Here is a 107,756-nt window from a genome sequence, read left to right as displayed (position 1 = left end):
CCGCGCTCAACATCCCGAGCGAGGCCGAATATGTCGCCGCCTACTGCCGGCGGATGGGGCGCGACAGCATCCCGGGCTGGGACTTCTACGTCGCGTTCCAGTTCTTCCGCCTCGCCGCGATCTTCCACGGCATCAAGGGCCGCGTCATCCGCGGAACCGCCGCCAACGCCCAGGCCCAGGAACGCGCACAAGCCTTCCCACGCCTCGCCAGACTCGCCGCAGACGCCATGGAGCGATGCAGGTGAAGCGCCCAAGCGCAGGCAACGCACGCCGTGATGCGCGGTTCGCAGGCTCTTCTGCTCACCATTCGCCGCGTTCCAGCAGCCGAAGCGTTGGAGATCGGGCTGGTCATGCGTGTCGCCGATGAAGAGGCGCTGGCCGATGAAGCCATGCTGGCGGCCCGCAAACTGGCCGCAGGGCAGGGCAATGCGTTCGGCCGGACGAAAGAACTGTTGCTATCGACACTGGGCAAAAGCCTTCGTCGAAAAGCGCGAAGCCAATTTCAAGGGAGCCTGAGATCATGACTGCGGCTTATATCGTCGAAGCGGTGCGGACAGCCGGTGGCAGGCGCAAGGGCGCGCTTTCGGGCGTGCACCCGGTTGATCTTGGCGCGACGGTGCTCGATGCGCTGGTCGCCCGTTCGGGTATCGATCCGGCACGGATCGAGGATGTCATCATGGGCTGCGTCACGCAAGCGGGCGAACAGTCGTTTGCGTTCGGTCGCAACTGCATCCTCGGATCTTCGCTGCCCGACAGTATCCCAGGCGTGACCATCGACCGTCAGTGCGGTTCGTCACAGCAGGCCGTCCAGTTCGCGGCGCAGGCGGTCGTGTCCGGCATGCAGGACGTGGTCATCGCCGCCGGGACGGAAAGCATGACCCGCGTGCCGATGTTTTCCAACACGACGCTGCACATGAAGGCCGGCATCGGCGAAGGGCCGTTCCCCGCCTCGATCCTGAACCGGTATGGCGTGGCGCAGTTCAGCCAGTTCACCGGCGCGCAGATGATCGCCGACAAATACGGCTTCAGCCGCGATGACATGGATCGTTTTGCGCTGGACAGCCACCGCAAGGCTGCCGCCGCGATCGAGGCCGGGGCCTTCCGCGATGAAATCGTGCCGGTGCAGACGGCGGATGGATTGTTCGCGCAGGACGAGGGCGTAAGGTTCGATGCGACGCTTGAGAAGATCGGTTCGCTTGATCCCATCGTCGAGGGCGGGACCATCACCGCCGCCAATGCCAGCCAGATGACCGACGGGTCGTCGGGCGTCATCGTCGTGAACGAAAGGGCGTTGAAGGCGCTGAACCTGACGCCCATCGCGCGCATCCATCATGCATCGGTCAGCGCGGGCGATCCGGTCATCATGCTGGAAGAACCCATCGCGGCCACGCGCAAGGCGCTGGCGAAGGCGGGCATGACGCTGGCCGACATCGACCTTTACGAAGTGAACGAGGCGTTCGCGTCGGTTCCGATGGCCTGGCTCAAGGCGCTGGACGCCGATCCGGCAAAGCTTAACGTCAATGGCGGCGCGATCGCGCTGGGCCACCCGCTGGGGGCCAGCGGTACTAAGCTGATGACCACGATGATCCATGCGTTGAAGGCGCGGGGCGGTCGCTATGGCCTGCAGACGATGTGCGAAGGCGGCGGCATTTCCAATGTCACCATAGTGGAGGTGCTGTAATGGCGATCAGGACGAAGATCACCGAACTGCTTGGCATCGAACATCCTGTGGTGCAGGGCGGGATGATGTGGGTTGGCCGCGCCGAACTGGCCAGCGCGGTTTCCAACGCGGGCGGGCTCGGCATCCTGACCGCGCTGACGCAGCCGACGCCGGATGACCTGCGCCGCGAAATCGATCGTTGCCGGGCCATGACAGACAAGCCGTTCGGCGTGAACCTGACGATCCTGCCTTCGGTCAATCCGCCGCCCTATGCCGAATACCGCAAGGCCATCATCGAAAGCGGCATCACTATCGTCGAAACCGCGGGCGGCAAGCCGCAGGAACACGTCGACGATTTCAAGAGCCACGGCATTACCGTGCTGCACAAGTGCACGTCCGTGCGCCATGCCCTCTCCGCCGAACGGATGGGCGCGGACGTCATTTCCATCGACGGATTCGAGTGCGCCGGACATCCCGGCGAAGACGATGTTCCCGGCTTGGTCCTGATCCCCGCGGCGGCGGACAAGGTCACGGTGCCGATGCTGGCTTCGGGCGGGATCGGCGACGGGCGCGGGCTTGCCGCCGCGCTGGCGCTGGGCGCCGAAGGGATCAACATGGGCACGCGGTTCTGCGCCACGGTAGAGGCGCCGATCCACGACAACATCAAGCAGTTCCTCGTCGCCAATGACGAACGGGCGACGAATCTTATTTTCCGCAAGTTCCACAACACCGGTCGCGTCGCGAAGAACACCGTGTCGGACAAGGTGATCGAAATCTCCGCCGCGCCCGATGCCGAGTTCAAGGACATTCAACCGCTGGTTGCCGGCGCGAAGGGCCGCGTTGCGCTCGAAACCGGGGATCTTGACGCAGGGCTCGTCTGGGCGGGGCAGATTCAGGGCCTGATCCACGACGTTCCGACATGCACCGATCTTATCGCGCGCATCGTGGCGGACGCAGAGGCAATCATGCGCACACGCCTCGCCGGAATGCTGGTGAACTGAGCCGTGACCGCTGAAGAGCGCGGAGCGAGAAGACCCGACGGTCTGGCATCGCCATCACAATGGCAAGCCAGACGCGTCTGATCCCGGTTCTTCGCAGTGCGGATTGGTTTACTCGGCTGCTGACAAGGCAATATCTCGTTCATGTGAATGGGCTGCCTTGCCGCCGGTCTGGGCCGGATCGAAATTTTCCAGCGCGCCTGGCTCGATAAACTTGGTCCAGTTATCGAACCGCTCAAGACCTGCGAGATAACCTTCGTAGATCGCGTGTTCGATCCGGCGTGGGGCGACCGCATCCCCCGCCCGGTGTACATTGCCGAACGTCGCCTTCAGCTGGAAGTAGAGGTCGTCGTCGGGCAGGTTGCCGGTCGTCAGGATTACGTGGTCGACCTTTTCCAGCGTCGTCTGGCCGCCCGAATAGATGTTGAACAACGACACACTGTCCGCACCGATTGTCGAAGCCCAGCTGTTCGCAATGAATTGAAGCCCGCCTGAAAATACGCGCTGCAGCATGATCGGCAAGTCGAGCGTGGTGTTCATCCGGTTGAACAGGTTTTGCTGGCGGCTCACGATGCTCACCTTCTTGCCGCGTGAGATCAGCATTTCCGCCAACCCGGCCACGTAACGCGTGCCGTCGTCGTCAAGGATGACGATGTTGTTGCCGACGAGCGCTTCCGGGTCGTCAATCGCTGACCAGCCGTCGATCACGTGCGCCTGATCGACGCCCGGAAGCTTGTCCACTCTCGGGGCAACGATGTTGAAGCCGCTCTTGTCCGGCTTTGCCCCAGTGGTGACGATGATGCCGTCAGGCGCGAGACTGGCGATCAAATCGATCGTCGCCTCGGTGCCGAGGCGGATTTCCCCACCGTGTTTGTCGATCTGATAGACAAGATCGCGAACGATATGCGCAAACGACGGGCGCTTGGTCTTGAGAATTAGGTTTATCTGGCCACCAAGCTTTTCCGATTTTTCGAGCAGCGTCACCTTGTGCCCCCGCTTGAGCAGGGTTTCGGCGCTCTTCAGCCCGGCGGGTCCGCCACCGATGACGACCCAATGCCTGGGGGCATCGGTCCGGGTCACCGTGCGTTCGTTGAAGTATTCTTCGCGGCCTGTCGTCGGGTTGAGGATACATGTCATCGGCGAGCCTTCGAATAGCCGGCCGATGCAGCCCTGATTGCAGCGGATGCAATGGATGATGTCGTCTTCCTTGCCTTCGCGCAGTTTGTTGACGAGTTCTGGGTCGGCGATGTTGGGCCGCGTCATGGCAACCATGTCGCACACGCCGTCGGCCAATGCCTTTTCGGCGATCTTCGGATTGTCGACGCCGCCAACCAGGAAAATGGGAAGGCCGGGACATGCATTTTTCAACTTCTGGCAGCGTTCGATCAGCCAACCTGAGTCAATGTCTGCCGGCGGCATCATGTACTGCGGCACATGATATGTGCCCGCCGTAACGGTGACGTAATCGATCAGCCCATCGGCCTGCAGGATTTTGCCAACCTCGACCCATTCGTCGATCGGCAATCCCCCCGGCACCATTTCATCGAGCGGCATGCGTACGCCGACGATGTAATCCGGCCCAACGGTCTCGCGTACCCGCTGGATTACCATTCTGGGAAACCTCAGGCGGTTTTCGAGCGAGCCACCGAATTCGTCTGTCCGCTTGTTGAACATCGGCGAGATGAACTGTTCGAGCAGGTAGCTGTGCGCCAGATGCACCTCGACCCCGTCGAAACCAGCCTTCTGGGCGAAATCGGCGGAACGCGACCAGCCCACGCACAGCTCTTCCATGTCCTCGGGCTCGATCGCCTTGGCCATTTCGCACAGCGCGGGGGATTTCACGTTGGAAGCCGACCACAGGACGCGATAGTCATCCATCGCGGAGGTGGACCCGTTGACGCCGAAATGATTGAGCTGGGCGATGATCGCGCCACCGTTTGCGTGCACGGCGTCGGTCATGGCCCGATCGCGCTCGATCATCTCTTCGCGGTAACCATAGGAGAACCCGCGCATAAAGGTGTTCGAGGTTGGATGGATCAATCGGTTGCCGGTCGTAAGCAGCGCGACGCCGCCCTTGGCGCGCGCTTCGGCATAATACCGGTCACGGTTGTTAGTGATGCCTTCTTTCTTGTGAAATCCCTTTGCGTGCGCGGATTGCATGATGCGGTTGCGCAGCGTGATATTCTTCAGCTTGAATTCCGAAAAGACCGAAGGATAGCGTTTTTCACCCGGCTGGCTCGACATTGGCAAAGATCCCATATTCAGACATGACGCCCTGTGGGATGTCGCGCTTATGCGAGTTCGCGTCTTCCAGAATCGGGCGGGACTTTTCCAGGATTCGTCGGAGTATGGGCAGACGGCGTGACTTTGCGCCGGGTGCTCATCGTGGTTGTAAGGTGCGACTGGCTGGAAAAGCCGGAAAGGAGCGCGGCCTGCGCAATGCCGACGCCTAGCGCGATCAGGCGTTGCGCTTCGTCAAGGCGACGTTCCAGCAGATATTGATGCAACGGCATGCCCAGTTCGCATTTCGCCAGCTGCTTCAGGCAAGTTTCCGACAGCCCGAGCGCGGAGGCGACATCGCGGGCGCGCAGCTTTCCGGCAAGATTGGCATCGATGTACAAGCCCAGTCTCGAAGCTTGGCGGTGCTCCGCATCGTCGCCGATGGTCCCGACCGGATCGCTGTAACGGCGCACCAGCGTGGTTGCGATTTCGAGCATGGCCATTTCCCGTTCGAACCGGGATGATGTCGTCGAATCTGCCAGGAAAGCGTAACGTTCGAGCAGGCTTTTGAAACCGTCGTCGAACACGAACAAGCAATCGTCGCGGATCGCACAAGGCCGCCCGTGAATTTCGAGCGAAACCTGCTGCACAAGCTCCGGGTGCACGTAGAAATGGGTTCGGTCCGAAACATCGTCCGACCGCCAGGCTGCGTTCATTCCCGCAGGAAGGATCAGCAACGACCCCCGCTTGCTTGGCCGCTGCGCCAGGTTCGGCATGTCGACGCGGCGCACGTCTTCGCCCGAGTTCTGGAGGATGACGGTATGATGCGAATATCCCTTGGTGATGGCGTCGCGGCCAAGGGAAGAGCGCCAGCGGGCAACCGGGACGCTGACGCCGGCGTCGATCATCTTGCTTGAGACCAGATCGGCCGTGCGGAAGCGGGCGGTCGACAGGAACTGGTCGGGCGGACCGCGGAAAGCGGGCAGCTGATGCGATGATGAACCGACGATCACGTCATTGGCACTCCCTTTGGCCGTCGTTCTGCGATCCGCCGGCGCGCGCGGTGAAGTCGACCATCATCCAGCCTTTGCGGCAACAACCAAATCCAGATCCGCTGCCTCGATCACTTCGGCGTACTTCGCCTTGAGGTCGAAAAGGTTCGACGAATGGGTGTCGGGATGGCGATCGGCGCAGGCATCCTGCACCACGAACGGAATAAAGCCGTATTGCATGGCGTCGAGCACCGAGGCCCGCACGCAGCCAGACGTCGAATAGCCGCCGATCAGCAAGGTATCGACGCCACGCGCCTTCAGCTTTTGCGCCAGACCGGTTTCGAAAAATGCGGACGGATATTGCTTGGTGAGAACGATTTCGCCGGCTGCGGGCTTCAGTCCGGGCGGGAATGCTCCCAGCTCAGAGCCGCGATCGAAGACCTTGAGTACCGGGGCCTTGCGATAGAACACGCCGCCATTGGCCCCGCCGGGCTCATATTCGACGTTGGTGAAGATCACCGGGATGTTGTTTGCGCGGCAGATACTCACAAGCTGTTGTGCGACCGTGGCGGCTGCTTTTGCGGTTTCGCAATATAGCGGGCTTTCGGGTTGCAGGTAGGCTTCGACCATGTCGACCAGCAGCAGGGCCGGGTGCTGGCCCGGTTGCAACCGGCCAACGAACGGCCCGGCGTCGATCTCTGCCCGGCGGTTGCCGCTTGCCATAGTCAGATGACTCCCTTGGACGCCAGCTCGCTTCGGGCAGCATCGTCGAGGCCGAGGATGTCGCCATAGATCTCGGCGTTGTCCTTTCCGGGTTGTGCCGGTGCGGGGCGCCTGACGCTTGACGGCGTGCGAGAGAACTTGGGAAATGCGTTCTGCATCTTGAGCTTCCCGAACCGTTCCGTCTCGACCTCGATGATGGCTTCGCGCGCCTGGAAATGAGGATCCGCGATCATCTCCGGTGCGCGGTACACCTTGCCCGCGGGGATCGAATATTCGATCATGGCCTGCTCCACCTCGGCAACCGTGTGTTCGCTTGTCCATTCATTGATGATCCGGTCGAGTTCGATCTGGTTTTCGCCGCGCGCCAGGTGGGTGGCGTACCTTGCGTCCCGGGCGAGATCCGGCTGGTCCATCGCCTGCGCAAGGCGCACGAAGATCCCGTCCTTGTTGGCGCCGATCATGATGTGGCCATCCTTGCACCGATAGACGTTGGACGGCGCGATACCGGGAAGGATTGAACCGGCTCGTTCCCGGATGTACCCGTTGTGATCGTATTCCGGCACCAGCCCTTCCATCACTTGAAGGACGGATTCGTAAAGCGCGGTATCCACCACCTGTCCTTCGCCGGTCTTTTCGCGGTGGTGCAGCGCCGCAAGCACGCCCATGCAGCCGTAAGTGGCGCACAGGGTATCGCCGATGGAAATTCCCATGCGGGCAGGGGGCCGATCGGGGTCTCCGACAATGTATCGCCAGCCGCCCATCGCTTCTCCGATCCCGCCAAAGCCGGCGCGATCCGAATAGGGGCCATCCTGGCCGTAACCGGACATGCGCGCGATGATCAGCCCCGGGTTGTCCTTGTGCAGTTCTTCTGGCGAGAGCCCCCATTTTTCCAACGTACCCGGCTTGAAGTTCTCGACGAGCACATCGGCCGTCGCGATGATCTTGCGGGCAAGCGCCTGCCCTTCGGGGACGCGCAGATTGCAGGTGACCGAACGCTTGTTGCGCGCGATCACTTCCCACTGGACCTTGTCCTCGCCCTGACCCCACAACCGCATGGGATCGCCCGCGCCGGGCGGCTCCAGCTTGATCACGTCGGCGCCCATGTCGCCCAACAATTGGCCGCAAAACGGGCCGGCCAGAAGCTGACCCATCTCGACGACGCGGATGTCGCAAAGCGCCCCGCTCACTCCGCTGCCTCCCGGCCGTCTTCCCATGCATGCCATTCTGGTTGCCGTGGCGCTGGAAGACCTGTTTCAGCCTCGCAATTGGCGCGCAGCTGGTCGATTCCGGGGCCGTAGTCGAACAACGGCAACTCTCCGCGCTGGCTTTTTATTTGCGTACGGAGAACGTCCGTCGCCGACTTGTCGACGCTGCCGTCCTCGTCGACGACAACGCCATAGGCGCGGGCTCCCTCGACGGTGACGAGGCCCTGACGGATCTCCAGCCCCACGAGCTTGGGATCGCGTTCAAGCGGGTCGCCCCACCCGCCGCCGCCCCAGGTGATGAAATGGAGCAGGTCACCCTTCTTGACCGGCACGTCCTCGACCTTGTTGCCGACGATCTCGGTGGTCCCGTCCGCGCGCTCGAGCACTTTTTTCGCACGCATGCCCGGATGACCGCCATTGACGCCCCACGGCGGAACGAACCAGCGATCGTCATGGATTGCGACGTCGCCGTCGGCAAGGAAGCAGTAAGTCATGTGGATGCCATTGCCGCCGCGGTGAAGTCCGGCGCCGCCGCTGTCGGGTTCGGTCGAATAACGCTCGATGCGAAGAGGGAAATAACGCTCGAGGAATTCGTTCGGGACGTTCGTGAACCCGGGCCAGAGCGAGTGCCCGTCCGGACCGTCGCCCATCGGGCGCCCGGGAATTCCGCCGAAACCGATCTGGAACAGCTGGAACCACTCGCGCTCTTTGCCATTGCGCTTGTCCCAGCCCGAATAGAACAGATGCGGCGATGACGAGAACCCGGCTGCGTTCAGGAATTCGGGAGTCTTCTGGCCCAACAGTCCACCCAGAATGTCGAAAATCCTGCCCAGTGCATGGGTGCGGCCCGAAAGCGCGGCGGGGAATTTCGGCTTGAGCAGCGAACCTTCGGGAATGCGCACTTCGATCAGATCGTAGAACCCGTCATTCAACAGGACCTGCGGGTCGAATACCATGATCATGTAGATGCCGAAGAACATCTTGAACATGTTTTCGTTCAGCAGGAAGTTGATCGACGCAGCGCTTTGCGGGTCTGTCCCGTCAAAATCGAGAACGACCTTTTCGCCTTCGCGCCACATCGTGCACTTGATCTTGTAAGGGCCAAAGCCCTTCCCGTCGTCGCACAGGTAATCTTCGAAGCTGACCGGTTTTTCGCCGATCGCCTGCGACAGCAAGGCCTTCATCGCGCGGTGGTTGCGTGCCAGCAGTTCTTGCGTTGCAGAAACGTATACATCGTCGCCGAACCGCTCTGCCATTTCGATCACGCGTTTCGACGCGACGCGGCATGAAGCGATGAGTGCGTTGAGGTCCGCCTGACACCAGTCGGGCTTGCGCGTCTGGTGCATGACGAGCCGCATCAGGTCTTCGTTGTAAACGCCCTTTTTCCAGATCTTCACGGGCGGGATTCGGACGCCTTCTTCGAAGATCGAGCTGGCGCCGATCGGCATCGAGCCGGGCACCGAGCCGCCGATGTCGGACTGATGGCCGAACATGGCGGTATAGGCCATGAGCCGCCCGTCCTTGAACACCGGCAGCAGCACCAGCCAGTCATTCGAGTGGCTGACTGCGCCTTCGCAGGAATAGGGATCGGACAGGAAGATCATGTCGCCATCTTCCAGCGTGTTGTCATAACCCTTGAGAAAGCCGTCGATGAAGCTGCCGAACTGGCCGACGATCATCTTGCCGGCAGGGTCCGCAATCAGCGGGAAGGCGTCGCCCTGCTCGCGAATGCCCGGCGACATCGCCGTGCGCACCAGCGTTGCGTCCATCTCGATCCGCGCATTCCTCAGCGCGTTTTCGATGATGTCGAGCGTAACGGGATCGATCGCGACCTTTGCGAAGGGCGTGTCGTTGGTCTCTATGATTTGAGCCGGCATCCGATCAGCCCTCCTTGTCCGGATTGATGAGAATATTGCCCACCTTGTCGATGGTGGCGGTGCAGCCGCTTTCAACCAGCGTGGTCGAATCCATCTCGGTGATGACGGCTGGCCCTTGGATCACGTCGCCCTGGCGAAGCCTGCTGCGGTCGTAGATCACAGCGTCCTGCTCGCGTCCGTTCATCCACAAGGTGTGGTCGCGGATCTTTGCAGCAGAAGGATCGCCGTCACCCTTTGCAAGCTCTGCCGCCGGCAGCGCTGGGGGCTGTCCCAATGCCACCGCACGCAAGTTCACGATCTCGTGCGGGGTGTCCATGTTGAAAGTGAACAGCCGCAAGTGTTCGTCGTCAAAGCGTTTCAGCACCCCTTCGATGCCATCCGTATCGAGCACCGACTTGTCTATCGTCAGCGGCACTTCGAACGCTTGTCCGGCATAGCGCACATCGACTTCGAACTGGGTCAGGATCTGGTCTTCCGGCACACCATCGGCCAGCAGTTCGCCGCGCGTCTGGATGGCCATCTCGTCGAGGACCTTCTGCAGCTCGCCGACATTCGTGTCCTTGGCCAGTTTCGAAAAGCTTCTAGCGGTTTCGGTCCGCATGCGCGTCGTCGCATCGCCTAGCGCGCACAGCACGCCCGGCGAAACGGGCGAAATGGCGGGCCAGCTCCCCATCAGTCTCGCGACGGCGTTGACATGAAGCGGGCCGGCACCGCCAAACCCCATCAATGCGAAATCGCGCGGGTCGTAACCTTGCTGCACGCTGATCATGCGCAGGGCGCCGAACATGTTTTCGTTGACGATGTCGATGATGCCGCGCGCCGCCTCCATCAACGACACGCCCAAGGCATCGGCCACTTTCTGGACCGCTTTCTTGGCGCTTTCGCGATCGAGCCGGAACGATCCGCCGAGCAGGTCTTCGGGCAAATAGCCGAGCACGACATTCGCATCGGTCACGGTTGGCTGCACCCCGCCCTTGCCATAGGCCACGGGTCCGGGCATCGCGCCCGCACTTTCGGGGCCGACGCGCAGCGCCTTGGTCAGTTCAGGCACATGCGCGATGGAACCTCCGCCTGCGCCGACCGTCTTCACGTCCAGAGCGGAAACGCGCACGGACAAATGGCCCACTTCGGTCGTCCGAACGCGCCGCGCCTCGTACCCTTCGATCAGCGCGACATCGGTGGACGTGCCGCCGACGTCCAGCGTCAGGATGTTTTCGAAGCCCGCGTTCTTTGCCACCCACAAAGCGCCGGTCACCCCGCCGGCAGGTCCGGACATCAGGATATTGACCGGGTGTTCCTCGGCCTTCTGGCTGCTCATCAGGCCGCCATCCGATCGCAAGAGCGAGAGCCGACCATGCATTCCTTCATGCTCCAGCTTGGCGCGCAAGTTGGAGAGATACTTGCTCACCACCGGTCGCACCGCGGCATTCGCAACGGTCGACAGCGTCCGCTCGTACTCCTGCATTTCGGGCAGGACTTCGTGGCTGAGCGATACCGGCACACCGGGCAATTCTTCGGCGGCGATTTCGCCGATGCGCTTTTCATGGGCACCGTTGACGTAGGCGTTGATCAGGCTGACGGTCAGCGCCTCGACACCATTTGCCCTCAATTTCGCGAGCGCGGCGCGCACGGCGCTTTCTTCCAGCGGACGGACTTCTTCGCCGTCAGCACCCATCCGGCCCGGCACTTCGACCGTGTCCTCTAGATGGGCGAGCGGCTGCGGTTTCGGCCACACGATCCAGGCGGCGAGCCCGCCCGGAACGTAGCTGCGCGCGATCTGCATGATGTCGCGATAGCCTTCGGTGGTCACGAGACCGACCTTGGCGCCTTTCCCCTCCAGCACGGCATTGGTCGCAACGGTGGTGCCGTGCAGGAAATAGGCGATCTCTTCACCCGAAATGCCCGCTTGATCGGTGATCGCCTTGACGCCGTTGAGAATGCCTTCGGAACTGTCGAGGGGCGTGGAGGGTGTCTTGTGCCGCCAAAAATTTCCTGTGTCTTCGTCGAAAAGAAGGAGGTCGGTAAACGTGCCTCCGACATCGACGCCCAGCCTGTAAGTCATATGCTCTCCTTGGCAGTTTGGTCAGGCCGCGCGGGCGACCATGGATGGCAATTCCCTTCCCAGCACCTCGGCGAAGCGATGGTTGGCCGCGATTGCGGCATCGAGGTCGATACCCGTGGCGACACCTGAACCTTCCATCATGTAGATGAGGTCTTCGGTGGCGATGTTTCCGGTCGCCTTGGGGGCGAAGGGGCAGCCCCCAAGTCCGCCCAGGCTGGCGTCGAAGATGCGTACGCCGGACTGATAGGCGGCCCAGGCATTGGCGATGCCGGTGCCGCGCGTGTTGTGGAAATGGCAGCGCATGGGGATGCGGCCATCGAGCAATTTGCCCAGCCGTTCGAACAAGGACCCGACCTGCGCAGGGGTGCCGACGCCGATAGTATCGGCCAGCGCAATTTCCTCAGGGCCTTCAGCCGCCAACTCCTCGGCGATGCGAAGGACCGTAGCTGGCTCTACCGCGCCTTCGAACGGGCAACCGAATGCGGCGCTGATCGTGACCTGCGCGCGCATCCCTTCGGCCTTTGCAAAGCGCAGCATGGCACGGTTCTCGGCGATCCCCTCGGCGATGGTCTGGCCTTGGTTCTTTTGGCCAAACGTGTCGCTGGCGACAATTACGCAGCCGACCTGATCGATTCCCCGACGGCCGTTTTCGCGGGTGGCGAGCGCGCGCATCACGCCACGCTTGTTGAGGACGAGGCCAATATAGGTTGCATCGGCGCGATCGGGCAGGGCGGCAATGACCGCTTCGGCATCGGCCATCTGGGGCACGCGTTGCGGGTGGACGAAACTCGCCACCTCCAGTCGCCGCGCTCCATACCCTAGCATGTCGCCGATAAGCGCAAGCTTGTCCACGGTCGCGACGATGTCGGGCTCGTTCTGCAGACCGTCTCTTGGCCCGACTTCGACGAGTTCGATCGGTTCTGGTTTAAATGTATACATTTCTCTCAAGCTGCCTTCCGATCAACTGACGACATCCCGCGGTGGGCGTCGGCATAGGCATGGAAGGCGCGCCGGATGTGGCCAGCCATCACGGATTCGGCCCAAGGCCTGTCGCGGCGGGCAAAAGCAGCCAGCAAATCCTCATGCTCGCTGTACGATCGATGCAAGGCTTCGGCCCCGTAATGTTGCGCCGTTCGCCGTACCAGCGGCTGCTCGATCAGCGTGCCGAGCAGCGCGGTCAGGCGGCGCGAATCCGCGACCGCGAGGATGATTGCGTGGAATTCCCTGTTGTGATCCAGAAATGCCGAAATATCTGGAACTTTGCGGCTTATAGCATCATAAATAGCTGAATTACATGCTTTTAATTTGACAAGTGTTTTGTCGTCCATGCGCTCTGCCGCTCGTCCAGCGGCATAGCTTTCGACCATTGCGCGCAGTTCAAAAGCATCTGCGACATCGCTCAGCGACCAGTCGGCCACGAAACTGCGCTGCGATTCATTCCTGCGCACCAGAAGTTCGGCTTCCAGCCGTCGCAGAGCGTCGCGGACAGGGGTGCGCGACACGCCGCAACTCTCGGCGAGCGCCTCTTCGCTAAGCCGCTCTCCCGCGGCGAGTTCGCCGGACAGGATCATTGCCCGGATGCTCTCGTATGCCCGATCGGACGCTTTCTGCATTCTTTCCTCGCGTGGGCTTGACTCGTCATAACTGTACACAATACAAAACTCGAAGCGCAAGTGCATTGTAGTTTCCGGATTGAACCAGGGGGTCGATCGAGTGGCGGACGGCGGGCAGCGGATTAAGGTCATTGTGCCCATCCCGATGGATGAGGCCGGTGTCGCGAATCGTGCCGGACAGCTCCCCGCCACTTTCGTGGGAAAAGGTTTTCAGCCAGAGTTCGAGGCGGTCCGATGGGGCGCTGCGCTTGGCGATTCCTACCACGACATGTTGCTTATGGACTGGAGCGTGTTCCAGGCCGGGATCACTGCCGAGGATGAAGGCTATGCCGGCGTCCTGATCGATACTGTCAGCGACAGCGGGGTGCGGGCGCTGCGTTCGCGCTTGTCCATCCCGGTCGTCGGGCCCGGCGAAGCGGCATTTGCCATGGCGATGATGCTGGGCAAGCGTTTCACCGTTCTCACGATGTGGCCCGAATGGTTTCCGCTCTATGAAAAGACGCTGACCGAATACGGTTGGTGGGACAGGGTGGCATCGCTGCGGTCCATCGAAACGCGACCGGACGTCACCGAATTGCTGGAAGGCAAAGAGGAAATCGTGTTCGCCAAGCTCAAGGATGAGGCAACGCGCGCGATCGAAGAAGATGGCGCCGACGTGATCGTCCTCGGCTCGACCACCATGCATCAATCGGCGGCCTATCTTGCCCGTGAACTGCGCATCCCCGTGATCAACCCCGGACAAGTGGCTTACAAGATGCTGGAAATGCAGATCGAGCTTGGCCTCGCGCATTCCAAGAAAGCTTTCCCCGCCCCCGAAGTGAACAAGGATGCTGACATCCGGAAAGGTTGGTATTGATGAGCGAGTGGAGCGAAGGCGGCCCGGGCCAGAAAAAACTGCCTTATCCCTTTTACGTCGACATCGTGACCAAGCGTTATTTCGATGGAGTCGACAACAAGCGAATGGACCAGGTGCTGGACTGCTTCACCCCCGATGCAGTGCTGCATGAGGTGACCAGCGACACCCGGCATGCTGGGATCGACGCGATCCGCGCCATGTTCGAAAAGCTCTTCGCCGACTTTTCCGACATCTGGCACGGCAATTTCGTCCACACCGCGGACCCGGCATCGAACGCGATCTGCAGCCAGTTTACCGTGCTGATTACTCCGCATGGCGGCGATGAGTTGCGCTATGAGAACTGCAATCGGTTCTACCTCAAGGGCGATCGGTTCCACCGGGTCTACGTTTACATGTCCGGAGACAACTTGCTGAAGGAAGGGGACGCCTGATGCAGTACGAACCAACTCTTTCGCGTGGCGAGCTCATCGCGCTCGCGACCAAGACCTATTTCGGCAACGTCGATGCGAAGAACATGGAGGCGACGCTGGACTGCTTCCATGACGAGGCGCTGTTCTGCGTCCAGACTGCTTTTACGCGCCACGCCGGCAAGGCCGAAATCCGGCGCATGTTCGAGGATTTCTTCGCCTCTTACGAGACCATCATCCACCGGGACTTCAACTGCACGGTGGACGAAGCAAACGGCCGCATCGCCGCCAGTTTCATCGCGGAATTGCACGATGCGGATGGCAGAGTGACCCTGTTGAACAACACCAATTTCTGGCGCGTCAGACCTAATCAGCCCGGCGATACAGCCGGTGCCCGCTTCCAGGAAGTCTATGTGTACATGAGCGGCGCCAACGTGCTGACCTGAAGGCAATGCATGCCAAAAAAAGACACGGTTCAAGGAGAACTGAAATGAGGAATTTGAAAAACATGCTGGCGGCGGGTGCCGCGCTTGGCGCGATCATCCTCGTAACCCCTGCAATGGCCCAGGACCAAGCCGGCGAAGCCACGGCCGCGCAAGAGCCTGCTACTGGCAACGCGATCATCGTGACCGCCCGTCGCCAGTCGGAGACTCTGGCCGAAGTGCCGACGGCGATCACTGTTTTCACCGCTGAATCGATCGATCGAGCGGGCATCGAGACGGCAGACGAATTTGTGCAGCTCACTCCGGGCGTCACGATCGTGACCGGCGGCGTGGAGGCCGGTGACACCCAGATCAACATCCGCGGCATCAACGGCGCGCGCGATGCGGAAAGTTCGGTTGCACTGGTCGTGGACGGCATCCTCAAGACCAATACCGCGCAGCTCAATCAGGATCAGGGCACGCTGCGCCAGATCGAAGTTCTGAAGGGTCCGCAGGGCGCGCTTTACGGGCGCAACGCCGCGGCAGGCGCGATCGTGATCCAGACGCTTAAGCCTTCCAGCGTCCTTGAAGGCGGCATAAAGGTAAGCGCTGCCGAAGATCAGACTTACAAGGCCTCTGCCTTTATCTCGACCCCGATCGGTGAAAGTGCCGGTCTGGTTCTGTCGGGCAGCTACTCGACGACCGACGGCTTCTACCGCAACAGCTTTCTCGACTCCAAGACCGTGGATGATGCGGAATCATGGTCGATCGATGGCCGCTTTGTGGCGGACCTCGGCCCTTCGACCGAGATCGACCTGAAGGCTCGCTACGCGAAGTTCTCCGGCGCTTCGATCGCGTTCAATGCTGCGTTCGCATTGCCCAACTTCGCGGCGGTAAATCCCGCGTTCTTCGAAGATGTAAACGACCATCCGTTTGATTTTTATCCGAATATCCGCCCGACCAACAATCAGGACACTTTCGAGATTTCCGCAAAGGTCGAGCATGAATTCGATGCCGCGACGCTGACCGCTTGGGCTCTTTACAGTGAGGTCAATCAGGCGCTTACTGCAGACGGTACTTCGGCGGACTTCGCGCGCTTCACTTTCCCGGGCGCGACGCAGGATTCGCTTGATGCATCGGCAGCATGTTTCGCATCCACCGCAAGCCTGACCGGCTATCCGCTGAACCAGCCGACGTTCATCGGGACAGTGCCCACGCCGTTCATTTTCGATCCCGCAAACGGGTCGACTTTTGGGCCTTATAGCCCGGCAACTTGCGATGGCACCCAATATCAGATCCGTGAACAGAGCGACATCAGCGGCGAACTCCGCCTCGCTTCCAATGGGGACGAGGCCATCGACTGGCAGGTCGGTGCTTACTACCTGCACATCGACCGCGAAGTGGGCGTGAGCCTTGGCGCCGATCTGGGCGCCGGGATCACAGAGCAGCTTTACAATCCGCCGGGCTCATCAAACCCGACCAGCCAGCTCTACAACGATGCTTTCTCCACCGACGTCTATGCTGTCTTCGGCTCTCTCGATTTCGAGATCAGCGACCGCCTCGACCTTGGCATTGCAGCGCGGTACGATATCGAGAACCGTTCGGTAAAAAGCCTGGTGCCCAACGTGGTGGACCCCTTTACCGGAGGCCCGATCAATCCCGGCCTGGCGTTTGGGCCGATTGCCGATCAGTCGCAGACGTTCAAGCAGCTGCAGCCCAAGATCTCACTGCGCTATGCGGTTAGCGACGACATCAACCTTTATGCCAACTGGGGCATCGGCTTTAAATCGGGCGGCTTCAACAACCAGGGTTCGGCGGCAATTGTCGACGCGGCCTTCAATCAGTTCATCGGTACCAACGTCCTTATCGAAGACGTGTTCAAGAAAGAAAAATCGAGCGCGTTCGAAGCTGGCCTGAAGGGCGAACTTTTCAATGGTCGTGTCACGTTCGACCTTGCCGGCTATCATACCACCGTCAACGACATGCAGTTCTTCGAATTCTTCGTTGGCGGGTTCGGCCTGCTGAGGGTGGTTTCGAACATCGACGAGGTCGAGCTCTACGGGGGCGAATTAAATCTGAACGCGGAAGTGATGCCTGGCTGGAACGTCTTCGGCTCGGTAAACGTCACCGAGAGCGAGATAAAGGAGAATGCTTCGCGGCCGGCCACTGTCGGCAACAAGTCGCCGTACACCGCAGATTACACCATCAATCTTGGCACGCAGCTTGAACAGCCCGTGACCGACACGATGGATTTCGTGGTCCGTGCCGACTACCGTATTACCGGGCCGACATGGTTCCACACCGTGCAGGATGACACTTCGCCGACGCTGTTCAGCGGTCTTTTGCCCGATTCGGCGTTGGCGCTGCCAAGCTTTGTCGGCGATGCCGACTATTCGCGCACCCAGCGTGACAAATTTGGCGTTCTCAACGTTCGAGCGGGCATCGAGGCGGACAACTGGTCGATCATCGCGTTCGCCGACAATCTTACGAACAAGAAATACCTCAATGAAGTCATTCCGGCGATCGAGTTTGGCGGAGCCTTTCTTTCACCGGGAGCCCTGCGCCGGATCGGTGTCGAGCTGGGCTACACCTTCTAGGGTCTTTCTTTCGCAACGCTCGCCGCGCGGCCACACCGGCCGAGCGGCGGGCTTTGCGATCGGAATGAAAAGGTTGTCAGGTTCAGGGGAGGATTGTCGGCCCGCGTCGATGAATTCGAACTAAAAGCGCCGCAGTGCGTTGCGCAACGATGATGCACGCTACTTCCTGGAAAACGCCGATCCGCGACGGCGATGTCACCTGCCCGGCGGGAACCGTTGAGATCAGGGATCTTGCGCGCGGCGTGGCGGGTGCCTTGTTCGTGTCGCTGCCGCTGCTGTTCACGCTGGAAATGTGGGAGATCGCCAAGGTCATTCCCGACGCGGCACTGCTGGCGTTCCTGGTGGTGACCTTCTTCCTCAATAAGTCCTATCTCGATTTTGCCGGGTTCCGCCGCAACGCCTGGCAGAAGTCGAAATGGTGGGATTCGGTCGTCACGCTTGGCATCGGCATCGTGACCAGCACGCTCACGCTTTCGGTGTCGGGAATCATCGAACCGTCACTCGACCTGTACTTGACGGCGAAGACGGTCGCGCTCGAAGCCATACCGACCAGCATCGGGGCAGCGGTGGCGATAAACCAGCTTGGCGGCGGCGACGGGGCCGAGGCGATCGAAGTCGGAGGAGAAGAGCACGAGGTCGAGATACCGATCATCGGACAGAACGAAACCGTCACTTTCGTCGTGGCGTCACCGGTGCGGGTAGCGACGGCAAGGCACCGGATCGTGTCTTACGTCGCACCCTAGAAACTCGATCTGAAGCTCAACCACCGATGTCGCCCGCCACGATTTGGGCGAATTCGTTGCATTCGACCAGCCCTTGGCAAAACGGATGGCGTTGCAGCAATTGGGGTAGCGCAAGGCAGTAGATTTGCGGACCATCTTCGCGCGCGAGATCGAGGGCGAACGGTGCTTCGATTTCGGCGTCAACGTCGGCGATGGCGGCCAATAATCCGGGAAAGGGAATGCTATCCAGCGGCGCGGGCGATTGGCCTCGTGCGTCGATCAGGACGTCGAAACGCGCCTTGCCCTCTTCCGTGCCGATCCTGATGCGTCCTTCGCTGTCATAACCGAATTCAGCGCCGTCCTCGGTCGCCAGCAGGTCCAGCACGCCTGCATCGTACATGGCGACTATGCGGGCCAGCGACAGATGCGGGACGGCCGCATAGCAATCGGCGAACACCGGCATCAGGTGGTCGAGGAACAGGCGGTAATCTTCGGGCGAAAGCAAGCGCAGGATGCGATCGAACGTTTCGTGCCCCCGCAGCAGCGCGTACCGATGCGGGATCGTTTCCTTGCGTCGAAGGCTGGCCCGCGCTTCGACGAGATCCCGTTTGACCGCGTCAAGCCCGCCGACTTGCTGCCGCTTGGAAAAATAGGCTTCGGCAAAGCCTTCGAGCGTTCGCGCTGACGGGGGAAACTGGGCAAGATAGCCGGGATCGGCGGCGTCGAGTTCCGCGCACAGCAGATCGAACACCCGGCGCAAAAGCGTATCGGTGCCGCGTTCGATTTCCCGGTCGACCGCTTCGTCCGAAATATGACGTAGCGGCTCGTAGGGGAAGGCGTAGTAAAAGTCGCCTTCGGGCATGATGCCGTGTCGCGAAACCATCGTGATCGCAAGCTTTCGATCCGGCTGTGACGGGGTCCACGTCACGGTATCTCCGCTTTCGTCGAAGCTGCCGTGGGCATGGCCCAACGCGACGATCACGTCGATCGCGGACAACGACGAGCCAAGAATGCCGATGGCGTCATGCTCGATGTCGAGAAGATTGGTATAGGGCCATGGCGACAGCAGTTCGACATCGCCGATCGTCGGCTGTTTCGGCCAAGTGTGGCCCGAAGCGATCACTACAGCGTCAAAGCGTTCTTCGCGTTCGGTCCCGTCAGCAACGAAGCGCAAAGTCGCCATGCCCTCGTGGCCGGGCAGGATATCGGTCACGTATGTCCCCGTGCGGACGCTCACCGAGCGACCGTCCACCTTGGCCTTTTCCAGCAATCCGGCGAATTGCGCTGCCAGATATTCGCCGATCAGGACGCGCGGGTAAAAGGCCCGCGCGGAAAGGTCGTGCGACGACAGTTCCCACTCGCTCAGTTCGCGGGCGGGCCGGGTCTTCAACCATTCCAGCAGGCTTTCGACAGGTCCCGGAATTTCGCGGCTAAAGGCATTGCACAACATGTAATCGGCGTTGAGCGCCGGGTCGTAGGGCATGCCGACGCCGGGTTTGTCCGACGCTTCGAATACCGTCACGGCAAGCGGTTCGTTCGTCGCAATCAGGTGCTGCAAAGCGTAGATGCCGATGGGGCCGCTGCCGATAATTGCGACTGACTTCATGTGCCAATGGCTCCGGGCGTGCCGCCCCGGGCATGGCGCGGGAAGATGCGGCAAACGTTGTGATCTGGAAGAAATGAAAGGCCCGGATGCGGCATTTATCGCATCCGGGCCATGTTCATGGTGTCAGGCAAGGTCCCTGACATCGGCTTCGCGAGCGAAGAACCGCTTTGCGGCGTTGGCGGCAAACGACTTGTCCGGTGCGGAAACACCGTCCGCATCGGCGGGCACGTGACAATGCTTCAGCAAAGCCAACGCGCCGTCATCGTGTCCGATGGCCTTCATGTGGGCCCAGGCATCGCTGACAAAGTCGACCGCCGCGCTGTCCTTGGTCAGCTTCTTGGCCGCATCCTCGGTCAGGATGATGGCCACCGCGTCCAGCACGACCGACGGCGTCCCGGCAAGCTGGCCATCAGCTTCGAGAGTTCCGCCAGCGACCTTGATCCCGCCGATCTTGGACGCGATCAGCATGACCGAGCCACCGGCGCTCTCGACCGCAGACTTGACGTTATCAATCGCGTTTTTGTCCGATCCTTCGGCGAACAGGATGCCGACCTTGCGGCCCTTCAACATGTCCTTGGCGTTCTTCTGGATCGACAGGGCGTCGGACGTGCCGAGGTCGACCGGCTTGCGCGCGGGTTTTTCCGCCTTGGGCAAGTCTATGGCAAGGCCCGTCGCGATCCGCTTGGCGAGGTCTTCGTCGATGTTCCTGATCTGCGCGACGACACGGTTGCGTACATGCGGCAGGGATACCTTAGACAGTTCGAAAACGATGGCCGACGCGATGTGCGCCTGTTCGTTTTCGGTCTGCGACAGGTAGAACATCCGCGCCTGACTGAAGTGATCGGCGAACAGTTCGCCACGGGCCCGCACCTTGGCGGTCGTGTCGGTGCGTTCGCCCATTTCGGCAAAGGATGCAAAGCCGGTTTCCGGGCATTCACGCGGGCCACCGTCCTCGCCCGCTTGGGCCAGGCTGTTGGGTTCGTAATTGGCGCGTCCCGTCGGCATCAGCGTCTGCATCGCGCCGTCACGCTGGAAATTGTGCATCGGACATTTGGGCGCGTTGATCGGGATCTGGTGGAAGTTGGTGGTGCCCAGACGTGACTTCTGCGTATCGAGGTAACTGAACAGCCGCCCCTGCAACAACGGGTCGTTCGAAAAATCGATGCCGGGGATCAGGTTGGTCGGCAGGAAAGCCGCTTGTTCGGTTTCGGCAAAGAAGTTGTCGACGTTGCGGTTGAGCGTCATCTTGCCGATGATCCGCACGGGAATCTCTTCCTCAGGAATCAGCTTCGTTGCGTCAAGCACGTCATAGGGCTGCTTTGCCGCCCATGCGTCGTCGAACGTCTGGACGCCGAGTTCCCATGCCGGGAAGTCGCCCGCCTCGATCGCTTCGTGCAGGTCGCGGCGGTGATAATCGGGATCGGCGCCCGAAATCTTGACCGCTTCGTCCCAAGTGGTCGACTGCATGCCCAGCACCGGCTTCCAGTGGAATTTGACGAAGGTTCCCTTGCCTTCGGCGTTCACGAACCGGAACGTGTGCACACCGAAACCTTCCATCATGCGCAGGCTGCGCGGAAGGGCGCGATCGGACATGGCCCACATGATCATGTGCATGGATTCGGGCATCAGTCCGATGAAGTCCCAGAACGTGTCGTGCGCCGATGCCGCCTGCGGATAGCCGCGATCTGCTTCGGGTTTGACCGAATGGATCAGGTCGGGAAACTTGATCGCATCCTGAATGAAGAACGGCGCCATGTTGTTGCCGACAAGGTCCCAGTTGCCCGCCTGCGTATAGAATTTGACCGCGAAACCGCGCACGTCGCGGGGCGTGTCCTTCGAACCCTTCGATCCGGCGACGGTCGAAAAGCGGACGAAGACGGGGCAGGTCGCGCCCTTTTCCTGAAAGATATCGGCCTTGGTCAGTTCGGGGATCGCGTCTGTCACTTCGAAAACGCCGTGTGCGCCCGATCCGCGAGCGTGGACGATGCGTTCGGGGATGCGTTCGTGGTCGAAGTGGAAAATCTTTTCGCGAAGGACGAAATCTTCGAGCAGGCTCGGCCCGCGCGGACCAGCCTTCAGACTGTTCTGATTGTCGGAAATGCGATGGCCGTGATTGTCGGTGAGGTGACCGACCGCGCTGTCATGATCGCTGTTGGCCGCAATATGCTGATGCGTCTCGCCGCCCTGTTCGCGCGCTTCCTGCGCGAATTCGACTTGTCCTGTGCCCTGCTGAATGTCGCCGAGTGAATTGTCGAGAGCAGGGCTGGCCGCACCCTTGTCGCCTTGCGTCTTGGTCTTGGATGAATTCTTCGTCATGCGACATACCTCTGATCTGGCAAGGATAGTTTGCCTCTGGCGATCGCCAGCGTTCGAATATCCTTAATGATCGCGGAGGGCCTTTGTTTCGTGCCGTCGGTCAAATAAACGCGGCGTCGACCCCCTTATCGTGAGGCTCGGGGCGCATGGCGCACAAAAGAGAGCGGCAGGGAATCGTCTCCTGCCGCTCTCATGCTGCTCGAAATTCGTGTCGGTGGCCCTGCGGCCTAATCGGCGGCGGCGAAGCGGTCGAGCGTGGCGGTCGGCGGTTCGGGCCAGCGCGACAGGACCAGCAAGCGCTTGTGTCCCTGTCCGATCGACAGTTCGTCGGTGACGCCCATGCCGCCGTGCATCTGAATCATTTCGTGACCGAGCGCGAGCGAGGTTTCGGCGATGAAGGCACGCGCCCCGGCGACGTGACGGGCAAAGCTGGGCTCGCCCGCGTTCACCGTAGCCAGTTCGATCAGCGCGCGCGATTGTTCGAGCGCGGCATATTGATCGGCCATGCGGTGCTGGATGACCTGAAACGTGCCGAGCGGGGTGCCGAACTGTTCGCGAGTGCGAATGTAATCGAGCGTTTCGGCGAACATCGCCTCCATAATGCCCAAAGCCTCGGCAGAGCGGGCAAGCGATGCCAGCGCGCGGATGTGCACGACCTGATCGGCGTTGCAATCGATCCTGGCATCTGCGCCGACGGTTACGGCCGACAGGTCGAGCGATGCGGTCCAAGTTCCGTCGGCAAGCCGCCATTGTTCGATGCGCAGGCCGGTAGCGTCGGCAGGCACGAGAAACAGGCTCCACCCATCGGCATCGCCGGGATTGCCGGAAAAGCGCGCGCTGACGAGAAACGCATCGGCGCTGCCGCCGGCGATGGCATAGGCCTTCGATCCGTCGAGCGTGACGCTGCCGTCCTGTTCGACCGCACGGGTTTCGATCCATGTCGACCCGGATCGCGCGTTGGCTTCGGCGTGAGCGAGCGCGATGCGCTTTTCGCCCGAGGCCAGTTCGCCGATCCACCGTTCGGCCAAATCGGCATTGTTGCAATTGGCAAGAATAAGGGCGGGAAGAACCGCGCTTTCGAGCACGGGTTCGACGACGATGCCACGACCCAACGCTTCAAACGTAACAGCCAATGCGGTCGCGTCGAGGCCCAGCCCACCGAAATCTTCGGGCAAGGGCACGGCCATGACGCCAAGCTCTGCAAGCAGGGCCCAGTTCTCGGCGCTGAAACCGCCGGCTTCGCCAAGGTACGTGCGTCGGCTTTCCACGTCGTACCGGTCCAACACGAACCGTTCGACCACAGCCTTCAGCATTTCCTCGTCTTCGTTCAGCTCGAAATTCACAACGTCTCCTTATACCGTCTCCGGTCTAGCAGGTTTACGCAGTGCACAAGGCTCTGCAAAATGTTAGGCGAACGGCCATTGTTCTTGCGCGCCCGGGGCTATAGGCTCCGAAGGTGAGAGGAATTTCATGCCCAAGCTCGTAATCGACAAGCTCGACGACGTCCGCATCCGCACACCCGACGACATCCGCCCCGCGGCCCGGGTACTGGCCGATATTGCCGCGGCCGAAGGGATGCTGGCCGCGCCGGCCCACGATATCGCCGACAAGCGCACGCCGGTCGATGCCGACGGCAATGTTCTGGCAAAGGACATCTTTGGTTGGCCCGATCGCGAAGACGTGTGGTGGCGCAACCCGCGAATCGCGCTCGAATCCCCGATCACATCGGCCTGCCGCTTCGAGACGGAGCCATTCTGGGTCAACGCCGAAGGGTTTCACTTGCGCTCGCCCAACGCATACCTCGACGCGATCGACATTTCGAACTTCGAAGGACGCGCCCGCACCCGAGCCGCCATCGTCGTTCCCGTGCACATGGCGTTCGGCAAGATCGGCGCTGTCAGCTTCAATCTGCTCGACACCAAGCGCACCGACCTCTCCGCCGAATTCGAAAGGTTGGGCGATCTGTTCGGGATCTATTCGCGCGCTTTTCTCGAAAGCTATACCCGCGTGATGGGCTCGATTCAGGCGCTGCCGCCCGGCTCGCGGCTATCGAAGCGCGAGGTGGAATGCCTGCGCTGGGCCGCGATCGGCAAAACCGATCTTGAAATCAGCATGATCATGTCGCGCAGCCGGGCGACCGTCCGGTTCCACATCCACAACGCGTCGACCAAGCTGAACGCCGTGAACCGCAGCCAGACCGTCTTCAAGGCGGCGCAGCTGGGCTACATTTCGCTGCACTAAGGCGTTCGGGCGTCAGCGGGCGTCCTCGATCATCATCGCCGCCGCGCGCAGCCCCAGCGCCATGGCCGGGGCATTGGTGTTCCCGGTGATGTGGCCGGGCACGACAGAACAGTCGACCACGCGCACATTGTCCACGCCGCGCACTTTTAGTCGCGGATCGACGACCGATGCGGCGTCGCCGCCCATCCGGCACGACCCGATGCCGTGCAGGCCGCATGTGGAATAGCGGCGGAAGAAGGCGAGGATATCCTCGTCGCTCGACACCTGCCGTCCGGGCATGACTTCTTCGCCCAGTAATGGCCCAAGCGGTTCGGCATCGGCGAAATCGCGCATCTTGCGCACCAGCGCGATGGCGCTTTGCCGGTCATGTTCGGTGGTCAGGAAATTGGGTTCGATCCGCGGTGCATCGTCAAGTCCGGGGCCGGTGATGGCCAGCACGCCCTCGCTCGTCAGCCGGAGCAGCTGGCCATAGATGGTGATGCCGGGCTTGCGGTCGATCCGGTCCAGCGGCGCGGGGTTGTTGTCGTCGCCGATCTCGAATGTATAGGCGCCAAGGTACATCTGCGTGTCGGTGCGCCCGTCGGGGTTGTACACGTTGCAGAACGCGCCGACCTCGAACGGGCCGGTCGCCATGATGCCGGTGCCCGACAACAAGTACTGCGCCATGACCTTGACGAGGCCGAGACCGAAGAAGCTGCGATGCGTGCCCTTGCCGCCAGTCAGCCGATAGGGGATCGAAAGCGACAGGTGTTCGATCAGCTTGCGGCCGACATCAGGGCTCTCGGCCACGACCGCGACGCCCGCACCGCGCAGCACGTCCGCAGGACCGATTCCCGATCGTTGCAGCAAGAGCGGGCTTTCGATCGCGCCAGTGGCGACGACGACTTCGCCAGTGCAGTCGAAACGGCGGATTTCGCCGTTCACCCGCGCCTCTACCGCGATGGCGCGCGTGCCTTCGAACACGATGCGGGTCGCCTGCGCCCCGGTGAGGACCGTCACATTGGCGCGCTTGCGAGCCGGTTCGAGGAACGTGACCGAAGCGCTCTGCCGCCGGCCCTTGGCGATATTGTGACTATAAAGGCCGACGCGCGGGCCGGGCTGCGCGTTCAGTTCGCGCACCCTTTTCATCCCGAGCGTCTCGCCCGCCTCGATCATGGTTTCGGCCAGCGGATAGCTGTAGATCGCGGGATCGACATGGACTGGCCCGCCGCTGCCCAGCATGTCGGTCGGGCCGTCCGGATGATCCTCAAGCTCGCGAAATGCGTCGGTCATGCTCTCGCCGTTCCAGCCGATTGCGCCGTGATCGCGCTCCCACGCGTCGTAATCGGCCTTTTCCCCCCGGCTCCAGATCATGCCGTTGACCGACGACGAACCGCCCAGTCCCTTGCCGCGCAGCCAGAATTCGGATGCCTCGCCACCTTTTTCGCGCGGTTGCGTCACTTTATACAGCCAGATCTTGTCGGGGTCGGTCACCAGCTTGGCGACACCCTTGGGCATGCGGTTCCAGAACCCGTTTTCGCCGCCCGCTTCGAGCACGAGGACGCGCTTGTTCTTGTTAACGCTCAATCTTTCGGCAAGGACGCAGCCCGACGATCCAGCCCCGACGACGATGTAATCCCAGCATGCTGTCATGGCGCATCTCTCCTTGCCGATCAGGTTGCATGCGGGCGCAAACGAGGCTCCTAGCGTTTTAGGGAGCCTGCACTTTGGCCGCGATTGCGCTTTAACGGGTTCGTACCAAATGTGATTCAATGCCCGGACACTTCGGGCGCCGAGAGGATAGAGATGAAAGCCATCGCCGAAGGGCTGTTCACCGACGAAGCGGCACCGCGCCTGATCGGCGGACGGAACCGGGAAACGGGCCGCATCGTATTTCCCTGTCCCGCGAACGACCGGTTCGAACCGGTACCGTTGTCGCGCACCGGCACATTGTGGAGCTATACCATTCAGCGCTTTCGTCCGAAAAGCCCGCCTTACAAGGGGCCCGAGGCATTCACGCCGTTTCCGGTCGCCTATGTCGAGCTTCCTGGTGAAACTATTGTCGAGGCGCGGCTGACCGATGTCGATTTCGACGCCATCGAAATCGGCATGCCGCTGGAATTCGCGCCCATCCCGCTCGATCCCGATGCCGCGGAAAGCGTGCTGATCCCGGCGTTCAAACCTGCGGGAGCAGCAGCATGAGCGACGTTTGCATCATCGGCATCGGCATCCACCCATTCGGCCGGACCGAAGGAATGAGCGGCGTCGATCAGGGCGTCTACGCCGTGCGCCAGGCGCTGGCCGACGCGGGGCTGGAATGGCCGGACGTGCAGTTCGCCTATGGCGCGTCCGACGCGGCGGGCAATCCGGACACGATGGTCGACCAACTGGGCCTGACGGGCGCGCAGTTCATCAACGTGCGCAATGGTTGCGCCGCAGGCGGATCGGCGCTGTTTTCGGCGCAGATGGCGATCAAGTCGGGCGAATGCGACATCGGCCTTGCCGTCGGGTTCGACAAGCATCCTCGCGGTGCGTTCGATGCCAAACCATCGGAATACAATCTGCCCGAATGGTATGGCGACGCGGGTTACATGGTCACGACGCAGTTCTTCGCGAACAAGATCATGCGCTACATGCACCTTCACGGCATCAGCCGCGAAGCGCTGGGCCGAGTCGCCGAAAAGGCGTTCCGCAACGGTGAAAAGGCGCCCCACGCATGGCGTCGTCAGCCGGTTCCGCTGGACGAGATCATGAATGCGCCGATGGTGTCCGATCCTTATTCCAAATACATGTTCTGTTCGCCCGCCGAGGGGGGCGTAGCGCTGATCCTTGGCAGCGAGAAAAAGGCCCGCGAACTGGGCAAGGTGCCGATCCGGCTGAAGGCGGCGACGATGCGCACCCGCCCGCCCGGCAGTTTCGAAGTGTTTGCGCCCTGCGTCGATATCGAACGAGGCGGCAGCGCGACCAACATCGCCAGCCGCGACGCATTCCGCATCGCCGGGATTTCGCCCGAAGACATCGATGTCGCCCAGCTTCAGGATACTGAGGCCGGCGCCGAACTGATGCACATGGCCGAAAACGGGTTCTGCGCCGATGGCGAACAGGAAAAGTGGCTGATCGAAGGGTTGACGGAAATCGGCGGCAAGCTGCCGGTCAATACCGACGGCGGCTGCCTTGCATGTGGCGAACCGATCGGCGCATCGGGCTTGCGGCAGGTTTACGAAAACGTCGTGCAGCTGCGCGGCGACGGCGGGGCGCGTCAGGTGCCCGGCCAGCCGAAGACCGCGTACAGCCACGTCTATGGCGCGCCGGGCGTTTCGGCCGTCACGATCCTGGAGCGTTGAGATGGACATCGAACTGACGCCCGAGGAAGCAGCCTTCCGCGATGAAGTGCGCGCATTTCTGGCGGCAAAGCTACCGGAGAATATTCGCGACGGCGCGTCAAGCTCGCCCACTGTGTTCGTCGAACCGGACATTGGGCAGGTGTGGAACGGCATCCTGAACGAACAGGGTTGGCTCGGCTATCAATGGCCGACCGAAGTCGGCGGCACGGGGTGGAGCCCGGTGCAACGCTATATCTTCGAAAAGGAATGCGCGCTGGCGGGAGCGCCGAACCTTACCGTGCTTGGCCTCAAGCTTGTTGCGCCGGTGGTCTTTTCGTTCGGCACCGAAGCGCAAAGAGAGAAATATCTGCCGCGCATCCTGTCGGGTGAGGATTACTGGTGCCAGGGCTTTTCGGAGCCGAACGCCGGGTCCGACCTTGCCTCGTTGAAGACGACTGCGGTTAAAAAGGGCGACCACTACGTCCTGAACGGGTCGAAGATCTGGACCACCCATGCGCACTGGGCGAACAAGATGTTCGTGCTGGCTCGCACCGACGGGACGGTCAAGAAGCAGGCCGGCATCAGCTTCCTGCTCGTCGACATGGACCAGCCCGGCATTACGGTGCGCCCGATCCTGACGATGGCGGGCGATCATGAAGTGAACCAGGTGTTCATGGAAGACGTGATCGTGCCCGCAGAAGACCTGGTCGGCGAAGAAGGTCAGGGTTGGACCATCGCCAAGTTCCTGCTGGAAAACGAACGCGGCGGATCGTGCCATGCGCCCAAGCTGATCTACGACCTCGACGATATCGAACGCACGGCAAAGGGCGTTTCCGATGGCCGTGGCGGCATGCTCGCCGATGACATCGACTGGCGCCGCCGCGTGGCGAAACTGCGGCTGGGCGTCACTTCGCTGGAAATTATCGAACTGAAGATCCTTTCGCGCATCGCCAAGGGTCAGAAGCCGGGCCCACAGACTTCGCTGACCAAGCTGCTCGCCTCGAATCTTCGGCAGGAAGTCGATCTTCTGGCGGTCGACCTGTTCGGCCCGGCCGGGCTTCAGTTGCCCACCGCGCGTCCGCTTTACGGCGACAACGCGCCAGCTCCGTTCCGCTGCGAAAAAGCACAAGTCGCCGCAGCGCGTTATCTAAACAGCCGAGCATGGACGATCTTTGGCGGGACTAATGAAGTCCAACGTACGATCATCGCCAAGACCGTGCTAGGCCTCTAATAATCAAACACTCGGGAGAGACAAATGCAGCTCAGCCGTGAAGACCTGCTGCAGGCCTACCGCCGGATGAAAACCATCCGCGCGTTCGAGGAACTGCTGCACGACGAAATCCAGACTGGCGAGATCGCCGGATTCACCCACCTTTACTGCGGCCAGGAAGCGGTCGCGGTCGGCGTTTGCGAACACCTGAGCGACGACGACAAGATCGTTTCGACCCACCGCGGCCACGGCCACTGCCTTGCCAAGGGCTGTGATGTCGAAGGGATGATGAAGGAAATCTGGGGCAGCCGCGAAGGGCTGTGCAAGGGCAAGGGCGGATCGATGCATATCGCTGACGTCGACAAGGGCATGCTGGGCGCCAACGGCATCGTTGGCGCGGGTGCGCCGATCGCGGTCGGCGCGGCCATGGCCGCGAAGATCGACGGTCCGGACGCCAACGGCAAGCTCAAGGTCGCGATCGCGTTTTCGGGCGACGGCGCTTGCAACCAGGGCACCACGTTCGAAGCGATGAACATGGCGGTGGTCACCAAGGCCCCGGCCATCTTCGTGTTCGAGAACAATCATTATTCCGAACACACCGGCTTCGAATACGCGGTGGGCACGCAGCGCGACATCGCCAGCCGGGCCGAAGCGTTCGGCATGCGGGTATGGCGCGCCGACGGCACCGATTTCAGCGCCGTTCACGACACCATGAGCGAAGTGCTGGAATATGTCCGCGCCGGCAACGGCCCGGCCGCCGTCGAATTCGACACGGAACGGTTCTATGGCCATTTCGAAGGTGACCCGCAGCGTTATCGCGCCAAGGGTGAGCTCGACCGTATCCGCGAAGAGCGCGACTGCATCAAGAAGTTCCGCGAAAGCGCGACCGAGGCCAAGCTGCTCGACGGCGCGGATCTCGATCAGGTCGATGCGGAAGTTGCGCAGGCCATCGAGAAGGCGGTCGTCGCAGCACGCGCGGCAGAGCGTCCCAAGGCAGAAGACGTCCTTGTCGACGTCTACATCGATTATTGATTGGCGGGAGCGATCCAGTGGCAAAAATGATGTATCGCGACGCCGTTCGCAACACGATCTTTCAGGAAATGAAGCGCGACGACAGCGTCGTCGTATTGGGTGAGGACGTCGTCGGCGGCATGGGCACGCCGGGCGGACCCGAAGCCATCGGCGGCATCTGGTCGACCAGCACGGGTTTGTTCGGAGAATTCGGCGCGGACCGTGTCATCGACACCCCGATTTCGGAAAGCGCCATCGTCGGCGCGGCGGGCGGGCTCGCGCTTTCGGGCAAACGTCCGATCGCGGAGCTGATGTTCGCCGACTTTATCGGTGTTTCGCTCGACCAGATCTGGAACCAGATCGCCAAGTTCCGTTACATGTTCGGCGGCAAGACCAAGTGCCCGGCGATCATCCGCTGCATCTATGGCGCAGGGTACAACGCCGCGGCCCAGCACAGCCAGAGCCCGCACGCGATCCTGACCGGGATGCCGGGGCTGAAAGTCGTGATGCCCAGCACGCCCGCCGACGTTGCCGGCCTGTTGCGGCAGGCGATCCGCGATGACGATCCGGTGATCTTCATGGAGCACAAGGCGCTTTACGGCGTGCAGGGCGAAGTGCCCGACGATCCGGATTTCTGCATCCCGTTCGGCCACGCGCGCCTGACCCGCGCAGGGCAGGACGTGACCATCCTTGCCACCGGCATGATGGTCGGCATGGCGGAATCGGCGGCAGACACGCTGGCCGAAAACGGCATCGGCTGCGACGTGATCGACCTTCGCACGACAAGCCCGCTGGACGAGGAAGCGATCCTCGATTCGGTCGAAGTGACTGGTCGTCTGGTAATCGTCGACGAAGCGCCGCCGCGCTGTTCGCTCGCCACCGACCTTTCCGCGCTGGTCGCGCAGAAGGCTTTCGCCAGCCTGCGTGCCCCGATCGAAATGGTTACCGCGCCGCACACGCCGATCCCTTTCGCTCGCGAACTGGAAAGCGCCTACCTTCCGAATCCGGACAAGATCGAGGCCGCGGTGCGCAAGGCCTTGGCCTACAACTGAGGAGGCACGAGCCATGGGAAAGATACGTGCCTTCACGATGCCGAAATGGGGCATCGAGATGACCGAGGGAACCATCGCCGAATGGATGTTCGGCGAAGGTGACAGCTTCACGCGGGGCGACCTCATCTGCCTGATCGAAACGGACAAGATCACCAACGAGGTCGAGGCCGAATACGATGCGACGATACGTCGCATCCTCGTCGCCGGCGGTGGTGAGCCTGAACCTGTCGGCGCATTGCTGGCGGTTTTCGATGACGGTTCGGCCAGCGACGCGGAAATCGACGACTTCATCGCTGCCTTCAAACCCGCCGAAGGCGGCGTCGCCGAAGGGCGGCAGAAGAAGAAGGAAGGCAAGCCCAAGGAAGCAGGGATCGAAGGCGAGGAAGACAAGCCGCGCGCCATCACGATCGAGACGAACCGCCCGATCAGTCCCGAAGCGTTGAAGCTTGCGCAAGCCGAAGGCATCGACATCGCGGACATACACGGTTCGGGCCGGGGCGGCCGCATCACGTTTCAGGACGTGCAGCAGGCCATGCGCGGCCCGTCGACCCGTTCGCCCAAGGGCACCGCGGTATTGCCCGACGAAACGTCGGTCTTCGCATCGCCGCTGGCTCGCCGGCTAGCCGCGATCCACGGCATCGAATTGTCGGGCGTGACCGGAACGGGTGCGCGCGGGCGCATTTCTAAAAAGGACGTGCTGGCCAAGGTTCCCGAACCGGTCGCATCGTCCGGGGCGACGCCTGCATTCGGCGCACCGTTCGAAGCCGTGGAGAACGAGCCGAAGGTCATCCCCTTCGACAAGATCCGCAAGATCGTCGCCCGCCGCCTGACGCAAGCCAAGCAGACCATTCCGCACTTCTATCTGCGCGTGGGGGTCAAGGCGGATGCGCTGCTCGAACTGCGCAAGACGGCGAACCTCGTGCTCGGCGTCAAGGCTTCGGTTAACGACTACATCGTCATGGCCGCGGCCAAGGCGCTGGCGCAGCATCCCGACGTCAACGTGCAGCTTCACGGCGAGGAGATCCATTCGTTCCCCCACGCCGACGTCGCCGTCGCGGTCGCCAGCCCCAAGGGTCTTGTCACGCCGATCGTGCGACAGGCGAACCGAATGCGGATCGACCAGATCGCATCGCGGACGAAGGAGCTGATCGGCAAGGCGAAGGACGGCAAGCTGGGCTTTGAGGAAATGGACGGCGGCACGTTTACCGTTTCCAACCTCGGCATGTTCGGGATCGAGAATTTCGATGCGATCATCAACCCGCCGCAGGGTGCGATCCTTGCCGTGGGATCGGCAGAACGGCGCGCTGTGGAAACAGACGGCGGCGACATCGCCTTTGCCACCGTCATTTCCATGACGCTGTCGGTCGATCACCGGGCCATCGATGGCGCGGCGGGCGCGCAGTTTCTCGCCACGCTGAAGTCCCTGCTCGAAGAACCCGAAACGCTGTTCGCGTAAGGAGAAGAACCATGCCGACACCCGGATCCATCGCCAGCCTCGGTCCGATCATGCAGCAGGCATACCTGCCGCGCGATTTCGATGCCGCGTTAGAGTACTGGACGAAGACGATGGGTGTCGGCCCGTTCTTCCTGTTGGAGGATATCCGGCTGGGCGACATGACCTGTATGGGCGAGCCGACGGACGCGGTGTTCGCGGTGGCCATCGCCTATTGGGGTGACATCCAGATCGAACTAGTCCGCCCGCAGAACGACGCCCCGGCGCATTACACCGGAAAATACGCGGTTACCGATGGGCTGCATCACACCTGCCACGTGGTGCCCGACATTGCGGCGGCGCGCCAGACAGTGATCGATGCCGGCGGCACGATCGTCGTGGAAGGTAAAGTGGGCGCCGACGGGCACGTTTTTTATGCCGACCCCGGTTTCGGGCCGGGCGGGCTGATCGAATTCATCCAGCTGGGTGCCGGAGGCGCCGAATTCTTTGCCATGATGCAGGCCGCCTCCGTCGACTGGGACGGAAGCGACCCGCTGCGCAAGATTGGCTGAGCGGCGTTACGCGGCCTTCGCGTCGGCTGCGGCGCGGACCGGAGCCTGATCGAAGTAATAGGGCACGATGGAGCAGACCTTGCCGTCGCGAAACCGGAACGCTTCGGCCAGTTCAGCCGCCGGCACATCGGGATCTGCAAAGTTCATGCGGGCCAGCGCTACGACGTGATCCTTGCCAGTGCACATGTCGAGCAGGTCGACCCCCGAAATGTCGAGCATTCCGAAAACCTTGACGAACAGTTCCTGCAGCGCGGTCTTGCCGCGATAGGTTCCTTCCATCGGCAAACCCTTGGCTTCGACGATTTCGAGATCGTCGGTGACCAGTTCGGCCACCCGGTCCCAGTTGCCCACCGCGCATTCGGCGTAAAGCTCATTCACGACTGCAACCATCTGTTCGCTCGACATCGGCACTCTCCAAGTTGATGCGTTTATGCCCGTACTCTCGCCAATGGGCCGGTGACACGATAGCTATCGCAATGATTAGCGTGTAACCCGCCCACTGCCCCGTTAGGAAAGCGGGCAGAGAGATCTGGCCCTCGGACACGATCCCGGCACCGGGCCACAAGACCTGTAGGAACAGAGACTGACCGTGAGCGATAGCTGGCATCCTTTTTGCGCTGAATCCGAATTTCCCGAAAGCGGCAAAGCTGCCGCGCAAGTGGCCGGCTGGTACGTGCTGTTGGCAAAGACCGACGACGGGCTGCACGCGGTGAACGACCGCTGCACCCATCAGGCTGCGCTGCTGTCCGATGGCCGGGTCCGTCGCGGTGCGATTATGTGCCCGCTGCATGGCGCGCGGTTCGAAATGGCGACGGGTCGCTGCATCGGCGGCGCTTACAAGGATTTGCGCACGTTCCCCGTTCGCGTGACCGACGGCATGATCGAAGTGTGCGTGCCCGACGAAGCGCCTAGCATGGAAGAACTGCCGGTCAGCCGCTGATATCCGGTCGGGTGGGGCCGTTCGCGGTCGTACCTGCCCATTCCACCAGCTTTCGGATCGATCCAGGCACCCTACCTTCGGCATAACCAAACCGAAGGAGAGAATGCTTATGCCCTTTACCGGACCCGATTCCGATCGCATGGCGCTGCGCGACCTGCTCGACACTTATGCCGACGCCGTCTGCCGCGTCGATGCCGAAGCCTGGGGTGAGACCTGGGCCGAAGATGCGCGATGGGAAATGCCCGACTATCCCGAATTCCCGCCGCAGGATGGGCGCAGCAACATCGTCAACCTGTGGGTCGAAGCGATGAAGCACTATCCCGGCGTCATCTTCAGCGCATGGCCCGGTTCGATCGAGGTTGATGGAGATCGCGCGACCATGCGGTCATACACCAGCGAGATCTACGATCAGGGTGACAAGACCATGCGCGATCGCGGCCAGTACGACGACGAATGCGTCAAGGTCGGCGGCCGCTGGTATTTTTCCAAGCGCGTCTTCCGCAACATCCATCGGCAGCACGCACCCAAGGGTCTCTGACCGCTTTTCGCCCACGCCACGCAGACAAGAAAAAAGGGGGAGCCGCTCGGTGCGGCTCCCCCTTTCCTTTTCAGGCTTGGTGTCTGAGCGATCAGAAGCGCTGAGTTACCTGCACCTTGATCGTCCGCGGCAGGGTGCCGAAGCCGAGCTGGTCCGCCTTGACGCCGGTCACGCCACCGGAGGCCGTGCCCGAGCTTGGGCCGTCGACGACGCCGGTGACATAGAACTGATTGGTCAGGTTCTTGCCGATGACCGCCAATTCCGTGTTGCCGTCCGTCGTCATGAAACGAAGGCCTGCATCCAGCGACCAGTAGCTGTCCTGGACCGCGATCGGATTGCCGAATGCCGACGGATTGTAGTTGTCGGAATAACGGGCGTTTGCATTCAAGCCGATTGCAAAGTCGCTGGTGACGTCGGTTTCGTAGTTGAAGCCGACAACGCCGGTCCATTTCGGCGCGACCGAAAGTGCGGTGCCGGTCAGGTTCTGACGGATCTGGCCGTCAGCCGTCACGACATTGCAGCCCTCGGCCTGAGTCTGGCCCGAATAGCACGGACCTTCGTCGAAGCTGTCGTATTTCGCGTCGTTGTAGTTGAGCGCCGCGTTGATGTTGAGCCCGGGCACCGCGTAAGGAGCGAATTCGAGCTCAAGTTCGACGCCTTGCGTCTTCGCGTCGGCGGTCAGCGTGTTGAACGAGAAGACCGGCGAGTTGAAGAAGTCGACCTGGAAGTCGTTCACCTTGTACTGGAACACGGTCAGGTTCGCGCGCAGCTGGTTTTCAAGCAGCGTCGACTTGATGCCCACTTCGAAACCTTCGGCCGTTTCCGGGTTGAAGGTAAGGTCGCCGTAGGGATCGGCCGACAGCTTCGAGTTGATGCCGCCGTTCGAGAAGCCGCCCGACTTGTAGGCAGTCTTGTAGGCGCCATAGATCAGGAGATCCGGGGTGGGCTTGTAGGTCAGCGTCACTTCGGGCGAGAAGTCGTCGAACTTCTGGTTCGCCGTAATGATGCCCAGCGGATCGGCAGCCGAACGATAGACGCCGGAATAAGCCGGGTTCACGTATTCCTGTGCGAAGTAGCTGTCCTTTTTCTCGTCGGTGTAGCGAGCGCCGCCGGCGAGTTCGAGGTTTTCCATCAGCTGGAAGCGGACCTGACCAAAGATCGCGAAGGTCTTGCCCTTGGTCCAGCTGATCTTTTCGCTGGCCGCATACAGCAGGTCGGGACGCGCAGCGCTGTCGCGTACGCCGCCGTAAAAGCCCCACTGGCCGAAGTCACGATTGGTGTGCTGGTACAGGCCGCCGACCATGAAGTTGAACATGCTGTCGAACGACGTGGTCAGGCGCAATTCTTGCGAATAGGCTTCCCAGGTCGAGTTTTCCGTGGCGAAGATCATGCCGCCGGCATTGGTGTCGGTGGTCTGGAAGTTACAGGCGCAGGCCCAGCTGTTGTTGTTGCGCTGCCAGTTCGTGACCGACGAAATCATCATCGAGCCAAGATCGTATTCGAGGTTGTTGTTCACACCCCAGCTGCGATACTTGTTATAAGTCGAACCGTCGTCGCGACCATAGGGCGAGATCTGCGAAAGTTCCACCGGCAGGTTGTTCTGATGAGTGACGAAGTCCTGTTTGCAAGGATAGACCGTCAACTGGCTGTAACCGGTGCCGTTACCGCACGAATAGGCGACATAGTTCCAGCTGTTGTTCAGCGTGTCGTTCTGGTCGCGCGTAACCTTCAGCGTGCTGGTGAGGTTGTCGGTCGGCTCGAACTTCAGCGTCATGCGAGCGAGGAATTCCTCCTGCTGCGGCATCGGGCTTTCGGTGGGCGCGGAAATGAGCGTCTCAGGATCGCCGAAGCCCGCCGCCACGTCGACCGTGGTGTAGTTCATCGGGGTCGACACGTTCTTGTAGTAGCCGCCGTCCATCTTCGAATAGCGTGCTGCGAAACGGACGCCGACCGTGTCGCTCAGAGGACCCGACAGGATGCCTTCGAGGCTGTACTGGTTGGCTTTGAATTCGTAACCGGCCTTGACCGAACCTTCCCATTCGTTGGTCGGATCGTTGGTGGTCAGCGAAATCACGCCTGCGGTGGCGTTCTTGCCGAAGAACAGGGCCTGTGGGCCTTTGAGCACTTCGACGCGGGCAAGATCGAAGAAGCCTTCTTCGATGACGCGGCCCTGGCCATAATAGGCGCCGTCGACGACGATCGCGACCGACTGTTCGATGCCAATGGAGGTCGACGACGAACCGATGCCGCGCAACGTGATCTGCGCCGCGGAACCGTTGGATGCGCGACCGACGTTGAGGTTGGGCGTGGCCGCCGCGATCTTTTCGATGCTGGTGATGTCGCGCTGCTCGATCACCTTGCCGGTGATGGCGGTGACGGCGACAGGAACGTCCTGCACGCTTTCTTCGCGCTTACGGGCCGTGACGACGATTTCGGTAAGACCGCCCTGCTGAGCTGCGGGTTCGGTCCCTTCGTCCTGGGCAAGAGCTGGCGTAATAGTGAAAAATGCGCTGGCAAGGCAGCTGGCGGCAAGAAGCGAATGCTTGCGTATAGTCATGGTACTCTCCCTGGGAAATCTTGTTTCCTGTTTTTTCGTCTAACACAGGTTCAAAAGCCGGACCCCTGATTGAAGTTACAGGGTCATGCGCCGAATGGCCCGCCTAAAGTCGAAGTTATAAACAACGGAAAGGATGCCGGAATGACGACCAACCGCTATTGGCGGCTCGATTCCCACCCCAAAGGCGACGACTTTGCTGCAGCACTTTCCCTGCAGCATGAAGAACTTACGCCGATTGAAGACGGGCAGATCAGGATCAAGGCCGACTATTTGTCGATGGACGCTGGCACGCGCATGTGGATGGGCGGCCGTGAAGACGGTTATCAGCCGCCATTGCCGCTGGGCACGACCATGGTCGGACTGGCGCTGGGCCGGGTGACGGAAAGCCGCGACGGCCGATTCCCCGTGGGCTCGCTCGCCCGCGCATTCGGGCAGTGGGCGGACTATTCGACGATCCGTCCAGACGAAGGCTGGGCCGTGCCGCTGGACGACGACATCGACGACATTCGCCAGCATTTCGGCGTGCTTGGCCTGAATGGTTGGACCGCGCTGTACGGCGTGCAGGACATCCTGCGCATCAAGGAAGGCGAAACCCTGGTTGTATCGGCCGCGGCGGGCGCGACGGGCAGCCTTGCCGTGCAGGTCGGGCGCATCCTTGGCGCGAAAGTCGTCGGCATCGCGGGCGGACCGGACAAGTGCCGGTACGTCGTCGAAACGCTGGGCGCCGATCGCTGCATCGATTACAAGAACGAGGATGTCGCCGCCGCGCTGGGTGAGATCGAGGGCGGCATCGACGCCTATTTCGAAAACGTGGGCGGGCCGATCTTGGATGCGGTGTTGCAGAACATGGCGCTTTATGGCCGCATCGCGGTGTGCGGAATGATCGCCAATTACGACGCGGCCGAAGGTGCGCCGGGCCCGCGCCATTACGATCAGGTGCTGATGCGCCGCTTGCGGATCGAAGGGTTCTTTCTGCCCGACGTGCCTGAACGCGGGCCCTATTTCTATGACACGCTGAAGCGCTGGTACCAGGAGGGCAAGATCAACGTGCCGTTCGACGTGACGGTGGGGTTGGAAAACACGCTCGTCGCCTATGCCCGGATGCTGACCGGCAAGAACACCGGCAAGGCGATCGTCGACGTGCGGAGCTAAGCGCGTGCCGACCATCGACTACCGTTCGCCCCTGCGCTGCCTTGTCGCGGTGCGGGGCCATCCGTTCGGGCGCGACGCCTTTGCCGCGGTGTTCGAAGGGATGGAGGGCATTTCCGCCACGATGGTCGACCAGCCCGCCGCCGCACTGCTGATGAATCCTGACGGCATGCGCGATTTCGATGTCTTGGTCCTTTACGACATGCCGGGACTGGATTTCGACGCGCCCGAGCATATTCCCGCCTATGTCCCGCCACCTGCCGGGTTCGCAGAAGGGCTGCGCGCCCTGCTCGACAGCGGCAAGGGGATCGTCGCGCTGCACCATGCGCTGGCCGGCTGGCCGACGTGGGAAGGCTATGCCGAAATCCTGGGCGGAAGGTTTCTTTACAAACCCGGAGCAGTGCGCGGAAAGCACGTGCTCGACAGCGGTTTCGCGCACGACGTCGCGCAGACATTCAGCGTCGTCGGCGATCATCCGGTGACCGCAGGTCTGCCTGCCACGTTCGATCTGGTCGACGAACCGTATCTTGCCGAAGTGTTCGAAGGCGATGTCGAACCTTTGCTGCGTTCCAACGCGTGCTTTACCGCCGACCATTTCTGGTCAGCTACTCACGCTTGCGAAGGGCGGATGTACTGTCGTGACGACTGGGCGCATCCGCCGGGCAGCAATCTTGCCGCATGGGCGAAAACCGTGGGCGATGCGCGTTTGGTCTATATCCAGCCCGGCGACGGACAGGGCGCTTACGAAAGCCCGCATTACCGCAAGCTGGTCGAGAACGCGATCCGCTGGGTCGCGCAAGGCTGAGGCGGTCCGGTGCGTGATCCGCCGGATCGCGCTTCACCTTTTAATCGCACAAAAAAAGGGCGGGGGCACCATGTGGTACCCCCGCCCTTTTTGATTGTGGCTCGTGCTTAGAATTCGACGCCGAGCGTCAGGCCATAGCTACGCGGTTCGCGCGCCGTGCCGAACGACCACAGGCCGCCGACGGTGAAGCCGTGGGTCATGCCGCGATCATCGAGCAGGTTGCGGCCATATGCGGTCAGATGCGCTTCGGCACCGGCCAGGTCGAAACGTGCGGTCAGCGATGCGTCGACCAGGTTCTGGGCATCGGTGCGCACGCGCGGGTCGTTGCCTTCGACAGTGACCGGGCCATTGGCCAGATCGCCGCTCAGTCCGCCGATCGAGATCTGTTGATCGTAACGTCCGATATAGCGGTAACCCACGTTACCCACCATTTCACCGAAGCTGGTCGGCTGGGTGTAGGTCGCCGAAAGCGATGCGGTCATGTCCGGGTTGTAGATCAGGTCGTTGCCCGAGAAGTCGAACGGAATGACCGTCGCGCCATCGGCCGGCGAAATGCCGCCCACGATGAAGTCCTTGAACTTGGAATCCAGTATGCCAAGCGCACCGTTCAACACGAAGTCGGGTGTCAGGCGGGCGGTGAAGTCCGCTTCGAGACCCTTGATCGTGGCGGAACCGACGTTGGAGGTGATCGTCTCGTTCTGCGTTGCGCACGTTGCGCAGAACAGCGTGTTGTTCTGCTGCAGCGCATCGTACTTCGACACGAAACCGGCGAGGTTCAGCTGGACGACGCCCATCGTGAACTTGCCGCCCACTTCGTAGCTGTCGACTGTTTCGGGACCGTAGGACTGGCTGGCACGAGCGGCCGAACCGGCGCGCGGGCTGAAGCCGCCCGAACGGTAACCTTGCGACCACGAAGCATAGAGCATCATGTCGTCGTTCGGGCGCCAGTCGATGCCGACCTTGGGCGTGAACTTCTTGAAGGTGTCCGAACCCTGACCGATCAGGTTGCCGCCGAATGCATTCGACAGCGACTTCTTGTCACGCGTGAAACGACCGCCGAACGAAAGGCGAAGCGTTTCAGCAAAGGCCCAGTTGAAGTCGCCGAATACCGCGACCGAACGGGTCTTGCCTTCGACATGCTGCGGGTTGGTGTCGTAGTCGCGCGGATCGACAGTATTGTCGAATGCGAACAGGCGGGTCCACTGATCCAGTTCATAGTTGGACGAGAAGTAATAGGCGCCCACGACATAGTCGAAGGACGAGCCGACGTCGCCGGCAGCGCGTACTTCCTGACTGAACTGGTCATATTCCTGATCGCGGAACACGTAATAAAGGTCGGTCGACGAAGCGTCGAAGTCCTGCGTCTGGCCTTCCTTCGATTCGCGATAGCCGGTGACCGACGTCAGGCTGATGTCGCCCAGGTCGCCGTTCATTTCAAAGGTGATGGCAGGCGCCGAATAGTTCGAAACGTTGGCATCGCCGAACACGGTGTAAAGGTCGTCTGTGCCGTTGCGGCCACACTGTTCGGCGGGGATCAGGCCGCAGAACAGTTCGCTGCTGTTGGTCAGGTTTGCTACCGCGGGGTCGAACTTCTGAACCTGCTTTTCGACGGTGAGGAGGGCATCGAAGCCGCTGCCCGGATCGAACAGGAAGCTCGCGCCGAAGTTTTCGTTGTTCGTGAAGCCACGACGCTCGCCCGTCTGGCCCTGGCGGTACCAGCCGTCGCTTTCGTTGTGGAAGTAGAAGAACTTCGACGACAGCACGTCACCCAGCACGGGCAGGTTGACCACGGCGCGCGTGGCGAGCGTGTTGAACTTGCCGTACGAAGCTTCGGCCTTGACGCCAAGGTTGCCGGTCGGGCGGCTGCGGCGGATGTTGACAACGCCGCCGATGGTGTTGCGGCCGAACAGCGTGCCCTGCGGACCGCGCAGGACTTCGATCTGTTCGATGTCGAAGAAGTCGAAGAACTGGCCGGTGCTGGTGCCGATGAAGACACCGTCGACGACGACGCCCACGGTCGGTTCCTGCGACTTTTCGACGTCGGCATAAGTCAGGCCGCGGATCGACAGGTTCGCGGCGGCGGCGCCCGAATTTTGGTTGGTGATGATAAGGTTTGGCGCGGTGCCCATAAGGTCGCCGATGTTTACGGCGGCCTTGTCGGCGATCATCTGGGCGTTGACGGCGGTCACGGCGACCGGCGTATCCTGCAGCGCTTCTTCGCGGCGGCGGGCGGTAACGATGATTTCGCCGGGAACTGCTGCTTGCTGCTCGGTCTGCACGTCCTGCGCGAATGCAGGGACAGCGCCGGTCAGCGCGGTGCTTGCAGCAAGAGCTGCGAAAACGAATTTGCGGTTGGTCACTAGGAGTCTTCCCTGTTTTGCGACAGCCGCATTCCACGCGCGGCCTTTTTTGTCTGATCGCCCTTTCGACCAGCATAGGGCAATTCGTTACCTGCCATTTTTCACAGGTGCGGCATCAGGGACACAAGTCGACGTAAATCGGCATGTTCTGAAAGGATTACCAAGCATGACGACCAACCGCCGCTTCCTGCTGCGCCGCCGCCCGGTGGGCGACCCTGTTCCCGACGATTTCGCCTTGGTGGAAGAAGCCATCCCGTCGCCGCCGCCGGGCGGTTTCGTCATGCGCAACCAATACTGCTCGCTCGACCCTGCGCAACGTGGCTGGATGTCGGACGAACCGAGCTACATGCCGCCGATCCCGCTGGGCGATCCGGTGCGTGCGACCACAGTGGGCGAAGTGGTCGCCAGCGATAACGCCGACTATCCGGTAGGCAGCTGGGCGCTCGGCCTGAACGGCATCGAGGAATACAGCGCGGTTTCGCCCGAACATTTCACGTCGCCGATCGACATTTCGCTGGCCCCAAGCCCGTCGCATTTCCTGTCCGCGATGGGAGCCGTCGGCCTCACCGCCTATTTCGGAATGCTGGAAATCGCTAAGCCCAAGGCGGGCGAAACACTGTGTGTCAGCGGGGCGGCCGGCGCGGTTGGTTCGGTCGTGGGGCAGATCGGCAAGATCTGCGGCTGCCGAGTCATCGGCATCGCGGGTGGCGCGGAAAAATGCCGCCGGCTGATCGACGATTACGGCTTCGACGTCGCCATCGACTATCGCGGCAAGAGCCAGGAGCAGCTGCGTGATGAAATCGCACAGGCCGCGCCGAACGGGCTGGACATGGTGTTCGAAAACGTCGGCGGCGACATTCTGGAGGCCGAAGTCTTCAACCTCGCCAAAAAGGCACGCATCGTTTTGTGCGGGTTGATCAGCGAATACAATTCGACTGAACGGCACGGGTTGAAGAACCTGTGGCAGGTGCTTGTCCATCAGGCCACGATCCACGGGTATCTCATCATGGATTACGCCCCCCGCTTTGCCGAAGGCGGGGCGCAGGTCGCCAAGTGGATTGCCGAAGGGAAGATGCGCATCGACGAAGACGTGCAGGAAGGGATCGAGAACAGTTACGATGCCTTCATGCGTCTGTTTTCCGGTCAGAACACTGGCAAACTGGTGCTGAAACTCGCGTGACCGATGGGCGCGATGGCGATCGCTGCCATCGCGCCCACCGCGTCATGCCTTCATCACCGGCATTGGCGTCTGCCCGCTTTCGTCGAGGTAATAGTCTACCCATTTGTGGAAGAACTGGTTGCCCGGTTCGTTCCGACCGAAAGTCTGGTGCGTCATCGCGCCCGATTCCAGCCCGTTCTGCACCTGCAGGCCAAGGTCGTAGTCTTCGGTCTCCACCACCTTGAAGAAGAAGTCGCACATCTCGTCGAGCTTGCGCATCTCCTCCTCCGTTTCCGGTTTGGACGGGAAGACGTAGTTCATGATCGTCACGTTCCGATCCGGCGCATCGCCGGGGAACAGCTGTGCGAACTGGCACATTTCGGGCGCGAGGAAGAGCGCGAAGTTGGGAAACAGCATCCGGATGAAATCGTAGCCGTTGTTTTCGCGATGTCCCCACTGATCGCGGGGCACGTCCTTCAGATCGGTGATCGAACGCTGCGGAAAACCCAGTCGGATATGCGGGCCGAACCCTTCGTAATGGGCGCGGTTGGATGGCGATCGGGGCGCAACCGTTTCGGTATGCGCCGCAGCAAAGTGATACCCTTCGAGATAGCCGTCATAGGCGACCTTCCAGTTGGCGCCCGGCATTTCGCGCGACTTGTGGAAATACCAGCTCTCCAGCTTCAGCGCGGCGAAATCGTCGTACATCCCGCCCAGCCATTCGCGCGCGTCGATGGCAAGGCCGGGGGTCAGGATGACGAAGATCATCCCCGCCACTTCGTCGCACGGCAGTTCGGTCATGTTGAGCTGGCTGCGGTCCACCTCGCCAAAGGTGCTCGCCTCTGCGATGCCCAGCAGCTTGCCGTCGTTGGCATAAGTCCAGCCGTGATAGGGACACGAAAAGCGCGAACAATTTCCCTTGCCGTCGGCGGCAAGATGCGCGGCGCGGTGCTTGCACACGTTGAGAAAGGCCCGGGCCTTGCCGTCCTTGCCGCGCGTGATGATGACGGGCAGGTCCATCACCGTCATCGCCTTGTAGTCGTTCTTCTCCGGCAGCTCGATCGTCAGCGCCAGCATCAGCGGCAGTCGCTTGAACAGGCGCTCCTTCTCCCGCTCCCACCGCGCGGGGTCGAGATAATTCTCAACCGGCACGCGCATGGTGGATCTGGCCTGATCGGTCGTGCGGCTTTCGACGAAGTGCAGCATGCGTTCGGCGATATCGCCGTATTTTTCGTAAAGGTCGGTCATCACTCCGGTTCCTTTCAACGGTTCAGATAGCGGTCGAGCACCTGGTGGAAATGGCGGATGCGCACTTCCTGATAGTCGCCCAGTTCGACGCGTTGGTTCTTCGACGCCTTCAGCCCTTCGTGGGTCAGCATCATGTTTTCCATGTCCTGATCGACCACGCCGCCCAGCACGCCGAGTTCGGGAGCATCGGCCCACTTTTCATCGTCGGACAGCATGTGCATCGAAATGCCTGCCGGGCGCGGCTGGCCTTGTGGCACACGGGCCAGCACGCGCACTTCCATCAGGCAGCGATCCTGATCGGGCCATGGGCGCCAGCGATAGACGATGTTGGGCATGAACCCGCCCCACGGCGCGAAGTTGGGAAAGACGTTATAGACCAGCGCGTCGAGCAGTTCGCTTTCGGATACTTGCGAATAATCGCCGCCAAACGCCCGCTCGCTCGACGCGCGCATCGCCTGTCCCAGTGCCTGCCGCGCGGTCAATCCGTCGGGCACGGCGATGTTGAACTGGTCGTTTTCGGGGTCGTAGTTGTCGGCGCTGCGGCCGTTGTACTTAACGAATTCGTCGACGATCCACTGCTGCGGCAATTCGTGGCGCGCGACATGGGGGCTGATCGTGCCAAACGGCGTGTAGTTCACGTTCACATGTTCGCCCAGCACGTGATAGGCGGCGTTGGCATCGCCGGTGAACGGCATCAACTGCGGATGCGTGGCATAGGCGTGGTAGCTTTCCATGAAAGCTTCCATCGTGATCTTCCAGTTTGCGTCGACGACCTTGCCGACCCATGCGACGGTGGTGCAATCCTCGTGCCGCCATTGTGCAAAGAATTCGGGCAGGGGGGCGAGGAATTCCTCGATCACCGGACCTTCGTCGGCCTCGCGCACGAAAATGTACCCGCCCCACTGCGCTACGCTGGCTTCGGGCAGCTTCATCGCGTCGTCGGACAAGTGACCGAAGTCCCAGCGGCAGGGGATCGAGTTCAACGTGCCATCCGTGTTCCACGTAAAGGCGTGGAACGGGCAGACGAACTTTTCGGCCGAGCCGCAATCGGTTTTCAGCTTCCGCCCGCGATGCAGGCACACGTTGTGAAAGGCGCGGACCGAACCGTCTTCCTGCCGCACGATCAGGTACGATCGCCCTGCGTTGTCGTAAGTGACGTAATCGCCCGGCTCGGGCATGTCTTCTTCGCGCGTGGCGAATTGCCAGACGTTCGGCCACATCCGATCGCATTCGGCGCGAAAGAATTCGGGGTCGTAGTACCGCGCGGCATCGATCGGTTCGGAGCCGAGATATTCGTAGCTGTCCTTCGCCATGAAGGCGGGCGGCTGGATGTCGTCGGCGGCCAGGATGTCTTCCCAGCCCGGACCGGGGCAGCGTGCGCGTTCAAGCTGCCCGCGCGGATCTGCTTCTGCCATGTCGGCAATCCTCCTCGTTTTCATTTCGAGGAAGAGTTTACCTTGTGCCGGACTGGCGGCCCTTGATCAGGGTCAAGAAAAGCCCGGCCCCACCCCTGCGCTTTTGACTAGGTCAGGCGCACTAGGGGCGGGGCGGGTCGTTGGCGTCGTGGCCGCGCGCACGGCCCGACGCTCGGGGGATCAATTCCGAACGATCAGAACTGGACGCGCTTGGTGAACCCAGCGTCGACGACGATGTTCGCGCCGGTCATCGCCTTGCACGCGGGCGAGGCGACGAACGCGATCGTCTTGGCCAGTTCTTCGCCGGTGGTCATGCGGCCCATCGGGATCTGCGCCATGATGCCGTCGTAGAATTCGGTCATGTTGTCCTTGATGTAGTTCCACGGGCCGTCGTCGGTCATCACAGGGCCGGGCGTGATGCAGTTGGCGCGGATGCCCTGCGGCGCAAGCTTCTGCGACAAGCCGGCGGCATAGTTCATCACCGCCGCCTTCAGCGCGTTGTAGGGCTGCACGCCCATGAATTCCTCTACCGCGCCGGTCGAGCTCATGCAGATGATCGAGCCTGCGTCCGATTTTTCGAGGTAGGGCATGGCTGCTTCGATGCCGCGACGCATCGGCAGGATGTCGGCGCGCAGGATCGTTTCCCAGCAGTCGTCGGTATCGGTGCCCGGATTGGCGGAGGTAAAGCTGATGAAGATGTCGCAACCGCCCAACGCGCCGGCGGCCTTTTCGACGAAGGCCGGGACCGAAGTCGGTTCGGTCACGTCGAGCGCTTCGGAATAGACGGTGACGCCGGTGGGCGAAAGTTCGCCGACGACCTTGTCGACCTTGTCCTGCGTACGTCCGCAGATCGCGACGTGGCAACCTTCGGCTGCGAGTGCCTGTGCGACCTTGCGGCCAATGCCGCCGTTGGCGCCGACGAGGATGGCTTTCATGCCTTTGAGGCCGAGGTCCATAGAACGATCCTTTCCCGTAAATTTTAAAAAAAGTGCTTGGCGTCTCTCCTAGGTAGCCGCGGCAAGGGGAGCGACTACCCTTTTGCGTAGGCCATGCAAGGATGCGCCAATGATAGGTCTGTCGGCAACAGGCAAACAATGGGAAGGAATGTCATGGGAAGGCTCGAAGGCAAACGCGCACTGATCCTGGGCGCGAGCAGCAAGGACAACATGGGCCAGCACATCGCACTACGCCTGATGGCGGAGGGGGCGACGGTATTCGTGTCGGGGCGCAAGGAGGACGTGCTGGCCGACTTTGCAGCCGAGAACGGTTGCGGATATCGGGCGTGCGACTTGACCGACGAGGGCAGCGTTAACGCGCTGGTCGATGTCGCGGCAAAGGCCATGGGCGGGATCGACATCGGCTTGAACGCCACCGGCTGGGGCCTGCTGACGCCTTTCCTCGACAATACGCGCGAAGAACTGGAACAGATGACCGCGCTGCAGTTCATCGGTCCCTTCCAGTTCTATCAGGCGCTGATCCGCAAAATGGCGAAATCGCGTGGGGGTGAGGGCGGCTCGATCATCCAGATCAGCAGCGCCACGGCCAAGATCATGCTGTGGGACCACGCCGCATACATGGGGACGAAAGCGGGCGCCGATCACGTCATCCGCTGCGTCGCCAACGAATTTGGGGGCGAGGGCATTCGCGCCAATTCGATCTCTCCCGGCCTGACCGAAACGCCGATGACTGCGGACGCGGGCCATGTCCCCGGCCTGTTCGAAAGCTTCCTGCCCGGGTATCCGCTCGGTCGGTATGGCACGAAGGAGGACATAGCGGCCGCGGTCGTGTTCCTCGCCAGCGACGAATGCTTCATGACCGGCGAAAACCTGCAGGTAAACGGGGGGCTGTGCTTGCGCGGCAATCCAAGCAAGGCCGAGATCGAGGCCAGCGTTATAAATGCCACCGGCGCAGCCGCAGGGGGCTGAGCCCATGGCCAACGTCGAACCCATCCTGTCGGCAGGCGACATCGCGACGTGGGATCGCGAATGCGACGTGATCGTGATCGGGCAGGGCGTCGCCGGAACCTGCTCCGCGCTGGAAGCGCACCGTGCGGGCGCCGACGTGCTGATCGTCGAACGCGCATCGGGCGGCGGCGGGGCAAGCGCGATGTCGTCGGGCATCTACTACCTTGGCGGCGGAACCGCGGTGCAAAAGGCGATGGGCTACGACGACACGCCGGACGAGATGGCCGCCTTCATGATGGCCAGCTGCGATCCACTGGACCCCGTTGCCGTGCGGCATTTCTGCGACGACAGCCCGTCGCACTTCGACTGGCTGGAACGACAGGGCCTGCCGTTCGAACGGACGGAGTTCAAGGGCAAGGCGGTGTTTCTGAACGACACGACCTGCCTGATGGGTACCGGCAACGAAAAGCTGTGGCCGTTCAACAAGATCGCCAGACCCGCGCCGCGCGGGCACAAAGTTGCGGGCACTGGCGAAAACGCGGGCCACGTCGGCATGGCGCCGCTGCTGTCCAAATGCGAGCAAGAGGGCATTCCCGCGATTTACGACAGCAATGTCGTGGCGCTGGTCAGGGACGAGGGCGGTCGTGTCGTCGGCGTGCGGATCAAACAGGCGGGCGCAACGATCCACGCCCGCGCGCGGCGTGGCGTAATCATCGCGGCGGGCAGCTTCAACATGAACCACGAGATGATCGCCGAAAACCTGCCCCTGCTGGGCGCGACGAGCGAGCCGCTGGGCATTCCCAGCAACGACGGCGCGGGCGTGCTGCTGGGGATGTCGGCGGGCACGGCGACCAGCGCGATGGATGGGGTGATACCCACCGCGTCGATCTATCCGCCGGGCCAGCTGATCAAGGGGATCATCGTCAACAAACGGGGTGAGCGTTTCGTCGCAGAAGACAGCTATCACGGCCGCACTGCGAATTTCGTGATGGAGCAGCCCGATCAGAAGGCTTGGCTGATCGTGGACAGCGAGATCTTCGCCTATCCCGAAATCCCGACCGCCAAACACACGCTGGTCGACGGGTGGGAAACGATCGAGGAGATGGAGGCGGGGCTGGACCTGCCGACCGGATCGCTGGTCCGCACGATGGCGGGTTACAACAAAAACGCGGCACAGGGCCGCGATCCGCTACTGCACAAGGACGCATCGTGGCTGAAGCCGCTGGACAAGGGGCCGTGGGCGGCGTTCGATATTTCGTTCGACCGGTCGACTTACCTGTTCATCACACTGGGCGGGTTGAAGACAGGGCCGAACGGCGAATGCCTGACGCTCAGATCGGAACCGATCCCCGGGCTTTACGCGGTGGGGGCCAGCGCAGCGCACATTCCGCGCAACGGCAAGGCTTATGCCAGCGGGATGAGTCTTGGCCCCGGTTCTTACTTTGGGCGCCGCGCGGGACGGCATGCGGCGGGGGCCAACTGGACCGATTGACGGGCGGCTCGTCGTCGGCCTTGTCAAGCGACAATCGATACATCGTCGATGTCTTCAGGTTCATCATCGCGCGGCGCACCGGCCCGCGATCGACGCGCGGTGTCTTGTAACGCTACTTAACCGTCAGGCTTCGGCCTTCGCGTTCTCGATCTTCGCCTTCACGTCGGCGCGCAGTTGGTCCTTGCGGATCTTGCCCGATGCCGTGCGAGGGAAATCGTCGACGAATTCGAATCGCTCGGGCGTCTTTTGCTTAGCCAGACCGCTTTCGTGCATGTGCGCGCACAGCGCTTCGACCGTTGCCGGCTCGCCCTCGCTGATGATGTAGGCGCAGACACTTTCGCCCAATCGTTCGTGCGGCATGGCGACGACGCTGGCATCGCGGACCTGCGGGTGGGTGCGCAACACGTCCTCGATCTCCACCGCGCTGATGTTTTCGCCGCCCCGGATGATCAGGTCTTTCTTGCGCCCTGTGATCGTGATCGCGCCTTCGGCCGACAGCGTGCCAAGGTCGCCGGTGCGGAAATAGCCGTCGTTGTCGAACGCCGCGCGGCTTTGCGCTTCGTCAGCATAGCCCAGCATCATCGACGGCCCACGCGCCAGAATCTCGCCCTCGTTGCCTACGGGCACGGGTTTGCCTTCGTCGTCGACGATCTTCACGTCATAGTCGATGACCTCGCCATCGGTGGTCGCGGCAAGGTGTTCGTTGCGCGGCCAGCCAAAGGTGACGAGCGGCACCTCGCTCGCGCCAAAGACGCGGAACGCGGTCAGGTTGTCGAACGCCGCGTTGGCGGCCGGGATCAGGTCGGGCGGAACCGCCGCGCCGCCACAGGCGAAGAAGCGCAACGACGGCAGCCGCGTGCTGGCCTTCCGCGCCGCATCGGCCAGTTCGACGAGGAAGGGCGTGGCGGCGACCGTGCCGACGACGGCGTGTTGTTCGATCAGGGACAGCGCGTCGTCCGCGTTCCAGGTTTCCATCAGGATGACCGTGGTGCCGCAGATCAGCGGCGATTCCAGGCCGTTGACATAGCCCGAGATGTGGGTGACCGGCGACGGCATGATCGTCGTGTCGCGATCGGTCACGCCCCAGTGCGCATAGCTTTTGCGCACGATATTCTCGAGCGTGTCGTGACTGTGCAGCACGCCCTTGGGCCGGCCCGTGGTGCCCGATGTGAACAGCACCATCTTGACCGAACGGGGATCGACATCGGGTTTCGCGGGAGTGAGCGCGCGCCCTTCTTCGATCAGCGCGGACATATCGTCTGGCCCGTCGCCCCTGACGGTAAAGGTAAAGTCGAGATCGGGCAGGCCCGGTTGCAACCGCCGTGCCATTTCGGCGAAATCGAACCGGCGGAACGTGGTGCAGGTGAATATCGCCCGAGCTCGGCAATCGTTCAGCATCATCACGACTTCGGCGTCGCGATAGATCGGCACGATGGGGTTCACGACAAGGCCGAGGATGGCGCAGGCAAGGTTGAGAATGCCCGCCTCGTGCCAGTTCGGCGTCTGGAACGCGACGACATCGCCGGTTTCAAGCCCGCGTGCGGCCAGCGCATTGGCCAGCGCCTGCGCTTCGTCCAGCCATGCGCCGAAAGTCAGCGATCGCACCCCGTCGATCAGTGCCAAGCGATCCGGTTCGTCGGCGGCGCGCGACCGGGCGAAATCGGCGATCGTGCGCCCCTGCCACTGATCGGCGAACGCGCGCATGTGTGCCGGCGGCAGTTCCAACCAGTTCCACGGCATTTCAAGTCGGGCCATTGTCGTGTATCCTTTTCCCGCACCCCTTCTCGCGATAGCGGGCCACAGGTTCCATTGGCGAAAAGGGTAGGGGCAAATCGCACCCCCGCAAACAGGGCACCTGTTACCTTGAGCAGGTTGCCTGCACGCCGCGCAACGGGCAGCTTGGCAGCGAAGATGGGCCGGCGTTGTCGCAGTGGCCCCAAAGCATTCGGGAGAAGACCATGGATCGCGCAAGCCGGATAGGACATCTGGGCGAGGTCGCCGAGACGATGCTCGACTATGTCGAGACCAAATCCACGTTCCAGGGCAAGGGCACGATGAAGGTGCCGTCGGCCAGCTATTGCGACGACGCGATCTATCGCAAGGAGATCGACCTTGTCTTCAAGAAGCTGCCGCTGATGCTGGCTTTCACCGCCGAAATGAAGAACCCCGGCGATTACAAGGCGATGGACGCGGTCGGCATGCCGGTGCTGATCACCCGCGACAAGGACGGCACGGTTCGCGCCTTCCTCAACGTATGTTCGCACCGAGGAGCGCCGGTGGCCGAAGAAGGTCACGGCAATTGCTCACGCTTTGTCTGCAAGTACCATTCATGGACTTATGGCCGCGACGGCAAGCTGATCGGCATTTCCGAAAAGCAGACGTTCGGCGACGTGGACCGGGCCGAACTGGGCTTGCGCCAGCTGCCGTGCGAAGAACGCAACGGCATGATCTTCGTCGTGCTCGATCCGAACGGCTCGATCGACCTCGATGCATACTATCGCGGCTATCTCGACGATTTCGCCGATCTTGGCCTTGCCGACTGGCACTATGTCGGAAACCGCACGATATTCGGCGCGAACTGGAAGATCGCATTCGACGGATACCTCGAAGGGTATCATTTCCAGTCGCTGCACCCCGAAACGATCTTTCCGCGGACGCCGTCGAACTGCACGCATTACGAAGGGTTCGGCCCGTCGATGCGGATTGGTTTCCCGCAGCATGAAATCGCCAACCTGCTCAAGCCGCTGCCGCGTGAAGAATGGGGTACGCGGGAAAATTACGGTTACGACTTCGTCCGTATTCTCTTCCCCAACGTCTCGATCTTCGTTGCGCCCGAAATTACGCAGGTCGCGCAGCTTTTCCCCGGACCGACGGTGGGCGAAAACCGCACCGTGCTGAACTACCTCTGCCGCGAAGCGCCTAAGGACGCCGAGGAGGAGGAGAAGCTGCAGCAGATGGCCAACTTCTTCCGCGATGTGACGTACGAAGAAGATTACGTCATCGGGATGCAGATCCAGAAAGGTCTGGAAACCGGCGCGCACGAAAACCTGATCTTTGGCAAGAATGAGCGCGGCAACCAGTACTTCCACGAATGGCTGAACTGGTACATGGCGCAGGACACGACCGCCCCCGAACCGGTGATGTAAGGTGAACCAGATCGGGCTTGCGTCCGGCGTTCTGCCGGAATTCGACGCGGCGACGGTGGTGCGATCCGCCCATGCCGCAGGTTTCGACAGCGCCGGCCTTTGGGTCGATGCCGCGGAATGGACGCCAACACACACCGCCGAAACGCGGCGCGCGCTGGCGGATACCGGCATTTCGGTGATCGACGTGGAGGTCCTGTGGCTGCGCGACGAGGCGTCGGTGGACGATCACCGGCGCATTCTCGACATCGGGATGGAGCTTGGCGCGGCCAATGCGCTGTGCGTCAGTTCGGACGAGGACGCTGCGAAAACCACGGACTGGCTCGGCCAGCTTTGCCGCCATGTCGAAGGCAATTCGCTGCGCGTGAACCTTGAGTTCGGGTGGTTCAGCAAGGTCGTCGATCTCGCCTCTGCGCGCAGCATCGTGAAGGCGGTGGCCCATCCGTCGGCTGCGATCCTGATCGACCCGATTCACGTCGACCGGTCGCAATCGCCGATAGGGGATATCGCGAAGCTCGACCGATCGCTCATATCCTACGCCCAGTTCTGCGACGCTCGGGCAGAACGTCCGGATGTGCACGATTTCGACGCGGTGCTGGTCGACGCGGTCGACCTTCGCGAACAGATGGGCGAGGGGGCGCTCGACCTCGACGCGATGTACCGCGCGCTGCCCAAGGACATTCCGCTGTCGATCGAACTTCGGTCCGAAGCGTTGCGCAATACTTATCCCGACGATCCGGTGGCGCGCGCCAAGGCAGTCGCCGACGTAACCCGCAAATGGCTGGAGGCCCGCCAATGACCGTGACCCTGTTGTCGATCTTTCGCCGCCGCGAGGGGATGAGCCACGCCGAATTCGTGGACTATTACGAAAGCAGCCACCGCATCATCGGCGAACGCGTCCTGTCGGGCTATGCCACCCGGTACGTGCGCCGCTTCACGACGCCCGTCGGGCGCGAAGACGATGGCGCGGAAACCGACGTCGTGATGGAAATCGATTTCCCGGACGAAGCGACGATGGGCGCATTTTTCGACTTCATCCGCAATGATCCGACGATTGCAGAGGAAATCCGTTTCGACGAGGACAAGCTGTTCGATCGCGACACGATGAAGGTCTATTTCGTCGACCAACGCGAAAGCGCGCTCCCGCCCGTAAAGGGCTGAGAGCGCGCCATCGTTTCGGACCCGGACGCCGTCAGCGGCGTTCGTGGAAAATGCGGTATTCGCGGCGGGTAAAGACCCAATTGCCGTCGATGCGGGCCAGTTCGTCCTCGTAATGGCCGTTGGTAAAGATGGTCTCGCGCGTTTCGGGGTGTTCGTAGATTTCGATAGTGAACGTTGTGGCGACGGCCTTGTCTCCATCCACTTCGATCCGCCCCGGATTGGCGAGATAAACCATCGGCTTGGTCATGTTGTCGAGGCCATAGGCATCCATCGACCCTATCCATGCCTCGACAATGGCCTTCTTTCCTTCGAACCCACCAAGGTCCGGGTACTCCGGCAGCGCCCAGTATGAATCCTCGGCCCATGTCGCGGCCCAGACTTCGGCGTTCTTCGTCATCACGCCATAGGCGTAGGTTTCCATCACTTCGCGGATCGCGATGCGATCCTCCAGCGGTCCTGTAAACGGCATCTCAGCCTCCTTTGTGTCGGGTCGGCTCAGAGCGGGTGGGGTTCGCCGTTCCATTTGAAGAAGCCGCCGGTGTCGGCAATCGTCAGCCGGTCGGTCAGCGCGGTGATGCCAGCGACGCTTTCCTCGGTCGTGATGTCGGCTTCGGGGCCGCCCATGTCGGTCTTGACCCAGCCGGGGTGCAGCGAGATCAGCGTGATGCCGCGATCCTTCAGGTCGATCGCCAGCGAGCGTGTCAGCGCGACCAGCCCTGCCTTTGTCGCGACATAGACATAGAACCCGCCATAAGGCCATGTCGACGCGGCCAGCTGGCTGGAGAAGTTCACGACCTTCGAACCTTCGCCCATCTTCGGCAGGAACGCCTTGGTGATCGCGAACGGCGCCTTCAACATGACGTCGATGGCCTGGTCCCACGCGCCCCAGTCGACCGGGTTCTCAAGCTCTCCGCTGATCGGCCCTGCAACGCCCGCGACGTTGTAGAGCACATCGACGCTGTCGCACGGAACCGCTTCAGCGGCGGCGGGAATACTCGCGATGTCGGCGGCATCCAGCTTGTGCACGGTGACCTTGCCGCCCGACCCGTCGGCCAGTGCCGAAAGGTCGGCCGACTTGGCCGTGTCGCGCACCAGCGCAAAGACGCGGTCGCCGCGTTCGGCGTGGGTACGAGCCAGTTCGAGTCCGATGCCGCGACCGGCACCGGTGATTACTACATTAGCCATTTCAGGACCTTCTCCCATCTATCCAATCGTTCAGTACCTCGTGGAAGAACCGTATCCGTGTCTCCTGATCAGAAAGATAGGCGTCGGTGTATCCGCGCGAATGCATCCCGGCCTGCATGTCTTCGGCCAGTTCCATGTCCTGATAGACGATCTGTCCGACCAGTTCGGGGATGCCGCGCCCACCGTCAAAAGTGCGATGCTCGCACTCCGTCACTTCGCGCAGCGGCTTGCGCCCCGCCATGATCGATTCCACTTCGTCCTGCCCTTCGACCGGGAATGCCATGCACCACAGGTCAAAATAGCATTTCTCGGGATCGGTCGCGTGCGGTTCGGACCGGAAGAAGATCAGGTTGTCGGGCAAGAAGCTGATCGTGACGTTGGGGAAGATGACCGTATGCGGGCTGTCGGTGATCTCCTCGTCGTTCATCGTCGCGTAGTGGTGATAACCCTTTTCCTGCCACAGCTTCTGCTTCGCGGCTTTCAGGTCGAGCCAGCCCTGCATCGCGAAATCTTCGTATGACGCATACTGCTTGGGGTCGATGTCCCACTTGGCCATTTCGGCCTCGAACATCGCGTTGCCGCCCCCTTCGGGACGGTCGGACAGCGATGGGCGCATCGGCTGCACCGTTCGGCCATGCCCCTTGGGCCACATTTCGTGCCGCGCGGAATCGACGTCCTGATCGATCCATGGCGGAACTTGCGGGTGGGCGGTGCGGGTGTGATAGCTTTCCGAGAAGTTGTCGGTAACGAACTTCCAGTTGGCGTTGATCTCGATCCGGTACCACGCGACGCGCACGGCGGTGTCCATCGGGTAATTGCGATAGAGCGCGGGCATCGGTTCGAGGTAGTCGGCCAGCGACGAACCGTCGGGGTTCATCGTGTACCACACGAACCCGCCCCACGTGTCGCAGCGCAGTTCGTTGAGCTTCAGCTTGCCGCAGGGATTACCGCGCGAGAAATCGACGTCGGCGTCCTGAGCATAGGCAAGCACGCCGTCCTTGCCCCATTTCCAGCCGTGATAGGGGCAGTGGAATTCGTCGACCGAACTGGACTGGCTGACCATCCGCATCCCGCGATGGCCGCACGAGTTATAGAACGCCTTGATCGAACCATCGTCCTGCCGGACGGCGATGACCGATTCCTTCTTGAAGTTATGGACCAGGAAATCGCCCGCTTCGGGGATGTCGGCGGTGCGTCCGGCGATGTGCCAGATCTTGGTCCACAGGTGGTCCCATTCCCTTTGCGCGAATTCTTCCGAATAATAGCGGTCGCCGGTGATGGCATCGCCGCGCAGGTTGGAAGGATCGCGCCCGTCCATGGGCGGTGGCACTGCTGTCTGTTGGTTCATATGACCAGATCCTCTACCCGATTTTTATGGACCCAGCCTGAGGCCGGAACCGTTCGCCTGCAACTATCACTTCGCCTAGAAAAGCGGCAAGGGTGCCGGTTTTCAAATCTCCGCGCGTTCTGCCAGCATGTTGACCGACATCGCCAGGTGCTCTTGCAGCAGCCGGCTGCGCGCCTCGCCCATCGTGCTGCCGTTCACCAGCAGCCCGATATGTACCGCCTGCGTCATGTCGCTGGCCAGCGTCATCAGCTGGCGGGCGTGATGCCATTGGGGGAAGGCATGGGCCATTTCGTCCATCCAAACTTCGTCGAAACGCTTGGCGGCAGGCTGGAACACCCGAGCGAGATCGTCGTCGTTGCGGGCGGCGACGGCTAGCCTCAGGTAGGCTTCGTAATCCTTCGTCTGCATCGTCTGCCAATGCAGTTCGACGGCCAGCACGTGGGGCAGCACGTTGAAGCCGCGTTTGCCGCATTCTTCGAGTGCTTGCGCGAAATCGTCGAGGAATTGCCGCATTCTGCGATAGAAGATATGTTCGATCAGCCCTTCCACCAACGCGATCCGCGTGGCGAAATGATGATGCATCGCTCCGCGCGACACGCCTGCGCGGCGGGCGACGTCATTGGTGGATAGACCGGCATATCCACTTTCGACGAGACAATCGACTGAAGCATCGAGCATGGCTTCGCGAGTCAGCAAACCCTTGCGTTGCTGCCAACGGTCGAAGTCTTCCGGACCGCCGCCCGGTCTGATCTTGCGCAGGATTTCAGAGTGTCTTGCGGTCATTTGGCGTTTGTCATCCGAGTCGGCCAAGCCGGCCACCTATCACAATGCTCAGTATCGAGTTATAGTGTCAAAAGCCAAAACCGGCAACGTCGCCTGTAATTGGTGGCCGACACAACATGCAAGCCGCGAAAACGCGGTGCGGGAGGGATGACCGTGAGAAATTTCAAGACACAGTTCGTATGTGGCCTGTCGGTTGCGGCCGTGGCCATGGCGGGTTCCGCCCATGCGCAGGACTCGACCGACCAGCAGAGCACTGGCGGGTTGAGCGAGATCGTCGTGACCGCGCAGAAGCAGGCGCAGAACCTTCAGGATGTTCCGATTTCCGTAACCGCCGTGACCGGAGACATGCTGGAAGAACAGCAGATCAACAGCGTCGCCGACCTCGCCAATTCAGTGCCCAACGTCCAGATCAACACGTTCTCGAACTCGCCCGATTCGGCGGTCTTCACCATTCGCGGCATCGGCGTAAACGATGCCGACCCCTATGTCGGCACGACCGTGTCCGTCGTCGTCGACGGGGTGGTCGTTGGCGTCAATACCGCCGCTTTGCTTTCACTATTCGACATCGACCGGGTCGAAGTACTGCGCGGGCCCCAAGGCACCCTGTTTGGCGCCAACACCACTGGCGGCGTTATCAACGTCGTGACCCGTCAGCCGACTGGCGAATTCGGCGGCGATGTCCAGTTGTCGTATGGCAACTACGGCCAGATCGAGGCGAACGCAGCAATCAATTTCCCGCTGGGAGAGAACCTGTCCGGCAAAATCAGCGTCCTGCACAACGAAATGGACGGGTATTTCCGCAACTATGCCGACGGCAAGAGCATCGGTTCGCGTAACATCACGTCGCTGCGAGGATATCTCAAATACGCGACGGGCGACTACGACGCGACGATGATCGGCGAATATGTCCGCAGCCGTAACGGTTCGCAGACCGGCGTATTGATCGCTGGGCCGGGCGAGCTTTTCTACACGCCCGGCGAGACTACCGATCCGTTCAGCTTCTATCGCGGCTTGTCCAGCGATCAACCGGACGCGAACGATCGCGATACCTATTCGGTCACGCTGACGCAGAATCTGGACACGAGCATCGGCACCCTGACCTCGATCACCAACTACCGCGAATATGACGGTGATCTGTTTTCCGACGACGATGCGACGACCCGCATTCTTCTCCAGACCCGCCGCAACACCAACCACCACCAGTTCAGCCAGGAACTGCGCAACCTCGTCAACCTGACCGATACGACCCGGTTGATCGTCGGTGCCTTCTATTTCCAGCAGAAGTACTTCCTCGACCAAGCTGGCAAACTCGACGGGTTCCTGCCCGGTCTTGGTCAGCCGCAGACGCAGGATCAGAAGAACTGGTCGATTTCAGGCTTCGCGCAGGTCTATCAGGAACTGACCCCGTCGCTGACGCTGCAAGCCGGGATACGCTACAGCCACGAAAAGACCGAGGCGACGTCGACCACTGCCAACAGCATCAATCCGTCGGGCGTGTCGCAGTTCGACGACCCCATCATCCCTGAATCACTGCTCGTGGCCAGCGGTGAGAAGGCGTGGAACAATGTCGGTTATAAGGTCGGTCTGGACTGGCAAGCGACCGACGACGTCCTGCTGTACGGATATTATGCGCGGGGCTTCAAGTCAGGCGGATTTACCGGCCGCATCGCGGTCGCAGAGGATATCGGCCCGTTCAATCCCGAAAAGCTCGACACGATCGAAGTCGGCGCCAAGGCCGACCTGCTTGATCGCCACCTGCGGCTGAACCTCTCTGCATTCTTTAACAAATATAACGATATGCAGGTCGTCCAGAATATCACTTATCCCTCAGGAGCGAACTCGGCATCGATTGCCAACGCGGGCAAGGCCGAGACCAAGGGTTTCGAGCTGGAAGTGACGGCCGTGCCGGTCGAAGGTCTGCGGCTGAACGGTGCGATCGCTTACCTCGACGCCAAGTACAAGGAATACGATACCTTCGTCCTCGATCCGGGCAGCGGCGGGCTGGTGCCGATTTCCTATGCCGGGAACTCGCTGATGAACTCGCCGGAGTGGAATGGCTCGATGGGCGTCAACTGGAAGGGCAGCGTCGGGCCGGGCACTTTGAATGCGAACGCGCAATACACCTACACCAGTTCGAAATTCACCAGCTACACCAATTTCCCGGTGGAGCGGGTGGGCTCGATCGAACTGGTCAATGCCAGCCTCAGCTGGGGCCCGGACGATGCCGGATGGACGATTGGCGTCTGGGGTCGCAACCTGACCGACGAGAAGTACTTCAACCAGAAATTGAGCCTGGCCGGTATCGGTACGCTGGCATCGCTCGGCGCACCACGCACTTATGGTGCCGAATTGCGGTATAGTTTTTGAACCCGGGCGGCGGCGGGCATCATGTCCGCCGCCGCTTTACTGCTGGCAAAAAGGACGGCTGTTTTGAACCGCAGGACGGGTAGGATGGCACGACAGACCGGCCGCGAGCCGGCAGTCCCCGTCGCCCTGCGACGCAACGGAGAGAGCTGATGGCCAGTATGATCGATACCCAGGTTCCCCCCCACGTGGATCCGCAACGGATCGTCGACGTGGATATCTATGCCCCCGAAGGGCAGGCGGAGGACTATCACCGCGCATGGGCCGCGCTACAGGCCGCCAATCCCGAAATCGTGTGGACCCCCCGCAACGAAGGGCACTGGATCGCCTTGGGCGGAGAGGCGCTGGCCGAAGTGCAGTCGGACTGGAAACGGTTCAGCAACCGCGTCATCGTCATTCCCAAATCTGTCGGCGAACTGCACGAACTGATCCCCACCACGATCGACCCGCCGCAACATCGCCCCTATCGCAAGCTGTTGAACGACAGCCTGAAGCCGTCCGAAGTGCGCGGCATGAAGCCATCGATCCGCAAGGTCGCCATCGACCTGATCGAAAGCTTTCGCGCATCGGGTCGCTGCAATTTCACCGAACAGTTCGCGCGCATTTTTCCGGTGCATGTGTTCCTCGCGCTCGTCGATGTGCCTAAATCCGATGCGGAGAAGATCCGGTATTGGGCGCTGTGCATGACGCGCCCCGACATGGACATGACGTTCGAGGATGCGAAAGCGGCGTTCTACGAATATGTCAGCCCGCTGGTCCACGAACGCACCGCCAATCCCGGTACCGACATGATCAGCAACCTGCTGACCGCCGGCGTGACCGAGGCGGACGGCACGAACCGACCGCTGACCCATGACGAGGCGTTGGCCCTGATCACGCAGTTGCTGATCGCTGGTGTCGATACGGTCGTGAATTTCCTCGGCTATGCCATGCTCGAACTGGCGCGATTGCCCGATCTGCGGCGCACGCTGGCCGAACAACCGGGCGGCATCATCGCGGCGACGAACGAACTGTTTCGCCGGTTTGGCATCGTCACCATCGGCCGCGAAGTGCGTGAGGACATGGAGTTTCGCGGCGTCGCGATGAAGGCAGGCGACATGGTCGCCATGCCGACCGCGATCCACGGGATTGACCCGGCGCAGAACGAATGTCCGTTCGCCATCGATCCCGCCCGCCGCCGCGCCCCGCATTCCACGTTCGGCAGTGGGCCGCACATGTGCCCGGGGCAGGAACTGGCCCGCGCCGAAGTCGCGATCACGATCGAGGAGTGGCTGGCGCGCATCCCCGAATTCCGCGTCGCGCCCGACAGCGACCTGACCAACGACGGCGGCATCGTCGCCAGCATCCGCCGACTGACGCTGGAGTGGGACGTTTGAGCGACCGTTTCGACCTCGAAGCCGAAATCCGCGATCTTGCCGCGCGGCGCGACATCGCGGCGGTGACAGCCCGATACATGCGCGGGCTGGACCGGATCGACCGCGATCTGCTGCTTGGCGCATTTCACGACGACGCCTTCGTCGATTGCGGTGTGATGCAGGGCAATCGTGAGGAATTCGCCGACTTCGCGCTGGGCTTTCTGGGCGACATGGGCGGCACGCACCACATGCTGGGCCAGTCGATCATAACGCTGCACGACGTTTCCAACGCGAGCGGAGAGTGGTATTTTCAGGCGTACCACGACGTAACCGGCGAAAACGGCGAAGCGCGCGACCTGTTCATCTCGGGTCGATACGTCGACGAATATGCTTGTCGTGAAGGCCAGTGGCGGATCGCGAAGCGGACCCTCGTCACCGACTGGGTGACCGACACGGCGGGTTCGCGCGCGTTCTTCGAACAGAACCCCACGGCCCCGCGCGGTCTTCGCCAGGGCCGGGATTTCAGCCAGACCCGCGACTGGCCCACCATGGATATGCCGGCCAACGCACCGGCCTGATGCAGCAAGGACTTTTAACATGAACGTGCAGACCGGCGCCGCCCGCTATTCACCCGATTTCGATCAGCCGGTTCGCGGCGACACCATCACGGCCGACCGTTACACTTCGGCTGAATGGATGGAGGGCGAATACGATAAGCTGTGGCCCCACATCTGGCATCTGGGCGGCGTCACCGCCGAGCTAGAGGAAGAAGGCGACTTCATCCGTCACAACTTCGGCCGGGAATCGGTCATCATGGTGAAGCAGGAGGACGGCTCGATCCGCGCCTTCTACAACACCTGTCCGCACCGCGGTAACCGGCTTGTGCTGGGCGACGCCGGTTCGACCCCGCGCATCACCTGCGGCTATCACGGCTGGCAGTTCGATCCGGCGGGCACGCTGGTCAACGTGCAGGACCCCGATGATTTTCCCGAAGGCAACCCCTGCGGCAAGGTGAAGCTGACCGAGCTGCGTTGCGAAACGTGGGGCCCGTTCGTGTTCTGGAACATGGACCCGCACGCCGCCCCGCTGCTCGAATGGTTGAAACCGTTTCCCGAACGACTGGCGGGCTACGGCCTCGAAAACTGGGTGCGCGTTATCAACGTTTCGGCCGATTGCGAATTCAACTGGAAGATCATCCGCGACAACTTCAACGAAAGCTACCACCTCCCCACGATCCACCCGGAACTGGCCACGTTCATCAACGACGGCCTGCCGACGACGCTGTTCGAGATGTATGAGAACGGCCACAATGCAATGTGGATGGTCGGCCATCAGGCGACGACGCGGCAGGATTTCCACACCGGCGAAGTGCCCGCACCGCTTGACGACGTGGCCAGCGCGTGGGGCATCGACCCGTCCGAATACAAAGGGCGCACCGGCGACCTTCGCGAAGCGATCATCAAGGCCAAGCGCGAACTGGGCCCGGGCCGCGGGTACAAGAACTACGACGACATGACGGACCAGCAGTTGGTGGACTATTTCCACTGCACGCTGTTCCCCAACCTGACCATCACGATGAGCCCGGAACAGTGCCAGATCTTGCGCACCGAACCGCACCCGACGGACCCGGCCAAGTGCGTGTTTCAGCACTGGTGCCTGTACCCCCCGGTCGAAGGCGCGAAAGAGGTCAAGGGCACGCCGATGGGAGACCTGCCGCTGCGTCACGACGCGCTGGCCCATCATTCGGTCTATGGCGATGGCGTTTCGGTTGGTTACGTCGCCGATCAGGACCTTTCGATCGGCACGTCGCAGCAGCTCGGCCTCAATTCGCGGGGCTTCACCGGTTGTTTCCTGACCCGTCAGGAAAAGCGCATCCAGCGTTTCCACGAACTGCTGAACGACGTGGTCCTCGGCCCGCCGCCGCACGGCTGAACGAAACCACACGCCGGGCGACGCCAAATACCGCGCGACGCCAGACACTCAATTGCGCCCAAACTCTGGGCAAGGTCGGAGTCTGGGCGCTGGAAAACTTAGGAGAACAAGCGCCATGACCCGCATGCCCGACGACGTCTTTAGGGCGTTGAGCCGCCTGATGACGGAATATACTTATGCCGTGGACTCGCGTCGCGATCCGGAAAACGTCGTGGCCTTGTTCACCGACGATGCCGTCATCGACTTTTCGGCGGTCGCCTTCCCCAGGATGGAAGGGCGTGAGCAGATCCATGCGTTCTATGCCGGGCTGGTCGAGAACATGGCGAATGAATTCCACATCCCGGCCAATCTGCGTGCCGACGGCTGGGACGGCGAGGTCGGCGTAATCACCGCCTATGTCATGGGCATGGGCGTCGCCAACGACGGCACTCAGGTCAGCGTCCAGGTGAAGTACCGTATGGAATGCGTGCAGGTGGGCGATGCCTGGAAATGCCGCCACTTCTCGCTCGAAGCCATGATGCCGTTGCCGGCGTAAGTCCGGACGTAAAGTCCGGGCGTAAAGCCTCCTTCTAGATAACAGGATGATGATACCGTGACCCAGATGCCCGAAAATGTCCGCGCCGGCCTGCAGGCCCTGATGATCGAATATTGCTATGCGGTCGACGGACTGAAGGACATGCAGCCCCTGCTCGACCTGTTCACCGACGACGCCCGGGCGGACTTCACCGCGATCGGCTTGCCGATGATCAACGGCAAGGGCGAGATCAAGACGTTCTTCGACGGCGTCTTTGCCGGGATGAGCCATCACTTCCACTTCATCAGCAACTTCCGCCCGGAAAGCTGGGACGGATCGGTCGGCGCGATGACCGCCTATGTCATCGGCATGGGCCGGGCGAACGACGGCAACACCGTTACCGTGCAAGTAAAATACCGGATGGAATGCATAGAACAGGACGGCGCATGGAAGTGCCGCCACTACACGATCACGCCGATGATGCCGATGCCCGGTTCATTGACCGAGATCCACGGAGAAGGTTGAGCAACCTCTGACCTTGGGAGATGCCGTCATGGCAACCGTTCTCGATAAAACCGCAAGCCCCGAATACCCCACCCATCCCGATGCGCAATATCCCGCCGCGCGCGGCGATGCGATCACCGGCGACCGTTACTGGTCGAAGGACTTCGCCGAGCGCGAGTGGGAACATATGTGGAAGAAGATCTGGCACGTCGGTGGCCGGACCTCGCAACTGGAAGAACCCGGCGACTTCATCACCCACCAGTTCAAGCATGAATCGGTGTTGATGGTGAAGCAAGTCGACGGTTCGGTGAAGGCGTTCTTCAACGTATGCCGTCACCGGGGCAATCAGCTGGTCAACACCCGCGAAGGCGGCGTGATGAGCCATTTCATCTGTCCCTACCACAACTGGAAATGGGCGCTGGACGGCGAACTGGACGAGGTACAGGACCCGGAAGATTTCGACGTCAATCCCTGCGGCAAGCTGAAGCTGAAGCAGTTGAAGTGCGACACCTGGGGCGGGTTTATCTGGTTCAGCTTCAACCCCGATCCGGTGCCGCTGGCCGAATACCTGCACCCGATCCCCGACCTGCTCGGCAATCGCGATCTGGATGACTATGTGCGCGTGGTGAACCGGCGGTTGCGGGTCAACACCAACTGGAAATTCGCCAGCGACAACTTCAACGAAAGCTATCACATCCCGGCGGTCCACCCGCAGTTCGAACCGATGATCGACGATCACTACTCGACCACCGTGTTCGAAATGTACCCCACCGGGCACAACCGCATGATCGAAAAACTGCAACCGTCGTCGCGGTACGAAGATGCGCAGCAGGTCAAGCCGCTGTGGGCCGAAGTCCTGAAGGAATGGGATATCGATCCCGCCGATTACGAAGGTCGCGCGCAGGAAGGCCGCATCGCGTTGCAGCAAGCGCGCCGCCGTCTTGGCCCCGAACGCGGCTATGCCTACTTCGACAAGTTGACGGACTGGGAACTGACCGATCAGTTTCATCACACGATGTTCCCCAACGTGACGATCACCGGAACGCCCGAAGGGTTGCACTTTTTCCGCACCGAACCCGACGTGGATGACCCGAACTGGTCGACCTTCGATTACTGGTACATGGTGCCTAGGATCGAGGGCGCGACCGAAGTCGCGACGCTTTACGGCATGCGCCCGTACGAGGAAGCGCCGTATCAGGATGGTGATTATTCGGAATACGAGGCCGACATTCCGCAAGGCGACTTTCTGACGCAGGACCTGTCGATCGCGGTGACGCAGCAGAACGGGCTGCGTTCGATGGCCTATGAGGACGCATGGCTGTCGCGGCAGGAAACCCGTGTCCGCCGTTTCCACGAAGTCATCAACGACTACCTCGAAGGGCGTCGCTGACGCCGCATTTGCCACCCGGCCTTGCCTTGACCGGCGGGCCGGGGCTAGGCGGGTGATGAGGGCCGGGCGGATGGCCGGGCCATTCTGACAGGAGTTTTGGGATCCATGCCGCTGATCGTGGACCGCGAAGAGCGGCGCGGACAGGTCGCTTCGCTCGCGTTCGATCTTGTCGCCGACATGGGGATCGAGGCGGTGACCTTTCGCCAGGTCGCGGGTGCGGCCGGAACGTCGACGGCCATCGTGTCCAACTGGTTCGATAACAAGGGCGATCTCTTGTTCGAAGTCTATCGCATCGCCAACCGGCGGGTGATGGACCGGCTGGAGGCAGCGTTCGCGCAGGATCAGGCGCTTATCGACTGCCTTTCAGTCGTGCTTCCCGTGACTGAGGAAAACCTGCGCACTTGGCGGGTCTGGCTGGCGTTTTGGGGCAGGGCGCACATCGAAGCATCGTACCGCGAGGAAACCGCCCGCAACGCCAGGTCCAGCCTCGACCTCTATTGTCGGATGCTGGCCCGCCGTTACGGCCGCAAAGAGGGCGCGCACGACCCGCTGGTCGAGGCGCTGGCACGGCGGTTGATCGCCACGGTCGGCGGCATCGCGTTGCAGGGCGTGCTCGCACCTGATGACTGGTCGCTGGAATCGTTGCGCGACCTGATCGCCACCGAAATCCGTGTGCTCGACAAAGAGGTGTGAGGCGGCCCCATGCGAGGCCGCCTGGGTCGGGGCTCAGACCTGAGAGAACCCGCCGTCCATGACAAGTTCGTCGCAGGTCATGAAGCTGGATGCTTCCGAACACAGGAACACGACGCCGCCCGCCATTTCGTCGGGACGGCCCAGCCGGCCGATCGGGTGGCGCGCGATGGTGCCCTGTTCGGCCACTTCGCGTGATGGGACCGCGCCCAGTTCGACGTAACGATCCATGATCCCGCCCAGCATCGGCGTTTCGATGCCCCCGGGATGCACCGAATTGACGCGGATGTTGTAGCCCAGCGCCGCGAATTCCGCGCCCATGCACTTCGTCAGCATCCGCACCGCCGCCTTGCTTGTGCAATAGACCGCGTTGAACGCCGCGCCGCGAAGGCCGCCAACGCTCGAAAAGTTCACGACCGAAGCACCACCCTTGCGCGCCTTGCCGCCCGCTTGCAGCAGCGAAAGCAGCGATTGCGTGCCGATGACGATGGAATCGACGTTGACTGAGTTCACCCGGTGCCATTCAGCCAGAGGCGTATCTTCGAACCGGGTGACGATGGATATGCCGGCGTTATTCACCAGCGCGTCGAGCCGGCCATAGGTTTCGGAGACGAACGCGCCGATATCGTCCCAATCGTCCTGATCCGTCACGTCGTGCCGGAAATAATGGTCGGCGTCCGTATCGTCGCATGTATAGGCAAGGTCGGTTGCGATCACCGTCGCTCCGGCCGCCTTCATGGCCTTGACGATTTCTCGCCCGATGCCCCCGGTCGCCCCGGTGACGAGCGCAATGCAGCCCTCGACAGCTATGGTCATAATTAAGGTTTCCCTGCTTCTGTGCGAATGGTCAGCGGGTCAGATAGCCGCCGTCGACGACGACTTCGGAGCCGGTCATGTAGCTCGCTTCCTCGCTGGCGAGGAAAACGACCGCGTTGGCGATTTCCTCGACATCGGCAAGCCGGTTTACCGGTGTCGACGCCGCGACCTGTTGCTTTAGGTCCTCCGCCTTTTCGGCGACGCCGCGCTGCACCATGCGTTCGAACCCTTCGTCCAGCAACGGCGTCTGCACAAAGCCGGGGTGGACCGAATTCACGCGGATCGGCGCGCCATATGTGGCGAATTCCAGTGCCGCAGCCTTGGTGAACAGGCGAATTGCACCCTTCGACGCGCAATAGGCGCTGCTTTCGGGGAAGGCGACGAAGCCCATGATCGAACTGATGTTCACGATCGACGAACCGCCCTTGCGGTCCTTCCCGCTCTTTTCCATCATCGCGTAAGCGTGCTTGGTGCCGAGGAACGCACCGTCGCTGTTCACCGCCTGAACCTTGCGCCACAGTTCCAGCGACATTTCGTGGATGCGTCCGGTGCCGTCGATCCCGGCATTGTTGACCAGCACGTCGAGCCTGCCGTCGCTCGCCTCGATCTTCGCCATGGCGTCGATCCACGACTGCTCGTCGGTCACGTCGAGCTTCAGATAGGCCGCGCCGTTGCCGATGCCGGACAGCGCGTCGGCGACTTCGGCGTCACCGTCGCCCTTGAGATCGCAGATCCACACTTTTGCGCCCTTGGCGGCGAGCCCTTGCGCCGCTGCAAGGCCGATCCCGCGAAGGCCCCCGGTGACGAGCGCAACGCTTTTGTCCATGCCGCTCATACGCCCAGCGTCCCGGCCGTCGAGGCACCGTCGATGGTATATTCGCCGCCAGAGATGAACGCCGCTTCGTCGGAGGCGAGGAACGCGACGAGGCCGGCGATCTCTTCGACCCGTGCCATGCGTTTCATCGGGCTCATGCCTTCGTACATGGCGCGTGCGGCAGCGGGGTCGGGCTGTGCGTTCATGATATTGGTGATCATTTCGGTTTCGACGACGCCGGGCAGGATCGCGTTGACGCGGATCTTGTACCCGGCCTGACCACAGTACATCGCTGCCGACTTGGCGATGGCGATGACCGCCGCCTTCGTCACCGAATAGGCAAGATAGTTGCCCATCGCACGGTGCGCGTTCATCGACGAATTGACGATGACCGAACCGGTGGCGCCGCCGGGATTGTCCTTCATCACGCGGATCGCGTGCTGGCACGTCAGCATGACGCCGGTCTGATTGACCGAGACGATGTCGTTCCAGCCGTCGATCCCGATCGTCTCGATGCTGCCGTCACCCTTTTCGATGCCGGCGTTGGCGAACGCGATGTCCAGCCGTCCGAAATCCTTGCGGATGCGTGCGCCCAGGTCTTCCCATGCGGCGGCGTCCTCAACGCGGTGCGAAATGAACGTCGCGCCGGTTTCGGCGCACAATGGATCGGCGGCTTCCTTGCGCGATCCGGTGAAGATGACTTTAGCGCCTTCCGCCGCCAGACGCCTGACGGTTCCGGCACCGATTCCTGCGGTGCCTCCGGTAACGAGGGCAACTTTACCCGCGAGCCTATCGGACATATCCTGCTCCATGCTGTATGTTCATCCGAGATTGCGCCTTCGCGTGCCATAAACAACCTATGACTTCGGCAAGGTGACTACGAGTGGTCGCTTCGTCAAAGTATCTGGGAAAATGGCGCGGGAACCGTGCCTTGACGACATTTGGCAGAGGATGCAGGACATGGCCGACATCGACCCGAGCGCCACTTTTGGCGAAGACCGGAGCGAAGGGATTAGCTGGAACGACTTGATGGCGCTCGATTCGCGTCCCGTTCCCGATATCCTGACCGAAGAAGCGTACGAGTTTCGCGGGTCGGACCCGATCCCGGCGTTCCGTTACACCAGCGAGGATTTCGCAAGGCTCGAGCGGGAGCGGATGTGGCCCTATGTCTGGCAATTCGTCGCGCGCGAAGAAGAAATGAACGAGCCGGGCGATTACGTCGTCTATGAAAACGCGGGCCGTTCGTACCTGATCGTCCGGCAGGACGACGGTTCGATCCGCGCCATGCACAACGTCTGCCGTCACCGCGGGCGCAAGCTGCGGACCGAACACGGCCACGCCGAAAAGTTCACCTGCCCGTTCCACGCGTTCACTTGGAAAAAGGACGGCAGTTTCGACCATGCGCCGTGCCAGTGGGATTTCCCGCATCTGGCGCAAAAGAACATGGACCTGCCCGATGCCGAAGTCGCCCGCTGGCAGGGCCATGTCTTCCTGCGCGAGGAAAAGGGCGGCCCCAGCCTCGAGGAATACCTCGCCCCGTTGCCCGATCACTTCAAGCGGTGGCGCCACGACGAATGTGCCACGGTGGTGCATGTCGCCAAGGAAGTTCCCGCCAACTGGAAGGTGGTGATGGAGGCGTTCATGGAAGCGTGGCACACTATCGTCACGCACCCCCAACTGCTGCCATTCACTGGCGATTCCAACGCCGCGTACCGGACATGGGGGGACAACGTGAACGTCAATCTGGTGCCTTTCGGCATCATGAGCCCGCACATCCAGGAAGGGCAGGGCGAACAGTGGATCGTCGACGAATTCATCAAGTACAACGGCCGCAGTTCGGATAACTACGAAAGCGCGGGCGATCCGATGGCGATCGTGGTCCCCGAGGGCAAGACCGCGCGGCAGGCGCTGGGCGACAGGATGCGCGAGGTCTATACCGAACAGACCGGCTACGACCATTCGCAAGCCAGCGATGCCGAAGTTCTGGACGGGCTGGTCTACAACGTCTTTCCGAACTTCGCGCCTTGGGGCGGGTTCATGCCGAACATCGTCTACAGTTGGTTCCCGGGCAAGACCCCCGACACCTGCGTCATGGACGTGCGGGTCCTTGCCCGTGTCCGCAAGGGCGATCCGCGCCCGACCGCCGCACCGCGCAAGTTCCTGACGCTCGCGCAGAAATGGACCGAGGCGCCCGAACTCGGGATCCTGGGCGACGTGTTCGAACAGGACATGGAAAACCTCCCCTATGTGCAGGAGGGCCTGCACTGCTCGAAAACCGGCGAAGTTCAGCTGGGCAATTACCAGGAAATCCGTATCCGCCAGTTCCAGGATACGATGATGAAATACATCAACGGCGAACTGGGAGGCTGGAAGGGCGAATGAGCACGATCGACCACGGGCCGGACCCGCTGGCCGCCGCGACGGCAAAGGTTCACCCCAAGCGCGTCGATTGCGTCCTGATTGCGGGCGGCGTCTGGCATGACATCGATTTCGCGCGGCTGGAACTGCTGAAGCTTCTGGCCGAGGACCCGACCGTGCGCACACGCGTGTTCGAGGATTACGAAAACCTCGAGGCGATCCGCGGCGCGGACATGATCATCAGTTATACCTGCAACGTGGTCCCCTCGCGCGCCGCGCAGGAAGCGTTGCGCGACTGGGTCGAGGCGGGCGGGCGCTGGTATGCGCTGCACGGCACGAATTCGATTCTGAAACTGATGGACGACGGCCTGTTTCACGCCATGCGCGATGCGCCGCTGTTCATGGAGGTGCTGGGCAGCCAGTTCATCACCCACCCGCCGATCGCGCCCTATACAGTGACTGTCGCGGACCCGGATCACGAACTGACCAAGGGTGTCGAGGCGTTCGAGACGACGGACGAACTCTACCACCTTGAGAAACACGGTGACCTGCATGTCCTGCTCGAAACCGAATGCACCGAAGAAGGCACCGGCTTTGCCGAGGCCGCCGACGCGCTGGGTATCCACCCGGTGATGTACATCAAGCAGCGCGGCAAGGGCGCGGTGCTCTACAATACGCTGGGCCATTGCCGCGGGCACTATGACCTGCAGCCGCTGGCCGACTGGTGGCCCACGGTCGATCGTTGCGCATGGGACCTGCCCGTGTTCTACGATCTGCTGCGCCGGGGCATAGGCTGGATCAAGCAGCGCGGCTGATCGCCGTCCAAACGGCGCGCGTCGTTCTTATGGGCTGCTGTTCTACGGAATAGATTGTGGCATGGTTCGCCCTCGGAGCAGGAGGGCGGACCATGCGCAACGAACACGAACTGCGGCGCGTCGTCGTCAACGAGATGCATTTGCGCCGCTGGCCCGCGCTGATGCCCGACTGCACAGTCATCCAGATACTGAGACAGGTGACCGAGGCAGAGCGGGACAAAGAGCGCGAGGCCCTTTCGCAACTGCCCGCCGGAGCCACGCCGGACCCATCGCCCAACCCGCGCCATTTCCAGGCCCGCTTCGCAGACGGCATCATTTTTGGCTGGGAGCGCCATAGCGAGGCGACGGCCGCCACCCTGTTCATCCAGCGCAGCGCCGAATTTGCGCTCGACCCCACCGCCGATCAGCAAGTCGCGACCGCGCTCGGCTGGCTGATGGACCTGCCGGGCAAGATCGTGCGCGCGACACGCATCGCGGTGGTCGGTGACGAAGCTTCGGCGCAGGCGATGCTGCCGCGCTTCGCCTTTGCAATAGATGACATCGTCAGTTGCCACGTGGGTGATGGCGCGCGGATCTGGTCTGATTTCCATTTGCGCGACGACGGTTTCGGTGCGGTGCTAGTCGCCGCCAACGGCATGCCCGCCAGCGACCTGTCGCGCACCGTTCAGCGGTTGCAGGAACTGGGCAACTACCGCAATCTCGCGCTTCTCGGCCTGCCGATCGCGCAGCGCGGATGGAAGGTGTTCGACACGATCGAGGCGGAACTGGCCATGCTGGGCGCACGGATCGGCAGTGCCGAGGTTACCGACGATGCCCTGCTGACCGAAGTCACCGGCCTGTCGATGGAGCTCATGACCGAAGCGGCGTCGTCCGATTTTCGGATGAGCGCCACCGAAGCTTATGGCCGGCTGGTGGAAGAGCGGCTGGACGATCTGTGCATCCGGCCCTGTGCGGGCTTTCAATCGCTGGCCGATTTTACGCAGCGTCGCTTTCAGCCGGCGATCCGCACTTGCGCCGCGCATCGTCGGCGGGGGGAGGTGCTGGCGGGGCGCACGGCGCAGTTCATATCGTTGTTCCGGACGCGGGTGGAAACGCGGATCGAAAATCAGAACGGGCGGCTGCTGCATTCGATGGAACGATCGATCTCGACCCAGCTTCGCCTGCAACAACTGGTCGAAGGGCTCTCGGTCGTCGCGCTAAGCTACTACCTGATCGGGCTGATCGGCTATGTGCTCAAGGGCGCTGAAAAGGCGGTTCCGGCCTTGCCCGCTACGGCCATCGCGGCGGTGCTTGTGCCCTTTGTCGTACTGGCGACGTGGTTTGCGATCCACCGGTTGAAGGCGCGCATCTTCCGGCATTGATCCGCGAAAGGCAGCACATTCGACAGGTTGCCAAGCTGCACGCGAACCGGCACCGAATGCCGGCACGCGATGGGAGACGAAACGTGAAGGCAGCCTGGTACAGTGAAAACGGTGGGCCCGAAGTCCTGCAATATGGCGATCTGCCCGACCCCGAAGTCGGCACCGATCGCGTGCTGGTCGAAGTCGAATGGATCAGCATCGAGGGCGGGGACCTGCTCAATCGCCTCGTCTCCCCGCCGCGCATCGTGCCGTTCGTGCCCGGCTATCAGGCCGCTGGCCGCGTCGTCGCCACGGGAAGCGCGGTCACGCGGTTCAAGGCAGGCGACCGGGTCATCGCGTTCGACTGGAACGGCAGCCACGCCTCGCTCTTCGCAGCGCCGGAAAAATACTGCTATCCCGTGCCCGACGACCTCGACCTGAGGGCGGCATCGACAATCCCCGTCGCGTTCGGCACGGCGAGCGATGCATTGTTCGAATTCGGTCGGCTGCAACCGGGCGAGACCGTGCTGATCCAGGGTGCGGCGGGCGGCGTCGGCTTGGCTGCTGTGCAGCTTGCCGCCAAGGCGGGTGCGACTGTCATCGGCACGGCATCGAGCGGCGAGCGGCTCGAAAAGCTGAAGGCATTCGGCCTCGATCATGGGATCAACTATCGCCAAGAGGATATCGCCGAACGATGCCGCGAACTGACCGCCGACGCGGGCGTCGACATGGTGCTCGACATGGCGGGCGGCAAGGGCGTCAGCACGCTGCTGAAAGCCATGCGCTATCGCGGCAGGTACGAAGTGATCGGCGCGGCGACGGGAGACGTGCCGCGCTTCGAATTTTTCGAACTGATCCGCCGCAGTGCGACGGTCCACGCAATTTCGTTCGGCGGTGAAATGCACACGCCACGCGCACATGCGCTGATCGACAGCTTTTCCCGCCGAATGGCGCGCGGTGATCTGGTCATGCCGATCGAACGCGTATTCAAATTGGCCGACGCGGTTGAGGCGCACCGTTTCGTCGCCGAATCGCATCCCTTTGGCCGGGTGCTGATGCAACCCTGAGACAAGCGCGAACCGCGCCGATCGCGGAAAACCCGGGGAAAGCGTGGTGTTGTGCCTTGTCGCCAAGTCCCGGCGCGAACAGACCTGCGCGCATGATGGAACCCGATCACGGCCTTGAGGCAGGGACGCACAGCGGCGCGCTTACCTATACCGGCCCGCTTTCGGACTGGACGTTCGATCCCCTGCGTCCGCTCGCCGACGGCGTGGCATTGCTTAATGCACAAACCCCTTTGACCGATCGGTCGCGCCGCAATCTGGAACAGGCCCTCGCCACGATAGAGTCGCAGGAGCGCGAGGCGTTCCTGCAACGACACCGTGATCGGTTCGCTGCATTCGATCCGTTTGGCCCGGTGAAATACGCCGACTTTCCGTTCTGGGTCCATCATCAGGTCGAAGTCGCGCAACGTCTCGATCTCGACCGGGTGACGGCGCTCGACATCCTCGACATCGGAATGGGGCCGGGCAATTTCGTGATGGTCGCCAATTCGATGGGCCATCGCGCCGTGGGTACCGACGTTGCGGATCCGTGGTACGACGAACTATGCGCACTGGCGGGGTCGGAACGGGTGATCGCTCCGGTCGAAGCCGGGGTGCCTTATCGCCCGATCGACCGTCGCTTCGATCTGATCACGATCATGCTGCCGGTATTCCACCGCCGCTCGATCAAGCGCAAGCGGCACTATTGGCCGGTCGAACACTGGCGCCAGTTTCTCCACGGGCTCGCTATCGATATGCTGAAGCCGGGCGGCCGGATATTCATCCTGATGCCGCTGGACAAGGCGGACGATGGCACGCTGTCCTATTCTCCGCTGCTCGCCTGGTCGCAAGCGCGCGGTGCCCGGTTGATCAATACCCGCGATGGCGAGCCGATCCGGCATATCCTGTTCGAAAACGTCGACGCCGCCCAATTCGCAGCCTGACGCGCGACCGGTCAGTCGATGGGGATATTGTCGATCAAACGCGTGCCGCCAATCCGGGCCGCGACGAACAGCCGGGCATTTCCGTTCGGCTCGGCCAGCGCGGCAACGCTGTCGGCATCGCGCAATTCTGCGTAATCGACGCTGCCGAACCCGGCGGCCAGCAATGCCGCAGTCAGTTCGTCGAGCGCCGGTTGCGCCGCATCGCCCGCCGCCATCCGGGCCACCGCGGCGCGCATTGCGCGGGGCAGGGCGGCGGCGGCGGCGCGTTGTGCAGCCGAAAGATAGGCGTTGCGCGAGCTGCGGGCGAGGCCGTCTTCTTCGCGGACGGTCGCGACGCCGATGATGGCATCGGGCATCGGCGCATAAAGGTCGAGATCGCGGGCCATGCGTCGGATGACGGCAAGCTGCTGCCAATCCTTTTCCCCGAACAGGGCGATGTCGGGGGCGACCTGGTTGAACAGCTTGCACACCACCGTCGCCACCCCGTCAAAATGGCCGGGCCGGTCCGCGCCGCACAATCCTGCGCTCACGCCTTCGACCGAAATGTTGGTGGCGAAACCGTCGGGATACATCGCTGCGACGTCGGGTGCCCACAACAGGTCCACGCCCTCTGCGGCCAAAAGGTCTGAATCGCGTTCCAGTTGGCGGGGATAGGCGTCCAGATCCTCGTTCGGGCCGAACTGTTTGGGGTTCACGAAAATAGACACGGTGACGATTTCGGCCAACTCGCGCGCTCTGCGAACCAGCGTCAGATGGCCTTCGTGCAGCGCTCCCATCGTGGGCACCAGCGCTAGCCGCGCACCCGGCCCACCGGCCCGCCGCAACCCCGCGGTTGCTTGCCGTAGTGGATTGAGCGCGCAGATTGTTTGCATGTGGTTCGGCCCTTCCGGTAAACTCGCGCGGCAAGCTGTAGCGTCTGCCCGCCAATCGGCAAGGGGCGCCCATTAAGCGAGGATTGATGACCCAACCGCACAAGATTGTCTTCGCCAACGAAAAAGGCGGCACCGGCAAGTCGACAACGGCTGTCCACGTCGCCGTCGCACTCGCCTATCAGGGCGCGAAAGTAGGTGCGATCGATCTCGATCCCCGTCAGCGTACTTTCTATCGGTATTTCGAAAACCGGCTCGACACCGAAAAACGGCGCGAAATTGAATTGCCCGGCGCTTCCGTCGGCGTGTTCGGCGGCCCCAGCGTCGAAGCGCTTGACGAAATGATCGGTGAAATCAGCGAAGGGCTCGATTTCCTCGTCTTCGACACTCCGGGCCGCGACGATAAATATGCCCGCCACGTGGCGACGCAGGCGGACACGTTGGTCACGCCGCTCAACGACAGTTTCGTCGATTTCGACCTGATCGGGCAAGTCGACGCCGAAACGTTCAAGGTGAAGAAGCTGTCGTTCTATGCCGAAATGATCTGGGACGCGCGCAAGAAGCGTGGGCTGGCCACGGTGAATGAAGGCAAGCGGGAAATGGACTGGGTCGTGCTGCGGAACCGGGTTCAGCATGTGGAAGCACGCAACATGCGCCGCATCGACGAAGCACTGACTGAACTGTCGCGCCGGGTGGGATTTCGTGTCGCATCGGGGCTGTCCGAACGCGTCATTTATCGCGAACTGTTCCCATCAGGACTGACGCTGTTGGACAAAGGATACCTGGGCGATCTGGGCACCAGCCACCTCGTCGCGCGACAGGAACTGCGCGCGCTGGTCAAGGGGCTGAACCTGCCGATCCCCGAACGCGCGGTGCCGAACCAGATGGAAGCGGCCGAAACCTTGGGAGAAGCCGCGTGATGAAAGTCGTCATCCTCGTCCTCGTGGCGGGGATCGCCTTTCGCATGCTGTTCGGTTCATGGCCTTGGCAGGCATGGGCGCAATCGGAAAAGTTGCAAAAACAGGCGCAGGCCCGCGCCTTGCTGGGCGTATCGCGCAGCGCGACGCAGGACGAAATCGTCGCGGCACATCGCCGCGCGATGCTGGATGCGCATCCCGACAAGGGTGGCACGCCCGACGCCGTGCATGAAATCGACACGGCGCGCGACTTGCTGCTGGAACAAACTCGCTCCAAAAACGACTAGTACAGGCAAGTTCCATTTCGCGCGCGGGCGATCCCGTTCGTGCGCCCAGAATGCCCGAGCGAAAGGCCAGCCATGACGCACACCTTCAACCCAACAGTCCTGCGTGAATACGACATCCGCGGCATAATCGGCGAAACCCTCGGCCCTGACGACGCCCGCGCAATCGGTCGCAGCTTTGCCACTTTACTGCGCCGCGCCGGCGGCAAGAAAGTTGCCATCGGCTATGATGGCCGCGTCAGTTCACCGATCCTTGAACATGCTCTGTGCGAAGGGTTGACCGCAAGCGGGTGCGACGTCGTCAAGGTCGGCATGGGCCCGACCCCCATGCTGTATTACGCAGAAGCGTCAGCCGAAGATGTGGACGGCGGCATTCAGATAACTGGCAGCCACAATCCCCCCAATTACAATGGCTTCAAGATGGTATTTCAGGGCCGGCCGTTTTTCGGAGCCGACATCCTCGAAATCGGACGGATGGCTGCCGCCGGGGAGTGGGTCGACGGGTCCGGAGCGGTCGAAACGCGCGAAGTCATGGCCGAATATATCGAGCGACTGCTCCAGCCCATCGTCGCGCTGGGCGATGTCGGGCGTGATCGGCTGTCCGCTCTTCGGGTCGGTTGGGACGCGGGCAACGGTGCGGCGGGGCCGGCCATCGAAGCGCTCGTCCCCAAGCTGCCAGGGGAGCATTTCACTCTCTTTACCGAGGTCGACGGAAATTTTCCTAATCATCATCCAGATCCTACCGAGGAGAAAAATCTGGCTGATCTGAAGGCGCTTGTCGCTGAGAAGAACCTCGACTTCGGACTGGCTTTCGACGGCGACGGCGACAGGATCGGCGCGGTTGACGGGCAGGGACGGGTCATTTGGGGCGATCAGCTCCTGATGATCTTTGCCGAGGATCTGCTCAAGATCGTCCCCGGTGCCACCATTATTGCGGACGTGAAGGCCAGCCGGGCGCTGTACGACCAGATCGCGGCGCAGGGGGGCAAGCCTCTGATGTGGAAGACCGGGCACTCGCTGATTAAGTCCAAAATGAAGGAAACTGGTGCGCCACTGGCCGGAGAGATGAGCGGCCACGTCTTCTTTGCGCACGAATACTATGGCTTCGACGATGCGCTGTATGCCGGCGTGCGACTACTGGTCGCGAGCGCGCGGCTGAATCGTTCGGTGACCGAACTGCGTGGTGCGATGCCCAACATGATCAACACGCCCGAACTGCGGTTCCAGGTGGACGAGAGCCGCAAGTTCGCGGTGATCGACGAGGTGAAGGACCGGCTGAAGGACAGCTCCGACGAGGTGAACTCTACCGACGGGGTTCGGGTGACGGGTGCCGACGGCTGGTGGCTGTTGCGGGCGTCGAACACACAGGACGTGCTGGTCGCGCGCGCGGAAAGCGACACGGAAGAAGGGCTGAAGCGGTTGATGGCGCAGATCGACCAGCAGCTTGCACTATCGGGAATCGAACGCGGCCCGCAGGCCGGGCACTGATTATTCGCAACTGCGAAGGGGTGATTCGCGACAGAGGCCTATCCAAAGGGATAGGTCTCATTGCATATTTCTCTTATCAAAGTTCGCACAATTTCCATTGGGAATAAGCGCTTGCAGAAAAATTGAAACCCGATTCATGTGCCAATCCCTTGTTTCCCAAGGCTTATTGACACTGTTGCAAAAAATTCACTGCGGAATGCGCTTTTCGCAGTTGCAATAAGGGATGCTGCGATGCACAAAGAGGGTGCCTTTCAGGCATCCTCTCCCAAACTTACATGGCCCGGCTGGCTTGTCCCGCCGGGCCTTTTTTTGTCTTTTCGCATCATGCGCACCCGCAACCGTGTTTCGTTCGTTAGGAACGGACCATGGCGATTCCCCAGACCATCCAAAACTGGTTCGACGCGCGCGGTTGGCGGATCAGGCGGCATCAGTCCGATATGCTTGCGGCCGACGATGCCGGGCAAAGCGCCCTGCTCACTGCCGACACCGGCGCTGGCAAGACGCTGGCGGGGTTTTTGCCGACGTTGGCGGCGTTTGCCCCCGAACGGCTGAAGGGCAATGCGCCCGAAGGCTTGCATACGCTTTATGTTTCGCCGCTTAAGGCGCTCGCCACGGACGTGCAACGCAATTTGACTACCCCGATAGAGGAGATGGGCCTGCCCATCCGGGTGGAGAGCCGCACTGGCGATACACCCTCGCAGAAAAAGGCCCGGCAAAGGGCGCGGCCACCTCATGTCTTGCTGACGACGCCCGAATCGCTGTCGCTGCTTCTGTCCTATCCCGAAAGCTTTGCGATGTTCGCCGGGCTTCAGCGTATCGTCATTGACGAAATCCACGCTTTCGCGACCGGTAAGCGTGGCGACCTGCTCGCATTGTCTCTCGCGCGCTTGCAGGCGATCGCGCCGAACTTACGGAGAATCGGCCTGTCGGCCACGGTTTCGGACCCAGAACTCTATCGCGAATGGTTGGCGCCATGGGGCGACATCGATAGCGTGACGCAAATCGTGGGCGAGCCCGGAGCGCCACCGCAGATCGAAATCCTGCTGCCGATCGAGGAACGCGTCCCTTGGGGAGGGCATGCAGCGGCATGGGCGGTGCCGCAATTGTACGAAGAGATCCGGCGCAATCGTACCACGCTGATCTTCACCAACACTCGCTTTCTGGCCGAATATATCTTTCAGCTGCTGTGGAACGTAAACGACGACACGCTGCCCATCGGAATTCATCACGGCTCGCTTTCGGTAGAAGCGCGGCGCAAGGTCGAGAGTGCAATGGCGAGGGGCGAGTTGCGCGCGCTGGTCGCGACGTCCAGCCTCGATCTTGGCGTCGACTGGGGCGATATCGATTGCGTCGTCCAGATGGGTGCTCCGAAGGGCTCATCCCGGCTGTTACAGCGCGTCGGCCGCGCCAATCACCGTCTGGACCAGCCATCCCGCGCGATTTTGGTGCCCGGCAACAGGTTCGAATTCCTCGAATCGCAGGCCGCGAAGGATGCGGTCGAAGAAGGCGTGCGCGACGGCGAGGACTTTCGCCCCGGCAGCCTCGACGTGCTGGCCCAACATGTCATGGGCTGCGCCTGCGCTGCACCGTTTCGCGAGGACGACCTGCTTCGCGAAATTCGCTCGTGCCAATCCTATGCCTGGGTCGATGCAGACGTGTTCGAGCGCATTGTGAACTTCGTCGCCGATGGCGGCTATGCCTTGCGAGCTTATGACCGGTTCAAGCGCATCACGCGCGAGCCCGACGGCACGTGGCGCCTGACTCATCCCGAACAGGCCGCGCGGCACCGGTTAAACGCGGGGATTATCATCGATGGCGAGATGCTGACCGTACGGTTCCGCAACGGCCGCTCGCTCGGCAAAGTCGAAGAACGGTTTGCGGCCGCGCTGCGGCCCGGCGACACCTTTCAGTTCGCGGGCCTGAGCGTGGAGGTCGAATCGCTGAAGGACAGCGAAGTCATCGTTCGCGGATCGAAGAAATCGGCGATGATCCCCAGTTATGGCGGGGCCCGGATGCCGTTGACAACGCACCTCGCCGACCGGGTTCGTTCCATGCTGGTCGATCGCGCGGCGTGGGCGCGCTTTCCGGACGATGTGCGCGAATGGCTGGAGGTGCAGGACTGGCGATCTCACCTGCCGGGTCCGGGCGAGTTGCTGGTCGAGAGCTTTCCGCACGCGAAACGCGAGTACAGCGTGTTTTATACGTTCGAAGGTTGGAACGCGAACCAGTCGTTGGGGATGCTCATTACCCGGCGGATGGAAGACCGCGGACTGTCGCCGCTGGGCTTTGTCGCCAACGATTATTCTCTGGCGGTGTGGGGGCTGAAAGCGATCGAGGACCCCGCCGCGATCCTCTCGCCCGACATACTCGCGCACGAATTCGTCGAATGGGTTCAGGAATCTCACCTGTTGCGTCGCGCCTTTCGCGAGGCGGCGGTGATCGGCGGTCTTGTCGAACGCCAGCAACCGGGCAAGCGCAAAAGCGGGAAGCAGGTCACCTTTTCGACTGACCTGATTTACGACGTGCTCAAGAAATACGAACCCGACCACATCCTGATCGAGGCGGCTTGGGCCGAGGCGCGAACGAGGATGACCGACATCGGTCGCTTGGCTTCCCTATTGGATCGTGCAGCCGATCAGTTGGTGCATGTGAGGCTCGAGCGGGTCAGCCCGCTCGCGGTGCCGGTCATGGTCGTTATCGGGCGTGAGACCGTGCCATCGGGTTCAGCCGATGACGAACTGTTGCTGGAGGCGGAGACCCTTGGCGGGGTGGCCATGCGACCGGACGCGTAGGACTGATCGCCGGAGTTGGGCGCGGCGGCTGTCCAGCTGACCACGCCATGGTCCAAACGAAAAGGGCGGACCTTGCGGCCCGCCCTTTCGCATTCTTACTCGGTTGCCCCCGATCAGGGGACCCGGGTCGTCGCGTTCACATCCTTGGGGCCAGAACCGAAATCTCGGTACTGTTCATTCCCCACGAAGCCGAACTTGGTCGCGCCCGAACCCTTGATGATCCGCAGCACCTGCGCCGACAGCTCGTAGCTCGCGAATTCGTCGGGCTGGAACTGCAGTTCCGGTTCGACGGGAAGCGCCAGCGATTGCTGGAGAGTCGCGACGAACTGGTTCTGGTTCAACGGGGTTCCGTTCCAGAGGATCAGGTCATCCTGCGTAAGAATGACCTTGTTCTTGATCGGGTTCATATCAACGTTCTGAGGCACCTCGGAAGGAGCCGGAAGATCGATATTCACGGCGTGCGTCGCAACCGGAATGGTAATGATGAACATGATGAGAAGCACGAGCATGACGTCGATCAACGGCGTCGTGTTCATCTCCATCATCGGGGCGCCATCATCTTTGCCGCCTGACATTGCCATGGAATGTCTCCTTTAAATATCTAAGCGGCGGTCAGCCGTTGGGATCGACCGGGTTCGAAATGAAGCCGACCGTCGGGAAGCCAGCCGTTTGGATCTGATAGATCGCACCGGCCACGCATTTCCAAGGGGCGTTGATGTCACCGCGGATGTGGACCTGGGGAATCTTTTCCGGGTCTTCCGCGATGGCTTCGATGCCACCTTCGCGCTGCACGATCGCGTCGAGGCGTTCGAAAGCACGCTTGTTCAGCTCGGTCGAATCGACCGGGGTCGCATTGATGTAGATGCGGCATTCGCCATTGCGGGCCGCGCCTTGGTAGCCCTGTTCGCCGGGGCTGACGCCGTTGGCATCGGTCGAAGTGACCGAAACCATGAGGTTCTCGACCTTGTCCTTGGATTCCTCGGACACGAGGATCGGTAACTTCATCTGCTCGATCGACTGAATCGCGATGGGAATCGCGATCAGAAAGATGATCAGCAGCACCAGCATCACGTCGACGAGTGGCGTGGTATTGATGTCCGACATCGGCGTTTCAGCGCCGCCGGGTCCCGCAGATATCGCCATTATCTCATCCTATCTCGTACTTGCTCTTGAGCGTTCGGCCATCCGCTGCGGGGACGGCCAAGCCGACGCGACAGTCGCGGCGGCGTTCGACGTCGCGACCAGGACGGCCGCGACGCCGGTTCGCTCTTACTTCTTGACCTGCACGCCGGCGGCGGTCGTCGCCGGGGCAGGCTTCTTGGCAGCAGCTGCAGCAACGATGGCCGGCTTCACGGTGCCGCCCGAGTTGATGTTGGCCAGCACGTCCGTCGAGAACCCGCTCAGGTGCTCTGCGATACGCTTGTTGCGTGCCTGAAGGTAGTTGTAGGCGAGCACGGCCGGAACGGCGACGAGCAGGCCCAGCGCAGTCATGATGAGTGCTTCACCGACCGGACCTGCGACCTTGTCGATCGAGGCCGAACCGGCGATGCCGATTGCGATCAGAGCGCGGTAGATGCCGACCACGGTGCCGAACAGGCCGATGAACGGTGCGGTTGCGCCGACCGTTGCGAGGAACGGCAGACCGCCTGCAAGCTTGGCGTTGATCGTGGCTTCCGAACGCGCGAGCGAACCGTGCAGCCAGTCATGAGCTTCGAGGCTGTCGGTCATCTTGGCGTGCTGTTCTTCGGCGGCGATGCCGTCGTCGACTATCTGGCGGTAAGCCGAGTTCTTTTCCAGCTTGCCGGCGCCTTCGCGCAGCGAGTTGGCACGCCAGAAGTTGGAGCGCACTTCGCGGCCCTGACGCATGATCTTGCCCTGTTCGAAGAACTTCGTGAACAGGATGTAGAACGATCCGAACGACATAATGCCGAGGATGATGACGGTTGCATAAGCAATGAAACCGCCCTGTTCGAGAGCTTCAGCGAAGCCGAACTTGTTCTGCGGAGCGGCTTCGGCAGCCACGGCCATGATTTCGATGAGCATTACGGGATATCCTTCAATCAAACTAATTTGTCGGTTTCAAGGAGGGGTGAGGCCGGACGCCCGAATGGGTGCCCGGCCTTTGATCAGTTGAGCTGGTAAACGATTGTGGTGCTCCAGCTTGCCGACGTCGGGTTACCGGCATCGTCAAGCGCAGGCTTGAACTTCGAGTAACGGCGCATACCGTCGCATGCACCTTCGTCCAGCGAAGCCGAGCCGCTAGAACTCGTGACTGAGCAGGCGCTGACTTTGCCGTCAGGACCGATGGTGACGCGAACGCCAACGCGGCCTTCTTCTTCGTTGCGAAGCGCGCGGCTCGGGTAGTTTTCCTGAATCCGAGCGGCCCAACGACTCTGGCCGTCAGGTGCGACGCCACGAGCCTTCGATACGGGCTTGGGCGGCGGCGGTGCTGCGACCGGAGGCGGAATACGCACTGCAGGCGGCGACGGCGGCGGAATCGTCGGGATGGTCTGGATCTGAGGCGCGGGGCGCGTGATCTGAACCATCGGCGGCGGTGCCACTGGCGGCGGCGGCTGGATCGGCATATCTTCCGGCGGCGGAGGCGGCGGTGGCGGTGGCGGTGGCGGTGGCTCCGAGATATTAACCGCGGTCACCGTCTCTTTCACCTTTTGGATAGCCTCATAGGCGAGTCCAGTGACGAGAGCATAGACAAGCGCGATATGGATCAGCGCGACGACAATTATCGCGACAATCTTGTTACCGCTCATCTGTTGGTCAGCGTAGGCCATTCAGACGGTTCACTCCAAAAAACTTACAAAGGATCGCCACTTGGGCACACCCGACTATCGCACGGAACGGCAGTCTCCTACCATACCGTGCGCCCCATAGAATTCCACCCTGCCGGAATTATCCTCCGGGGTACCTGCTACCGGCTGCCATCGACCTCACATCGAAGATTTCGCAACCGTTGAACACGCACTCGAACTTAAGCCGGATCGTGCCCAGCCCCTTTTTTTGGGATTGTTAGCGCCGAAGAACCCACCACGCAATTCCTTTGTCGATTAAGGACCAATTCACCATCGATAACGTTGATGGCATTACGATGCTCGTGCCCTTTTGCCAGTGGATACGGCGCGAAGGCGAGTCCGGGTGGCGTGCAAGGCAATGAGATGATTGGATTTGAGCAAAAGATGAGCAAACGTACCCTTCGCATGGCCGTCGGCTGCCTATCGCTTTGTATAGGGGCATTGAGCACCGCAGCGTTTGCCGTTGCGGCGCAAGTCCCCGCTGCCGATTCGCGGGACCTGGCATCGCGCCCGCTCTTGGCTTACGCCGACCTGGCCGATCTTGTGACTTCGGCACCCATGGTCGTCGTCGTCCAAGTGAAGAAGGCGTCGAAAGTAGATCCCGAACGCACCGGCCCGGTCCGTGCAGGCTGGGTCCGCACATATGTGGAAGCAGATACCAAGGCATTGTTGTCGGGCCGCGCTGCGATCGGGGGCAAGGTGAAATATCTTGCGGACGTGAAGCTGGACCCCGACGGGCGCATGCCCAAGTTGAAGAAGCAGACGATGGTTGTTTTTGCGCGCCCGGTAGCGGGGCAGCCGGCAGAGCTCCAGCTTGTCGCCCCCGATGCGCAAGTTGCAATCGGGCTGATCGGTGAAGCGCGGCTCCGCTCGCTGCTGGCAGAATTGGCTGCTCTCGATGCCGCGCCACAAGTGACCGGGGTTCGCGATGCCTATCACACGCCGGGCAACCTTGCCGGTGAGGGCGAGACCCAGATCTTCCTGAAAACCGCCAAGGGCGAATCTGCGTCGATCACCGTGCTTCGTAGTCCGAGCGAGCCGGTCCGCTGGGGGCTTTCGACCGGCGAACTGGTCAATCCCGACGCTGCGCCGCCGGCACCGGATTCGCTGGCCTGGTATCGCCTGGCCTGCACGCTTCCGGCACAGCTTCCCGCATCGGCGCAGATCGCGTCCGATTCTGCGCTGAGACAGGCGGCGGCACGGGACTATGCACTGGTCATGCGGCAACTGGGTCCGTGCGGTCGTCAGCGGGTTTACTGACATTGGAGCAGGTAATCGCACCTGCCCAAACCTTACGCTTGGCTCTGGCCTTTGCCGCCCGGCTCGCCTAACGGGCGCGGGAATAGCAAAGAGACGAGACCAGTGAGCGAAACGACCAAACAGCCACTCCGCCTGGCTTTGGCGGGCCTTGGAACCGTGGGCGCAGGCGTTATCCGCCTGATCGAGACCAATGCCGCCCTGATCGAGCGTCGTTGCGGTCGCCCCTTGCGAATCGTCGCCGTAAGCGCGCGCGATCGCGGCAAGGATCGCGGCGTCGACCTGACACCTTATGCGTGGGAAGACGACATGACCGCGCTTTCCGCGCGAGACGATGTCGATGTCGTGGTCGAGCTTGTCGGCGGGTCCGACGGCCCGGCGCTAACTCTGGCGCGCAAGGCCATTGCCGACGGCAAAGCTTTCGTCACCGCGAACAAGGCCATGATCGCGCACCATGGACTGGGCCTAGCGCGGGTGGCCGAAAGTGCGGGCGTGCCGATGCGGTTCGAAGCCGCGGTCGCGGGCGGCATTCCGGTCATCAAGGGCCTGCGCGAAGGAGCCGCCGCGAACGAGATCGAGCGCGTCTACGGCATCCTCAACGGCACCTGCAATTACATCCTGTCGACGATGGAAGATACCGGACGCGATTTTGCCGATGTCCTTTCCGAAGCACAGGCCATGGGCTTTGCCGAAGCCGATCCGACGTTCGACATCGACGGCATCGACGCAGCGCACAAGCTTTCGATCCTCGCCAGCATCGCGTTCGGTACGCAGCTCGATTTTTCCTCGGTCGACGCTGTCGGCATTCGCCGGGTGCTGGCCGCCGACATCGCTCAGGCCGAATCGCTGGGCTATGTCATCCGCCTGATCGGCATGGCGCGGGTCGAGGGCAGCGAGGACGGGAAAAAGCGCCTGTTCCAGCGCGTTCACCCCTATCTGGTGCCAAAGAACCACCCGCTCGCCCATGTCGACGGCGCGACCAACGCGGTCGTGGCAGAGGGCAACTTTTCCGGTCGCCTCTTGTTTCAGGGCGCGGGCGCGGGGGACGGTCCGACCGCAAGCGCGGTCGTGGCCGACATCATCGACATCGCGCGCCATTGGGAAAGCGAGAACGAGATCGATCCTGCATTCTCGATCCCCGTAGGAGAACTGGATGCGACGGTGCCAGCCCAGACCGGTGACCGCGTGGGCAAGGCCTATTTGCGGTTCATGGTCGCGGATCGGCCCGGCGTTCTGGCCGAACTCGCCGCGGCGATGCGCGACGGCGGGGTTTCGATCGAAAGCCTGATCCAGAAGGGCGAGGGCTCGGACGGGGCCGTCATGGTCGCCATGGTCACGCACGAAGGCGAAGAAGGCTGCGTGGTGAAGGCGCTTGACCTGCTGGCCGGATCCGACAGCCTGACCGAACCGCCGCTGGTGATGCACATCCTGAAACAATAAGCGTCTATCGAAGGCGCGCTGGCTGAAAGGCGTCTGACCGGTCCGCTCGACAAGGGTGCCGGGCGCCGCTACGGCTCCGCCGAAATCCGATCAGGGGAATTCCACACGTGACTAAAGCAAGCGACGTACTCGACCGCGTTCTCGTCCTCGAATTGGTCCGCGTGACCGAAGCGGCGGCGATCGCGGCTTCGCACCTCATCGGACGCGGCGACGAAAAGGCGGCGGACCATGCCGCGGTCGAAGCCATGCGGATTGCCTTCGACGATCTCTACATGGACGGCACCGTCGTGATCGGAGAAGGCGAGCGGGACGAAGCTCCGATGCTGTACATCGGCGAAAAGGTCGGCGGCGCACCGGGCAAGGGTCCGAAGATCGACATCGCGCTCGATCCGCTGGAAGGCACGACTATCACCGCCAAGGCCGGTCCGAACGCGCTGGCCGTGCTGGCAGCGGCGGAAGAAGGCTGCCTGCTGAACGCGCCCGACGTCTACATGGAAAAGATCGCGATCGGTCCCGGCTATCCCGAAGGCACGATCGACCTGCGCAAGAGCCCGAGCGACAATGTGAAGTCGCTTGCCGATGCAAAGGGTGTGCGCCCCGACCAGATCATCGCCTGCGTGCTCGACCGTCCGCGCCACACCGACTTGATCGCCGAACTGCGTTCGCTGGGCTGCGGGATCGTGCTGATCCCCGATGGCGACGTTGCCGGGGTGATCGCAACGACCAATCCCGACACGACGATCGACATCTACATGGGTTCGGGCGGCGCACCTGAAGGCGTGCTGGCCTGCGCCGCATTGCGCTGTGTCGGCGGGCAGTTCCAGGGCAAGCTGCTTTTCCGCAACGACGACGAACGGTCCCGCGCGCGCAAGTGGGGGATCGAGGATCTCGACCGGATCTACGAACTGAAGGATCTTGCCAAGGGCGACTGCATCTTCGCCGCAACGGGCGTGACCGACGGGTCGCTGCTGGCAGGCGTGAAGCATCTGAAGGGTGGCAAGATGACCACCGAAAGCGTCGTCATGCGCGCGTCTTCGGGCACGGTTCGCTGGGTTCGCGGCGAACACCACAAGGTCGACTGAAACAGCAGGGCCGGCAGCGGGTCCGGTGCGATGCGAGAGCGTTTTGTCCTAGCCCCCGATGCCGACCGTGCGCGCCGCCGTGCCGAGGCGACCTTTGCGGAACTCGTTCCCTTGCTGCGCGCGATCCTGCCTTCGGAGGCGGAAATACATCATATCGGCGCAACGTCGATTGCAGGATGCCTGACAAAGGGCGACCTCGACATAATCGTGCGCCTGCCGGCAGAGGCATTCGGAACTGCCGAACGCGCACTGGCCGAGCGGTTCGACCCCAATATCGGAACGATCCGCACTGCCGACTTCGCCTCTTTCAAAGATGACGACCGCGATCCTCAGCTCGGTATCCTGTTGACCGCGTTCGGTAGCGACTACGACTTCTTTCTGGATTTCCACCGTGCACTCGTTACCGACCAAGCTGCAGTCGCGGCCTACAACGCGCTGAAAGCGCGGTGCGACGGCGGCGACATGGACGACTATCGAGAAGAGAAGGGCCGTTTCATCCGTGCTGTCATCGCAAGTCGCGGCAATGCGGGCGCTTCGGAATAATCCGCCGAAACCAGCCTCGGCATGTTGCAATCGCGAGACTCCCCGTTAAGGCCGCTGCCATCGGGGAATCGGGCCCATCGATAAACGGAGTGATGCGATGAAGATCATGTCGGGCAACGCCAACCTGCCGCTGGCGCGCGCCATCGCAGGCTACCTCGAACAGTCGTTGACCGATGCGAGCGTGCGGCGCTTCGCGGACGAGGAGATCTTCGTCGAGATCCACGAAAACGTGCGCGGCGAGGATGTCTTCATCATCCAGTCAACCAGTTATCCCGCGAACGACAACCTGATGGAACTGCTGATCGGCATCGACGCGCTGAAGCGTGCTTCGGCCAAGCGCATCACGGCGGTGATTCCCTATTTCGGATACGCGCGTCAGGACCGGAAACCCGGCCCGCGCACGCCGATCTCGGCCAAGCTGGTCGCCGACATCATCACCCGCGCCGGCGCCGACCGCGTGCTGGCGGTCGACCTCCACGCCGGGCAGATCCAGGGCTTCTTCGATATCCCAACCGACAACCTTTATGCCGCGCCCGCGATGGCTGCGGACATTCAGGCGCGCTACGGCGATCAGGATCTGATGGTCGTATCGCCCGACGTCGGCGGCGTGGTCCGCGCCCGCGCGCTGGCCAAGCGGCTGGACAATGCTCCGCTGGCCATCGTCGACAAGCGTCGCGACCGTCCGGGCGAATCGGAAGTTATGAACATCATTGGCGACGTCGCCGGCCGGCACTGCATCCTGATTGACGACATCATCGATTCGGGCGGTACGCTGTGCAATGCGGCGCAGGCGCTGCTGGATCAGGGTGCGAAGTCGGTCGTCGCCTATATCACCCACGGCGTGCTTTCGGGCGGCGCGGTGGCCAAGGTTACCAATTCGGCGCTGACCGAACTGGTCATCACCGACACGATCATGCCGACCGACGCGGCCAAGGATTCGGACAAGATCCGCGTCCTTTCCATCGCTACCCTGATCGGGGAAGCGATCCGCCGTATCGCCGACGAAAGTTCGGTTTCAAGCCTGTTCGACTGAGCGCCGCACGGCAATAATGCGCGGGGCGGCACGGCGGTGCGGTACGGCGGGTGGCCCCCGACCATTTCCCCTTGACCGCCGCGGCCACCCGCGCGAGTGCGGTGTCATGAACCTCACCGACGACATCGCGCTAGCCGCGCGCCTTGCCGATGCGGCGGGCGCCGCGATCAGGCCTCATTTCCGCACCGTGCTCGACAGCGTCCGGAAGGGCGATGCGACACCCGTCACCATCGCCGATCGCGAGGCGGAGAAGGTGATGCGGGCCATCCTTGGCACCGAACGGCCCCAGGACGGCATCATCGGCGAAGAATTCGGCAGCGAGCGTCCCGGCGCGAGCCGCCAGTGGGTGCTGGACCCGATCGACGGCACGGCGGGCTTCCTGGCCGGTCGGCCGATATTCGGCACACTGATTTCGCTGATGGTCGACGGCTGGCCGCTGATCGGCGTGATCGACCAGCCGATCTCAGGCGAACGCTGGGTGGGCGCGATGGGTCTGCCGACGCTGTTCAACGGAGCGGAAATCCGCTGCCGCCCCTGTGGCAATTTGTCGCAGGCGACGCTGGCGACGACCGGCCCGCACTATTTCGACGATCATCAGGGCGAACATTTCATGGGTCTCGCCGCCAAGACCGACCACAAACGGATGGTCATGGGCGGAGACTGCTACAACTATGCCATGCTCGCATCGGGGCAGCTCGACGTTGTGTGCGAGGCGGGGCTGAAGCTTTACGACTTTGCCGCGCTGATACCTGTCGTCGAAGGCGCGGGCGGAACGATGGCGGACTGGAGCGGCGATCCGCTGAACGCCGACAGCGATGGCCACGTCATCGCGCTGGGCGATCCGGCGCGGCTGGAGGACGTGGTCGAGGCGCTGGCCTGCCGCCACTAACGGCCCACTAAGCCATCGGCCACCCAGGTCTGGAAATGCGCCTCTTCTTGTACGGGACCCTGATGGGCGATGCGGCCACGCCGATGGCGCGCTGGCTGGCCGACCGCGTACGGACCGCCATCCCTGCGGTCGCTCCGGGCCGCATGATCGCAATTCCTTCGTCCAGCGGCTGGTTTCCCGCCATGCTGCCCGGCACGGGGCGGATCAGCGGGATTTCGGCCGAAATCGACCTTGCGCCGGGCGATCTTGCAAGGCTGGATCGGTACGAAGGGCGGGAATACCGCCGGGTCGCAATCCGCGTGCGCCAAAGATGCGACTACGCGCGCAATACGGCGACGGCGCAGGCCTATCTCTGGCGCGCCACGGTGCCGGACCGCGCGCGAACGGTCCCTGGCGGCGATTTTCTGGCATGGTTGGATCAGGTCGGCGCGCCGATCCTGGCCAGTCGCAACGGTCGCTGACGCGTGGCACCGATGGCGATCGTTCCGCACGCGGCGGGTAAGCGCGCAAGAGAAATTTGCCCGATTCCGGCCGGAGTAAGCGAAATATTAACCCTGGGAAGGCAACGTGAGTCCAGACCGAAACTGAAACGTACAGGTCCATCAGACAATGATTGCACTTTACAAGGCCTTGATACCCGGCGCGCTCTTTTCATGGATCGTGTCGATGGTGCTTAAGAGCGGCGGCACGACCGGCGGGGCGCTTATGGTGCACACGATGCATGTTCAGAGCGTGTCCTTTCCGTGGTCGTGGATGCTTTTCATCGGCGGCACCGGACTGTCGTGGTTCATTCTGCAATCACTCGACTAAGCGGGCGATCGGCCGGATCGACGCTCGCACGGCCCGCAGCGCTTGCCATTGCCGCCCGCGCTCTGTAAGGGCGCGCACTTCGACAACACGTGATTCATCTGCCGGCCTGGCCGTAAGGGCTGCCAGGGCTGGTTGTAACGTGTTTCTGACAAGGAGACGAAAATGCCCAAGCTCAAGACGAAGAGCGGCGTTAAAAAACGCTTCAAGCTCACCGCTACCGGTAAGATCAAGCACGGCGTTGCCGGCAAGCGCCACCGCCTCATCAGCCACAACGGCAAGTACATCCGCCAGAACCGCGGCACCACGGTCGTCAGCGACGCAGACGCGAAGACGATCAAAAAGTGGGCGCCCTACGGGCTGAACTGAGGAGTAACGGAACATGGCACGCGTCAAGAGGGGTGTAACCACCCGCACCAAGCACAAGCGGCTTCTCGAACAGGCGAAGGGCTATCGCGGCCGTCGCAAGAACACGATCCGCGTCGCACGGCAGGCTGTCGAAAAGGCCGGTCAGTACGCTTATCGTGACCGCAAGGTTAAGAAGCGCACCTTCCGCGCTCTTTGGATCCAGCGCATCAACGCCGCGGTCCGCGCCGAAGGACTTACTTATTCGCAGTTCATGCACGGGACCAAGCTGGCCGGCATCGAACTGGACCGCAAGGTTATGGCCGACCTCGCGATGAACGAAAGCGGCGCTTTTGCTGCGATCATCGCGCAGGCCAAGAACGCGCTTCCGGCTTAAACCGAACGCGCCTTCGGGCATGAAAAAAGCCCCGCCGATCCAATCCGGGTCGGCGGGGCTTTTCATTTGGGCTGATCGGCACCGGTGCGACCAGTGTGGGCCGCGCCGAGTGCAAGGATCAGTCGACCATATTGGCCGGGACCTTGCCGCCGTTCTTTTGCAGGCCGCGCATCACGGCCTTGTGCAGCGCGATGTTCTCCTCGGCCTTGCCTGAATAATCAGTATCGCCAAGCTCGTGTGCCAATTCCTTGCGGTTCTCATAGCTGGGATCGATGCCGACCAGCTTCATCAGGTCGACGATCGACGAGCGCCAGTTGAGGCCGTCTGCGCCTGACATGGTGCCAAGCTGGTGCTCCACATCGACATCGGACATCACCCCGCCGTTCGTGGTCGTCGCGGTAGGCGAAGGCATGCCGCCTGCAGGCGTGGACTGGAGATTGCCGTCCTTGCTTACGGCCTTGCCGTCGACGCTGATCTGCACGTTGGGCGTGTCCTTCTTCTTGCCGAAGATGGCGTCCCTGATCTTGCCGAAGATACTCATAGCAAATTCCCCTTCATCGCGTGGGCGGGTGCACTGGAGCGACCCGGCTTCTTGCTTGTTCAGCGATCGAGGGGCGGCTCCGTTCCCGGCCCTGCGACGGGCCGAGTCCCCGATGGGGGTTTTACAAGACGAAGGGAGCGGCTAACGCTGCGCCGCATGAGCGATGTCGCACTTTCCCTGCTGGTTCTCGGTGTCTTCGCGATGATTGTCGGCGCATGGCTAGCGTGGAAGCGAGGGGATCGTAAACGCATGGCGCTGATGGCGATCCTTGCCGCCGTGATGGCGATGAACATCGCGATCTGGACGATACCCGGACCTGCCGAGACATCGCTGGCCAAATCGTCGCCCGCCGAATCAACGTTGGACGATCAATCCTTGGCCGACGAAGCGCGCGGGGCGGACTAGGTTTTCAGTTCCATACCGCCCTTGAACAGGGCGACGGCGCGGCCTTGCATCGGCTGCCGGTCAAAGGGCGTGTTGCCCGCCTGTGCCGCCATGCGGTCAGAATCGACGATCCATGGCCGGTCCGGATCGATCACCGCGATGTCGGCTTCCAGCCCCGCGGCCAGCTGTCCCGCCGGCACGCCGAGGATCGCGGCCGGATTGGCACAGAGCAGGTCGGCGACGCGCGCCATGTCGATCACGTCGTCGCGGACCAGTCCGAGCGTGAGCGGCAGCAGCGTTTCCGCGCCCGCCATGCCGGGGGCCGCATCGGCAAAGGGCAGGCGCTTGTCTTCCGGCCCGCGCGGGTCGTGGCCGGATGCGATCACGTCGATGGTTCCGTCGGCCAGCGCGCGACGGACCGCCTGACGGTCAGCCTCTGCGCGCAAGGGCGGTGAGAGCCGGGCGAAAGTCAGGTAACCGTTCACCGCGATGTCGGAGAGCATGAAATGCGCCGGTGTCACGCCGCAGGTCACCTTCGCGCCGCGATCCTTCGCCGCGCGGACGAGATCGAGTGCGGCGGCGGTCGTCACCTGCCGGATATGGATGTGCGCTCCGGCCAGTTCGGCCAGCGCGATGTCGCGTGCTACGGCCAGCGCCTCCGCCTCCGCAGGCGCGCTCGCAAGGCCGAGCCGGGTCGCCGTTTCGCCGTCTGTGGCAACCGCGTCAGCGGCAAGACCGGCATCTTCGGCATGGGTGATGAACGGCAGGCCCAGCATCGCGGTATATTGCAGCACGCGCAGCATGACGCCTGAATCGGCGATCCACTTGCGCCCTGACGATACCGCCTTTGCCCCTGCTTCGCGCATCAGGCCGAGTTCGGGCAATTCGCCCCCCTCCAGCCCTCGGGTCGCAGCCGCGATGGGATGGACCCACAGATCGGGCTTGCCAAAGCTGGCCGCGAATCGAACGCGCGCAGGGTAATCCAACGGCGGCGGCTGATCGGGCATCAGCGCGGCGCGGGTGATCCCGCCGAAATGGAACGCTGGCTTGTCGATTTCGAACACGCCGAGGTCGATAATGCCGGGCATCACGATCTTGCCGCGCGCATCGATGACGCGGTCGCCGTCCTGTGGCGTGACATCGCCTACCGCGACGATCCGGTCGCCGTCGCAGCGGATCGCGCCCGCCGCAGGTTCGCGCTTGTCGCCGGATTTCTGCCCGGTCAGCAATCTGCCGCCGGTGATGGTGAGAGGGGCCATCGGCCTCATGCCGTTTCCTCAGCCTTCAGCGGCTCCCACCCCGGAACGCCCCGCGCGCGGCGGGTCAGCACGTCGAGACAGGCCATGCGGATCGCAACGCCCATTTCGACCTGCCGGGTAATCGCACTGCGTTCAATTGAATCGGCCACATCGGAATCGATTTCTACGCCGCGGTTCATCGGACCGGGATGCATGACCAGCGCATGGGGAGCAGCGCGTTTGAGCCGTTCGGTCGTCAGGCCGTACAAGTGGCGATATTCGCGTGCAGACGGGATGAACGGCCCGCTCATCCGTTCGTTTTGAAGGCGCAGCATCATTACGACGTCGGCGCCGTCGATCGCTTCGTTGAAGTTGGTGTAAGGCGAAACACGCATCTGTTCGATGGCGGCAGGCATCAGCGCGGGCGGGGCGCAAACGCGCACTTCGGCCCCAAGCGCGGACAGCAGCAAGATGTTGGACCGTGCGACCCGGCTGTGCAGGATGTCGCCGCAAATCGCGACTTTCAGCCCGTTGAATTCTTCTTCGCCGCGGGCGCGCATCCATTGCCGTATCGTCAATGCGTCGAGCAGCGCCTGCGTCGGGTGTTCGTGCCGCCCGTCACCCGCGTTCAGCACCGGGCAGTCGACCTTGTCCGCGATTAGCCGCACCGCGCCCGAAGATGCATGGCGGATGACAATGGCATCGACCTGCATCGCGTTCAGCGTCGCGGCGGTGTCGATCAGCGTTTCGCCCTTTTTCACGCTGGACTGCGCGGCGTGCATGTTGACGACGTCGGCGCCCAGCCGCTTTCCCGCAATTTCGAACGACAGCAGCGTGCGCGTCGAATTTTCGAAGAAGGCGTTGATGATCGTGAGGCCCGCGAGGGCGTCGACATGCTTCGTGGCCTGTCGGTTCAGTGTGACCCACTGTTCCGCTTCGTCCAACAGGTACAGGATCTGCCACGGGGCCAGTTCGGAAATGCCGGTGAGGTCCTTGTGGGGAAACGCCTCGCCACCTGCTGGATAGCGGGTGAAGGAAGAAGGGGGCGCGTCGCTCATCTCGGGAACCGTGCCCTATGCATGTTCGGGCCGAAGGGCAAGATGCGACGCGCGCAAGACGGATGACAAAGGCATTCGCCGAATTTCCCTTTGCCCCTGCCGTCGCAGCTTCTAGCTATGCGCCCACGAAACCGCGCAAGGCAGCGTAACGCCCGCCGCGCAATGGGTTGCACAGGGGTCACGATGGCATTCGCTCGCAAGGTCTGGAAACTGCTGGTCGGCGTGAAGGACGGGCTGGTGCTCATCTTCATGCTGCTGTTCTTTGCCGCGCTCTATTCCATCCTGTCGATGCGCCCTGCACCAGAGGAAGTCCTCGACGGCGCGCTGCTGGTGAAGCTGGACGGGGTGATCGTCGAAGAACCGCAAGCGGTCGATCCATGGACGCTGATCGCATCGCGCGGCGTGCCCACCCGCGAACACCGTGCCCGCGACGTCCTGCGCGCTATCGAAGGTGCGGCGACCGACGACCGCATCAAGGCCGTGGTGCTGGACCTCGATTATTTCCTTGGCGCCGGCCAAGTCCACTTGTCGGAAGTCGGAGCAGCGCTCGACACGGTGCGCGCCGCGAACAAGCCGGTGCTCACCCACGCCATCGCCTACACCGCCGATTCGATCCAGATCGCCTCGCACGCCAGCGAAGTCTGGCTGGACCCTATGGGCGGCGCGATGGTGGCGGGGCCGGGCGGCAGCGCGACCTTTTACGGCGGCCTTGCCGAACGGCTGGGCGTGAACGTCCACGTCTACAAGGCGGGCCGGTTCAAGAGCGCGGTCGAACCCTATTCGCTGACCAGGTTTTCGGACGATGCGCGGGCGGACATGACGGGCCTGTTCGACAGTCTTTGGGAAAACTGGCAGGTCGAAGTCCGTCAGGCGCGACCCAAGGCGAGAGTCAGGGAAATGGCGATGGACCCCGTGGGCACGCTGAAGGCGGCCGGCGGTGATCCGGCCAAGGCGGCGCTGGCGATGGGTCTTGTCGACAAGATCGGAACGCGCGAAGCCTTTGCCGCCCGGGTCGCGAAAATCGCGGGCGAGGATGAAACCACGCCGGACGATCCCGGCGCCTTTGCGCACACGACTTACCAGGTGTGGAACCGTGCCTCGCCGCTGTCCGATGCGGGCAAGGCGATCGGCATCGTGACCGTTGCGGGCAGCATCGTCGACGGCACGGCCGGCCCGGGAACGGCCGGCGGCGACCGGATCGCCAAGTTGCTGGACGATGCGCTGGAGGACGATCTTGCCGCGCTGGTCGTGCGCGTCGATTCGCCCGGCGGCACGATCACGGGTTCGGAACGCATCCGTCAGGCAATCTTGAGGCACAAGGAGCGCGGCATCCCGATCGTGGTGTCGATGGGCAACATGGCTGCGAGCGGCGGCTATTGGGTGTCGACACCGGCGAGCACGATTTTTGCCGATCCGTCGACTATCACCGGGTCGATCGGCGTTTTCGCCGTGGTTCCGACGTTCGAGAACATGCTGGGCAAGATCGGTGTGACGCAGGACGACCTGCGGACCACGCCGCTGTCGGGACAGCCCGACATCCTCGGCGGGTTCACGCCCGAAATGGATCAGGTGCTGCAGGCCCAGACCGAACACGCCTACAACCTGTTCCTGTCGGTTGTGGGGCAATCGCGGCGAAAGGATCGCGTGTCGCTGTTGCCATTGGCCGAAGGGCGCGTCTGGGCCGGGGGTCCGGCGCGGCAGGTGGGTCTGGTCGACCGATTCGGCGGGCTGGACGATGCAATTTCATTTGCCGCGAAAAAAGCGGGACTGAGCGACGGTGAATGGCATGCCCAGTATCTCGAAGCCGAACCCAGCAGGCTGCAGGCATTTTTCCAGAGCCTTGGGAACGAGGAAGAAGCGCGCGGCGCAGTCACGATGACGCAATTCGCGGTCGCTCAGCGCAATGCCGTGCTCGGCAGCGCTCTCGAAGATTTCGAGCGCATGGCTGGAACCCCCGCGATCGAGGCGCGGTGCATGGCCTGTCCGCCGTCTGCGCGCTTGCTGGCCCGCGAGGTCGATGTGCCGCGGTGGATGGCGGTATTCGACGCGTTCGCGAGGCGCTGACGCGTTATTGCGGTGGCGGCGCTTCGGTCGGATTGTCGCCCGGCTCGACGGTATCGGGGGCGGGTTCGGTGAATTCGCCCGGCCCCGGGGTCGGGTCGATCAGGGGCTGTTCGTCAGGGGTGACGACGGGCGGAGTTTCGGGCGGGGCGACAGGCTCGATGGTGTCGGGCGCGGGGTCGGGAGTGGTAGCCATGCGATCTAAACGCATGTCGCGGGCGTCGTATCCCGAATCAACCGTCCGCAACGCTTGCGCTTTCGGCATTGGTTGGATAGAGGCGCCCGAGCCGATTTTCGTGCCGTAAGGTGGCGAAGGCGTGACGCGGGCGTGGCGGAATTGGTAGACGCGCCAGATTTAGGTTCTGGTATCGCAAGATGTGGGGGTTCGAGTCCCTTCGCCCGCACCAGGCCGAAACGGCGGCACCCGGAGCGGATCCTTGCGGCGTTCACTATACGCCAGTCAAGAAAGATACCCCTAGAAGGGATACCCATGCAGATTTCCGAAACAAAGAACGACGGGCTCGCCCGCGCATACGCCGTGACCATTCCGGCATCCGAAATCAGTGCGCGCATCAGCGCCGAAGTGAAGCGCATCGCACCGCAAGTGCGCATGCCCGGCTTCCGTCCGGGGAAGGTTCCGGCGAATCTCGTCAAAAAGATGCACGGCGAATCGATCCATGCCGAAACCCTGAACACAGTGGTGCGCGAAAGCGTCGACAAGGTGATGCAGGAAAAAAAGCTGCGTCCCGCAATGCAGCCTTCGGTCTCGCTGGGCGAGGACTATGAAGAGGGCAAGGACGCCGAAGTCACGGTAGAGCTGGAAATTCTGCCCGAGATCAAGGCGCCGTCGATCGACGGCCTTAAGCTCGAGAAGCTGACCGTTCCTGTTTCCGACGAGGAAGTGATGGAAGCGGTCGAGCGCATCGCCGGTCAGCAGAAGTCGTTCAAGGCCGCGGCCAAGACGAAGAAGGCCGCAGACGGCGACCAGCTCATCATCGATTTCGTCGGCAAGCTCGACGGCGTGGAATTCGAAGGCGGAAAGGGCGAGGATACTGCGCTTGAAATCGGTTCGGGCCGGTTCATCCCCGGGTTCGAGGAACAGCTGATCGGCACGAAGGCCGGTGAGGAAAAGACCATCACGGTTTCCTTCCCCGCCGATTATCCCGCCGAAAATCTGAAGGGCAAGGACGCGACCTTCGACATTACCGTCAAGGAAGTGAAGGTCGCCACCGAAACCACGATCGACGATGAATTTGCCACGAACCTGGGCCTCGAAAGCCTCGACCAGCTCAAGGGTCTGCTGAGGGGTCAGCTGGAGCAGGAAACTGCCGGGCTCACCCGCACGCAGATGAAACGTTCGCTGCTCGATCAGCTTGCTGCCGGTCACGACTTTGCCGTGCCGCCAAGCATGGTCGAAGCCGAATTCCAGCAGATCTGGGCCCAGCTCCAGCAGGAAGCTGCGCGCGAGGAAGATCCCGAATCCGCGATGAAGGAAATCGAGGCCGAAAAGGACGATTACAAGCGCATCGCCGAACGCCGCGTGCGTCTTGGCCTGCTGCTTTCGGAAATCGGCCAGTCGAACGGTGTCGAGGTTTCGAACCAGGAAATGCAGATGCTGGTCGCGCAAGCGTCGCAGCAGTACCGTCCCGAAGAGCGCGAGCGCTTCATGCAGTACATCCAGTCCGAACCGATGGCCGCCGCCCAGCTCCGCGCGCCGCTTTACGAAGACAAGGTCGTCGACTTCCTGTTCGACAAGGCCGAAGTCACGGAACGTGAAGTGACCAAGGAAGAATTGCAGGCCGCGATCGAAGCCGAAGAAGGCGAAGTCGCAGAAGCCAAGCCAGCGGCGAAGAAGGCCCCGGCCAAGAAGCCTGCGGCCAAGAAGGCCACTGAAGCCAAGGCCGACGACGCCAAGGCCAAAGATGCGGCCCCCGCTGAAGAGGCGAAGCCTGCCAAGAAAGCCGCTGCCAAGAAGGCTCCGGCCAAGAAGGCGGATGCCGATGTGGCCGAAACCGAGGCAGCGCCTGCTAAGAAAGCTCCTGCCAAGAAGGCCGCTGCCAAAAAGCCGGCTGCCAAGGCCGAGTAAGCCACTTCGCCGATCACGAAAACCGGGGCCGGGGAGGGTATGACCTTTCCCGGCCCTGCCGTTTACGGCGTCATCGTAAGGGACTTGAACGGACTTTGGGTGGGGCTCATCCACTTTCGCAAGATCGCGCCCTTCGTTGCTGACGATCCTTGTCTGAGATTGCCGCCCGGCAAGAGGTGGATGTGTTGGCGAAGATTGCGTCGGAGACGGCATCGAACAGTTAAACCACTGCAGCAACGGTCGGCATCGCGGCCTGATTTTTCGGGGCCACGCCCGCGGGATCCCATCAACTGTTGCTTCAGGCGCCCGGCGTGGATGGTTTCGTCTCGCCGGGCGCTTCCATCAGGTTCGCGAGGACCCGGCTTTCATTCCGACACGATTGCGACCCGCGCTACCGGAGCAACCGCCAGTTTTGCGGTGCGCGCTCGTTCATAGGCCGCACCGATCTTCAGCACGTCATGATCGGCCCATGCCGGTCCCATGAAGGAAAGCCCGACCGGCAGGTCCTTTACCGTGCCCATCGGGACCGTCAGGTGCGGCGTGCCGCCGATCGCGGCGATCGATCCGATGCCGATCCCGCCCGGATAATGGTCGCCGTAGACGAGGTCGGTCGACCATGCCGGTCCGGTCGTCGGCGCAATCAACACCGCGACATCGTTGTCCGCCAGCAGCTTTTCAATGCCTTCGGTGCGCGCCAGGCGATAGGCATCGGCCTTCGCCAACGCATAGGCGTCGGCATCGACCGTTCCCTGCGCCTCGACGAAGATCTCCTGTCCGAACCATCTCATTTCCTCAGCCGCATGCGCCTCGTTGAAGCGGATCACGTCGGCAAGGCTGCGCACCGGAATCTGCGCGGGCGATCCTGCGAGATAGGCGTCCATCGATTCACGCAGTTCGTAGAGCAGGACCGTCCACTCCGCCTCGTACATCCGTGAATCGGCTTCCCACTGGATCTCGACAAGTTCGGCTCCGGTGGCTTTCATATCGGCCAGCGCCGCGTCGAAAAGGGCACTCACGTCTTCCCGCTCACCCACCTGTTTGCGCATTACGCCGATGCGCACGCCTTTCAGCGATGCGGTGGCGAGGCCCGATGTATAGTCGCCGCGCCGCTCGTCCGCTGCCATCGTGGCGGGGTCGGCCGGATCGCTTCCCGCAATCGAGGTGAGGATTTGCGCTGCCGCATATACCGTTTGCGCCATGGGTCCTGCGGTATCCTGGCTCGAACTGATCGGCACGATATGCGTGCGGCTGACCAGACCGACGGTGGGTTTCAGCCCGACCACGCCGTTGACGCTGGCGGGGCAGGTGATCGAACCGTCGGTCTCGGTCCCGATGGCGGCCCAGGCGAACATCGCAGCCACCGCCGCGCCGCTGCCCGATGACGACCCGCAGGAATTGCGAGTCGGCGCATGGGGATTGCGGGTCAGGCCGCCCACCGCGCTCCACCCGCTGGTCGATCCGGACGAACGGATGTTGGCCCATTCGGACAAGTTCGCTTTGCCCGAGATGACAGCGCCAGCCGCGCGCAGTCGGGCGACTAGCGGCGAATCGCGCTTCGTATCGTTTGCGATCAGGGCTAGGCTGCCTGCGGTTGTCGGAAAGTCGCGGGTTTCGACATTGTCCTTCACCAGCACCGTTCGTCCCGCCAGCGGCAGGCCCGAGGCCGCGGCTTTGGCGGTCTGCGCCTCGACATCGGGGGCCGCAACGATGATCGCGTTGATCGCATCGCCCGCGTCTTCGTGGACCCGGATGCGTTCCTGTTGACGCAAGACCTCGACCGGAACGGAGAGGTCGCCGGCATGGGCGATGTCAGCGGACCCGACGATGAGGGCAAGGAGCGGAAGCGCGGTCAACGCATGGAGCTTTGTCATGGGAAGATGTTCTGCCCCGGCACGACTTATCCCGGCAAGGGTTAAACCCCTTGAAGTCGGCAAAACCAGCGCCGACATAGGGCGGGCAATCGTAAGAGGATATCCATGCTCGACCTGTTTGGCGCCACCGGCGCGACCGCCTTTGGAAATCAGGGTTCTTTCACCACCGATCCCGTAACCGGCGCGCTTGTCCCCATGGTCGTCGAACAGACGAGCCGGGGCGAACGCAGCTTCGACATCTTTTCGCGCCTTCTGCGCGAGCGTATCGTCTTCGTGACCGGTCAGGTCGAGGATACGATGGCTTCGCTGATCGTGGCGCAGCTGCTGTTCCTCGAAAGCGAGGACAGCACCAAGGATATCTCGATGTACATCAACTCGCCGGGCGGTGTCGTCACGGCGGGCATGGCGATCCATGACACCATGCAGTACATCAAACCGCGCGTTTCCACCGTTTGCATCGGTCAGGCGGCGTCGATGGGCAGTTTCCTTTTGGCAGCCGGCGAACCGGGCATGCGCATCGCGCTCCCCAACGCTCGCATCATGGTGCACCAGCCTTCGGGCGGCGCGCGCGGCATGGCCAGCGACATCGAAATCCAGGCCCGCGAAATCCTGCGCATTCGTCGCCGCATGAACGATCTCTATGTTCAGTACACGGGCAAGACGCTCGAAGAGATCGAGAAGGCGATGGATCGCGACACTTTCCTCGAGGCTGACGAGGCCGAGGCCTTCGGTCTGGTCGACAAGGTGTTCGTGTCGCGCACCGACGCCGAAAGCGGCACCTGATCTGTTGGTCCGATCCGTTACGGGACGGGGCAAAGCGCAAGCTTGCGCATTGCCCCGGAACCCTGTTTCGTGAAAGTTAAGGGCACGGTCAGGCCGTTGCAGTTATGCACTGGCCTGGATGTGCATTGTTCGACGTGGTTGATTCTCGCAGGTCCACGCGTAAATTCGATTAAAGCGGCCCGATTCTGGGCGCTTCAGGATGGGTTATGACCAAAGTCACTGGATCCGACAGCAAGAGCACCCTGTACTGCAGCTTCTGCGGTAAGTCGCAGCACGAAGTGCGCAAGCTGATCGCAGGGCCGACCGTATTCATTTGCGATGAATGCGTTGAGCTGTGCAACGACATCATTCGCGAAGAGACCAAGGCCGGTATTGCCGGCAAGAAGGACGGCGGCGTTCCGACACCGGCTGAAATCTTCAAGACCCTGAACGATTACGTGATCGGTCAGGATCGCGCCAAGCGCGTGCTGTCGGTTGCCGTGCACAACCATTACAAGCGGTTGAAGCACAGTGGCAAGGGCAACGAAGTCGAACTGGCGAAGTCGAACATCCTGCTGGTCGGTCCGACCGGTTCGGGCAAGACGCTGCTGGCCCAGACGCTGGCGCGCACGTTCGACGTTCCTTTTACGATGGCGGATGCTACCACGCTGACCGAAGCGGGATACGTGGGCGAGGATGTCGAAAACATCATCCTCAAGCTGCTGCAGTCCAGCGACTATAACGTCGAAAAGGCGCAGCACGGCATCGTCTACATCGACGAGATCGACAAGATCACGCGCAAGTCCGAAAATCCGTCGATCACCCGCGACGTGTCGGGTGAGGGCGTGCAGCAGGCGCTGTTGAAGCTGATGGAAGGCACGACCGCATCCGTCCCGCCGCAGGGTGGGCGCAAGCATCCGCAGCAGGAGTTCCTGCAGGTGGACACGACGAACATCCTGTTCATCTGTGGCGGTGCCTTTGCCGGGCTCGAAAAGCTGATTTCGGATCGCCTGCAGAAACGGTCGATCGGTTTCGGCGCGCATGTCGCCAATCCTGAAAAGCGCCAGATCGGCGAGCTTTTGTCGAAGGCGGAACCCGAAGACCTGCTGAAGTTCGGCCTGATCCCCGAATTCGTCGGCCGCCTGCCGGTCATCGCCACGCTAGAGGACCTCGACGTCCCGGCTCTCGTGAAGATTCTGAGCGAGCCGAAGAACGCGTTGGTCAAGCAGTACCAGAAGCTTTTCGACCTCGAGGAGGTGGCACTGACGTTTACCGACGATGCGCTTGAGGCGATCGCCAACAGGGCGATCAAGCGCAAGACCGGTGCGCGTGGCCTGCGCTCCATCGTCGAGGCGATCCTGCTAGACACGATGTTCGACCTGCCCACGCTGGAAGGCGTGACTGAGGTCGTCGTCGACAAAGACGTGGTCGAGGGTCGCAAGGAACCGATCCAGGTCCACAAGGGCAAGGAAGCTGCCGCCTGATCGGCGGCACATCCTGACCGAGCCATACGAACGGCGCGTCCCCCACGGGGCGCGCCGTTTGCTTTTCAACTATTTGCCGCGTTCTGCGAGAAGTTCGGACACGGTGACCGACTTCAGCCCCCGCTTGTCCAGCCCGTCAAGAATCAACGGCAAGGCCGCGCGCGCCTCTTCATCATCGGGGCCGAGCGCGTGGAGCATGATGATCGAACCGGGCCGCGTTTGCGCAAGTATGGCGTTGGCATAGGCCTGAGGCGGTGCCTCTCTGCGGCCATTGTCCGACACGTCCCACATGATCAGGCTGTATTTTGCACGGTAGAGTTCCCACAGCAGCCCGACCGAGCGAATACCGAATGGCGGGCGGAAATAGCGCGGATTTTCCACTCCGGCTTTGTGCAGCAGGGCATCGGTCTTCGCGATTTCTTCGGCATGGAATGACTGCGGCCGATCCTCCATCACCTGGTTCGAATAGCCCATGTTGCCCAATTCGTGGCCAGCAGCGAGCATTCGTGTGGCCGCAGGAAGCGCGTTTTCCAGCTTTTGGCCCGATAGGAAGAAAGTGGCTTTGGCATTGTGGGTGGCCAGAATGGGCAGGACTTGTGTCACCGCCTGTTCGCTAGGCCCGTCGCTGAAGGTCAGTGCCACGACATTGCGCGTGGTAGAGACACTGCATGTCGCGTCAAAGATCGCGTTGAAGCACCGCAATCCGGCAAGGTTGACGAACATGGTCAACAGACATGCCAGGATGCCCAGCACCAATCCGATACGCAGCAAAATCCCCTTTAGCCGCTCTCTCGTCACAAATTCCCCCGTCGTAGCAGGTACGAAGCCCCGTACGCTGGCAACGGTATTTCAGTCCATCGATCAGGGCAAGACGATGGCAGGATTTGTCATTTAGATTAGCGGAACCCAACAATACTGGTCTTTTATTTTCAGATACTTATCAAACGACGCCATCGTCATGCAGGGCGCATGCCGCCGCGTCGTGTTCGATCTGTATCGTCGCATGTTCGATTCCAAAGCGGTGGTGAAGCCGTTCGGTGATGTCATGCAGGAAGGCGTCGCCGGGATGGCCGCCGGGCATGATGAGATGGGCAGTCAACGCGGTTTCGGTCGTGCTCATGGGCCAGATATGCAGGTCGTGCACGCCGTTGACGCCCGGCAATTCCGACAATTCGGCGCGAACCTTGTTCTCGTCGATCGCATCGGGCACGGCCAGCAGCGCCATTTTCACGCTGTCCTTCAGCAAACCCCAAGTTCCCGCCGCGATAATCGCCACGATGACGAGCGATGTCACCGGGTCGATCCAGTTCATACCGGTAAGCCAGATCAGCATACCGGCCACGACCACGCCTGCTGAAACTGCCGCATCCGCCATCATATGCAGGTATGCGCCGCGAATGTTGAGATCGCCCTTGCGCCCGCGCATGAACAGCAAAGCCGTGGCTGTATTAATCACGATGCCGATGCCGGCGACGATCATGATCGGGCCGGGTTCCACCGGTTCGGGCGAAAATAGCCGTTGCGCCGTTTCTACCGTGATCGCGCCCAGCGCCATCAACAGCAGCGCCGCATTGACCATGGCGGCAAGGATCGAACTGGATTTCAGGCCATAGGTAAACCGCGACGATGGCGGTTTTTTCGCCAGCACGCTGGCCCCCCATGCAATCAGCAGGCTGAGCACGTCCGAAAGGTTGTGACCCGCATCCGCGATAAGTGCCATGGAGCCATAGAGAAAGCCCGCCAGGGCCTCCACCACCACAAACCCGGTGTTGAGCACCACGCCGATGGCGAAAGCACGCCCGAAATCGGCAGGCGCATGGGAATGCCCGTGCCCGTGCCCGTGCCCGTGCGCATGGTGGTGTGTGTGTCCGTCGCCCATGGCCGTCACTCGTAAACGCAGGAGTCGAGGCCGTCACGCGCAACCACGCCGATGCGCGACCTGATCGTGTTGCCATGCCGCGCCAGCCAGCCGGTCGGGTTTTTCACCGATCGCTTTTTCGGCAGCGGCAGCGCGGCGGCCATGCGCGCAGCCTCTGTCGTCGACAAGCGGTCAGCGCCGTGGTCAAAATAGCGCACCGAACCGGCCTCGACCCCATAAGTGCCGATGCCGGTTTCCGCGACATTGAGATAGACTTCCATGATCCGCCGCTTGCCCCACAGCTTTTCGATTAGGAACGTGAACCACGCCTCCAGTCCTTTGCGGAAATAGCCGCCGCCTTGCCACAGGAATGCGTTTTTCGCGGCCTGCTGGCTGATCGTCGAACCGCCGCGAATGCGACCGCCCTCGGCATTTTTCTGAATAGCTTTTTCGATAGCCTCGCGGTCGAAACCGTCGTGGGTGCAGAATTTTCCGTCTTCGGCCGCAATTACCGCGCGGACCATGTCGCGATCGATGTTCGACAGAGGCTCCCAATCCTTGGTGATGCCGTTTTCATCCATCAGCATCGTGGCGGTGACGGGCACCGGGATTACGCGATAGGCCAGCACCCACAGCGCGCTGAACAGCACGAAGGCGATGACGATCTTGACGATACCAATGATAATGCGCGCAAAAATGCCGCGGGTGTGTGCCTTGGCCATGTCCTGCCCCTAGCGGATAGGTCTGACGCTTTCCACCCGGCTTACGCCGATCTGCGGCGGGGGCCGGTCAGCGCGACGAACAGCCAGAACAGGACCAGCGCAGCCGCAGGGAACGCCAGTTCGCCCAGCAGCATGGCGTCGGTGCCGTAAGTGTCGTGCATATATCCGTCGACCATCGACATGACCGCGATCGGGATATTCGACAGGGCCGCCATGAGGTTGAAATTGGTGGCCGCGGATTTCTTGCCGATCGCTTCGAGCACGATGGCGGCATAGCCGGTATAAGCCATGCCGATCATCACCTGATAGGCAAGCACGCCGACGACGAACACCATCGGAGTGCGAGGGGTAAAGGCCATGCCGACAGCGACGATGCCGACGAGGATGCCGAATAAGGAATAGGCGCGTTTCAGCTCCATCCGATCGCACACGAACCCTGCGACGAGCGCGCCGACGACCGATGCGACACCGCCTGCCAACCCGTTGACCAGCGCGACCATGTTGCCGCCCGCTTCCCATTCCTTGGATATGGCGGCCCACGGCACGCCGCCCGACCCGATCGGCAGCAGCATGATGAGCAGCGCGAGGTAGCCGACGCGCGACCGCGCCACGGCCCAGACATTGCGCAGAACCTCTTTCAGTTCGCCCGCGTAGTTGAGTTCGGTGGTGATCTTCACGAAGCGCGGAAGCCATAAGGTCGCCAGCCAGCAAGCCATGCAGAATACGGCGATGACGACACCCGAAATCCACGGCTGCGCAAGGTTTTCAGCCAGCAGCAGACCAACGCCGCCGCCGATGCCGGCACCGCCCAGGTTCCCCGCTTGCGACCAGCCGCTCGCCCTGCCGCGCATTTCGGCGGGCACCTGGTTCGCCATGAAGATTTCGGCGGACATTGAAATGAACGTCGAGGTGACCGACGAAAACGCGATCAGCGCCATGAACAGCGGAATCTGCGCCTCGGTCTTGGGCAGGATCGACATCAGCAGAATGGAAATTCCGACGCTGAATGCGCCCACGGCGTACCATGCCTTGGGATTGCCGATGGTATCGACGAACGGCGCCCACAGCATCTTCACCGTCTGTGGCCAGGCATTGACCGCGATCAGCGTGGCGATGATCGCAACGGTCAGCCCGGCTTCGCCCAACAGGTATGCCAAAGTGACCGAGACATAGCCGCTGCCGACGCCGAACGGCGCGAATAGCGGCGCGAAGATGACCGGGTTGCGGACCGTACCGGGGCTAACATGCGCAAGGTCTTCGCCCGATTCAGCCTCGATATGCACGGTCATGGGAATTCTCCGGCAGCATGGCGTGCCACAGGTGTCGGTTGATACCTCCGCGGTGAACGGCGGCAAGTGAAATCACGTCATGGGGAGGGAGCGACTGGCACGTCCGTCGCGCAACGTCGACAAGCGTCATGGCCGCACGACTGCCGCCTCAAATCCCGTTGCGTGAGATGGCCGGATGGAGACACGACTTGAGGTCGGGGCTTATTGCCCGAACTCTCAGGCAGGTGCGCTCGCGGGCAGGGCGTCGACATCGACAAGGCGCGGCCAGAACGCGGATACGAAAAGGGCGGCGGCGATTGTCCATCGCCGCCGCCCCATGATTTTCGTGTTCACGATCAAGCCGCGAGAGGCATGAGCCTTTCGCCAACGATGCGTTGCATCGCTTTCTGCACCTTTTCGAAGGCGCGAACCTCGATCTGGCGAATGCGTTCGCGGCTTACGTCATAAACCTGCGAAAGCTCCTCAAGCGTCTGCGGGTTCTCGGTCAGCCGGCGTTCGGTCAGGATGTGCTTTTCCCGATCGTTCAGCACGTCCATCGCATCGACCAGCATTTCGTGGCGAACCTGCTTTTCCTCTGCGTCAGCGACCGTTTCGTCCTGAAGCGGGCGGTCGTCGGTCAACCAGTCCTGCCATTGGCCGGCGCCTTCTTCGTCGCCGCGCATCGACACGTTGAGCGAAGCGTCGCCGCCCATCAGCATGCGGCGGTTCATGTTGACCACCTCCTGCTCCGGCACACCAAGCTGCGTCGCGATCGTGGTGACGTCGTCGGGATGCAGATCGGTATCCTCGAAAGCCTCGAGGTTCTTTTTCATCCGACGCAGGTTGAAGAACAGCTTCTTCTGTGCTGCGGTGGTGCCCATTTTCACAAGGCTCCACGAACGCAGGATATATTCCTGGATCGACGCCTTGATCCACCACATCGCGTACGTCGCGAGGCGGAAGCCGCGATCGGGCTCGAACTTCTTCACACCCTGCATCAGGCCCACGTTGCCTTCGGAGATGAGGTCCGACACGGGCAGGCCATAGCCGCGATAGCCCATGGCAATCTTTGCCACGAGACGCAGATGGCTGGTGACCAGCTGGGCCGCCGCTTCAGTGTCTTCATGTTCCGCATAGCGCTTGGCGAGCATGTATTCCTGCTCGGGCTTCAGCACCGGGAATTTCTTGATCTCGGCCAGGTAGCGGTTGAGGCTTTGCTCTCCGCCCAGCGCTGGCACTTTTGATTTAATCGTCACGTCCTACCGAACCTTTCTAGCGTCAACTCGCTGCTGGGACCCCGGCTGGGCATCCGCACTGGCGAGCCACATCCTTCCTTATAGACCCGTTCGCACCCGATGTGTTGATGATTCTATCAATCTAAAGCATTCAATTCCTCGATCAGTTCCCGAATGTCAGGGGGCAGGTCGCTGGAAAAGTGCAGCCGGTCGCCCGTGACGGGATGGAGGAAGCCAAGGACGGCCGCGTGAAGGGCCTGTCTCGAAAAATTCAGCCGCTGGAGAAGCGGCCTGAGGCGCGAATCGGGACGTCCATAGACAGGATCACCTAATAGCGCATTTCCGATTGACGACATGTGAACGCGGATCTGATGGGTGCGCCCGGTTTCCAGCCTGCATTCCACCAGCGTCGCGCCTTTCAGCCGTCGCAGGGTCGTGTAATGCGTAACCGCATGTTTCCCGCGCATCGTGAATTCCGGCAAGACCGCCATTTTCTTGCGATCCCGGTCGCTGCGTCCGATCAACCCTTCGACCGTGCCTGACATCGGATTGGGATGCCCTTTGACCACTGCGTTATACACCCGTTCGATCGAGTGATCGGCAAATTGCCTGGCCAAACCTTCGTGCGCGGCGTCGTTTTTCGCGACGACCATCAGGCCCGAGGTGTCCTTGTCGATGCGATGGACGATGCCTGGCCTGGCCACCCCGCCGATGCCCGAAAGCTGACCGGCGCAGTGGTGCAACAACGCATTCACCAGGGTCCCGTTGGCGTTCCCGGCAGCGGGATGCACGACCATGCCAGCAGGCTTGTCGATGACGACGAGATGCTGATCCTCGAACACGATGGTGAGGGGGATGGCTTGGGCAGCCGCTTCTGCCGGGATGGCGGCGGGCACGGCAATCGCGAATTTCGCCCCCGGCGCTGGCTTGACCGAGCCGCTGGTGGCAGGTTTTCCGGAAATTTGGACGCGCCCTTCGGCGATCAGCGCCTTGATCCGCTCTCGTGACATGTCGGTCAGATCGGCGAGCGCCTTGTCCAGCCGCTGACCGCCGGTTTCGATAACGCCGCGAATGAC

The 107,756-nt window shown here is 62.0% G+C and carries 100 protein-coding genes, 1 tRNA gene and 1 pseudogene (1 of these 102 cut by a window edge); 60 read left to right on the top strand and 42 right to left on the bottom strand.

What is annotated here, in order from left to right:
• The 4 genes and pseudogenes from EKN06_RS11330 to EKN06_RS11315 all read left to right on the top strand — a co-directional run.
• Window positions 1–245, top strand: a pseudogene (locus EKN06_RS11330) (phosphotransferase family protein); the annotation flags it as partial.
• Window positions 246–275: 30 nt separating this feature from the next.
• The gene (locus tag EKN06_RS11325) at window positions 276–524 is read left to right on the top strand and encodes an enoyl-CoA hydratase-related protein (protein WP_240654845.1); all 249 of its coding nucleotides are present in this window, start codon (window positions 276–278) and stop codon (window positions 522–524) included.
• Window positions 521–1,681: an acetyl-CoA C-acetyltransferase gene (locus EKN06_RS11320; RefSeq protein WP_127613014.1), complete on the top strand. Its 1,161-nt coding sequence runs from the start codon at window positions 521–523 to the stop codon at window positions 1,679–1,681. Before EKN06_RS11325 ends, EKN06_RS11320 begins: the two co-directional genes overlap by 4 nt.
• Window positions 1,681–2,661, top strand: coding sequence for an NAD(P)H-dependent flavin oxidoreductase (locus EKN06_RS11315; protein ID WP_127613013.1), 981 nt, complete (start codon window positions 1,681–1,683; stop codon window positions 2,659–2,661). The genes EKN06_RS11320 and EKN06_RS11315 overlap by 1 nt, the downstream gene beginning before the upstream one ends.
• Window positions 2,662–2,769: 108 nt before the next feature.
• Here EKN06_RS11315 and EKN06_RS11310 read toward each other — a convergent pair whose 3' ends face one another.
• From EKN06_RS11310 to EKN06_RS11275, 8 genes are all read right to left on the bottom strand, one after another.
• Complete coding sequence (locus tag EKN06_RS11310) at window positions 2,770–4,902, bottom strand: oxidoreductase (RefSeq protein ID WP_164844047.1); 2,133 nt, start codon at window positions 4,900–4,902, stop codon at window positions 2,770–2,772.
• 47 nt (window positions 4,903–4,949) lie between these two features.
• Window positions 4,950–5,891: a helix-turn-helix transcriptional regulator gene (locus tag EKN06_RS15970; protein ID WP_127613011.1), complete on the bottom strand. Its 942-nt coding sequence runs from the start codon at window positions 5,889–5,891 to the stop codon at window positions 4,950–4,952.
• 63 nt (window positions 5,892–5,954) lie between these two features.
• A complete protein-coding gene (locus tag EKN06_RS11300) occupies window positions 5,955–6,593 on the bottom strand; it encodes an isochorismatase family protein (RefSeq protein WP_127613010.1) in 639 nt (212 codons plus the stop codon).
• Window positions 6,594–6,595: 2 nt separating this feature from the next.
• Window positions 6,596–7,807 carry a CaiB/BaiF CoA transferase family protein gene (locus tag EKN06_RS11295; RefSeq protein ID WP_127613009.1) on the bottom strand — a complete coding sequence of 404 codons (1,212 nt, stop codon included), beginning with the start codon at window positions 7,805–7,807 and terminating at the stop codon, window positions 6,596–6,598.
• Window positions 7,777–9,675, bottom strand: a complete 1,899-nt coding sequence (locus EKN06_RS11290) for a hydantoinase B/oxoprolinase family protein (RefSeq protein ID WP_127613008.1) — start codon at window positions 9,673–9,675, stop codon at window positions 7,777–7,779. The genes EKN06_RS11295 and EKN06_RS11290 overlap by 31 nt, the downstream gene beginning before the upstream one ends.
• Before the next feature lie 4 nt (window positions 9,676–9,679).
• Complete coding sequence (locus EKN06_RS11285; protein ID WP_127613007.1) at window positions 9,680–11,737, bottom strand: hydantoinase/oxoprolinase family protein; 2,058 nt, start codon at window positions 11,735–11,737, stop codon at window positions 9,680–9,682.
• A gap of 21 nt (window positions 11,738–11,758) precedes the next feature.
• Window positions 11,759–12,676 carry a hydroxymethylglutaryl-CoA lyase gene (locus EKN06_RS11280; protein WP_127613006.1) on the bottom strand — a complete coding sequence of 306 codons (918 nt, stop codon included), beginning with the start codon at window positions 12,674–12,676 and terminating at the stop codon, window positions 11,759–11,761.
• Between the two features lie 5 nt (window positions 12,677–12,681).
• Window positions 12,682–13,416: a GntR family transcriptional regulator gene (locus tag EKN06_RS11275; RefSeq protein ID WP_338068096.1), complete on the bottom strand. Its 735-nt coding sequence runs from the start codon at window positions 13,414–13,416 to the stop codon at window positions 12,682–12,684.
• A gap of 34 nt (window positions 13,417–13,450) precedes the next feature.
• Between EKN06_RS11275 and EKN06_RS11270 the strand changes: the two genes are divergently transcribed.
• The 5 genes from EKN06_RS11270 (at window position 13,451) to EKN06_RS11250 (ending at window position 18,375) form a co-directional block, all read left to right on the top strand.
• The gene (locus EKN06_RS11270; RefSeq protein ID WP_240654819.1) at window positions 13,451–14,206 is read left to right on the top strand and encodes an aspartate/glutamate racemase family protein; all 756 of its coding nucleotides are present in this window, start codon (window positions 13,451–13,453) and stop codon (window positions 14,204–14,206) included.
• Window positions 14,206–14,637, top strand: a complete 432-nt coding sequence (locus EKN06_RS11265) for a nuclear transport factor 2 family protein (protein ID WP_127613005.1) — start codon at window positions 14,206–14,208, stop codon at window positions 14,635–14,637. The genes EKN06_RS11270 and EKN06_RS11265 overlap by 1 nt, the downstream gene beginning before the upstream one ends.
• Window positions 14,637–15,059: a nuclear transport factor 2 family protein gene (locus EKN06_RS11260; RefSeq protein WP_127613004.1), complete on the top strand. Its 423-nt coding sequence runs from the start codon at window positions 14,637–14,639 to the stop codon at window positions 15,057–15,059. The genes EKN06_RS11265 and EKN06_RS11260 overlap by 1 nt, the downstream gene beginning before the upstream one ends.
• Window positions 15,060–15,103: 44 nt before the next feature.
• Window positions 15,104–17,632: a TonB-dependent receptor gene (locus EKN06_RS11255; RefSeq protein WP_127613003.1), complete on the top strand. Its 2,529-nt coding sequence runs from the start codon at window positions 15,104–15,106 to the stop codon at window positions 17,630–17,632.
• Window positions 17,633–17,784: 152 nt separating this feature from the next.
• Window positions 17,785–18,375 (top strand): DUF2391 family protein, encoded by a 591-nt coding sequence (locus tag EKN06_RS11250; protein WP_164844046.1) that lies wholly within the window; start codon window positions 17,785–17,787, stop codon window positions 18,373–18,375.
• Between the two features lie 16 nt (window positions 18,376–18,391).
• Here EKN06_RS11250 and EKN06_RS11245 read toward each other — a convergent pair whose 3' ends face one another.
• The 3 genes from EKN06_RS11245 to EKN06_RS11235 all read right to left on the bottom strand — a co-directional run bounded on the left by EKN06_RS11245 (window position 18,392) and on the right by EKN06_RS11235 (window position 23,619).
• Window positions 18,392–19,960: an FAD/NAD(P)-binding protein gene (locus EKN06_RS11245; RefSeq protein WP_127613001.1), complete on the bottom strand. Its 1,569-nt coding sequence runs from the start codon at window positions 19,958–19,960 to the stop codon at window positions 18,392–18,394.
• Between the two features lie 123 nt (window positions 19,961–20,083).
• A complete protein-coding gene (locus tag EKN06_RS11240) occupies window positions 20,084–22,276 on the bottom strand; it encodes a catalase (RefSeq protein WP_127613000.1) in 2,193 nt (730 codons plus the stop codon).
• A 227-nt stretch (window positions 22,277–22,503) separates the two neighbouring features.
• The gene (locus tag EKN06_RS11235) at window positions 22,504–23,619 is read right to left on the bottom strand and encodes an acyl-CoA dehydrogenase family protein (protein ID WP_127612999.1); all 1,116 of its coding nucleotides are present in this window, start codon (window positions 23,617–23,619) and stop codon (window positions 22,504–22,506) included.
• 127 nt (window positions 23,620–23,746) lie between these two features.
• On the opposite strand from EKN06_RS11235, the gene EKN06_RS11230 reads away from it, so the two are divergent.
• Window positions 23,747–24,517 (top strand): helix-turn-helix transcriptional regulator, encoded by a 771-nt coding sequence (locus EKN06_RS11230; RefSeq protein ID WP_127612998.1) that lies wholly within the window; start codon window positions 23,747–23,749, stop codon window positions 24,515–24,517.
• A gap of 12 nt (window positions 24,518–24,529) precedes the next feature.
• On the opposite strand, the gene EKN06_RS11225 is transcribed toward EKN06_RS11230, so the two are convergent.
• Window positions 24,530–26,149 carry a GMC family oxidoreductase gene (locus EKN06_RS11225; RefSeq protein WP_127612997.1) on the bottom strand — a complete coding sequence of 540 codons (1,620 nt, stop codon included), beginning with the start codon at window positions 26,147–26,149 and terminating at the stop codon, window positions 24,530–24,532.
• 153 nt (window positions 26,150–26,302) lie between these two features.
• Here EKN06_RS11225 and EKN06_RS11220 point away from each other — a divergent pair, with 153 nt between their 5' ends.
• Genes EKN06_RS11220 through EKN06_RS11190 form a run of 7 tightly spaced genes read left to right on the top strand, consistent with a single transcriptional unit; the run spans window position 26,303 to window position 33,096 of the window.
• The gene (locus EKN06_RS11220) at window positions 26,303–26,698 is read left to right on the top strand and encodes a Zn-ribbon domain-containing OB-fold protein (protein WP_127612996.1); all 396 of its coding nucleotides are present in this window, start codon (window positions 26,303–26,305) and stop codon (window positions 26,696–26,698) included.
• Window positions 26,695–27,840: a thiolase family protein gene (locus EKN06_RS11215; RefSeq protein WP_127612995.1), complete on the top strand. Its 1,146-nt coding sequence runs from the start codon at window positions 26,695–26,697 to the stop codon at window positions 27,838–27,840. The genes EKN06_RS11220 and EKN06_RS11215 overlap by 4 nt, the downstream gene beginning before the upstream one ends.
• 1 nt (window position 27,841) lies before the next feature.
• Complete coding sequence (locus EKN06_RS11210) at window positions 27,842–29,050, top strand: acyl-CoA dehydrogenase family protein (RefSeq protein ID WP_127612994.1); 1,209 nt, start codon at window positions 27,842–27,844, stop codon at window positions 29,048–29,050.
• Window positions 29,051–29,074: 24 nt separating this feature from the next.
• Complete coding sequence (locus tag EKN06_RS11205) at window positions 29,075–30,061, top strand: thiamine pyrophosphate-dependent dehydrogenase E1 component subunit alpha (RefSeq protein ID WP_127612993.1); 987 nt, start codon at window positions 29,075–29,077, stop codon at window positions 30,059–30,061.
• A 17-nt stretch (window positions 30,062–30,078) separates the two neighbouring features.
• Window positions 30,079–31,092, top strand: a complete 1,014-nt coding sequence (locus tag EKN06_RS11200; RefSeq protein ID WP_127612992.1) for an alpha-ketoacid dehydrogenase subunit beta — start codon at window positions 30,079–30,081, stop codon at window positions 31,090–31,092.
• A 13-nt stretch (window positions 31,093–31,105) separates the two neighbouring features.
• Window positions 31,106–32,548, top strand: coding sequence for a 2-oxo acid dehydrogenase subunit E2 (locus EKN06_RS11195; protein ID WP_127612991.1), 1,443 nt, complete (start codon window positions 31,106–31,108; stop codon window positions 32,546–32,548).
• Window positions 32,549–32,559: 11 nt separating this feature from the next.
• A complete protein-coding gene (locus tag EKN06_RS11190; protein WP_127612990.1) occupies window positions 32,560–33,096 on the top strand; it encodes a VOC family protein in 537 nt (178 codons plus the stop codon).
• Between the two features lie 6 nt (window positions 33,097–33,102).
• Here the strand turns inward: EKN06_RS11190 and EKN06_RS11185 are convergent, their stop codons facing one another.
• Window positions 33,103–33,501, bottom strand: coding sequence for a nuclear transport factor 2 family protein (locus EKN06_RS11185; protein WP_127612989.1), 399 nt, complete (start codon window positions 33,499–33,501; stop codon window positions 33,103–33,105).
• 184 nt (window positions 33,502–33,685) lie between these two features.
• Here EKN06_RS11185 and EKN06_RS11180 point away from each other — a divergent pair, with 184 nt between their 5' ends.
• Together EKN06_RS11180 and EKN06_RS11175 are read left to right on the top strand one after the other, a co-directional pair.
• Entirely contained in the window at window positions 33,686–34,036 is a 351-nt protein-coding gene (locus EKN06_RS11180) for a Rieske (2Fe-2S) protein (protein WP_127612988.1), read from the top strand.
• A 109-nt stretch (window positions 34,037–34,145) separates the two neighbouring features.
• Window positions 34,146–34,574: a nuclear transport factor 2 family protein gene (locus tag EKN06_RS11175; RefSeq protein WP_127612987.1), complete on the top strand. Its 429-nt coding sequence runs from the start codon at window positions 34,146–34,148 to the stop codon at window positions 34,572–34,574.
• A 91-nt stretch (window positions 34,575–34,665) separates the two neighbouring features.
• Here EKN06_RS11175 and EKN06_RS11170 read toward each other — a convergent pair whose 3' ends face one another.
• Window positions 34,666–37,131: a TonB-dependent receptor gene (locus tag EKN06_RS11170; protein WP_127612986.1), complete on the bottom strand. Its 2,466-nt coding sequence runs from the start codon at window positions 37,129–37,131 to the stop codon at window positions 34,666–34,668.
• Window positions 37,132–37,272: 141 nt separating this feature from the next.
• On the opposite strand from EKN06_RS11170, the gene EKN06_RS11165 reads away from it, so the two are divergent.
• Window positions 37,273–38,283: an NADP-dependent oxidoreductase gene (locus tag EKN06_RS11165; protein ID WP_127612985.1), complete on the top strand. Its 1,011-nt coding sequence runs from the start codon at window positions 37,273–37,275 to the stop codon at window positions 38,281–38,283.
• Between the two features lie 4 nt (window positions 38,284–38,287).
• The gene (locus tag EKN06_RS11160) at window positions 38,288–39,085 is read left to right on the top strand and encodes a ThuA domain-containing protein (protein WP_127612984.1); all 798 of its coding nucleotides are present in this window, start codon (window positions 38,288–38,290) and stop codon (window positions 39,083–39,085) included.
• A 107-nt stretch (window positions 39,086–39,192) separates the two neighbouring features.
• Here the strand turns inward: EKN06_RS11160 and EKN06_RS11155 are convergent, their stop codons facing one another.
• Window positions 39,193–41,445 carry a TonB-dependent receptor gene (locus EKN06_RS11155; protein ID WP_127612983.1) on the bottom strand — a complete coding sequence of 751 codons (2,253 nt, stop codon included), beginning with the start codon at window positions 41,443–41,445 and terminating at the stop codon, window positions 39,193–39,195.
• A 166-nt stretch (window positions 41,446–41,611) separates the two neighbouring features.
• On the opposite strand from EKN06_RS11155, the gene EKN06_RS11150 reads away from it, so the two are divergent.
• On the top strand, window positions 41,612–42,625 hold the full coding sequence (locus EKN06_RS11150) for an NADP-dependent oxidoreductase (RefSeq protein WP_127612982.1): 1,014 nt from the start codon (window positions 41,612–41,614) through the stop codon (window positions 42,623–42,625).
• A gap of 42 nt (window positions 42,626–42,667) precedes the next feature.
• Here the strand turns inward: EKN06_RS11150 and EKN06_RS11145 are convergent, their stop codons facing one another.
• From EKN06_RS11145 to EKN06_RS11135, 3 genes are all read right to left on the bottom strand, one after another.
• Window positions 42,668–43,852, bottom strand: a complete 1,185-nt coding sequence (locus EKN06_RS11145) for an aromatic ring-hydroxylating oxygenase subunit alpha (protein WP_127612981.1) — start codon at window positions 43,850–43,852, stop codon at window positions 42,668–42,670.
• Window positions 43,853–43,866: 14 nt separating this feature from the next.
• Window positions 43,867–45,267, bottom strand: coding sequence for an aromatic ring-hydroxylating oxygenase subunit alpha (locus tag EKN06_RS11140; protein ID WP_127612980.1), 1,401 nt, complete (start codon window positions 45,265–45,267; stop codon window positions 43,867–43,869).
• A 194-nt stretch (window positions 45,268–45,461) separates the two neighbouring features.
• Window positions 45,462–46,223: an SDR family NAD(P)-dependent oxidoreductase gene (locus EKN06_RS11135; protein ID WP_127612979.1), complete on the bottom strand. Its 762-nt coding sequence runs from the start codon at window positions 46,221–46,223 to the stop codon at window positions 45,462–45,464.
• Between the two features lie 153 nt (window positions 46,224–46,376).
• Here EKN06_RS11135 and EKN06_RS11130 point away from each other — a divergent pair, with 153 nt between their 5' ends.
• Together EKN06_RS11130 and EKN06_RS11125 are read left to right on the top strand one after the other, a co-directional pair.
• Window positions 46,377–47,192, top strand: a complete 816-nt coding sequence (locus tag EKN06_RS11130) for an SDR family NAD(P)-dependent oxidoreductase (protein WP_127612978.1) — start codon at window positions 46,377–46,379, stop codon at window positions 47,190–47,192.
• Between the two features lie 4 nt (window positions 47,193–47,196).
• The gene (locus EKN06_RS11125) at window positions 47,197–48,663 is read left to right on the top strand and encodes an FAD-dependent oxidoreductase (RefSeq protein ID WP_127612977.1); all 1,467 of its coding nucleotides are present in this window, start codon (window positions 47,197–47,199) and stop codon (window positions 48,661–48,663) included.
• 123 nt (window positions 48,664–48,786) lie between these two features.
• On the opposite strand, the gene EKN06_RS11120 is transcribed toward EKN06_RS11125, so the two are convergent.
• Complete coding sequence (locus tag EKN06_RS11120) at window positions 48,787–50,418, bottom strand: AMP-binding protein (RefSeq protein WP_127612976.1); 1,632 nt, start codon at window positions 50,416–50,418, stop codon at window positions 48,787–48,789.
• A gap of 203 nt (window positions 50,419–50,621) precedes the next feature.
• On the opposite strand from EKN06_RS11120, the gene EKN06_RS11115 reads away from it, so the two are divergent.
• From EKN06_RS11115 to EKN06_RS11105, 3 genes are read left to right on the top strand one after another with little or no spacing between them, the layout of a single operon-like run.
• Window positions 50,622–51,809 (top strand): aromatic ring-hydroxylating oxygenase subunit alpha, encoded by a 1,188-nt coding sequence (locus EKN06_RS11115; RefSeq protein WP_127612975.1) that lies wholly within the window; start codon window positions 50,622–50,624, stop codon window positions 51,807–51,809.
• 1 nt (window position 51,810) lies between these two features.
• Complete coding sequence (locus EKN06_RS11110; protein WP_127612974.1) at window positions 51,811–52,605, top strand: sugar phosphate isomerase/epimerase family protein; 795 nt, start codon at window positions 51,811–51,813, stop codon at window positions 52,603–52,605.
• Window positions 52,602–52,967, top strand: a complete 366-nt coding sequence (locus EKN06_RS11105) for an EthD domain-containing protein (protein ID WP_127612973.1) — start codon at window positions 52,602–52,604, stop codon at window positions 52,965–52,967. Before EKN06_RS11110 ends, EKN06_RS11105 begins: the two co-directional genes overlap by 4 nt.
• A gap of 31 nt (window positions 52,968–52,998) precedes the next feature.
• On the opposite strand, the gene EKN06_RS11100 is transcribed toward EKN06_RS11105, so the two are convergent.
• The 4 genes from EKN06_RS11100 to EKN06_RS11085 form a co-directional block, all read right to left on the bottom strand.
• Complete coding sequence (locus tag EKN06_RS11100) at window positions 52,999–53,436, bottom strand: nuclear transport factor 2 family protein (RefSeq protein ID WP_127612972.1); 438 nt, start codon at window positions 53,434–53,436, stop codon at window positions 52,999–53,001.
• A gap of 26 nt (window positions 53,437–53,462) precedes the next feature.
• Window positions 53,463–54,152: an SDR family oxidoreductase gene (locus EKN06_RS11095; RefSeq protein WP_127612971.1), complete on the bottom strand. Its 690-nt coding sequence runs from the start codon at window positions 54,150–54,152 to the stop codon at window positions 53,463–53,465.
• Window position 54,153: 1 nt separating this feature from the next.
• On the bottom strand, window positions 54,154–55,500 hold the full coding sequence (locus tag EKN06_RS11090; RefSeq protein ID WP_127612970.1) for an aromatic ring-hydroxylating oxygenase subunit alpha: 1,347 nt from the start codon (window positions 55,498–55,500) through the stop codon (window positions 54,154–54,156).
• Between the two features lie 102 nt (window positions 55,501–55,602).
• Window positions 55,603–56,283, bottom strand: a complete 681-nt coding sequence (locus tag EKN06_RS11085) for a TetR/AcrR family transcriptional regulator (protein ID WP_127612969.1) — start codon at window positions 56,281–56,283, stop codon at window positions 55,603–55,605.
• Window positions 56,284–56,436: 153 nt separating this feature from the next.
• Here EKN06_RS11085 and EKN06_RS11080 point away from each other — a divergent pair, with 153 nt between their 5' ends.
• The 8 genes from EKN06_RS11080 to EKN06_RS11045 all read left to right on the top strand — a co-directional run bounded on the left by EKN06_RS11080 (window position 56,437) and on the right by EKN06_RS11045 (window position 65,035).
• Window positions 56,437–58,650, top strand: a complete 2,214-nt coding sequence (locus EKN06_RS11080) for a TonB-dependent receptor (protein WP_164844045.1) — start codon at window positions 56,437–56,439, stop codon at window positions 58,648–58,650.
• A gap of 149 nt (window positions 58,651–58,799) precedes the next feature.
• Entirely contained in the window at window positions 58,800–60,023 is a 1,224-nt protein-coding gene (locus EKN06_RS11075) for a cytochrome P450 (protein WP_127612967.1), read from the top strand.
• Window positions 60,020–60,580, top strand: a complete 561-nt coding sequence (locus EKN06_RS11070; protein WP_205693881.1) for a nuclear transport factor 2 family protein — start codon at window positions 60,020–60,022, stop codon at window positions 60,578–60,580. Before EKN06_RS11075 ends, EKN06_RS11070 begins: the two co-directional genes overlap by 4 nt.
• A gap of 19 nt (window positions 60,581–60,599) precedes the next feature.
• Window positions 60,600–61,934, top strand: a complete 1,335-nt coding sequence (locus EKN06_RS11065; protein ID WP_127612965.1) for an aromatic ring-hydroxylating oxygenase subunit alpha — start codon at window positions 60,600–60,602, stop codon at window positions 61,932–61,934.
• Window positions 61,935–62,049: 115 nt separating this feature from the next.
• Window positions 62,050–62,469: a nuclear transport factor 2 family protein gene (locus EKN06_RS11060; RefSeq protein WP_127612964.1), complete on the top strand. Its 420-nt coding sequence runs from the start codon at window positions 62,050–62,052 to the stop codon at window positions 62,467–62,469.
• Window positions 62,470–62,535: 66 nt separating this feature from the next.
• Window positions 62,536–62,973: a nuclear transport factor 2 family protein gene (locus EKN06_RS11055; RefSeq protein WP_240654843.1), complete on the top strand. Its 438-nt coding sequence runs from the start codon at window positions 62,536–62,538 to the stop codon at window positions 62,971–62,973.
• A gap of 28 nt (window positions 62,974–63,001) precedes the next feature.
• The gene (locus EKN06_RS11050) at window positions 63,002–64,342 is read left to right on the top strand and encodes an aromatic ring-hydroxylating oxygenase subunit alpha (RefSeq protein WP_127612962.1); all 1,341 of its coding nucleotides are present in this window, start codon (window positions 63,002–63,004) and stop codon (window positions 64,340–64,342) included.
• Between the two features lie 105 nt (window positions 64,343–64,447).
• Window positions 64,448–65,035, top strand: coding sequence for a TetR/AcrR family transcriptional regulator (locus EKN06_RS11045; protein ID WP_127612961.1), 588 nt, complete (start codon window positions 64,448–64,450; stop codon window positions 65,033–65,035).
• Between the two features lie 33 nt (window positions 65,036–65,068).
• Here EKN06_RS11045 and EKN06_RS11040 read toward each other — a convergent pair whose 3' ends face one another.
• From EKN06_RS11040 to EKN06_RS11030, 3 genes are read right to left on the bottom strand one after another with little or no spacing between them, the layout of a single operon-like run.
• On the bottom strand, window positions 65,069–65,848 hold the full coding sequence (locus EKN06_RS11040) for an SDR family NAD(P)-dependent oxidoreductase (RefSeq protein WP_127612960.1): 780 nt from the start codon (window positions 65,846–65,848) through the stop codon (window positions 65,069–65,071).
• Between the two features lie 31 nt (window positions 65,849–65,879).
• Window positions 65,880–66,674: an SDR family NAD(P)-dependent oxidoreductase gene (locus EKN06_RS11035; RefSeq protein ID WP_338068095.1), complete on the bottom strand. Its 795-nt coding sequence runs from the start codon at window positions 66,672–66,674 to the stop codon at window positions 65,880–65,882.
• Between the two features lie 5 nt (window positions 66,675–66,679).
• On the bottom strand, window positions 66,680–67,462 hold the full coding sequence (locus EKN06_RS11030) for an SDR family NAD(P)-dependent oxidoreductase (protein WP_127612958.1): 783 nt from the start codon (window positions 67,460–67,462) through the stop codon (window positions 66,680–66,682).
• Between the two features lie 160 nt (window positions 67,463–67,622).
• On the opposite strand from EKN06_RS11030, the gene EKN06_RS11025 reads away from it, so the two are divergent.
• The 5 genes from EKN06_RS11025 to EKN06_RS11005 all read left to right on the top strand — a co-directional run bounded on the left by EKN06_RS11025 (window position 67,623) and on the right by EKN06_RS11005 (window position 73,162).
• Window positions 67,623–69,044, top strand: a complete 1,422-nt coding sequence (locus EKN06_RS11025; protein WP_127612957.1) for an aromatic ring-hydroxylating oxygenase subunit alpha — start codon at window positions 67,623–67,625, stop codon at window positions 69,042–69,044.
• Window positions 69,041–69,835 (top strand): ThuA domain-containing protein, encoded by a 795-nt coding sequence (locus tag EKN06_RS11020; RefSeq protein ID WP_127612956.1) that lies wholly within the window; start codon window positions 69,041–69,043, stop codon window positions 69,833–69,835. The genes EKN06_RS11025 and EKN06_RS11020 overlap by 4 nt, the downstream gene beginning before the upstream one ends.
• Before the next feature lie 92 nt (window positions 69,836–69,927).
• Window positions 69,928–71,196, top strand: coding sequence for a DUF3422 domain-containing protein (locus EKN06_RS11015; RefSeq protein WP_127612955.1), 1,269 nt, complete (start codon window positions 69,928–69,930; stop codon window positions 71,194–71,196).
• An 83-nt stretch (window positions 71,197–71,279) separates the two neighbouring features.
• Complete coding sequence (locus EKN06_RS11010; RefSeq protein WP_127612954.1) at window positions 71,280–72,242, top strand: quinone oxidoreductase family protein; 963 nt, start codon at window positions 71,280–71,282, stop codon at window positions 72,240–72,242.
• A 92-nt stretch (window positions 72,243–72,334) separates the two neighbouring features.
• The gene (locus tag EKN06_RS11005) at window positions 72,335–73,162 is read left to right on the top strand and encodes a class I SAM-dependent methyltransferase (protein ID WP_127612953.1); all 828 of its coding nucleotides are present in this window, start codon (window positions 72,335–72,337) and stop codon (window positions 73,160–73,162) included.
• Between the two features lie 11 nt (window positions 73,163–73,173).
• On the opposite strand, the gene panC is transcribed toward EKN06_RS11005, so the two are convergent.
• Window positions 73,174–74,034, bottom strand: a complete 861-nt coding sequence (gene panC, locus EKN06_RS11000; RefSeq protein WP_127612952.1) for a pantoate--beta-alanine ligase — start codon at window positions 74,032–74,034, stop codon at window positions 73,174–73,176.
• A gap of 86 nt (window positions 74,035–74,120) precedes the next feature.
• Between panC and EKN06_RS10995 the strand changes: the two genes are divergently transcribed.
• The 4 genes from EKN06_RS10995 (at window position 74,121) to EKN06_RS10980 (ending at window position 79,512) form a co-directional block, all read left to right on the top strand.
• Complete coding sequence (locus tag EKN06_RS10995) at window positions 74,121–74,951, top strand: division plane positioning ATPase MipZ (RefSeq protein ID WP_127612951.1); 831 nt, start codon at window positions 74,121–74,123, stop codon at window positions 74,949–74,951.
• Window positions 74,951–75,235: a DnaJ domain-containing protein gene (locus EKN06_RS10990; protein ID WP_240654841.1), complete on the top strand. Its 285-nt coding sequence runs from the start codon at window positions 74,951–74,953 to the stop codon at window positions 75,233–75,235. Before EKN06_RS10995 ends, EKN06_RS10990 begins: the two co-directional genes overlap by 1 nt.
• Before the next feature lie 72 nt (window positions 75,236–75,307).
• Window positions 75,308–76,720 carry a phosphoglucomutase/phosphomannomutase PgmG gene (gene pgmG, locus EKN06_RS10985; protein WP_127612949.1) on the top strand — a complete coding sequence of 471 codons (1,413 nt, stop codon included), beginning with the start codon at window positions 75,308–75,310 and terminating at the stop codon, window positions 76,718–76,720.
• A 365-nt stretch (window positions 76,721–77,085) separates the two neighbouring features.
• Entirely contained in the window at window positions 77,086–79,512 is a 2,427-nt protein-coding gene (locus tag EKN06_RS10980; RefSeq protein ID WP_127612948.1) for a ligase-associated DNA damage response DEXH box helicase, read from the top strand.
• A 113-nt stretch (window positions 79,513–79,625) separates the two neighbouring features.
• Here the strand turns inward: EKN06_RS10980 and EKN06_RS10975 are convergent, their stop codons facing one another.
• From EKN06_RS10975 to EKN06_RS10960, 4 genes are all read right to left on the bottom strand, one after another.
• Window positions 79,626–80,093, bottom strand: a complete 468-nt coding sequence (locus EKN06_RS10975; RefSeq protein ID WP_127612947.1) for an ExbD/TolR family protein — start codon at window positions 80,091–80,093, stop codon at window positions 79,626–79,628.
• A 31-nt stretch (window positions 80,094–80,124) separates the two neighbouring features.
• A complete protein-coding gene (locus tag EKN06_RS10970) occupies window positions 80,125–80,655 on the bottom strand; it encodes an ExbD/TolR family protein (RefSeq protein WP_127612946.1) in 531 nt (176 codons plus the stop codon).
• Between the two features lie 126 nt (window positions 80,656–80,781).
• The gene (locus tag EKN06_RS10965; protein WP_127612945.1) at window positions 80,782–81,555 is read right to left on the bottom strand and encodes a MotA/TolQ/ExbB proton channel family protein; all 774 of its coding nucleotides are present in this window, start codon (window positions 81,553–81,555) and stop codon (window positions 80,782–80,784) included.
• A gap of 83 nt (window positions 81,556–81,638) precedes the next feature.
• Window positions 81,639–82,280 carry a TonB family protein gene (locus EKN06_RS10960; protein ID WP_240654813.1) on the bottom strand — a complete coding sequence of 214 codons (642 nt, stop codon included), beginning with the start codon at window positions 82,278–82,280 and terminating at the stop codon, window positions 81,639–81,641.
• 423 nt (window positions 82,281–82,703) lie between these two features.
• Here EKN06_RS10960 and EKN06_RS10955 point away from each other — a divergent pair, with 423 nt between their 5' ends.
• The 10 genes from EKN06_RS10955 to rplT all read left to right on the top strand — a co-directional run bounded on the left by EKN06_RS10955 (window position 82,704) and on the right by rplT (window position 90,112).
• Window positions 82,704–83,579, top strand: coding sequence for a hypothetical protein (locus EKN06_RS10955; RefSeq protein ID WP_240654810.1), 876 nt, complete (start codon window positions 82,704–82,706; stop codon window positions 83,577–83,579).
• 102 nt (window positions 83,580–83,681) lie between these two features.
• A complete protein-coding gene (locus tag EKN06_RS10950) occupies window positions 83,682–85,016 on the top strand; it encodes a homoserine dehydrogenase (protein WP_127612943.1) in 1,335 nt (444 codons plus the stop codon).
• 107 nt (window positions 85,017–85,123) lie between these two features.
• Entirely contained in the window at window positions 85,124–86,098 is a 975-nt protein-coding gene (glpX, locus tag EKN06_RS10945; RefSeq protein WP_127612942.1) for a class II fructose-bisphosphatase, read from the top strand.
• A 30-nt stretch (window positions 86,099–86,128) separates the two neighbouring features.
• The gene (locus EKN06_RS10940; RefSeq protein WP_127612941.1) at window positions 86,129–86,641 is read left to right on the top strand and encodes a GrpB family protein; all 513 of its coding nucleotides are present in this window, start codon (window positions 86,129–86,131) and stop codon (window positions 86,639–86,641) included.
• 97 nt (window positions 86,642–86,738) lie between these two features.
• Entirely contained in the window at window positions 86,739–87,674 is a 936-nt protein-coding gene (locus EKN06_RS10935) for a ribose-phosphate pyrophosphokinase (protein WP_127612940.1), read from the top strand.
• A 106-nt stretch (window positions 87,675–87,780) separates the two neighbouring features.
• On the top strand, window positions 87,781–88,563 hold the full coding sequence (locus tag EKN06_RS10930; protein WP_127612939.1) for an inositol monophosphatase family protein: 783 nt from the start codon (window positions 87,781–87,783) through the stop codon (window positions 88,561–88,563).
• A 35-nt stretch (window positions 88,564–88,598) separates the two neighbouring features.
• Window positions 88,599–89,024 carry a gamma-glutamylcyclotransferase family protein gene (locus EKN06_RS10925; protein ID WP_127612938.1) on the top strand — a complete coding sequence of 142 codons (426 nt, stop codon included), beginning with the start codon at window positions 88,599–88,601 and terminating at the stop codon, window positions 89,022–89,024.
• Window positions 89,025–89,172: 148 nt separating this feature from the next.
• The gene (locus tag EKN06_RS10920; protein ID WP_127612937.1) at window positions 89,173–89,373 is read left to right on the top strand and encodes a hypothetical protein; all 201 of its coding nucleotides are present in this window, start codon (window positions 89,173–89,175) and stop codon (window positions 89,371–89,373) included.
• Between the two features lie 162 nt (window positions 89,374–89,535).
• On the top strand, window positions 89,536–89,739 hold the full coding sequence (gene rpmI, locus EKN06_RS10915; RefSeq protein WP_127612936.1) for a 50S ribosomal protein L35: 204 nt from the start codon (window positions 89,536–89,538) through the stop codon (window positions 89,737–89,739).
• 13 nt (window positions 89,740–89,752) lie between these two features.
• Window positions 89,753–90,112: a 50S ribosomal protein L20 gene (gene rplT, locus EKN06_RS10910; RefSeq protein ID WP_127612935.1), complete on the top strand. Its 360-nt coding sequence runs from the start codon at window positions 89,753–89,755 to the stop codon at window positions 90,110–90,112.
• Window positions 90,113–90,230: 118 nt separating this feature from the next.
• On the opposite strand, the gene EKN06_RS10905 is transcribed toward rplT, so the two are convergent.
• The gene (locus tag EKN06_RS10905; protein ID WP_127612934.1) at window positions 90,231–90,653 is read right to left on the bottom strand and encodes a DUF3597 domain-containing protein; all 423 of its coding nucleotides are present in this window, start codon (window positions 90,651–90,653) and stop codon (window positions 90,231–90,233) included.
• Window positions 90,654–90,809: 156 nt separating this feature from the next.
• Here EKN06_RS10905 and EKN06_RS10900 point away from each other — a divergent pair, with 156 nt between their 5' ends.
• On the top strand, window positions 90,810–91,058 hold the full coding sequence (locus EKN06_RS10900; protein ID WP_127612933.1) for a hypothetical protein: 249 nt from the start codon (window positions 90,810–90,812) through the stop codon (window positions 91,056–91,058).
• Here EKN06_RS10900 and EKN06_RS10895 read toward each other — a convergent pair.
• Complete coding sequence (locus EKN06_RS10895) at window positions 91,055–92,305, bottom strand: dihydroorotase (protein WP_127612932.1); 1,251 nt, start codon at window positions 92,303–92,305, stop codon at window positions 91,055–91,057. The two genes, EKN06_RS10900 and EKN06_RS10895, sit on opposite strands and share 4 nt — an antisense overlap.
• Window positions 92,302–93,333, bottom strand: a complete 1,032-nt coding sequence (locus EKN06_RS10890) for an aspartate carbamoyltransferase catalytic subunit (protein ID WP_127612931.1) — start codon at window positions 93,331–93,333, stop codon at window positions 92,302–92,304. The genes EKN06_RS10895 and EKN06_RS10890 overlap by 4 nt, the downstream gene beginning before the upstream one ends.
• A gap of 183 nt (window positions 93,334–93,516) precedes the next feature.
• Here EKN06_RS10890 and sppA point away from each other — a divergent pair, with 183 nt between their 5' ends.
• On the top strand, window positions 93,517–95,397 hold the full coding sequence (gene sppA / locus EKN06_RS10885) for a signal peptide peptidase SppA (RefSeq protein ID WP_164844044.1): 1,881 nt from the start codon (window positions 93,517–93,519) through the stop codon (window positions 95,395–95,397).
• 4 nt (window positions 95,398–95,401) lie between these two features.
• Here the strand turns inward: sppA and EKN06_RS10880 are convergent, their stop codons facing one another.
• Window positions 95,402–95,590 carry a hypothetical protein gene (locus tag EKN06_RS10880; protein ID WP_127612929.1) on the bottom strand — a complete coding sequence of 63 codons (189 nt, stop codon included), beginning with the start codon at window positions 95,588–95,590 and terminating at the stop codon, window positions 95,402–95,404.
• A 126-nt stretch (window positions 95,591–95,716) separates the two neighbouring features.
• On the opposite strand from EKN06_RS10880, the gene EKN06_RS10875 reads away from it, so the two are divergent.
• Both EKN06_RS10875 and tig read left to right on the top strand, forming a co-directional pair.
• Window positions 95,717–95,801 (top strand) — tRNA-Leu (locus EKN06_RS10875).
• A gap of 83 nt (window positions 95,802–95,884) precedes the next feature.
• The gene (gene tig, locus EKN06_RS10870) at window positions 95,885–97,480 is read left to right on the top strand and encodes a trigger factor (RefSeq protein WP_127612928.1); all 1,596 of its coding nucleotides are present in this window, start codon (window positions 95,885–95,887) and stop codon (window positions 97,478–97,480) included.
• 365 nt (window positions 97,481–97,845) lie between these two features.
• On the opposite strand, the gene EKN06_RS10865 is transcribed toward tig, so the two are convergent.
• Window positions 97,846–99,351, bottom strand: coding sequence for an amidase (locus EKN06_RS10865; RefSeq protein WP_127612927.1), 1,506 nt, complete (start codon window positions 99,349–99,351; stop codon window positions 97,846–97,848).
• 105 nt (window positions 99,352–99,456) lie between these two features.
• Between EKN06_RS10865 and clpP the strand changes: the two genes are divergently transcribed.
• Both clpP and clpX read left to right on the top strand, forming a co-directional pair.
• Window positions 99,457–100,134 (top strand): ATP-dependent Clp endopeptidase proteolytic subunit ClpP, encoded by a 678-nt coding sequence (gene clpP, locus EKN06_RS10860; protein ID WP_127612926.1) that lies wholly within the window; start codon window positions 99,457–99,459, stop codon window positions 100,132–100,134.
• Window positions 100,135–100,340: 206 nt separating this feature from the next.
• Window positions 100,341–101,597: an ATP-dependent Clp protease ATP-binding subunit ClpX gene (gene clpX / locus EKN06_RS10855; protein ID WP_127612925.1), complete on the top strand. Its 1,257-nt coding sequence runs from the start codon at window positions 100,341–100,343 to the stop codon at window positions 101,595–101,597.
• A 69-nt stretch (window positions 101,598–101,666) separates the two neighbouring features.
• On the opposite strand, the gene EKN06_RS10850 is transcribed toward clpX, so the two are convergent.
• The 6 genes from EKN06_RS10850 to EKN06_RS10825 form a co-directional block, all read right to left on the bottom strand.
• On the bottom strand, window positions 101,667–102,350 hold the full coding sequence (locus EKN06_RS10850; RefSeq protein WP_127612924.1) for a polysaccharide deacetylase family protein: 684 nt from the start codon (window positions 102,348–102,350) through the stop codon (window positions 101,667–101,669).
• Window positions 102,351–102,537: 187 nt separating this feature from the next.
• Entirely contained in the window at window positions 102,538–103,476 is a 939-nt protein-coding gene (locus EKN06_RS10845; RefSeq protein ID WP_127612923.1) for a cation diffusion facilitator family transporter, read from the bottom strand.
• 5 nt (window positions 103,477–103,481) lie between these two features.
• On the bottom strand, window positions 103,482–104,177 hold the full coding sequence (gene mtgA / locus EKN06_RS10840) for a monofunctional biosynthetic peptidoglycan transglycosylase (protein WP_127612922.1): 696 nt from the start codon (window positions 104,175–104,177) through the stop codon (window positions 103,482–103,484).
• A 41-nt stretch (window positions 104,178–104,218) separates the two neighbouring features.
• On the bottom strand, window positions 104,219–105,466 hold the full coding sequence (locus EKN06_RS10835) for an MFS transporter (protein WP_127612921.1): 1,248 nt from the start codon (window positions 105,464–105,466) through the stop codon (window positions 104,219–104,221).
• Window positions 105,467–105,801: 335 nt separating this feature from the next.
• Window positions 105,802–106,701 carry an RNA polymerase sigma factor RpoH gene (gene rpoH / locus EKN06_RS10830; RefSeq protein ID WP_205693877.1) on the bottom strand — a complete coding sequence of 300 codons (900 nt, stop codon included), beginning with the start codon at window positions 106,699–106,701 and terminating at the stop codon, window positions 105,802–105,804.
• A gap of 116 nt (window positions 106,702–106,817) precedes the next feature.
• Window positions 106,818–107,756, bottom strand: partial view of an RluA family pseudouridine synthase gene (locus EKN06_RS10825; protein WP_127612920.1) — the 3' portion only. Its footprint extends 15 nt past the window's final position; only the last 939 of its 954 coding nucleotides appear in the window; its start codon lies off the right edge, out of view; it ends in the stop codon at window positions 106,818–106,820.

Source organism: Croceicoccus ponticola (assembly GCF_004004515.1).
Lineage (GTDB): Bacteria > Pseudomonadota > Alphaproteobacteria > Sphingomonadales > Sphingomonadaceae > Croceicoccus > Croceicoccus ponticola.
Note: the sequence above shows the minus strand (reverse complement) of the source record. Positions and strands in the feature narration are given on the sequence as shown.

Bases quoted from the DNA above. Each gene is read 5' to 3' on its own strand.
- EKN06_RS11325 (WP_240654845.1), top strand. From the start codon at position 276: ATGCGCGGTTCGCAGGCTCTTCTGCTCACCATTCGCCGCGTTCCAGCA.
- EKN06_RS11320 (WP_127613014.1), top strand. From the start codon at position 521: ATGACTGCGGCTTATATCGTCGAAGCGGTGCGGACAGCCGGTGGCAGG.
- EKN06_RS11315 (WP_127613013.1), top strand. From the start codon at position 1,681: ATGGCGATCAGGACGAAGATCACCGAACTGCTTGGCATCGAACATCCT.
- EKN06_RS11310 (WP_164844047.1), bottom strand. From the start codon at position 4,902: ATGTCGAGCCAGCCGGGTGAAAAACGCTATCCTTCGGTCTTTTCGGAA.
- EKN06_RS11300 (WP_127613010.1), bottom strand. From the start codon at position 6,593: ATGGCAAGCGGCAACCGCCGGGCAGAGATCGACGCCGGGCCGTTCGTT.
- EKN06_RS11295 (WP_127613009.1), bottom strand. From the start codon at position 7,807: ATGGGAAGACGGCCGGGAGGCAGCGGAGTGAGCGGGGCGCTTTGCGAC.
- EKN06_RS11290 (WP_127613008.1), bottom strand. From the start codon at position 9,675: ATGCCGGCTCAAATCATAGAGACCAACGACACGCCCTTCGCAAAGGTC.
- EKN06_RS11285 (WP_127613007.1), bottom strand. From the start codon at position 11,737: ATGACTTACAGGCTGGGCGTCGATGTCGGAGGCACGTTTACCGACCTC.
- EKN06_RS11280 (WP_127613006.1), bottom strand. From the start codon at position 12,676: ATGTATACATTTAAACCAGAACCGATCGAACTCGTCGAAGTCGGGCCA.
- EKN06_RS11275 (WP_338068096.1), bottom strand. From the start codon at position 13,416: ATGCACTTGCGCTTCGAGTTTTGTATTGTGTACAGTTATGACGAGTCA.
- EKN06_RS11265 (WP_127613005.1), top strand. From the start codon at position 14,206: ATGAGCGAGTGGAGCGAAGGCGGCCCGGGCCAGAAAAAACTGCCTTAT.
- EKN06_RS11260 (WP_127613004.1), top strand. From the start codon at position 14,637: ATGCAGTACGAACCAACTCTTTCGCGTGGCGAGCTCATCGCGCTCGCG.
- EKN06_RS11255 (WP_127613003.1), top strand. From the start codon at position 15,104: ATGAGGAATTTGAAAAACATGCTGGCGGCGGGTGCCGCGCTTGGCGCG.
- EKN06_RS11250 (WP_164844046.1), top strand. From the start codon at position 17,785: ATGCACGCTACTTCCTGGAAAACGCCGATCCGCGACGGCGATGTCACC.
- EKN06_RS11245 (WP_127613001.1), bottom strand. From the start codon at position 19,960: ATGAAGTCAGTCGCAATTATCGGCAGCGGCCCCATCGGCATCTACGCT.
- EKN06_RS11240 (WP_127613000.1), bottom strand. From the start codon at position 22,276: ATGACGAAGAATTCATCCAAGACCAAGACGCAAGGCGACAAGGGTGCG.
- EKN06_RS11230 (WP_127612998.1), top strand. From the start codon at position 23,747: ATGCCCAAGCTCGTAATCGACAAGCTCGACGACGTCCGCATCCGCACA.
- EKN06_RS11225 (WP_127612997.1), bottom strand. From the start codon at position 26,149: ATGACAGCATGCTGGGATTACATCGTCGTCGGGGCTGGATCGTCGGGC.
- EKN06_RS11220 (WP_127612996.1), top strand. From the start codon at position 26,303: ATGAAAGCCATCGCCGAAGGGCTGTTCACCGACGAAGCGGCACCGCGC.
- EKN06_RS11215 (WP_127612995.1), top strand. From the start codon at position 26,695: ATGAGCGACGTTTGCATCATCGGCATCGGCATCCACCCATTCGGCCGG.
- EKN06_RS11210 (WP_127612994.1), top strand. From the start codon at position 27,842: ATGGACATCGAACTGACGCCCGAGGAAGCAGCCTTCCGCGATGAAGTG.
- EKN06_RS11205 (WP_127612993.1), top strand. From the start codon at position 29,075: ATGCAGCTCAGCCGTGAAGACCTGCTGCAGGCCTACCGCCGGATGAAA.
- EKN06_RS11195 (WP_127612991.1), top strand. From the start codon at position 31,106: ATGGGAAAGATACGTGCCTTCACGATGCCGAAATGGGGCATCGAGATG.
- EKN06_RS11190 (WP_127612990.1), top strand. From the start codon at position 32,560: ATGCCGACACCCGGATCCATCGCCAGCCTCGGTCCGATCATGCAGCAG.
- EKN06_RS11185 (WP_127612989.1), bottom strand. From the start codon at position 33,501: ATGTCGAGCGAACAGATGGTTGCAGTCGTGAATGAGCTTTACGCCGAA.
- EKN06_RS11175 (WP_127612987.1), top strand. From the start codon at position 34,146: ATGCCCTTTACCGGACCCGATTCCGATCGCATGGCGCTGCGCGACCTG.
- EKN06_RS11170 (WP_127612986.1), bottom strand. From the start codon at position 37,131: ATGACTATACGCAAGCATTCGCTTCTTGCCGCCAGCTGCCTTGCCAGC.
- EKN06_RS11165 (WP_127612985.1), top strand. From the start codon at position 37,273: ATGACGACCAACCGCTATTGGCGGCTCGATTCCCACCCCAAAGGCGAC.
- EKN06_RS11150 (WP_127612982.1), top strand. From the start codon at position 41,612: ATGACGACCAACCGCCGCTTCCTGCTGCGCCGCCGCCCGGTGGGCGAC.
- EKN06_RS11145 (WP_127612981.1), bottom strand. From the start codon at position 43,852: ATGACCGACCTTTACGAAAAATACGGCGATATCGCCGAACGCATGCTG.
- EKN06_RS11140 (WP_127612980.1), bottom strand. From the start codon at position 45,267: ATGGCAGAAGCAGATCCGCGCGGGCAGCTTGAACGCGCACGCTGCCCC.
- EKN06_RS11135 (WP_127612979.1), bottom strand. From the start codon at position 46,223: ATGGACCTCGGCCTCAAAGGCATGAAAGCCATCCTCGTCGGCGCCAAC.
- EKN06_RS11130 (WP_127612978.1), top strand. From the start codon at position 46,377: ATGGGAAGGCTCGAAGGCAAACGCGCACTGATCCTGGGCGCGAGCAGC.
- EKN06_RS11125 (WP_127612977.1), top strand. From the start codon at position 47,197: ATGGCCAACGTCGAACCCATCCTGTCGGCAGGCGACATCGCGACGTGG.
- EKN06_RS11120 (WP_127612976.1), bottom strand. From the start codon at position 50,418: ATGGCCCGACTTGAAATGCCGTGGAACTGGTTGGAACTGCCGCCGGCA.
- EKN06_RS11115 (WP_127612975.1), top strand. From the start codon at position 50,622: ATGGATCGCGCAAGCCGGATAGGACATCTGGGCGAGGTCGCCGAGACG.
- EKN06_RS11105 (WP_127612973.1), top strand. From the start codon at position 52,602: ATGACCGTGACCCTGTTGTCGATCTTTCGCCGCCGCGAGGGGATGAGC.
- EKN06_RS11100 (WP_127612972.1), bottom strand. From the start codon at position 53,436: ATGCCGTTTACAGGACCGCTGGAGGATCGCATCGCGATCCGCGAAGTG.
- EKN06_RS11095 (WP_127612971.1), bottom strand. From the start codon at position 54,152: ATGGCTAATGTAGTAATCACCGGTGCCGGTCGCGGCATCGGACTCGAA.
- EKN06_RS11090 (WP_127612970.1), bottom strand. From the start codon at position 55,500: ATGAACCAACAGACAGCAGTGCCACCGCCCATGGACGGGCGCGATCCT.
- EKN06_RS11085 (WP_127612969.1), bottom strand. From the start codon at position 56,283: ATGACCGCAAGACACTCTGAAATCCTGCGCAAGATCAGACCGGGCGGC.
- EKN06_RS11075 (WP_127612967.1), top strand. From the start codon at position 58,800: ATGGCCAGTATGATCGATACCCAGGTTCCCCCCCACGTGGATCCGCAA.
- EKN06_RS11065 (WP_127612965.1), top strand. From the start codon at position 60,600: ATGAACGTGCAGACCGGCGCCGCCCGCTATTCACCCGATTTCGATCAG.
- EKN06_RS11060 (WP_127612964.1), top strand. From the start codon at position 62,050: ATGACCCGCATGCCCGACGACGTCTTTAGGGCGTTGAGCCGCCTGATG.
- EKN06_RS11055 (WP_240654843.1), top strand. From the start codon at position 62,536: ATGCCCGAAAATGTCCGCGCCGGCCTGCAGGCCCTGATGATCGAATAT.
- EKN06_RS11050 (WP_127612962.1), top strand. From the start codon at position 63,002: ATGGCAACCGTTCTCGATAAAACCGCAAGCCCCGAATACCCCACCCAT.
- EKN06_RS11045 (WP_127612961.1), top strand. From the start codon at position 64,448: ATGCCGCTGATCGTGGACCGCGAAGAGCGGCGCGGACAGGTCGCTTCG.
- EKN06_RS11040 (WP_127612960.1), bottom strand. From the start codon at position 65,848: ATGACCATAGCTGTCGAGGGCTGCATTGCGCTCGTCACCGGGGCGACC.
- EKN06_RS11035 (WP_338068095.1), bottom strand. From the start codon at position 66,674: ATGGACAAAAGCGTTGCGCTCGTCACCGGGGGCCTTCGCGGGATCGGC.
- EKN06_RS11030 (WP_127612958.1), bottom strand. From the start codon at position 67,462: ATGTCCGATAGGCTCGCGGGTAAAGTTGCCCTCGTTACCGGAGGCACC.
- EKN06_RS11025 (WP_127612957.1), top strand. From the start codon at position 67,623: ATGGCCGACATCGACCCGAGCGCCACTTTTGGCGAAGACCGGAGCGAA.
- EKN06_RS11020 (WP_127612956.1), top strand. From the start codon at position 69,041: ATGAGCACGATCGACCACGGGCCGGACCCGCTGGCCGCCGCGACGGCA.
- EKN06_RS11015 (WP_127612955.1), top strand. From the start codon at position 69,928: ATGCGCAACGAACACGAACTGCGGCGCGTCGTCGTCAACGAGATGCAT.
- EKN06_RS11005 (WP_127612953.1), top strand. From the start codon at position 72,335: ATGATGGAACCCGATCACGGCCTTGAGGCAGGGACGCACAGCGGCGCG.
- panC (WP_127612952.1), bottom strand. From the start codon at position 74,034: ATGCAAACAATCTGCGCGCTCAATCCACTACGGCAAGCAACCGCGGGG.
- EKN06_RS10995 (WP_127612951.1), top strand. From the start codon at position 74,121: ATGACCCAACCGCACAAGATTGTCTTCGCCAACGAAAAAGGCGGCACC.
- EKN06_RS10990 (WP_240654841.1), top strand. From the start codon at position 74,951: ATGAAAGTCGTCATCCTCGTCCTCGTGGCGGGGATCGCCTTTCGCATG.
- pgmG (WP_127612949.1), top strand. From the start codon at position 75,308: ATGACGCACACCTTCAACCCAACAGTCCTGCGTGAATACGACATCCGC.
- EKN06_RS10980 (WP_127612948.1), top strand. From the start codon at position 77,086: ATGGCGATTCCCCAGACCATCCAAAACTGGTTCGACGCGCGCGGTTGG.
- EKN06_RS10975 (WP_127612947.1), bottom strand. From the start codon at position 80,093: ATGGCAATGTCAGGCGGCAAAGATGATGGCGCCCCGATGATGGAGATG.
- EKN06_RS10970 (WP_127612946.1), bottom strand. From the start codon at position 80,655: ATGGCGATATCTGCGGGACCCGGCGGCGCTGAAACGCCGATGTCGGAC.
- EKN06_RS10965 (WP_127612945.1), bottom strand. From the start codon at position 81,555: ATGCTCATCGAAATCATGGCCGTGGCTGCCGAAGCCGCTCCGCAGAAC.
- EKN06_RS10960 (WP_240654813.1), bottom strand. From the start codon at position 82,280: ATGAGCGGTAACAAGATTGTCGCGATAATTGTCGTCGCGCTGATCCAT.
- EKN06_RS10955 (WP_240654810.1), top strand. From the start codon at position 82,704: ATGAGCAAACGTACCCTTCGCATGGCCGTCGGCTGCCTATCGCTTTGT.
- EKN06_RS10940 (WP_127612941.1), top strand. From the start codon at position 86,129: ATGCGAGAGCGTTTTGTCCTAGCCCCCGATGCCGACCGTGCGCGCCGC.
- EKN06_RS10935 (WP_127612940.1), top strand. From the start codon at position 86,739: ATGAAGATCATGTCGGGCAACGCCAACCTGCCGCTGGCGCGCGCCATC.
- EKN06_RS10930 (WP_127612939.1), top strand. From the start codon at position 87,781: ATGAACCTCACCGACGACATCGCGCTAGCCGCGCGCCTTGCCGATGCG.
- EKN06_RS10925 (WP_127612938.1), top strand. From the start codon at position 88,599: ATGCGCCTCTTCTTGTACGGGACCCTGATGGGCGATGCGGCCACGCCG.
- EKN06_RS10920 (WP_127612937.1), top strand. From the start codon at position 89,173: ATGATTGCACTTTACAAGGCCTTGATACCCGGCGCGCTCTTTTCATGG.
- rpmI (WP_127612936.1), top strand. From the start codon at position 89,536: ATGCCCAAGCTCAAGACGAAGAGCGGCGTTAAAAAACGCTTCAAGCTC.
- rplT (WP_127612935.1), top strand. From the start codon at position 89,753: ATGGCACGCGTCAAGAGGGGTGTAACCACCCGCACCAAGCACAAGCGG.
- EKN06_RS10905 (WP_127612934.1), bottom strand. From the start codon at position 90,653: ATGAGTATCTTCGGCAAGATCAGGGACGCCATCTTCGGCAAGAAGAAG.
- EKN06_RS10900 (WP_127612933.1), top strand. From the start codon at position 90,810: ATGAGCGATGTCGCACTTTCCCTGCTGGTTCTCGGTGTCTTCGCGATG.
- EKN06_RS10895 (WP_127612932.1), bottom strand. From the start codon at position 92,305: ATGAGGCCGATGGCCCCTCTCACCATCACCGGCGGCAGATTGCTGACC.
- EKN06_RS10890 (WP_127612931.1), bottom strand. From the start codon at position 93,333: ATGAGCGACGCGCCCCCTTCTTCCTTCACCCGCTATCCAGCAGGTGGC.
- sppA (WP_164844044.1), top strand. From the start codon at position 93,517: ATGGCATTCGCTCGCAAGGTCTGGAAACTGCTGGTCGGCGTGAAGGAC.
- EKN06_RS10880 (WP_127612929.1), bottom strand. From the start codon at position 95,590: ATGGCTACCACTCCCGACCCCGCGCCCGACACCATCGAGCCTGTCGCC.
- tig (WP_127612928.1), top strand. From the start codon at position 95,885: ATGCAGATTTCCGAAACAAAGAACGACGGGCTCGCCCGCGCATACGCC.
- EKN06_RS10865 (WP_127612927.1), bottom strand. From the start codon at position 99,351: ATGACAAAGCTCCATGCGTTGACCGCGCTTCCGCTCCTTGCCCTCATC.
- clpP (WP_127612926.1), top strand. From the start codon at position 99,457: ATGCTCGACCTGTTTGGCGCCACCGGCGCGACCGCCTTTGGAAATCAG.
- clpX (WP_127612925.1), top strand. From the start codon at position 100,341: ATGACCAAAGTCACTGGATCCGACAGCAAGAGCACCCTGTACTGCAGC.
- EKN06_RS10845 (WP_127612923.1), bottom strand. From the start codon at position 103,476: ATGGGCGACGGACACACACACCACCATGCGCACGGGCACGGGCACGGG.
- mtgA (WP_127612922.1), bottom strand. From the start codon at position 104,177: ATGGCCAAGGCACACACCCGCGGCATTTTTGCGCGCATTATCATTGGT.
- EKN06_RS10835 (WP_127612921.1), bottom strand. From the start codon at position 105,466: ATGACCGTGCATATCGAGGCTGAATCGGGCGAAGACCTTGCGCATGTT.